This is a genomic window from Youhaiella tibetensis (assembly GCF_008000755.1).
Classification (GTDB): Bacteria; Pseudomonadota; Alphaproteobacteria; order Rhizobiales; family Devosiaceae; genus Paradevosia; species Paradevosia tibetensis.
Window position 1 is genome coordinate 3,254,066 of sequence record NZ_CP041690.1, and the last position, 111,801, is coordinate 3,365,866.

Annotated in this window: 115 protein-coding genes (2 of these 115 only partly in view); 51 read left to right on the plus strand and 64 right to left on the minus strand. The window is 64.5% G+C overall.

Features of this window, described 5'->3' with window-relative positions:
• The 7 genes from FNA67_RS15920 to FNA67_RS15950 form a co-directional block, all read left to right on the plus strand.
• Window positions 1–126: the final stretch of an SDR family oxidoreductase gene (locus FNA67_RS15920; RefSeq protein WP_147656872.1), read on the plus strand. The gene continues 648 nt to the left of window position 1, outside the view; 126 of the gene's 774 nt are visible here — the last part of the coding sequence; the start codon falls outside the window, past its left edge; it ends in the stop codon at window positions 124–126.
• A 9-nt stretch (window positions 127–135) separates the two neighbouring features.
• On the plus strand, window positions 136–2,019 hold the full coding sequence (gene uvrC / locus FNA67_RS15925) for an excinuclease ABC subunit UvrC (RefSeq protein ID WP_147656874.1): 1,884 nt from the start codon (window positions 136–138) through the stop codon (window positions 2,017–2,019).
• 307 nt (window positions 2,020–2,326) lie between these two features.
• On the plus strand, window positions 2,327–3,400 hold the full coding sequence (locus FNA67_RS15930) for a 3-deoxy-7-phosphoheptulonate synthase (protein ID WP_147656876.1): 1,074 nt from the start codon (window positions 2,327–2,329) through the stop codon (window positions 3,398–3,400).
• Between the two features lie 204 nt (window positions 3,401–3,604).
• Window positions 3,605–4,198, plus strand: a complete 594-nt coding sequence (pgsA, locus tag FNA67_RS15935) for a CDP-diacylglycerol--glycerol-3-phosphate 3-phosphatidyltransferase (protein ID WP_308499088.1) — start codon at window positions 3,605–3,607, stop codon at window positions 4,196–4,198.
• Window positions 4,199–4,200: 2 nt separating this feature from the next.
• The gene (moaD, locus tag FNA67_RS15940; RefSeq protein WP_049706088.1) at window positions 4,201–4,452 is read left to right on the plus strand and encodes a molybdopterin converting factor subunit 1; all 252 of its coding nucleotides are present in this window, start codon (window positions 4,201–4,203) and stop codon (window positions 4,450–4,452) included.
• Between the two features lie 2 nt (window positions 4,453–4,454).
• Window positions 4,455–4,901 carry a molybdenum cofactor biosynthesis protein MoaE gene (locus tag FNA67_RS15945; RefSeq protein WP_147656878.1) on the plus strand — a complete coding sequence of 149 codons (447 nt, stop codon included), beginning with the start codon at window positions 4,455–4,457 and terminating at the stop codon, window positions 4,899–4,901.
• 1 nt (window position 4,902) lies between these two features.
• A complete protein-coding gene (locus FNA67_RS15950; protein ID WP_147656881.1) occupies window positions 4,903–5,328 on the plus strand; it encodes a VOC family protein in 426 nt (141 codons plus the stop codon).
• Window positions 5,329–5,366: 38 nt separating this feature from the next.
• Here the strand turns inward: FNA67_RS15950 and FNA67_RS15955 are convergent, their stop codons facing one another.
• Window positions 5,367–6,254 carry a branched-chain amino acid aminotransferase gene (locus FNA67_RS15955; protein WP_147656883.1) on the minus strand — a complete coding sequence of 296 codons (888 nt, stop codon included), beginning with the start codon at window positions 6,252–6,254 and terminating at the stop codon, window positions 5,367–5,369.
• 141 nt (window positions 6,255–6,395) lie between these two features.
• Between FNA67_RS15955 and FNA67_RS15960 the strand changes: the two genes are divergently transcribed.
• A complete protein-coding gene (locus tag FNA67_RS15960; protein ID WP_049706092.1) occupies window positions 6,396–6,911 on the plus strand; it encodes a MarR family winged helix-turn-helix transcriptional regulator in 516 nt (171 codons plus the stop codon).
• On the opposite strand, the gene FNA67_RS15965 is transcribed toward FNA67_RS15960, so the two are convergent.
• From FNA67_RS15965 to FNA67_RS15990, 6 genes are all read right to left on the minus strand, one after another.
• Window positions 6,908–8,332, minus strand: coding sequence for a sensor domain-containing diguanylate cyclase (locus FNA67_RS15965; RefSeq protein ID WP_147658220.1), 1,425 nt, complete (start codon window positions 8,330–8,332; stop codon window positions 6,908–6,910). The two genes, FNA67_RS15960 and FNA67_RS15965, sit on opposite strands and share 4 nt — an antisense overlap.
• Before the next feature lie 125 nt (window positions 8,333–8,457).
• On the minus strand, window positions 8,458–8,796 hold the full coding sequence (locus FNA67_RS15970; protein ID WP_049706094.1) for a tRNA-binding protein: 339 nt from the start codon (window positions 8,794–8,796) through the stop codon (window positions 8,458–8,460).
• Window positions 8,789–9,610 (minus strand): pyrroline-5-carboxylate reductase, encoded by an 822-nt coding sequence (gene proC / locus FNA67_RS15975; protein WP_174851683.1) that lies wholly within the window; start codon window positions 9,608–9,610, stop codon window positions 8,789–8,791. Before proC ends, FNA67_RS15970 begins: the two co-directional genes overlap by 8 nt.
• Window positions 9,607–10,110 carry a type III secretion system chaperone family protein gene (locus FNA67_RS15980; protein WP_049706096.1) on the minus strand — a complete coding sequence of 168 codons (504 nt, stop codon included), beginning with the start codon at window positions 10,108–10,110 and terminating at the stop codon, window positions 9,607–9,609. Before FNA67_RS15980 ends, proC begins: the two co-directional genes overlap by 4 nt.
• 335 nt (window positions 10,111–10,445) lie before the next feature.
• Window positions 10,446–11,168 (minus strand): metallophosphoesterase family protein, encoded by a 723-nt coding sequence (locus FNA67_RS15985; protein ID WP_049706097.1) that lies wholly within the window; start codon window positions 11,166–11,168, stop codon window positions 10,446–10,448.
• Window positions 11,169–11,171: 3 nt separating this feature from the next.
• Complete coding sequence (locus tag FNA67_RS15990) at window positions 11,172–11,432, minus strand: accessory factor UbiK family protein (protein WP_049706098.1); 261 nt, start codon at window positions 11,430–11,432, stop codon at window positions 11,172–11,174.
• A gap of 122 nt (window positions 11,433–11,554) precedes the next feature.
• On the opposite strand from FNA67_RS15990, the gene lgt reads away from it, so the two are divergent.
• The 17 genes from lgt to FNA67_RS16075 all read left to right on the plus strand — a co-directional run bounded on the left by lgt (window position 11,555) and on the right by FNA67_RS16075 (window position 24,177).
• Window positions 11,555–12,367 (plus strand): prolipoprotein diacylglyceryl transferase, encoded by an 813-nt coding sequence (gene lgt, locus FNA67_RS15995; RefSeq protein ID WP_244616368.1) that lies wholly within the window; start codon window positions 11,555–11,557, stop codon window positions 12,365–12,367.
• Window positions 12,357–13,436: a class I SAM-dependent methyltransferase gene (locus FNA67_RS16000; RefSeq protein WP_210246390.1), complete on the plus strand. Its 1,080-nt coding sequence runs from the start codon at window positions 12,357–12,359 to the stop codon at window positions 13,434–13,436. The genes lgt and FNA67_RS16000 overlap by 11 nt, the downstream gene beginning before the upstream one ends.
• Window positions 13,433–14,194, plus strand: a complete 762-nt coding sequence (gene pgeF / locus FNA67_RS16005; RefSeq protein WP_147656887.1) for a peptidoglycan editing factor PgeF — start codon at window positions 13,433–13,435, stop codon at window positions 14,192–14,194. Before FNA67_RS16000 ends, pgeF begins: the two co-directional genes overlap by 4 nt.
• A gap of 128 nt (window positions 14,195–14,322) precedes the next feature.
• Window positions 14,323–15,255 carry a ribose-phosphate pyrophosphokinase gene (locus FNA67_RS16010; RefSeq protein WP_049706101.1) on the plus strand — a complete coding sequence of 311 codons (933 nt, stop codon included), beginning with the start codon at window positions 14,323–14,325 and terminating at the stop codon, window positions 15,253–15,255.
• Between the two features lie 132 nt (window positions 15,256–15,387).
• Window positions 15,388–15,744 (plus strand): YciI family protein, encoded by a 357-nt coding sequence (locus tag FNA67_RS16015; RefSeq protein ID WP_049706102.1) that lies wholly within the window; start codon window positions 15,388–15,390, stop codon window positions 15,742–15,744.
• A gap of 120 nt (window positions 15,745–15,864) precedes the next feature.
• A complete protein-coding gene (locus FNA67_RS16020) occupies window positions 15,865–16,215 on the plus strand; it encodes a YciI family protein (RefSeq protein ID WP_147656889.1) in 351 nt (116 codons plus the stop codon).
• 89 nt (window positions 16,216–16,304) lie between these two features.
• Complete coding sequence (locus FNA67_RS16025) at window positions 16,305–16,661, plus strand: YciI family protein (protein WP_147656891.1); 357 nt, start codon at window positions 16,305–16,307, stop codon at window positions 16,659–16,661.
• Between the two features lie 3 nt (window positions 16,662–16,664).
• Window positions 16,665–17,909 carry an RNA polymerase sigma factor gene (locus FNA67_RS16030; protein ID WP_147656893.1) on the plus strand — a complete coding sequence of 415 codons (1,245 nt, stop codon included), beginning with the start codon at window positions 16,665–16,667 and terminating at the stop codon, window positions 17,907–17,909.
• 215 nt (window positions 17,910–18,124) lie between these two features.
• A complete protein-coding gene (locus FNA67_RS16035) occupies window positions 18,125–18,745 on the plus strand; it encodes a 50S ribosomal protein L25/general stress protein Ctc (protein ID WP_049706106.1) in 621 nt (206 codons plus the stop codon).
• Between the two features lie 102 nt (window positions 18,746–18,847).
• Window positions 18,848–19,588, plus strand: a complete 741-nt coding sequence (gene pth, locus FNA67_RS16040; RefSeq protein WP_147656894.1) for an aminoacyl-tRNA hydrolase — start codon at window positions 18,848–18,850, stop codon at window positions 19,586–19,588.
• 73 nt (window positions 19,589–19,661) lie between these two features.
• The gene (gene ychF, locus FNA67_RS16045; protein ID WP_147656897.1) at window positions 19,662–20,759 is read left to right on the plus strand and encodes a redox-regulated ATPase YchF; all 1,098 of its coding nucleotides are present in this window, start codon (window positions 19,662–19,664) and stop codon (window positions 20,757–20,759) included.
• Between the two features lie 135 nt (window positions 20,760–20,894).
• On the plus strand, window positions 20,895–21,086 hold the full coding sequence (locus FNA67_RS16050) for a hypothetical protein (RefSeq protein WP_049706109.1): 192 nt from the start codon (window positions 20,895–20,897) through the stop codon (window positions 21,084–21,086).
• A gap of 75 nt (window positions 21,087–21,161) precedes the next feature.
• The gene (locus tag FNA67_RS16055; protein WP_049706110.1) at window positions 21,162–21,467 is read left to right on the plus strand and encodes a hypothetical protein; all 306 of its coding nucleotides are present in this window, start codon (window positions 21,162–21,164) and stop codon (window positions 21,465–21,467) included.
• Window positions 21,468–21,523: 56 nt separating this feature from the next.
• Entirely contained in the window at window positions 21,524–22,000 is a 477-nt protein-coding gene (locus FNA67_RS16060) for a MaoC family dehydratase (RefSeq protein ID WP_053167981.1), read from the plus strand.
• Window positions 21,997–22,554, plus strand: coding sequence for a MaoC family dehydratase (locus FNA67_RS16065; RefSeq protein ID WP_049706111.1), 558 nt, complete (start codon window positions 21,997–21,999; stop codon window positions 22,552–22,554). Before FNA67_RS16060 ends, FNA67_RS16065 begins: the two co-directional genes overlap by 4 nt.
• 26 nt (window positions 22,555–22,580) lie before the next feature.
• On the plus strand, window positions 22,581–22,970 hold the full coding sequence (locus FNA67_RS16070) for a hypothetical protein (protein ID WP_147656902.1): 390 nt from the start codon (window positions 22,581–22,583) through the stop codon (window positions 22,968–22,970).
• Window positions 22,971–23,697: 727 nt separating this feature from the next.
• Window positions 23,698–24,177, plus strand: a complete 480-nt coding sequence (locus FNA67_RS16075) for an SRPBCC family protein (RefSeq protein WP_147656904.1) — start codon at window positions 23,698–23,700, stop codon at window positions 24,175–24,177.
• Between the two features lie 9 nt (window positions 24,178–24,186).
• Here the strand turns inward: FNA67_RS16075 and FNA67_RS16080 are convergent, their stop codons facing one another.
• From FNA67_RS16080 to petA, 6 genes are all read right to left on the minus strand, one after another.
• On the minus strand, window positions 24,187–24,720 hold the full coding sequence (locus FNA67_RS16080; protein ID WP_049706114.1) for an adenine phosphoribosyltransferase: 534 nt from the start codon (window positions 24,718–24,720) through the stop codon (window positions 24,187–24,189).
• 37 nt (window positions 24,721–24,757) lie between these two features.
• Window positions 24,758–24,952 carry a hypothetical protein gene (locus FNA67_RS16085; RefSeq protein WP_147656906.1) on the minus strand — a complete coding sequence of 65 codons (195 nt, stop codon included), beginning with the start codon at window positions 24,950–24,952 and terminating at the stop codon, window positions 24,758–24,760.
• Between the two features lie 76 nt (window positions 24,953–25,028).
• A complete protein-coding gene (locus tag FNA67_RS16090) occupies window positions 25,029–25,910 on the minus strand; it encodes an S-methyl-5'-thioadenosine phosphorylase (RefSeq protein WP_147656908.1) in 882 nt (293 codons plus the stop codon).
• A 222-nt stretch (window positions 25,911–26,132) separates the two neighbouring features.
• Window positions 26,133–26,978, minus strand: coding sequence for a cytochrome c1 (locus FNA67_RS16095; RefSeq protein ID WP_049706117.1), 846 nt, complete (start codon window positions 26,976–26,978; stop codon window positions 26,133–26,135).
• Window positions 26,979–26,996: 18 nt separating this feature from the next.
• A complete protein-coding gene (locus FNA67_RS16100; RefSeq protein ID WP_049706118.1) occupies window positions 26,997–28,250 on the minus strand; it encodes a cytochrome b in 1,254 nt (417 codons plus the stop codon).
• Window positions 28,251–28,264: 14 nt separating this feature from the next.
• Window positions 28,265–28,795, minus strand: coding sequence for a ubiquinol-cytochrome c reductase iron-sulfur subunit (gene petA, locus FNA67_RS16105; protein WP_210246391.1), 531 nt, complete (start codon window positions 28,793–28,795; stop codon window positions 28,265–28,267).
• 363 nt (window positions 28,796–29,158) lie between these two features.
• Here petA and FNA67_RS16110 point away from each other — a divergent pair, with 363 nt between their 5' ends.
• The 4 genes from FNA67_RS16110 (at window position 29,159) to FNA67_RS16125 (ending at window position 31,912) form a co-directional block, all read left to right on the plus strand.
• Window positions 29,159–29,629, plus strand: a complete 471-nt coding sequence (locus FNA67_RS16110) for a tRNA (cytidine(34)-2'-O)-methyltransferase (RefSeq protein WP_147656910.1) — start codon at window positions 29,159–29,161, stop codon at window positions 29,627–29,629.
• Window positions 29,626–30,495: an oxygen-dependent coproporphyrinogen oxidase gene (hemF, locus tag FNA67_RS16115; RefSeq protein ID WP_049706120.1), complete on the plus strand. Its 870-nt coding sequence runs from the start codon at window positions 29,626–29,628 to the stop codon at window positions 30,493–30,495. The genes FNA67_RS16110 and hemF overlap by 4 nt, the downstream gene beginning before the upstream one ends.
• A gap of 14 nt (window positions 30,496–30,509) precedes the next feature.
• Window positions 30,510–31,667 (plus strand): AAA family ATPase, encoded by a 1,158-nt coding sequence (locus tag FNA67_RS16120; protein ID WP_147656912.1) that lies wholly within the window; start codon window positions 30,510–30,512, stop codon window positions 31,665–31,667.
• A gap of 62 nt (window positions 31,668–31,729) precedes the next feature.
• Window positions 31,730–31,912 carry a DUF1059 domain-containing protein gene (locus FNA67_RS16125; RefSeq protein WP_049706122.1) on the plus strand — a complete coding sequence of 61 codons (183 nt, stop codon included), beginning with the start codon at window positions 31,730–31,732 and terminating at the stop codon, window positions 31,910–31,912.
• Here the strand turns inward: FNA67_RS16125 and FNA67_RS16130 are convergent.
• From FNA67_RS16130 to FNA67_RS16140, 3 genes are read right to left on the minus strand one after another with little or no spacing between them, the layout of a single operon-like run.
• Window positions 31,909–33,105 (minus strand): CCA tRNA nucleotidyltransferase, encoded by a 1,197-nt coding sequence (locus tag FNA67_RS16130; RefSeq protein ID WP_147656914.1) that lies wholly within the window; start codon window positions 33,103–33,105, stop codon window positions 31,909–31,911. The genes FNA67_RS16125 and FNA67_RS16130 overlap by 4 nt on opposite strands.
• Window positions 33,099–33,728, minus strand: coding sequence for a CoA pyrophosphatase (locus FNA67_RS16135; RefSeq protein WP_053167986.1), 630 nt, complete (start codon window positions 33,726–33,728; stop codon window positions 33,099–33,101). Before FNA67_RS16135 ends, FNA67_RS16130 begins: the two co-directional genes overlap by 7 nt.
• 9 nt (window positions 33,729–33,737) lie before the next feature.
• Complete coding sequence (locus FNA67_RS16140) at window positions 33,738–34,295, minus strand: GNAT family N-acetyltransferase (RefSeq protein WP_053167989.1); 558 nt, start codon at window positions 34,293–34,295, stop codon at window positions 33,738–33,740.
• A 278-nt stretch (window positions 34,296–34,573) separates the two neighbouring features.
• Between FNA67_RS16140 and FNA67_RS16145 the strand changes: the two genes are divergently transcribed.
• Window positions 34,574–35,536, plus strand: a complete 963-nt coding sequence (locus FNA67_RS16145) for a glutathione S-transferase family protein (RefSeq protein ID WP_147656916.1) — start codon at window positions 34,574–34,576, stop codon at window positions 35,534–35,536.
• Window positions 35,537–35,709: 173 nt separating this feature from the next.
• Window positions 35,710–37,197, plus strand: coding sequence for an MDR family MFS transporter (locus FNA67_RS16150; protein WP_147656918.1), 1,488 nt, complete (start codon window positions 35,710–35,712; stop codon window positions 37,195–37,197).
• Window positions 37,198–37,245: 48 nt separating this feature from the next.
• Here FNA67_RS16150 and FNA67_RS16155 read toward each other — a convergent pair whose 3' ends face one another.
• Window positions 37,246–37,725, minus strand: coding sequence for an NUDIX domain-containing protein (locus tag FNA67_RS16155; protein ID WP_049706126.1), 480 nt, complete (start codon window positions 37,723–37,725; stop codon window positions 37,246–37,248).
• A 111-nt stretch (window positions 37,726–37,836) separates the two neighbouring features.
• On the opposite strand from FNA67_RS16155, the gene FNA67_RS16160 reads away from it, so the two are divergent.
• Entirely contained in the window at window positions 37,837–38,727 is an 891-nt protein-coding gene (locus FNA67_RS16160; protein WP_049706127.1) for a metallophosphoesterase family protein, read from the plus strand.
• Between the two features lie 70 nt (window positions 38,728–38,797).
• On the opposite strand, the gene FNA67_RS16165 is transcribed toward FNA67_RS16160, so the two are convergent.
• The 3 genes from FNA67_RS16165 to FNA67_RS16175 form a co-directional block, all read right to left on the minus strand.
• Window positions 38,798–39,277, minus strand: a complete 480-nt coding sequence (locus FNA67_RS16165; RefSeq protein ID WP_147656920.1) for an SRPBCC family protein — start codon at window positions 39,275–39,277, stop codon at window positions 38,798–38,800.
• A 98-nt stretch (window positions 39,278–39,375) separates the two neighbouring features.
• Window positions 39,376–39,891 carry an SRPBCC family protein gene (locus FNA67_RS16170; protein ID WP_147656922.1) on the minus strand — a complete coding sequence of 172 codons (516 nt, stop codon included), beginning with the start codon at window positions 39,889–39,891 and terminating at the stop codon, window positions 39,376–39,378.
• A 1-nt stretch (window position 39,892) separates the two neighbouring features.
• The gene (locus tag FNA67_RS16175; protein WP_049706130.1) at window positions 39,893–40,195 is read right to left on the minus strand and encodes an ArsR/SmtB family transcription factor; all 303 of its coding nucleotides are present in this window, start codon (window positions 40,193–40,195) and stop codon (window positions 39,893–39,895) included.
• Window positions 40,196–40,310: 115 nt separating this feature from the next.
• On the opposite strand from FNA67_RS16175, the gene FNA67_RS16180 reads away from it, so the two are divergent.
• Complete coding sequence (locus FNA67_RS16180; RefSeq protein ID WP_147656924.1) at window positions 40,311–41,642, plus strand: endonuclease domain-containing protein; 1,332 nt, start codon at window positions 40,311–40,313, stop codon at window positions 41,640–41,642.
• On the plus strand, window positions 41,632–42,933 hold the full coding sequence (gene murD, locus FNA67_RS16185; protein ID WP_049706132.1) for a UDP-N-acetylmuramoyl-L-alanine--D-glutamate ligase: 1,302 nt from the start codon (window positions 41,632–41,634) through the stop codon (window positions 42,931–42,933). Before FNA67_RS16180 ends, murD begins: the two co-directional genes overlap by 11 nt.
• Here murD and FNA67_RS16190 read toward each other — a convergent pair whose 3' ends face one another.
• The 7 genes from FNA67_RS16190 to FNA67_RS16220 all read right to left on the minus strand — a co-directional run bounded on the left by FNA67_RS16190 (window position 42,934) and on the right by FNA67_RS16220 (window position 53,623).
• Window positions 42,934–43,740, minus strand: coding sequence for a GNAT family N-acetyltransferase (locus tag FNA67_RS16190; RefSeq protein WP_147656926.1), 807 nt, complete (start codon window positions 43,738–43,740; stop codon window positions 42,934–42,936).
• Window positions 43,737–44,162, minus strand: coding sequence for a methylmalonyl-CoA epimerase (gene mce / locus FNA67_RS16195; protein ID WP_049706134.1), 426 nt, complete (start codon window positions 44,160–44,162; stop codon window positions 43,737–43,739). The genes FNA67_RS16190 and mce overlap by 4 nt, the downstream gene beginning before the upstream one ends.
• A gap of 283 nt (window positions 44,163–44,445) precedes the next feature.
• Window positions 44,446–46,581, minus strand: coding sequence for a methylmalonyl-CoA mutase (scpA, locus tag FNA67_RS16200; RefSeq protein ID WP_210246481.1), 2,136 nt, complete (start codon window positions 46,579–46,581; stop codon window positions 44,446–44,448).
• A 308-nt stretch (window positions 46,582–46,889) separates the two neighbouring features.
• The gene (locus FNA67_RS16205; protein ID WP_147656930.1) at window positions 46,890–48,884 is read right to left on the minus strand and encodes an acetyl-CoA carboxylase biotin carboxylase subunit; all 1,995 of its coding nucleotides are present in this window, start codon (window positions 48,882–48,884) and stop codon (window positions 46,890–46,892) included.
• A 286-nt stretch (window positions 48,885–49,170) separates the two neighbouring features.
• Window positions 49,171–50,703 (minus strand): acyl-CoA carboxylase subunit beta, encoded by a 1,533-nt coding sequence (locus tag FNA67_RS16210; protein ID WP_147656932.1) that lies wholly within the window; start codon window positions 50,701–50,703, stop codon window positions 49,171–49,173.
• A 69-nt stretch (window positions 50,704–50,772) separates the two neighbouring features.
• Window positions 50,773–51,789: an acrylyl-CoA reductase family protein gene (locus tag FNA67_RS16215; RefSeq protein ID WP_244616369.1), complete on the minus strand. Its 1,017-nt coding sequence runs from the start codon at window positions 51,787–51,789 to the stop codon at window positions 50,773–50,775.
• Window positions 51,790–51,877: 88 nt separating this feature from the next.
• Window positions 51,878–53,623 carry a tetratricopeptide repeat protein gene (locus tag FNA67_RS16220; RefSeq protein WP_147656936.1) on the minus strand — a complete coding sequence of 582 codons (1,746 nt, stop codon included), beginning with the start codon at window positions 53,621–53,623 and terminating at the stop codon, window positions 51,878–51,880.
• A gap of 229 nt (window positions 53,624–53,852) precedes the next feature.
• Here FNA67_RS16220 and FNA67_RS16225 point away from each other — a divergent pair, with 229 nt between their 5' ends.
• Window positions 53,853–54,287 (plus strand): response regulator transcription factor, encoded by a 435-nt coding sequence (locus FNA67_RS16225; protein WP_147656938.1) that lies wholly within the window; start codon window positions 53,853–53,855, stop codon window positions 54,285–54,287.
• A gap of 238 nt (window positions 54,288–54,525) precedes the next feature.
• Here FNA67_RS16225 and FNA67_RS16230 read toward each other — a convergent pair whose 3' ends face one another.
• The 8 genes from FNA67_RS16230 to FNA67_RS16265 form a co-directional block, all read right to left on the minus strand.
• Window positions 54,526–56,571 carry a putative bifunctional diguanylate cyclase/phosphodiesterase gene (locus FNA67_RS16230; protein WP_147656940.1) on the minus strand — a complete coding sequence of 682 codons (2,046 nt, stop codon included), beginning with the start codon at window positions 56,569–56,571 and terminating at the stop codon, window positions 54,526–54,528.
• Window positions 56,572–56,715: 144 nt separating this feature from the next.
• A complete protein-coding gene (locus tag FNA67_RS16235; RefSeq protein ID WP_147656941.1) occupies window positions 56,716–56,907 on the minus strand; it encodes a DUF3008 family protein in 192 nt (63 codons plus the stop codon).
• Between the two features lie 46 nt (window positions 56,908–56,953).
• The gene (locus FNA67_RS16240) at window positions 56,954–57,454 is read right to left on the minus strand and encodes an MgtC/SapB family protein (protein ID WP_049706144.1); all 501 of its coding nucleotides are present in this window, start codon (window positions 57,452–57,454) and stop codon (window positions 56,954–56,956) included.
• A gap of 14 nt (window positions 57,455–57,468) precedes the next feature.
• Complete coding sequence (locus tag FNA67_RS16245; protein ID WP_049706145.1) at window positions 57,469–58,254, minus strand: SDR family NAD(P)-dependent oxidoreductase; 786 nt, start codon at window positions 58,252–58,254, stop codon at window positions 57,469–57,471.
• 342 nt (window positions 58,255–58,596) lie between these two features.
• Entirely contained in the window at window positions 58,597–59,643 is a 1,047-nt protein-coding gene (locus tag FNA67_RS16250; protein WP_147656943.1) for an NAD(P)-dependent alcohol dehydrogenase, read from the minus strand.
• Window positions 59,644–59,653: 10 nt separating this feature from the next.
• Window positions 59,654–60,466 (minus strand): ATP-binding cassette domain-containing protein, encoded by an 813-nt coding sequence (locus FNA67_RS16255; RefSeq protein ID WP_170267336.1) that lies wholly within the window; start codon window positions 60,464–60,466, stop codon window positions 59,654–59,656.
• Window positions 60,442–61,518 (minus strand): ABC transporter permease, encoded by a 1,077-nt coding sequence (locus FNA67_RS16260; RefSeq protein WP_147656944.1) that lies wholly within the window; start codon window positions 61,516–61,518, stop codon window positions 60,442–60,444. Before FNA67_RS16260 ends, FNA67_RS16255 begins: the two co-directional genes overlap by 25 nt.
• Window positions 61,519–61,606: 88 nt before the next feature.
• The gene (locus tag FNA67_RS16265) at window positions 61,607–62,638 is read right to left on the minus strand and encodes a sugar ABC transporter substrate-binding protein (RefSeq protein WP_049706148.1); all 1,032 of its coding nucleotides are present in this window, start codon (window positions 62,636–62,638) and stop codon (window positions 61,607–61,609) included.
• Window positions 62,639–62,962: 324 nt separating this feature from the next.
• On the opposite strand from FNA67_RS16265, the gene FNA67_RS16270 reads away from it, so the two are divergent.
• The 3 genes from FNA67_RS16270 (at window position 62,963) to FNA67_RS16280 (ending at window position 68,830) form a co-directional block, all read left to right on the plus strand.
• Window positions 62,963–64,195, plus strand: a complete 1,233-nt coding sequence (locus FNA67_RS16270; RefSeq protein WP_147656946.1) for an ROK family transcriptional regulator — start codon at window positions 62,963–62,965, stop codon at window positions 64,193–64,195.
• A 199-nt stretch (window positions 64,196–64,394) separates the two neighbouring features.
• Window positions 64,395–66,527, plus strand: a complete 2,133-nt coding sequence (locus FNA67_RS16275) for a putative bifunctional diguanylate cyclase/phosphodiesterase (protein ID WP_147656948.1) — start codon at window positions 64,395–64,397, stop codon at window positions 66,525–66,527.
• Window positions 66,528–66,613: 86 nt separating this feature from the next.
• The gene (locus FNA67_RS16280) at window positions 66,614–68,830 is read left to right on the plus strand and encodes a bifunctional diguanylate cyclase/phosphodiesterase (RefSeq protein ID WP_170267337.1); all 2,217 of its coding nucleotides are present in this window, start codon (window positions 66,614–66,616) and stop codon (window positions 68,828–68,830) included.
• Here FNA67_RS16280 and FNA67_RS16285 read toward each other — a convergent pair whose 3' ends face one another.
• Both FNA67_RS16285 and FNA67_RS16290 read right to left on the minus strand, forming a co-directional pair.
• The gene (locus FNA67_RS16285) at window positions 68,831–69,811 is read right to left on the minus strand and encodes a DNA topoisomerase IB (protein ID WP_147656950.1); all 981 of its coding nucleotides are present in this window, start codon (window positions 69,809–69,811) and stop codon (window positions 68,831–68,833) included.
• The gene (locus FNA67_RS16290) at window positions 69,808–70,095 is read right to left on the minus strand and encodes a hypothetical protein (protein WP_147656952.1); all 288 of its coding nucleotides are present in this window, start codon (window positions 70,093–70,095) and stop codon (window positions 69,808–69,810) included. The genes FNA67_RS16285 and FNA67_RS16290 overlap by 4 nt, the downstream gene beginning before the upstream one ends.
• Here FNA67_RS16290 and ade point away from each other — a divergent pair.
• Window positions 70,094–71,803: an adenine deaminase gene (gene ade, locus FNA67_RS16295; RefSeq protein WP_147656954.1), complete on the plus strand. Its 1,710-nt coding sequence runs from the start codon at window positions 70,094–70,096 to the stop codon at window positions 71,801–71,803. The genes FNA67_RS16290 and ade overlap by 2 nt on opposite strands.
• A 22-nt stretch (window positions 71,804–71,825) precedes the next feature.
• Here the strand turns inward: ade and FNA67_RS16300 are convergent, their stop codons facing one another.
• The 11 genes from FNA67_RS16300 to uraH form a co-directional block, all read right to left on the minus strand.
• Window positions 71,826–73,988 (minus strand): malate synthase G, encoded by a 2,163-nt coding sequence (locus FNA67_RS16300; RefSeq protein ID WP_147656957.1) that lies wholly within the window; start codon window positions 73,986–73,988, stop codon window positions 71,826–71,828.
• 13 nt (window positions 73,989–74,001) lie between these two features.
• On the minus strand, window positions 74,002–75,297 hold the full coding sequence (gene guaD / locus FNA67_RS16305; RefSeq protein WP_147656959.1) for a guanine deaminase: 1,296 nt from the start codon (window positions 75,295–75,297) through the stop codon (window positions 74,002–74,004).
• On the minus strand, window positions 75,294–76,517 hold the full coding sequence (locus tag FNA67_RS16310; RefSeq protein ID WP_049706157.1) for a urate hydroxylase PuuD: 1,224 nt from the start codon (window positions 76,515–76,517) through the stop codon (window positions 75,294–75,296). The genes guaD and FNA67_RS16310 overlap by 4 nt, the downstream gene beginning before the upstream one ends.
• A gap of 217 nt (window positions 76,518–76,734) precedes the next feature.
• A complete protein-coding gene (locus FNA67_RS16315; RefSeq protein ID WP_210246392.1) occupies window positions 76,735–77,820 on the minus strand; it encodes a BMP family ABC transporter substrate-binding protein in 1,086 nt (361 codons plus the stop codon).
• A gap of 52 nt (window positions 77,821–77,872) precedes the next feature.
• Window positions 77,873–78,802 carry an ABC transporter permease gene (locus tag FNA67_RS16320; RefSeq protein WP_049706158.1) on the minus strand — a complete coding sequence of 310 codons (930 nt, stop codon included), beginning with the start codon at window positions 78,800–78,802 and terminating at the stop codon, window positions 77,873–77,875.
• Window positions 78,799–79,881, minus strand: a complete 1,083-nt coding sequence (locus FNA67_RS16325) for an ABC transporter permease (protein WP_244616370.1) — start codon at window positions 79,879–79,881, stop codon at window positions 78,799–78,801. The genes FNA67_RS16320 and FNA67_RS16325 overlap by 4 nt, the downstream gene beginning before the upstream one ends.
• The gene (locus FNA67_RS16330; RefSeq protein WP_147656963.1) at window positions 79,865–81,466 is read right to left on the minus strand and encodes an ABC transporter ATP-binding protein; all 1,602 of its coding nucleotides are present in this window, start codon (window positions 81,464–81,466) and stop codon (window positions 79,865–79,867) included. Before FNA67_RS16330 ends, FNA67_RS16325 begins: the two co-directional genes overlap by 17 nt.
• Entirely contained in the window at window positions 81,420–82,283 is an 864-nt protein-coding gene (gene xdhC / locus FNA67_RS16335) for a xanthine dehydrogenase accessory protein XdhC (RefSeq protein ID WP_147656965.1), read from the minus strand. The genes FNA67_RS16330 and xdhC overlap by 47 nt, the downstream gene beginning before the upstream one ends.
• A gap of 151 nt (window positions 82,284–82,434) precedes the next feature.
• Window positions 82,435–84,756, minus strand: a complete 2,322-nt coding sequence (gene xdhB / locus FNA67_RS16340; protein ID WP_147656967.1) for a xanthine dehydrogenase molybdopterin binding subunit — start codon at window positions 84,754–84,756, stop codon at window positions 82,435–82,437.
• Window positions 84,753–86,219, minus strand: a complete 1,467-nt coding sequence (gene xdhA, locus FNA67_RS16345; RefSeq protein ID WP_147656969.1) for a xanthine dehydrogenase small subunit — start codon at window positions 86,217–86,219, stop codon at window positions 84,753–84,755. The genes xdhB and xdhA overlap by 4 nt, the downstream gene beginning before the upstream one ends.
• On the minus strand, window positions 86,216–86,578 hold the full coding sequence (gene uraH, locus FNA67_RS16350; protein WP_147656971.1) for a hydroxyisourate hydrolase: 363 nt from the start codon (window positions 86,576–86,578) through the stop codon (window positions 86,216–86,218). The genes xdhA and uraH overlap by 4 nt, the downstream gene beginning before the upstream one ends.
• Window positions 86,579–86,742: 164 nt before the next feature.
• Between uraH and puuE the strand changes: the two genes are divergently transcribed.
• Window positions 86,743–88,161 carry an allantoinase PuuE gene (puuE, locus tag FNA67_RS16355; protein WP_147658223.1) on the plus strand — a complete coding sequence of 473 codons (1,419 nt, stop codon included), beginning with the start codon at window positions 86,743–86,745 and terminating at the stop codon, window positions 88,159–88,161.
• 84 nt (window positions 88,162–88,245) lie between these two features.
• On the opposite strand, the gene FNA67_RS16360 is transcribed toward puuE, so the two are convergent.
• The gene (locus tag FNA67_RS16360) at window positions 88,246–89,859 is read right to left on the minus strand and encodes a bifunctional metallophosphatase/5'-nucleotidase (protein ID WP_147656973.1); all 1,614 of its coding nucleotides are present in this window, start codon (window positions 89,857–89,859) and stop codon (window positions 88,246–88,248) included.
• Between the two features lie 282 nt (window positions 89,860–90,141).
• Between FNA67_RS16360 and FNA67_RS16365 the strand changes: the two genes are divergently transcribed.
• Both FNA67_RS16365 and FNA67_RS16370 read left to right on the plus strand, forming a co-directional pair.
• On the plus strand, window positions 90,142–90,579 hold the full coding sequence (locus FNA67_RS16365; protein ID WP_147656975.1) for a GtrA family protein: 438 nt from the start codon (window positions 90,142–90,144) through the stop codon (window positions 90,577–90,579).
• Entirely contained in the window at window positions 90,566–91,201 is a 636-nt protein-coding gene (locus FNA67_RS16370; protein ID WP_147656977.1) for a methyltransferase domain-containing protein, read from the plus strand. The genes FNA67_RS16365 and FNA67_RS16370 overlap by 14 nt, the downstream gene beginning before the upstream one ends.
• Here the strand turns inward: FNA67_RS16370 and FNA67_RS16375 are convergent.
• A complete protein-coding gene (locus FNA67_RS16375) occupies window positions 91,198–91,878 on the minus strand; it encodes an ArsR/SmtB family transcription factor (protein ID WP_147656980.1) in 681 nt (226 codons plus the stop codon). The genes FNA67_RS16370 and FNA67_RS16375 overlap by 4 nt on opposite strands.
• A 76-nt stretch (window positions 91,879–91,954) precedes the next feature.
• On the opposite strand from FNA67_RS16375, the gene FNA67_RS16380 reads away from it, so the two are divergent.
• From FNA67_RS16380 to FNA67_RS16405, 6 genes are all read left to right on the plus strand, one after another.
• A complete protein-coding gene (locus tag FNA67_RS16380; RefSeq protein ID WP_147656982.1) occupies window positions 91,955–92,284 on the plus strand; it encodes an NIPSNAP family protein in 330 nt (109 codons plus the stop codon).
• A complete protein-coding gene (locus FNA67_RS16385; RefSeq protein WP_147656984.1) occupies window positions 92,281–92,658 on the plus strand; it encodes an antibiotic biosynthesis monooxygenase family protein in 378 nt (125 codons plus the stop codon). Before FNA67_RS16380 ends, FNA67_RS16385 begins: the two co-directional genes overlap by 4 nt.
• A gap of 29 nt (window positions 92,659–92,687) precedes the next feature.
• Window positions 92,688–93,686, plus strand: coding sequence for an allantoicase (gene alc / locus FNA67_RS16390; RefSeq protein WP_147656987.1), 999 nt, complete (start codon window positions 92,688–92,690; stop codon window positions 93,684–93,686).
• A gap of 14 nt (window positions 93,687–93,700) precedes the next feature.
• Window positions 93,701–94,207 carry an ureidoglycolate lyase gene (locus tag FNA67_RS16395; RefSeq protein ID WP_147656989.1) on the plus strand — a complete coding sequence of 169 codons (507 nt, stop codon included), beginning with the start codon at window positions 93,701–93,703 and terminating at the stop codon, window positions 94,205–94,207.
• Window positions 94,208–94,312: 105 nt separating this feature from the next.
• Complete coding sequence (locus FNA67_RS16400) at window positions 94,313–95,122, plus strand: YbaY family lipoprotein (protein WP_147656991.1); 810 nt, start codon at window positions 94,313–94,315, stop codon at window positions 95,120–95,122.
• A gap of 65 nt (window positions 95,123–95,187) precedes the next feature.
• A complete protein-coding gene (locus FNA67_RS16405; protein WP_147658224.1) occupies window positions 95,188–95,796 on the plus strand; it encodes a nucleoside deaminase in 609 nt (202 codons plus the stop codon).
• Here FNA67_RS16405 and FNA67_RS21975 read toward each other — a convergent pair.
• Window positions 95,793–95,948, minus strand: a complete 156-nt coding sequence (locus FNA67_RS21975; RefSeq protein ID WP_170267339.1) for a hypothetical protein — start codon at window positions 95,946–95,948, stop codon at window positions 95,793–95,795. The genes FNA67_RS16405 and FNA67_RS21975 overlap by 4 nt on opposite strands.
• A 340-nt stretch (window positions 95,949–96,288) precedes the next feature.
• Here FNA67_RS21975 and FNA67_RS16410 point away from each other — a divergent pair, with 340 nt between their 5' ends.
• A complete protein-coding gene (locus tag FNA67_RS16410; protein WP_147656993.1) occupies window positions 96,289–97,158 on the plus strand; it encodes an intradiol ring-cleavage dioxygenase in 870 nt (289 codons plus the stop codon).
• Window positions 97,159–97,213: 55 nt separating this feature from the next.
• Here the strand turns inward: FNA67_RS16410 and FNA67_RS16415 are convergent, their stop codons facing one another.
• The 5 genes from FNA67_RS16415 to FNA67_RS16435 all read right to left on the minus strand — a co-directional run bounded on the left by FNA67_RS16415 (window position 97,214) and on the right by FNA67_RS16435 (window position 101,792).
• Window positions 97,214–98,671, minus strand: a complete 1,458-nt coding sequence (locus FNA67_RS16415) for a DEAD/DEAH box helicase (RefSeq protein WP_147656996.1) — start codon at window positions 98,669–98,671, stop codon at window positions 97,214–97,216.
• A 318-nt stretch (window positions 98,672–98,989) separates the two neighbouring features.
• Window positions 98,990–99,781, minus strand: coding sequence for a molybdopterin-binding protein (locus FNA67_RS16420; RefSeq protein WP_049706178.1), 792 nt, complete (start codon window positions 99,779–99,781; stop codon window positions 98,990–98,992).
• The gene (locus FNA67_RS16425; protein WP_147656998.1) at window positions 99,778–100,644 is read right to left on the minus strand and encodes a cytochrome b/b6 domain-containing protein; all 867 of its coding nucleotides are present in this window, start codon (window positions 100,642–100,644) and stop codon (window positions 99,778–99,780) included. Before FNA67_RS16425 ends, FNA67_RS16420 begins: the two co-directional genes overlap by 4 nt.
• 84 nt (window positions 100,645–100,728) lie before the next feature.
• Complete coding sequence (locus FNA67_RS16430) at window positions 100,729–101,391, minus strand: ThuA domain-containing protein (protein WP_147657000.1); 663 nt, start codon at window positions 101,389–101,391, stop codon at window positions 100,729–100,731.
• Window positions 101,392–101,468: 77 nt separating this feature from the next.
• Window positions 101,469–101,792 carry an ArsR/SmtB family transcription factor gene (locus tag FNA67_RS16435; protein ID WP_147657002.1) on the minus strand — a complete coding sequence of 108 codons (324 nt, stop codon included), beginning with the start codon at window positions 101,790–101,792 and terminating at the stop codon, window positions 101,469–101,471.
• Window positions 101,793–101,858: 66 nt separating this feature from the next.
• On the opposite strand from FNA67_RS16435, the gene FNA67_RS16440 reads away from it, so the two are divergent.
• Window positions 101,859–102,326, plus strand: a complete 468-nt coding sequence (locus FNA67_RS16440; RefSeq protein ID WP_147657004.1) for an SRPBCC family protein — start codon at window positions 101,859–101,861, stop codon at window positions 102,324–102,326.
• A gap of 43 nt (window positions 102,327–102,369) precedes the next feature.
• Here FNA67_RS16440 and FNA67_RS16445 read toward each other — a convergent pair whose 3' ends face one another.
• The 8 genes from FNA67_RS16445 to FNA67_RS16480 all read right to left on the minus strand — a co-directional run bounded on the left by FNA67_RS16445 (window position 102,370) and on the right by FNA67_RS16480 (window position 110,755).
• The gene (locus FNA67_RS16445) at window positions 102,370–102,627 is read right to left on the minus strand and encodes a GlsB/YeaQ/YmgE family stress response membrane protein (RefSeq protein WP_147657006.1); all 258 of its coding nucleotides are present in this window, start codon (window positions 102,625–102,627) and stop codon (window positions 102,370–102,372) included.
• A gap of 148 nt (window positions 102,628–102,775) precedes the next feature.
• On the minus strand, window positions 102,776–103,819 hold the full coding sequence (locus tag FNA67_RS16450; RefSeq protein ID WP_147657008.1) for a Gfo/Idh/MocA family protein: 1,044 nt from the start codon (window positions 103,817–103,819) through the stop codon (window positions 102,776–102,778).
• Window positions 103,820–104,608 carry a ThuA domain-containing protein gene (locus tag FNA67_RS16455; protein WP_147657010.1) on the minus strand — a complete coding sequence of 263 codons (789 nt, stop codon included), beginning with the start codon at window positions 104,606–104,608 and terminating at the stop codon, window positions 103,820–103,822. It abuts the gene before it with no gap.
• Between the two features lie 145 nt (window positions 104,609–104,753).
• Complete coding sequence (locus FNA67_RS16460) at window positions 104,754–105,845, minus strand: DUF1513 domain-containing protein (RefSeq protein ID WP_244616371.1); 1,092 nt, start codon at window positions 105,843–105,845, stop codon at window positions 104,754–104,756.
• A 13-nt stretch (window positions 105,846–105,858) separates the two neighbouring features.
• Window positions 105,859–106,929, minus strand: coding sequence for an imelysin family protein (locus FNA67_RS16465; protein ID WP_147657015.1), 1,071 nt, complete (start codon window positions 106,927–106,929; stop codon window positions 105,859–105,861).
• Window positions 106,929–108,440, minus strand: coding sequence for a di-heme oxidoreductase family protein (locus FNA67_RS16470; RefSeq protein WP_244616372.1), 1,512 nt, complete (start codon window positions 108,438–108,440; stop codon window positions 106,929–106,931). The genes FNA67_RS16465 and FNA67_RS16470 overlap by 1 nt, the downstream gene beginning before the upstream one ends.
• A 70-nt stretch (window positions 108,441–108,510) precedes the next feature.
• Window positions 108,511–109,779 carry an imelysin family protein gene (locus FNA67_RS16475; RefSeq protein ID WP_147657019.1) on the minus strand — a complete coding sequence of 423 codons (1,269 nt, stop codon included), beginning with the start codon at window positions 109,777–109,779 and terminating at the stop codon, window positions 108,511–108,513.
• 85 nt (window positions 109,780–109,864) lie between these two features.
• Window positions 109,865–110,755 (minus strand): alpha/beta hydrolase, encoded by an 891-nt coding sequence (locus tag FNA67_RS16480; protein ID WP_147657021.1) that lies wholly within the window; start codon window positions 110,753–110,755, stop codon window positions 109,865–109,867.
• 391 nt (window positions 110,756–111,146) lie between these two features.
• On the opposite strand from FNA67_RS16480, the gene FNA67_RS16485 reads away from it, so the two are divergent.
• Window positions 111,147–111,801: the 5' portion of an ABC transporter substrate-binding protein gene (locus tag FNA67_RS16485; protein ID WP_147657023.1), read on the plus strand. Its footprint extends 455 nt past the window's final position; 655 of the gene's 1,110 nt are visible here — the first part of the coding sequence; it begins with the start codon at window positions 111,147–111,149; the stop codon falls past the right edge of the window.

The following is a 111,801-nucleotide window of genomic DNA, read 5'->3' on the forward strand; positions in this document are numbered from 1 at the left end:
GACGAAATTGCCGAGGCCGTACTGTTTCTGCTCAAATCGGCCGCGATTACCGGTCAAATGCTCGCGCTCGATGGGGGCAAGCATCTTGAATATCGGCCCTCGCGCGCCAAGACTCCTAGGGTCTAGAACCCGATCATGAACGACGAACAACCCAAGCAAACCGGTCCCGAGGTCATCAAGGCCTTCGTCAAGACCCTGCCTTCCGCGCCGGGCGTCTACCGCATGCTCGATACGGAAGGCGAAGTCATCTATGTGGGCAAGGCGCGCAGCCTCAAGTCGCGCGTGACCAACTACACGCGCCCCGAAGGCCTGCCCGTCCGCACCCAGCGGATGATTGCCGCCACCCACACTATGGAGTTCGTGCGCACCGAGACGGAAGCCGAGGCGCTTCTCCTCGAAGCCAACCTCATCAAGCGCCTGCGCCCCCGCTTCAACGTGGCGCTGCGTGACGACAAGAGTTTTCCGTACATTCTGATCGCCACCGATCACGAGGCGCCCGAGGTCTTGCTCCATCGCGGCACGCGCCGACGTCCGGGACATTATTTCGGCCCCTTTGCCTCGGCCGGCGCCGTGCGGCGCACCATCACGTCGCTGCAGAAGGCGTTCCTACTGCGCAATTGCTCGGCCAGCTTCTATGCGGCCCGCACCCGGCCCTGCCTGCAATTCCAGATCAAGCGCTGCTCGGCCCCCTGCACGCGCGAAATCTCGCTGGCCGACTACGGGGTTCTCGTCGAAGAGGCCAAGGACTTCCTCGAGGGCAAGTCCAAGGCGGTGCAGTCTCGCCTGTCGAACGAAATGAACGCCGCGGCCGAGGCGCTCGATTTCGAGCGCGCTGCCTTGCTGCGCGATCGCCTGAGCGCCCTCGCCCTCATACAGAGCCAGGGCGACATCACGTCCAACAGCGTCGAGGAAGCCGACATCTTCGCCGTCGCCCAGGAGGCGGGCCAGTTCTGCGTCCAGGTCTTCTTTTTCCGTTCCTACCAGAACTGGGGCAATCACGCCTTCCGGCCGCGCGCCGACGCCAGCCTGAGCGAAAGCGAAGTACTCGAGGCCTTCATCACCCAGTTCTACGATACCCGCACGCCGCCGCGCCTGGTGCTGACCAGCCACGAACCGGCCGAACGCGAACTGATCGAGGAAGCCCTCTCCACCCGCGCCGGTTCGCGTGTCTACATCCAGACGCCCCAGCGCGGCGAGAAGCGCGACCTGGTCAACTACGCCCTCAACAACGCGCGTGAGGCCCTCAGCCGCCAGCTCGCCGAAGGCGCGACACAGCGCACGCTCCTCGAGGGCGTGGCCGAACTCTTCGGGCTGGACGATGCCCCACGCCGCATCGAGGTTTACGACAACTCCCACATCTCGGGCACCAACGCTGTGGGCGGGATGATCGTGGCGGGCGAGGAAGGCTTCTCCAAGAAGCACTACCGCACGTTCAACATCAAATCCAAGGACATCGCTCCGGGCGACGACTTCGGGATGATGCGCGAGGTCCTGACGCGGCGCTTCTCGCGCCTCGCCGCCGAGAGCGAGGAAGATGCAGAGGACGAGGCCACCGGCATGCCCGACTGGCCCGATGTCGTCTTCATCGACGGCGGCGCCGGCCAGCTCAATGCCGTGCGTGAAGTCATCGCCGGCCTTAATCTTCCCAAGGAAGTGACCTTCATCGGCATCGCCAAGGGCGAGGAACGTGATGCAGGGCGCGAAAAATTCCACATGGAAGGCCGCGAGCCCTTCATGCTGCCGCACCGCGACCCTGTCCTCTACTACGTCCAGCGCCTGCGCGACGAAGCCCACCGCTTCGCCATCGGCACGCATCGCGCCCGGCGCAAGAAGGACGTGGTCAAGAATCCGCTCGACGAGATCGAAGGCATCGGCCCGACGCGAAAGCGCGCCCTCCTCAACCACTTCGGCTCCGCCAAGGCCGTCAGCCGCGCCGCCCTCGCCGACCTTGAGGCGATCCCCGGCATTTCGACCCAGATGGCTCAGACCATCTACGACCACTTTAACCGGACCGAATGAGTTGCGAATGAGGCTCCCGCCTCCCTCCCTCCGTTGTGGGGAGGGAGGGAGGGGGTGGCAGCACGCTCGGAGCCTCGGCGCTCCGCCTTAACAAAACCTATTCCCTCTCCCGCCAACCCGCGCTATACAGCAGTCATGAACCTCATCCGCCCGGTCGCCTATTTTTGGTACTTTAGCTATCCGATGCCGCTGGCGGACGGAGGGTCGCGCTTGGTCTAAGTAGACGCAAAGCAAACGAGTTACCCGACAGCCGCCAGCTTCCTGGCGGCTTTTTTGTCGCCGGGAGGTCCATCAAAGGAACCGACCGATGTTGAAATCCACCGACGACCTGCGCATCAGGGAATTGCGCGAACTGAGCACTCCGGCAGAAGTGATCCGGGAGTACCCGCGCACCGAAGGCGCCACCCGCACCGTCACGGGCTCGCGCCTCGCCCTTCACAATATCCTGGCCGGCCGCGACGACCGTCTCGCCGTCGTCATCGGCCCCTGCTCGATCCACGATCCGGAAGCCGCGCTCGACTATGCGGCGCGCCTGTGGGAACTGCGCCAGCGCCTGGCCGGCTCTCTCGAGATCGTCATGCGCGTCTACTTCGAGAAGCCCCGCACCACCGTTGGCTGGAAGGGCCTCATCAACGACCCCGATCTAGATGGCAGCTTCCAGATCGACAAGGGCCTGCGCCGCGCCCGCAACCTGCTGCTCGAGATCAACGACATGGGCCTCCCGGCCGGCTGTGAATTCCTCGACATGACCACCCCGCAGTATTTTGCCGACCTCGTCGCCTGGGGTGCCATCGGCGCGCGCACCACGGAAAGCCAGGTCCACCGAGAACTGGCCTCCGGGCTCTCCTGCCCGGTCGGCTTCAAGAACGGCACGGACGGCAATGTCCGCATCGCCCTCGACGCGGTCAAATCCGCCACCCAGCCCCACCACTTCCTGGCCGTGACCAAGGATGGTCGTTCGGCCATCGCCACCACCACCGGCAACGAGGACTGCCACATCATCCTGCGTGGCGGCAAGGCGACCAACTACGACGCCGCCAGCGTCGAAGCGGCGGCCGCGGAGTCGCTCAAGGCCGGCATCCGCCCGGCGATCATGATCGATGCGAGCCATGCCAACAGCTCCAAGAAGCCGGAGAACCAGCCGCTGGTCATGGAGGACGTCGCCCGCCAGCTCGAGGCTGGGGACAACCGGATCATGGGCGTGATGGTCGAGTCCAACCTCGTCGCCGGTCGCCAGGACCTCGTGCCCGGCAAGCCGCTGACCTACGGTCAATCGATCACCGACGGTTGCATCGATTGGGAAACGACCGTCACCGTGCTCGAACGCCTGGCCAAGGCCACCGAAACCCGCCGGCAGGTCAGCAAGCAGGAAGTGGCCTGACGCAGGACATTTTCGGATCCCCACCCTTGTTCCCTCCCACGGGGGAGGGAGACATGCTGGCATGACCCAACCCCATCTCCTCCCTCCCCCTTGTGGGGAGGGATTGAGGGTGGGGCAGGCCACGCGTCACCGGAGCAAGCTAAACCCCAACGCGCAATCCGGGACGAAGCACTTCCATCCGAGCTTCACACCCCCGATATCCGCTTGACCCGACGCAACAATCCCTGTTCCCTCGCGGCCATGTCGAGCAATCTCACCTCCCTGCCAAACTTGCTGACCTACGGTCGCATCATCGCCATTCCGGTCATCGTCTACCTGACGATTTCCGGGTACCCGGACCTGCGCTGGGCCGCGTTCGTCCTCTATGTCGCGGCGGCCGTCAGCGACTTCTTCGATGGTTATCTGGCGCGCAAGTGGAACCAGTCCTCAGCGCTCGGACGCATGCTCGATCCCATCGCCGACAAGCTCCTGATCGGCGCCCTGATCATCGCCTTCGCCTGGGACGGTACGCTGGGGCCATGGGACCTTATTCCGGCCATCGCCATCATGCTGCGTGAAATCTTCGTCTCGGGCCTGCGCGAATTCATGGGCGACAAGGGCATCGTCGTGCACGTGACCAGGCTCGCCAAATGGAAGACCACTGCCCAGCTCATCGCCATCGGCGCGCTCCTGCTGGTGCCCCTCATTGCCGGCATCGCTATCCCGGCCCAGATCCTGCTGTGGGTCGCCGGCATCCTCACCGTGTGGACCGGCTACGACTACTTCCGCGGCGCCTGGCCGACACTGAAAGGCAATTGACCATGAAGGTTCTCTATTTCGCCTGGCTGCGCGAGCGCCTCAACAAGGGCGAGGAAACCGTCACGCCGCCTGCCGAGGTCAAGACCGTAGGCGACCTCATTGCCTGGCTCGCCGCCAATGACGAAGCGGCCGACCTGGCCTTCGCCAACCGCAAGCTCATCAAGGCGGCGGTCAACGCCCGCATGGTCGACCACAACGCGCCCATCGCCGCCAACGACACCGTCGCGCTCTTCCCTCCCATGACCGGCGGCTGACCATGGCGGTTTCCATCCAGACCGAGCCGTTCGACCCCGGAGCGGAAACCAACGCCTTCCTGCTGGCCAACGCTGGCGCGGGAGCCGCCGTGACCTTCACCGGGCTCGTCCGCTCGCAGCCGGAAGATCCGATCGGCGCGTTGATACTCGAATGCTACCCCGAACTCGCCATCAACCAGGTCACGGCGATGATCGAGCAGGCCGTGGTGCGCTTTGGTCTCATCCGGGCGAAGGTCATCCACCGCTATGGTACCCTTCGGCCCGGTGAACCAATCGTCCAGGTCATGGCGCTGGCCCCCCATCGCGAGGCCGCCTTCCAGGGCGCCGAATTCCTGATGGACTACCTCAAGACCGACGCTCCGTTCTGGAAGCAGGAAGAAACGCCCGACGGCACACGCTGGGTGGATGCCAAGTCGCAGGACGACGCCGCCAAGGCGCGATGGGAGTGACATGAACGAGACGTCCAGACCACCCTTCTCCCTTGTCGGGCTCGATCACGTGGTTCTGCTCGTCACCGACATGGAGATCGCCATGCGGTTTTACCAGGAGGTCCTGGGCTGTCAGCCCGGCTTCTCATACCCACAGTTCGGCATGGAGCAGGTCTGGTGTGGCAACGCCCTCATCGTGCTCCAGGACTATACCAAGCCCGAGGGCAAGTGGGCTCGCCCGCCCGTCGAGGGCGGCCGCAATCTCGACCATGTCTGCATCGCGCTGAGCCCCTTCGATCACGACGCCATGCGGGCCCATCTCAAGGCGCACGACGTTGAAATCGTCGAGGAAGCCCTTCATGGCGGCGCCCGCGGCATGGGCAACTCGTTCTATGTGCTCGACCCGTTCGGCAACAAGCTCGAACTGAAAGGGCCGCCGGTCTACTGACCGACGGCCCCCTCAAAACTCTTGGCTCGAGGCAGAACTTATTCTGCCGCGGCCCGCTTGGGCTGCACAGCGGCCGAATAGGCCGCGATCAGCGTGCGCGAGGCTTCGCCAGGCGTGAACTTGAAATCGCCGACCTCGGAAACCGGGGTCACCTCGGCCGCAGTTCCGGTGAGGAAGCACTCATCGAAATTCGCCAGTTCGTCCGGCATGATGTGCCGCTCGGTCACGGTGAAGCCGTTGGCCTTGGCCAGGCCGATCACGGTGCGGCGAGTAATGCCGTCAAGGAAGCAATCGGGCGTCGGCGTCGTGATTTCCTTGCCCTTGATAAAGAAGGCGTTCGCGCCGGTCGCCTCGGCGACGTAGCCGCGATAGTCCAGCATCAGGGCGTCGGCGTAACCGTCGGCCATCGCCGCGTCCTTGGAGAGGGTGCAGATCATGTAAAGACCGGCGGCCTTGGCCTTGTACGGAATGGTCTCCGGGCTCGGGCGCTTCCACTTGCTCCACTGTAGGCGGATGCCCTTGAGCTTCTCTTCCATAGAGAAATAGCTCGGCCAAACCCAGGCGGCGATCGCCAGATGCACGGTGTTCGGGCGACCGGGAACGCTCAGCTCTTCCGAACCGCGCCAGGCGACCGGGCGCATGTAGGCGTCCACCAGGTTGTTGGCTTCGAGCACCTTGCGGCAGGCCGCATCGATCTCATCGGCGCTATAGGGGATGTCGAAGTCCAGCGTCTTGCCCGAGGCGATCAGTCGATCGGTGTGCTCGCGCAGCTTGAACACTTCGCCGCCATAGGCGCGCTGGCCTTCGAACACGCAGCTTGCATAGTGCAGCCCGTGCGTCAGCACGTGAATCTTGGCTTCTTTCCAGGGCTTGAGTTCACCGTCGAACCAAATCCAGCCATCACGCTGGTCCATCGGCAACGCCATTTCCAACTCCAAATCTCTTCCCATTCGCGGCCCTCGCATGGCCGCAAAATCCAGTTGTCCCGATCATGCATCAGCCCTAAGCCCTTGGCAAATTGGAACGGCTTTGGGATAAGAAACATTGGCGGAACTGATGGAGAAACAATGGCACCCGACAAAATAAATGTCAACAAGGCTGACATAAATTCGTCGGTAGCGGCCGCGGACCTGCCGCTTGATGTCATGGGCCTGTTTTTCTTCGCCTATCGGGACTTCGTCCGTGACGCCGATGCCCTCCTCGAGCGCCAGGGATTTGGCCGCGCCCACCATCGGGTGCTCTATTTCGTCAATCTCAAGCCCGGCCTTCCGGTCGCCACCATCCTGGACGTTCTCAAGATCACCAAACAAAGCCTCGCCCGGGTGCTGCGCCAGCTGATCGATAACGGCTATGTCGAGCAGCGCACCGGCCCCTCCGATCGACGCCAGCGCCTACTTTACCCCACCGCAAAGGGGCGTGAATTCTTTGAAACACTTTCCGCGACCCAGGCCAGCCGCATCGAGGCGGCGCTCGCCCCTCTTCCGGCGGAGGCCCGGACGATGATCCTCAAGTTCTTCGTCGGCATGGTCGAAACCGGCGACCGGCCGCTGCTGACGCGCCTGCACCTGACGGACAGCCTCTAGCTCATTCGGCGGCGCGTGGGCTCGGCGTCGTAATAGTCCTTCTTGGACCGGTACATCTGCAGGTCGGCGCGCTTGATGGTTTCCTCGATCGGTTCTTCGGGAAACCGTGTCGCCCGCCCGACTGCCAAATTCAGCGGCAGGCCGGGATAGAACTGGTTGTTCAGCAACACGAGCTTTTCGAGATTGGTCGCAACGGCCTCTGCGCCCTTTTCGTCGACGCCCGGCAGCAGCAGCGCAAACTCATCGCCCCCGATACGCGACGCGCACGCCGGCTTCTCGACGGCCTTGCCCAGCACCTCACCCGCCCGGCGCAGCAGGCCATCGCCCGCGGCATGCCCCCAGAGATCGTTCGCAGCCTTGAGCCCGTTCACATCCACCATGATCACCGAAATCGGCATCACGGCCTTCCGGTCGATGCGGTTGAGCTCGTCCACGAAGAAGGAGCGGTTATAGAGCTTGGTCAGCACGTCGTGCTTGCCGAGGAATTCGAGATACGCCTCGGCCTTCTTGCGGGCAGTGATATCGGTGAGCGCCACCTGCACCAGCGACCAGTCGCCTTCATGGCCGGGCAGCACGGAGAACTGCAGCAGGACGTGGACCTCTTCGCCCGAGAGCGAATAGTTGATCACCTCGCGCCGCTGGAACAGCCTGCCATTCCACAGGTCGATCAACTGCTCGCGGAAATGGGGCAGCATGTCGTCGCGGAAGATGCTGTCCTGATGCTTGAGAAGCTCGTCCTTGGTCTTGGCCCCGAAGAGGTCGAGCGTGGCCTGGTTGACGTCGAGCACGCGGATTTCGCTCATGCAGCGCTCGACGAACTCGGGATGCACGTCGGTGAACACCCGGAAATCGGTGATCCCCTGGAACCGCACGTCTTCGAGCAGCTGGCGAATGGCCGAAAAGTCCTCGACCCAGAGCGACACGGGCGAATGCGTGAACAGGCCTTCGGCATAGCGCGCGCTCAGCGCCAGGCTCCGGCGCGCCGTCTCGCGCTCGGTCACGTCCTCGATCGCGACCAGCACCCGGCTCCAGCTCTCTTCGTGCCCGGGCAGGATGCGGCCAGTCATCTGGATGTCGATGCGCCGACCGTTGAGGCTGTAGTTGACCGATACGTTGGCGAACTCGTGCCGACCTTCCCAGAGCTGGATCATCTCCTCGCCATGGGTCTCCATCATGTCGTCGCGGAATACAGCGCCGAGATTGTCGATCAGGTGTTCGAGGCTGCGCGATTCGAAGAGGCTGTGGGTCTTGCCGTTGACCGCCAGGATCTTGATCTTGTCGGCGCATTCGTGAACGCGGGAGGGATCGGCCTTGAACAACTCGCGCAGATCCGCGATGCCTGCGGCGCGCCATTGTTCGAACAAGGCCTTGAGTTCGCTATAGTCTTCCAACCAGAGGGAGACCGGGGCCAGCTCGAACATCGCCTGGGAGACATCAAAGGTCGTACTACTATCACTCACGTCGACCTCCCGGGCCGCCGAATATGCGCTGCTACCGAAGTCCCCACCTTTCCGGCATTATCATTGTGATCGGGTTAAATCCGGCGCTAAAGCAGCTTTTGGCCGTTTGGAACGCTGCGCTCCATTGCCGCAAGCACGATAGCCCCATCCCCGTCTTCGAAACCAAGCGTAAGGACCTCGCTGCGCAGTGGACCGATTTGTCGTGGCGGAAAATTGACCACCGCCATGACCTGGCGCCCGACAAGTCCTTCGGGCGTGTAATGCGTCGTGATCTGCGCCGAGGATTTCTTGATGCCGATTTCCGGCCCGAAGTCGATGACGAGAATGATCGCCGGCTTGCGGGCCTCCGGGAACGGCCGCGCCTCGATGACAGTACCGCTGCGGATATCGACCTTGAGAAAATCCTCGTAAGTGATCTCAGCCACGGCCAAGCTCCTCGCTGCGCTTGCGCGCCGCGGTGACGGCGCGATCGAGCAGCGGTCCGAACCCTTCGGCGCCCATAAGCACTTCGAGCGCCGCCGCGGTCGTCCCCTTTGGCGAGGTCACGTTCTCGCGCAGCGTCCCGGCGGAAATAGTGGGCTCGGCCTCGAGCAGATAGGCAGCACCGATCACGGTCTGGCGCGCCAGCATCATCGCCTGCTCCTCGGGCAGCCCCTGCGCCACCCCGGCGGCGGCCAGCGCCTCGACGAGGTTGAAGACATAAGCCGGGCCCGAGCCGGAAACGGCGGTGACAGCGTCCAGCGCGGTTTCATCGTCGAACCAGGTTACCTGCCCCGCCGCCTTGAGCAGCGCGTTGGCGGTCTGCCGGTCATCTGCACCGACATCCGACCCCGCCACGGCGCCGGTCACACCCTTGCCGATCTGGGCGGGCGTATTGGGCATCGTACGCACGACCCGGTCAGTGCCGAGCCCTGTAGCGATCTGCGCAATCGAAATGCCCGCCGCAATCGAGACGACCAGCGTCTGCGCGCCGACGACCGGGCGCAATTGCGCCATCACTTCGCCGATGATCTGGGGCTTTACGGCAAGCACCAGCACGGCGGGCGCGATGCCGCCGGCATTGGGCACCAGGCTGGCGCCGGTCTTTACCGCGAAGGTGATCGTATGCTCGCCCGGATTGGGATCGACGAGCACCAGGTTTTTGGGCTCCAGGCCCGCGGCCAGCCAGCCGCGCGCCAGTGCCAAGCCCATCTTGCCGGCACCGGCAAGGACGACAGGACCGATAGTTTGTAGACTCACGCTTCCCCGACTGTCTCGAACATGACGTGGCTCAAGGCCTCGGAAGCACTTTTACCTGCCCAGACGACGAACTGGAATGCCTGATAGTAGAGGTCGCAGGAATCGGTCGCCGAGCGCAGCAGCGCTTCGCATTGCTGCGGCGAGACTTCCGCCCCGCCCGTGAGCAGGTGCGAGTTGCGGAAGAGCACGACCCCTTCCTTGCTCCAGATGTCGAAATGGCCGATCCAGAGCTGCTCATTGACCAGCGCGATCAACTGCTTGACCTCGCTGCGCCGTGCCTCGGGAACCTTCAGATCGAAGGCCGAAGCGATGTGCAACGACTCCAGATCCTCCATCCAGTTGAACGAAACGTGGTAGTCGCTCCACCCGCCCCGGACCGAAATAGAGATTTCGTCGGCGTCCTGGCGCTCGAAGTTCCAATCGTTGATTGCCGCGATGTGCTCGATGATATCGACCGGGTGGACTGTACGGTCCGGTTCGATCTGCAGCAGAAGAGACATGGAAATTAGTCCTGCATTGGCAACGCGTGGATGGGCCGGCCGGCAAACACCCGGCGGGGTACGCAACTTACAAAATGAACTGCCGCACGCATGGAAAGCCTACGAATCGTCCTGTGATTTCAACCTACACTGCACGGTTGATTCCGGGCACTTTCAGCGGGCACCGAGACGGCTTTCTTCTGTGGATGATCAGACCGTTATTGTTAACAAGTTCTTAACGGGACCCGCTCGGACCCCAGTTATTCTGGCCTTTTTTGGCACATTTGAACGATAACAAATCGGTCTAGGCCGAACGGATCAGGGCCGCCCGGCCGTCGGAGGCAACGGGTGTCGCCCTAGAAGAGCCCTTCCGGCCCGCCCCAGCCGGTGGTCAGCGCTTCGCGCCAATGCGGGAAGCCGTTCTCTTCGGCGCGCCGCGCCGCCGCCTCGTGATCGTAACCCAGCACGCGCTGCGTCACCGACCATTTGCCATCGCGCTTTTCGACGATGGCATAGCGTGCATCGGGCGAACCGTGGACGGTCTGCAGCCCGACGCTGCCCGGGTTGACCACCATGCGTCCGTCGCGCAGGCGCACCGAGCGTTCCAGATGCGTGTGGCCGCACAGGAGGACCGGATAGTCGAAGCCCTCGGCCTTCGCGGTCACGCTGGCTTCGTCGGGCAAGGTGGTGCTGCGGGCAGTCCAGAAGTTGTCGAGCCAGACGGCGTTATCGTCGCGCGGCGTGCCGTGGCAGAGAAACACCTCGCCCTCGACCACTCTCGTGGCCGGCAGGCTTTCCAGCCACACCACGTGGCGCGGATCGAGCTGGGCGAGCGCGAAGCGATCGACCGCTCCGAGTTCGAAGACGCCAGTTTCGACCAGATAGCGATCATGGTTGCCGCGCACGGTGGCCGCGTTCATCTCGAGCAGCAGGTCGCCCGTGCGGCGCGGATCGATCGGCCCGCTCAGCGTGTCGCCGAGATTGACCGTCGCGTCCACGCCCTGGCGCGCAATGTCCTCAAGCACAGCTTCGAGGGCGAAACTGTTGCCGTGAATGTCCGAGACGACCGCGAGCCGCAAGGACTAGTCGGCCTTCTTGCTGCGGGGAGCCGGCTTGAGATCGGCGAGTTCCTTGCGGAGCGCCGCGATTTCTTCGCTCTGCACCTGCACCAGTTCGCGCAGCGCATCGAAGTCCTCGCGCTTGACCAGATCCATGTCGGCGATGAAGCGCTGGGCCTGGGCCTTCACCCCGGTCTCCACCTCGCGGCGCACGCCATCGGCAACGCCCGCCGCCTCGTTCATCAATCGTCCGAGATCGTCGAAAATCCTGCTGCCCTGGTTCATCGCCTATGTCCTTCAAGTGCTTGCCGACAAGCGGCAGTCGCCCCTATTTAGGCTGTCGCGACCGGCTTGACCAGAGCAGGCATGGCCTGCATGGTCCAGCCAATCTCTGCGGGAGCCCCGATTTGCCGTTTCCCAACATCGATCCGATCGCCTTCGCCATCGGCCCATTCGCCGTTCGCTGGTATGCGCTGGCCTACCTGGCGGGCGTCGCACTCGGCGTGCTCTACGGCATGTCCCTGCTCAAGCGCCGTTCGCTCTGGAAAGACAATTCGCCCCCGTTCCAGCCCGGCGAACTGATGGATTTCGCGTTCTGGGCCGTCATCGGCATCATCCTGGGCGGCCGCATCGGCTATGTGCTGTTCTACAACCTTTCCTATTACGCGGCGGACCCCGCCGAAGTGTTCGCGCTCTGGGACGGCGGCATGTCGTTTCACGGCGGCCTTATCGGCATCATGGTCGCCATTGTGCTCTTCACCCGCTCGAAGGGCGGCAACCCGCTTTCCGGGCTCGACCTCGTCGCCGCGGTCGGCACCATCGGGCTCTTCCTCGGCCGCATCGCCAACTTCATCAATGGCGAGCTCTTCGGCGCGCCGACGGACCTGCCCTGGGGCGTGGTCTTTCCCAATGGCGGGGACATTCCGCGTCATCCGAGCCAGCTCTATGAAGCCGCGCTCGAAGGCATCGTGCTCTTTCTGGTCATCCGCTACGTCACCCACGTGGCCTATGGCCTGCGCCGTCCCGGCCTCGTCGCGGGCATTTTCGGCGTCGGCTATTCGCTTTCGCGCATTCTTGTCGAGTTCGTGCGGCTGCCCGATGTCCAGATCGGCTATCTCTATGGCGGCTGGCTGACCATGGGCCAGGTGCTCAGCCTGCCGACCCTGTTGGCCGGCATCGCAATGATCGTCTACGCGATGAGGCGTTCCAATGGCCGTTGACCTGAGCCTGGGCGAACTGATCGACCTGCAGATCCGCACCAACGGGCCGATGTCGGTTGCCACCTACATGGGCCTGAGCCTGACCCATCCACGCCTCGGCTACTACAAGGGTGCCGATCCGCTCGGCGCCAAGGGCGACTTCATCACGGCGCCCGAGGTCAGCCAGATGTTCGGCGAGCTCGTCGGCTTCTTCCTCGTCAACCTCTGGCAGCAGATGAAAGAGCCGCGCTCGTTCACCCTGCTCGAACTGGGCCCCGGCCGCGGCACGCTCATGAGCGACGTCATGCGCGTCGCCCAGCGCGCCGAAGGTTTCGCCAATGCGGCCCACCTGCAGCTTTTCGAGACCAACCCAGTCCTCAAGGCCGAGCAGGAAAAGCGCCTGGCGCAGTACCTGCCCTATTGGGCCGACGAAATCGGCGCCCTGAGCGACGATCCCCTGCTGGTCGTCGCCAACGAATTCTTCGATGCCCTGCCCATCCGCCAGTTCGTGCGCGGCGAGGACGCCTGGCACGAGCGCCAGATCGGCCTCCGCGACGGCAAGCGCGCCTTCGGCCTCTCACCCACGCCCATCCCCGCCGAGGTGCTGCCCGAGGAAGTGCGCGATGCCCCGCCCGGCTCGATCTACGAGGCCGGCATCGCTGCCGGCGAAGTGATGGCCACCCTCGCCGAGAAGATCGCCGCGCAGGGCGGAGCAATCCTGGCCATCGACTACGGTTATGGGCGCACCCAGACGGGCGAGACGCTCCAGGCCGTCGCCCGGCACGCCTATGCCGACCCGCTCGAAGCACCCGGCGAGGCAGACCTCTCCGCCCATGTCGATTTCGATGCGCTGGGCAAGGTCGCAACCAAGGCGGGGCTCGTCGTGCAGCCGCTGACGCCCCAGGGGCTTTTCCTCAAGCGCATCGGCATCGGGGAACGCGCCGCCGCGCTCGCCCGCGCCAACCCCGGCGAGATGGACGCCATCGAGGCGGCCCTAAAGCGCCTGATCGCGCCCGACCAGATGGGAGACCTCTTCAAGGTCTTCGTCGCGGCCAGCCCCGGCATCAGCCCGGTCGGGGTCGGCCGGTGACCGCGCCCTTCGAAACCAGCGCGGCGCTCGCCGCGCTTAGAGGCATCCGCCACGGCTTCTTCGGTCGGAACGGCGGTAGCTCGACCGGTGACTTCGCCTCGCTCAACGCCTCCGAGAATGGCGGCGACGATCTGGCCCTCGTGGCGGCCAATCGGGCCGCCATCCGCGAAGCCCTCGGGTTCGAGCGGCTGGCGACGCTGACCCAGACGCACTCGAACCGCGTGGTGACGCTGACCGGCGACCCCGATCTTCAAGCCCGCCCCGACGCCGACGCGCTCGTCACCGACCAGCGCGGGCTTCTTCTCGGCATTCTCACCGCCGACTGCACCCCGATTGCCTTCGCGGACGAAAAGGCCGGGGTCGTCGGCATCGCCCATGCCGGCTGGCAGGGCGCGGTGGACGGCATCGCCGAAAACACCATCGCCGCCATGGAGGCGCTCGGCGCCGACCGGAAGCGCATCGTGGCCGCCATCGGCCCCACCATCTCCGGCCCCAATTATGAAGTGGGTCCGCAGTTTGCCGCCAACCTCCTCGCCCGCAACAGCGAAGCGGGCGTGCATGTCTTTACCCCGCCGGGCGGCAAGGAGCATTTCGATCTCCCCGGCTTCGTCCGTGCACGGCTCTTGGCCGCCGGGGTCGAGGTCGATGCGGCCGGCCAATGCACCTATGCCCACCCCGACCTATATTTCTCGCACCGCTATGCCACCCACCAGGGCACGAAGGCCGGGCGCCAGATGTCGGTGATAGGACTCTTCTAACGATCATTGGTTCTGCGACTAACTGGGAAGTTGCGCGCGGTGACGCCCCGCGCTAAGGGTGCCCGCGAGCGAGGCGCGGGGCTGCGGGAGTCCGGCGCCGAAGGCATCAAAAGCAACAGGGTGGCGCTATGAAACTGGTCACGGGCAACTCCAACCGGGCGCTGGCCGAGGATGTCTCCAGCTACCTCGAACTGCCGCTGACCGACTGCACGGTCAAGCGATTTGCCGACAAGGAAGTCTTTGTCGAGATCCATGAAAACGTCCGCGGTGAGGACGTTTTCATTTTGCAGTCCACCTCGTTCCCCGCCAACGACAACCTGATGGAACTGCTGATCCTGACCGATGCCCTGCGCCGCTCCTCGGCGCGCCGCATCACGGCGGTGATCCCCTATTTCGGCTACGCCCGCCAGGACCGCAAGTCCGCTTCGCGCACCCCCATCTCGGCCAAGCTGGTCGCCAACCTCATCACCGAGGCCGGCGTCAACCGCGTCATCACGCTGGACCTGCATGCCGCCCAGATCCAGGGCTTCTTCGACATCCCTACCGATAACCTCTATGGCGCGCCGGTCATGGTCCGCGACATCCAGGAAAACTACACCAATGGCAACGTGATGATCGTCTCGCCCGACGTCGGCGGCGTGGCCCGGGCCCGCGCCACCGCGCAGCGCATCGGCGCCGATCTCGCCATCGTCGACAAGCGCCGTCCCCGCGCCGGCGTCTCCGAGGTCATGAACATCATCGGCGACGTGTCCGGGCACGCCTGCATCCTGGTCGACGATATCGTCGATTCCGGCGGCACGCTGGTCAATGCGGCCGAAGCCCTGCTCAAGGCAGGCGCCACCGAGGTCTCGGCCTATATCAGCCACGGCGTGCTCTCCGAGGGCGCCGCCGAGCGCATCGCCGCCTCCCGGCTCAAGGAACTGGTGATCAGCGACTCGATCATGGCCACCGATGCCGTCAAGGCCGCCAAGAACATCCGCCGCATCTCGATCGCCCCGCTCATGGGCGAGGCCATCGCGCGCACCGCTTCCGAGCAGAGCGTCTCGAGCCTGCTCGACTGATTTCGCGCGCGTTCCGGGGACGCCTTCCCGTCCCCGGCAACTTTTTTCGCGCAAAAGTCGAAATCGTGTCTGCCTCCCCGTCAATGTAGCATCGGGACACGGTGTTCCGGACAACACCATTGGAGATAGACGATGCGATTCATGTGCCTCATCCACTACGACGAAGCTGCGCTGGCACAGGCGACGCCTGAAGAAATGCAGCAGTTCGGGGCCGCCTGGGGCGCCTTCAACGAAGCGCTGGCCAAGGCAGGCAATCCGGGCGAACGCCTCCAGCCGAGCCGCGCCGCGACCACCGTCCGCGGCATCAAGGGCCGCACCGAGATCCTCGACGGCCCCTATGCCGACACCAAGGAACAGTTCGCCGGCTATTTCATGCTCGATGTCGCCGACCTCGACGCAGCCATCGAGTTCGCCAAATCCTGCCCTGGCGTGCGCTACGGCTCGATCGAGATCCGCCCCTTCTGGCAGCCTCCGGCCGGGCAGGGCTGACCCCTTCCAAACCCCGGCAGGCGCGGCGGGTTATTCCGCCCGCCTGTCGAAATCGGCCTCCCTCGCGCGACATTGTCGTGACGGGCTATGGTGCCCGCGCCGATATGCGAGGAGAGACCGATGAAATACCTGCTCATGCTCTATGCCGACGAAGTCGCGGGCTCCAGGATCAGCCCCGAGGACATGCGCGGCTTCATGCAGACCATGCATGCCTACCAGGACGCCCTGACCAAGGCCGGCGCCTTCGTCGAAACCGCGCCCCTCACCCCCACCACGCAGGCCAAGACCCTCCACCTCGATAACGGCGAGTTGCAGGTGCACGACGGCCCCTACGCCGAGACCCGCGAGCAGTTCGGCGGCTACTACATCATCGAGGCGTCCAACATGGAAGAGGCGCTCCAATGGGCAGCCAAATGTCCGGCAGCGACCTGGGGCAAGATCGAAGTCCGCCAGCTCGCGAGTTTTTCCTAGAATTTCGACGGCGCGGTCGAAATGGCCCCCACTGCCCCGACATTGTAACATCGGGGCACGGTGCTCCGGCCACTCAAGGGAATATCCAGATGCGCTACATGCTGCTGATCCACCAGGACGAAAACATCTACAAGTCCAGCTCCCAGGCCAACGTTACCGCCATGTCGAGCGACTACGCCGCCTTCAACGAGGCCATGAGGAAGGCCGGCGTGCTGCTCTCGGGCGAGCGCCTGCAGTTCACCGACACCGCCGCGAGCGTGCGTGTCGCAGATGGGCGGACCGAAGTGCTGGACGGCCCCTATGCCGACACCAAGGAACAGTTCGGCGGCTTCTACATGATCGAAGCACCCGACCTCGACCAGGCCGTGGCCTGGGCCGCCCGCTGCCCCGCCGCCCAGAACGGCACGGTGGAAGTCCGCCCGATCTGGGAACTGACGGGCAACTGAACCATGAACCAGATGGGCAACGAAGCGCGCCGCGCCGCCGAGCGCGTGGCACGCGAAAGCTATGGTCGCCTCGTTGCCTTTCTGGCAGCCCGCACGCGCGACGTCGCCGGCGCCGAAGATGCGTTGGCCGAAGCCTTCGCTACGGCCCTGCGCATGTGGCCGGAGGATGGCGTACCTTCCAACCCCGACGCCTGGCTGCTGACGGTGGCGCGGCGCCGCCAGACCGATGCCGTCCGCCGCCGCCAGACGCGCACGGCCGGCGAAACCCACCTCAAGCTCATCGCCGACGAGATCGAAGCCGCCATGGAAACGCCCGATGAGATACCCGACAGACGCCTGGCGCTGATGTTCACCTGCGCCCACCCCGCCATCGAGCCCGGCATGCGGGCGCCGCTGATCCTCCAGACCATCCTCGGCCTCACCGCCCAGGACATCGCTGCCGCCTTCCTCATTCCGCCAGCCACGATGGGCCAGCGCCTGGTGCGCGCCAAGACCCGGATCAAGGAAGCGGGAATTCCCTTCCGCGTGCCCGATCGCGAAGAACTGCCCGGGCGGCTCGACGCGGTGCTCGAGGCGATCTACGCCGCCTATGCCAAGGGTTGGGGCGAGATCGGGGAGACCGGCTCGGCGCAAATGGCCGAGGAGGCCATCTGGCTGGGCCAGCTCGTGGTCACGCTCATGCCCGAAGAGCCCGAAGCCAAGGGTATGCTGGCGCTGATGCTCTATACCGAAGCCCGCCGCCGGGCCCGACGCTCCCCGACCGGCGCCTATGTGCCGCTCGAGGAGCAGAACACCGCTCTCTGGGACGACTGGCAGATCGACCTCGCCGAAAACCTCCTGCGCCAGGCCAATGCCGGCGGACCGAGCGGGCGCTACCAGATCGAAGCGGCAATCCAGTCCGCCCACGCCGCCCGCCGCCTGCGCGGCGCCCCGACCTGGCCGGTGGTGATTTCGCTCTACGATCATCTGCTCAGCCTGACCGGCTCGCCCGTGGTGGCGCTCAACCGCGCCGTGGCGCGGGCCGAAGTGGAAGGCCCGATCGCCGCGCTGGAGGACATTGCGGCAATAGCCGCCGACAAGCGCATGGCCGACTACCAGCCCTATTGGGCCGCCCTCGGCCATCTCAACGCCCTTGCGGGCAATAGGGAGGCGGCGTTCGAGGCCTGGACGCTGGCGAGCGGCCTGTCGGCGGATCCGGCAGTGCGGCACTATCTCAATGACCGGATTGCCGCCCTGCGAAACGGGTGAGATGGTTCGCCCAGGCGCCGCACGCCGCAAATCACGCCTCCCCGGATCAGGCCGGGGACGTGCAGCGAGTGCAGATCGTTCTCGCGCACCGCCTACTTGCCGATATCCCGGCTTTCCTCTATATCCCGCCGCCATGAAGCGCCTGTCACCCCTGGAGGATGGGCGCGTGTGCTATGAAGGTTCATGGCGCACACCAACCCAGAATGGAACATTCCATGGCTGATGCTACCGAGCTCAAGGCTCAGGCGCGGACCCGGGTGGGCAAGGGGGCCGCTCGTGCACTGCGTCGTGAGGGCCTTATCCCTGCAGTTATCTACGGCGACAAGAAGTCCCCCGAGGCGATCGCGATTTCCTACAAGGAAGCGATGAAGCGCATCTATGCCGGCGGCTTCCTCTCGCACGTCATCACGCTCGACGTCGATGGCACCAAGCACAAGGTGATCCCCAAGGATTACCAGCTCGACCCGGTCCGCGACTTCGCGCTCCACGTCGACTTCCTGCGCGTCGGTGCCAATGCCAAGCTGAACGTCCAGGTGCACGTCCGTTTCATCAACGAAGACGCTTCGCCCGGCCTCAAGCGTGGTGGTACGCTCAACATCTCGCACCACACGCTCGACCTGACCGTTGACGCCAACAACATTCCGGAAGAAGTCGTTGTCGACCTCACCGGCCTGGAAATCGGCGACATCATCCACATCTCCTCGATCAAGCTCCCCAAGGGTGCTTCGGACCACAGCCATGAGCAGGACCTGACGATCGCCTCGATCGTTGCCCCGTCCGCCCTGCGCTCCGAGGAAGATGCCGCTCCGGCCGCTGAAGAAGCTGCCAAGGAGTAAGCCCGCCCGCGCTCCGGAAACCGCCAGCCGTTTTTCGGACGCGAACGTGCTAGAATAATCGAGGCGGCCCCAAGGGTCGCCTCTTTCATTTCGGAGACCGAAATGCATCTTCTTGTCGGCCTGGGCAATCCGGGCGCGCAATATGAGAGAAATCGCCACAACATCGGCTTCCTGGCCGTGGACGAGATCGCGCGCCGGCACAATTTCGGGCCGTTCCGGCAGAAGTTCAACGGCCTCATCGCCGAGGGCACGATCGAGGGCAACAAGGCCCTGATCCTCAAGCCGCAGACCTTCATGAACCGCTCGGGCGATTCGGTGGTTCAGGCGACCAAATTCTACAAGATCGCCCCCGAGGACGTGTCGGTGCTCTATGACGAACTCGACCTCGCTCCCGGCAAGGTCCGCGTCAAGATCGGCGGCGGCAGCGGCGGCCACAACGGCATCCGCTCCATCGATCCGCAGATCGGCCCCAATTACCGCCGCGTGCGGCTGGGCATCGGCCATCCCGGCTCCAAGGACGCGGTGATGCACTACGTCCTCGGCGACTTCGCCAAGGCCGACGCCGCCTGGCTCGATCCCCTGCTCGAGGCCATCGCCGACAGCGCCGGGCTGCTGGTGCGCAAGGACGACAACGGCTTCATGAACAAGCTGGCCATCGCCAACGGCAAGGGCGGGGAATCGGGCCCGCACTCGCCGGCGCGAAAAGCCCAGTCGGAAAAACCCGCGCCCAAGGCGCAGAGCCATATCCGCGCCGCCCGCCCCAAGCAGCCCTCGGCCAAGGTTCCCGAAACCGGACCGATGGCCGCCATGCTCAAGAAGCTGTTCGGCAAGGACGACGCCTGACCCTTTCCTTCCCCGGATTGACATCATGCGCTATCCGCACGATGTCGGGGACTAAATTGTTTCGGAGACTTCCATGGGACTGAAAATGGGCATTGTCGGTCTGCCCAATGTCGGCAAATCGACGCTCTTTAACGCCCTGACGCGCACCGCCGCGGCGCAGGCTGCGAATTTTCCGTTCTGCACCATCGAGCCCAATGTCGGCGAAGTGGCCATTCCCGATGCCCGGCTCGAGAAGCTGGCAGCGGTCGCCAAGTCGCAGCAGACCATTCCGGCCCGCATGAGCTTCGTGGACATCGCGGGCCTGGTGAAGGGCGCCAGCAAGGGCGAGGGCCTGGGCAACCAGTTCCTGGCCAACATCCGCGAGTGCGACGCCATCGCCTATGTGCTGCGCTGCTTCGAGGACGGCAACGTCATCCACGTCGCCAACAAGATCGACCCCATCGCCGACGCCGAAGTGGTCGAGACCGAGCTGATGCTCGCGGACCTGGAAAGCCTCGAGAAGCGCCTGCCGGGCCTCGAGAAGAAGGCCAAGGGCGGCGACAAGGAGGCCAAGCTCACCGTCGACCTCATCAACCGCTCGCTGGCCCTGCTGCGCGAGGGCAAGTCGGCGCGGCTGGTCGAGCGCTCTGCCGAGGAAGAGAAAGCTTTCACCGAGCTCCAGCTCCTCACCAGCAAGCCGGCGCTTTTCGTCTGCAACGTCGACGAAGGCTCGGCCGCCACCGGCAACGCCATGACCCAGCGCGTCGAGGACTACGCCAAGACGCACAATGCCGCCGTCATCATCATCTCGGCCGAGATCGAGAGCCAGCTCTCCCAGCTGCCCGATGCCGAGCAGCGGGAATACCTGGAATCGCTCGGCCTGGAAGAGCCCGGTCTCAACCGGCTCATCCGCGAGGCCTACGACCTCCTCGGCCTGCAGACCTATTTCACCGCCGGCCCCAAGGAAGCGCGCGCCTGGACCATCCACAAGGGCGACAAGGCCCCGCAGGCCGCCGGCGTCATCCACTCGGACTTCGAGCGTGGCTTCATCCGCGCCCAGACCATCGCCTTCGACGACTACGTGACCCTGGGGGGGGAAGTGCCGGCCAAGGAAGCCGGCAAGGCGCGCGACGAAGGCAAGGAATATGTGGTCAAGGACGGCGACGTAATGCTGTTCAAGTTCAACACCTAAGCCTTTCCCTGCTTTTGGCGCATAGCGGAAATTCCCGCTGTGGCCGGCTCGAACCTTGAAATCGCCCCGGTTTGGGGCGATTTCGCAGCCAAGCGCGAATGCGCGGCAAGGGAGGAGGACTGACGGAGACCAGACATGAACACCCAGTACAAGGGTTTTGACATCACCCTCACCTCCGGCGACCATTGGGCCGCCAGGATTACCCGGATCGCCACCGGCAAGGCATTCTCCCAGCAGCAGACGACCCCGCTCGAAGCCGGCGCCGACGCTGCCCTGGCCCGCGCCCGCAACCTGGTAGACGCGTTCCTCGCCCTCAACGGGCGCTGATCCCCCTCGCTTTTTGACCTGACCGCATCCCGATGCCGGGTGTATCATGCCCTCTCGCAAGACAGGGAGGGCATCATGCATGCGTACAATGTCGTGCGTTTCCGGGTGAAACCGGGCATGGAACAGGCGTTCATCGACGGCCAGAGGGCCGACACGGCGCCGTTCCAGGGGTTTGAGGGCGGCGCCTTGATCAAGACGGGCGATCGCACCTATTGCTTCATCGGGATATGGGAGAACTTCGAGCGCATCGTGGCGGCGCGTCCGGCCATGATCGGCATGCTCGACAAGGTTCGCTCCACGCTCGAGGACCAGGGCAGCGGCCTGGGCCTGACCGACCCGGTGTCCGGTGAAGCGGTGATCGAGTACCCGCCCAGCGCCTGAACGGCGCTGAATCGGGGTTCGCATTCGCGTGGCGGGCGGCTATACCTCCCGGCATCATGAATCCTGTCACCGCCAACAGACGGCATTTCGAGGACCTTGCGGAAGGCGAGGTGATCACGCTCGGCCAGGTCAACCTGACCCGCGACATGATCTTCACCTTCGCCCGCGAGTTCGATCCCCTGCCCTTCCATCTCGACGAGGCGGCGGCCAAGGCCTCGCTTCTCGGCGGCCTCGCCTCGAGCGGCTGGCAGACCGGCGCGCTGAGCCTGCGCATGCTTGTGGACAGCTTCCTCTCGACCATCGCGGCAGCGGGCGGCCTGGGCTTTTCCAACCTCAAGTGGCGCAAGCCCTTCATGGCCGGCGACACCATTTCGGGCACCGCCACGGTTTCGAAGCTGCACCGCTCCCACCACCACCCGCAATGGGGCGTGATGGAACTCATGCTCGATATCCGCAACCAGAAGGGCGAGCCGGTAATGACCATGCAACTTGCCAACCTGGTGGAACTGCGCAACCCCGAGGCGCCGCTGTGACCCGCTGGTTCGAGGACATCACCATCGACGAGCCCTTCCCGCTCGGCGAGCACACCTTCACCGAAGAGGAGATCATCCGCTTCGGCAAGCTCTACGATCCCCAATATTTCCACACCGATCCCGAAGCGGCCCGGCACAGCCATTTCGGCGGCCTGGTCGCCAGCGGCTGGCACACGGTTTCGGTCGGACACCGCAAAATGGTGGATGCCCTCTTCGCCGAGGAGGAGCGCCTGCGCGGCATGGGCCAGGAGCCGGGTGTTTCCGGCCCCTCTCCCGGCGTCAACAAGATGGCGTTCAAGGCCCCCGTCCGCCCCGGCGACACCGTGACCTATACCCTGGTCGTCACCGACAAGCGCGCCTCCAATTCCATTCCCGGCTGGGGCCTGCTGTTCAACCACCTGACCGCGGTCAACCAGGACGGCGAACTCGTCTACGACGCCGAACTGGTGGGCTTCAACAAGTTGCGAGACTACCGGATGCCGCTGCGTCTCAAGCTCGCGATGGCGTTGACCCGCGTGCCCGGCTTGAACAAACTGCTGGCGCGCTCATCCTGAGTCGCCTCAATCCGGAACCCGCTGCCTTGCGCCTCATCGCCCTCTCCGCTGCCTTCCTCACCGCCCTTTCGGGCAGCGCCTTCGCGCAGGTCTTCCAGGGCAACTGGTATTGCATGGCGGGCGACCAGAAGGCAGGCGTGCTCACCATCTACAATGGCTCGTACGGCTTCGCCTCGGCGGTCTATGGCGACAAGAGCTCAGGCGTGGGCGCCGTGCAGGGTTATTCGGATGGCGTCACCTTCACCGACGGCCCCCTAGTCACCGAACTGGGCATCCAGGTCGGCCGGCTGCTGGTGGGCGAAGGCGCCCCCTCGATGACCATCGAGAATGCCAACGCCATCGTCATGGTCTGCACTACCCTCCAGAATTCCGGCCTCGTGGCTCCGCCCCAGGGCACTACCCCCGTCGCACAGTAGGCGCACCGACACGCCGGCTCGGATCGCTCCGGTCGGTTGCGGGGTGGTTCATTGGCGGCTCGGGGCGAGGTTTGCCTCAAGTCTATGGATGCTAGCGGTAATGCGAGGCATCGCCTCGCCCCTTGAGCGTTTGGGGTTTCTACAAGCCCGTCCACGCAAGTTGCCCGCGAGCGCACTCCGGGCCGGTCACGTCACACTTAGGCCGTAAGCCCAGGCGCCCCCGGACTTCCCCCAACTCCCAGATCCTGGCGGCAGGGCAAGGGACGCGTGAGCTCCTCACGTCCCCAGTCCTGACGCCAGCCGCCGCAGCACCGCGTACCGTGCCTCGCCGTTGGCGGAGGGATGGAGAAAGTATGCGGGAGGGGTGGTGTGCGGGGATAAGTTTTTTGGCGCTTTGTTGAGATTGGGGTGGCACGCGCTCTGTCCGCCGACTTCCCGGCGCAGGCCGGGGTCCAGTTGGGCTGGTGGGAGATCTCGGGGATACGTGAGCGCGCTTGGGGCGACGTATTAGCCAGCAGGTCTCCCTCCCCCTTTGTGGGGAGGGAACAAGGGTGGGGGTAAACTTCACCCTCGGTGTCTCTTGCCACCCCCACCCTCCATCCCTCCCCACAGGGGGGAGGGAGGCGATGGGGTTGGGGCGGTGGGGGTGTCTTCCACCCGGACCACGTCACCCTTGACTCTCCTCACCTCATTCCATAACCTTTTCGTTATACACGGGAGAGGAGCCATGGGAAAGTCAGTGGACGTGAGCTTGCCGTCGGACACCGAGCTTGCCGTGACGCGCGTATTCGAGGCGCCGGCGCGACTGGTGTTTGATTTTCATACCAGGCCCGAACATGTGCGGCGCTGGTTGCTGGGGCCGCCGGGATGGAGCATGCCGGTTTGCGAGATCGACCTGCGGATTGGAGGCGGCTATCGCTATGTCTGGCGCAACGACGCCGATGGCACCCAGTTCGGGACCACGGGCACCTATAGGGAAATCGTCGAGCCGACGCGGATCGTCCATACCGAGAACATGGAAGGATTCGAGGGCGAGAGCCTATGCACCCTCACCCTCCTCGAGGACGGCGCCATGACGACGCTGACCTATGTCTTCAGGTTCCAAAGCCGCGCGGCACGCGACGGCGCCATGAGCACCGGCATGACCGATGGCATGGGCCTGAGCTACGACCGGCTCGATGAGGCCATGGCCGAAGCCGTCCAGTAAGAACCCGGATCAGTGCCCGGCGAAGTCGATCAGCGCCTGGATCTGGACGCTCTCGGACCGCAGCTTGTCGGCGCCGCCCAGGTCGGGCAGGTCGATGACGAAGGCGGCGTGATCAGCCTGGGCGCCCGTGCGGCGCAGCAGGCCGATCGCCGCGATGGCGGTGCCGCCGGTGGCGATGAGGTCATCGACCAGCAGCACCTTGTGATGGCTGTTGAGCACGTTGGCATGGATCTCGATGGTGTCCACGCCGTATTCGAGCACGTAGTTCTGCCCGATGGTTTCGCCCGGCAACTTGCCGCGCTTGCGGATCGGCACGAAGCCGACGCCCATTTCGATGGCCACCCCTGCCCCGAAGATGAAGCCGCGCGCCTCGATGCCGGCGACATGGGTGATGCCCAGGTCCGCATGCGCCTCGGAGATGCGCTTGACGCTTTCGCGGAAGCCCTGCGGGTCTTCGATGAGCGTGGTGATGTCCCGGAACAGGATGCCCTTCTTGGGATAGTCGGGAATCGTGCGGACAAGCGACTTCAGGTCGAGGGACATGCGTGATCTCGAAGACGGAGGACGAAAGGAGCGGAAGCTATTTGCCGGTAACGGACTGGCGGATCCGGCGCGTAAGGACGCCGGCATTGTAGGCGGCCGACAGCGTGGCGTTGATGGCCACTTCCTTGTTGCGCGGATTGAGGACGTGCGGAGCGGCCGCGCGGACCATGGGATGCTGTGCAATGGTCGCGGCGACGCTGACGACCGTTACGGCAAGTCGAAGTGCCGACATGAGCGATCCTTTCGTTGCACTGGCATCTACCGGGCGAACATGCACAAAGCCGGCCCGCTAGGCAAGCGGCGCGCGGTCACTTTCCGTTCGCGTTGCCCAGCACCCGTCCCGCTACCGCATCGAGCCGCGACATGAGGCCCGACGGCCGCGCCTCGGGCGCGGTCATGAAGGCATGATCGAGCGCGGTGCGCGCCGGATCGTCCTCGACCTGGCGCGGGAACCCGCGCGCGATGGCGCTGACCAGCGCCTGGGCCTTGTCGCGGTTGGCGTGAAGCGTGGCAACGACCGCCTGCACGTCCACCGCCTCGTGATGGGGGTGCCAGGCATCGTAGTCCGTGACCATGGCGACCGTGGCATAGGGAAGCTCCGCCTCGCGGGCCAGCTTCGCCTCCGGCATGGCCGTCATGCCTATGATATCGGCCTTGAGGGTGCGGTACATCTCGCTCTCGGCCCGGGTGGAGAACTGCGGGCCCTCGATCACCACCAGCGTGCCGCCATCGGAAAGGGCGACGCCCGCCTCCCCGGCCGCCTTCGCCACGAGCGCGCGCAGGCGCGCCGAGACCGGTTCGGCAAAACCGACATGGCCGACGATGCCGCCACCGAAAAAGCTCGCCGGGCGCGCATGGGTGCGGTCGATATACTGGTCGGGCAGCACGAATGTGCCCGGCGCCAGGTGCTCGCGCAGCGACCCCACCGCCGAGATGCTGATGAGGTCGGTGACCCCGGCGCGCTTGAGCACGTCGATATTGGCGCGGAAATTGAGTTCGTTCGGCGCCAGGCGATGGCCGCGGCCGTGGCGCGGCAGGAACCGGAGCTTGAGCCCCTGGAATTCGGCGAAGAGGATGGCATCCGAGGGTTGGCCCCACGGACTTTCGATGGGCAACCAGCGGGGGTTTTCGAGGCCGGGAATGTCGTACACGCCCGAACCGCCGATGATGCCGAGAACTGCTTCTGTCATAGATGCCTCCAGAGTGCATGGAGCCCCGGTACGGGGCAGCAGGGCGCGGCCGGCAGGGGTTGCCGCGCAACCCGGACCGGTGATGAGAGAGGCGCCCCTGGGACCCCTAAGAAGCAAAAAAGCAAAGGGCCCCTGAGGGCCCTTTGTAAGGTCTTTGCATGACAGCCGGAAGGCTTGAACGACCAGGCGCGAGGGGCCTGGGGAAAACTTGTTTCCGTTCGCCTAGTGCTCGATGCCCTGCCAGATGCGGCGCTTGGTGAAATACATCAGCCCGGCGAACAGCAGCAGGAAGAGGATGACGCGGAAACCGGTCTCCTTGCGCGACACCATGTGCGGATCGGCCATCCAGAACAGGAACGCCGCCACGTCTTCCGAATACTGTTCGACCGTCTGCGGCACCGCTTCCTGTCCTTCGGCGGCGACATAGGCGACGCGACCATCGGTCAGCGGCGGAGCCATGCCGATCGAGTGACCCGGGAAGATGGCATTGTAATGCTTGCCCTCGGGCACCTCGGCGCCGGCCGGCGGCGGATCCTGGTAGCCGTTGAGAAGGGCGTGGATATAGTCCGCGCCGCCTTCCTGGTAGGCCGTGAAGTAGTTGAACACCCAGGTCGGGAACGGGTCGGTCACGCCGCGCGCCTTGGCGAGCACGGACATGTCCGGCGGCAGGGCGCCGCCATTGGCGTCACGGGCCTGCTGCTCGGTATCGAATGGGGCCGGCCAGCGGTCGGCGGGAACCGCCGCGCGCTTGCCGCCGGACGCATCCGGGTCGTTCACTTCGTACTGTGCGGCCAGAGCCTTGACCTGGGCCTCCGAGAACTGCGGGCCGCCCTCTTCGGTGAGATTGCGGAAGGCCAGCAGGTTCGCCGAGTGGCAGCTCGAGCACACCTCGCGGAACACCTGGAAACCACGCTGGAGCTGGTTGCGGTCGTAGGTGCCGAAGACACCCGAGAACGACCAGGGCATACGCTCGATATGCGGGGTCTCGTGCTCCTGCGCGATGGCCGGGGCCGTCACCAGGGCGGCGGCCATGGCCAGGGCAGCGAAAATGGTCTTGGTATTGATCATTTGCTTATCGCCCCGCGGTCACGAATGAGCCTTGCCGAGCACGCTCTGCGAGATGCTCACCGGCAGCGGCCGGGGCGTCTCGATGCGGGCGAGCACCGGAAGGATGATCAGGAAGTAGATGAAGTAGTAGGCCGTGCTGGCCTTGGCCAGGTAGTTCATGATCGCGATCGAGGGATCCTGCGCACCCAGGTACATCAGGAGCAGGAAGTTGAGCACGAACAGCGCATAGAACCAGCGGAACATCGGGCGGAAATTGCCCGAACGCACCGGCGAGCGATCCAGCCACGGCAGGACGAACAGGATGAGCATGGAAGCGCCCATCACGATCACGCCACCGAGCTTGGAGTCGATGAACAGCACGTTGAAGTCGATGGCGCGCAGCATCGTGTAGAACGGCAGCAGGTACCATTCGGGAACGATGTGGCTCGGCGTCACCTGGCTGTTGGCCATGATGTAGTTGTCGGGGTGGTTGAGGATATCCGGCGCGAAGAACACGAACCAGGCGAACGGGATCAGGAACACCACGACGGCATAGAGGTCCTTCATCGTGAAGTACGGATGGAAGGGCAGCGTATCGCGCTTGTCCTTGACCTCGACGCCGACCGGGTTGTTGTTACCCGGCACGTGCAGCGCCCAGATGTGCAGCACGACCACGGCCGCGATGATGAACGGCAGCAGGTAGTGCAGCGAGAAGAAGCGGTTGAGCGTCGGGTTATCGACCGCGAAGCCGCCGCGCAGCAGTTCCATGATGGAATTGCCCACGATCGGGATCGCCGAGAAGATGTTGGTGATAACCGTGGCGCCCCAGAAGCTCATCTGGCCCCAGGGAAGCACGTAGCCCATGAAGGCGGTGGCCATCATGAGGACGAAGATGATGACGCCCAGCATCCACAGCACTTCGCGCGGGGCCTTGTAGGAGCCGAAGTAGAGGCCGCGGAAGATGTGGACGTAGACGGCGAAGAAGAACATCGAGGCGCCCACCGCGTGCGCGCCCTGGATGATGCGGCCGCCGTTGACGTCGCGGCGGATGTGCTCGACCGAATTGAAGGCCAGCGCCACGTTGGGCGTGTAGTGCATCGCCAGGATCACGCCGGTGACGATCTGCGCCACGAGCATGAACACGAGGATGGCGCCGAAGGTCCACCAGTAGTTGAGGTTCTTCGGGGTCGGGAAATCCATCAGGTGTTCCTTGGAAAACCTGATGATCGGCAGGCGCTCGTCGAGCCAGCGCTCAAACCCGTTCGTAGGGTTGTAAGTCGAATGTTCGGACATCGGACGGCCCCCTATCAACCGATTTGAATCTTGGTGTCGCTGAGAAACTGGTAGGGCGGAACCACCAGGTTCTTGGGCGCAGGGCCCTTACGGATGCGGCCGGCGGTATCGTAGACCGAACCGTGGCACGGGCAGAACCAGCCGTCATACTCGCCGCTCTCGCCCACCGGGATGCAGCCCAGGTGCGTACAATTGGCGATCATGACCAGCCACTGCTCGTGGCCCGGCTTGGTGCGCTGCTCGTCGGTTTCCGGATCCTTGAGCTCGGAGAGCGGGACGGCCTGGGCCTCCTGGATCTCCTTGGGCGTGCGATGGCGGATGAAGACCGGCAGGCCGCGCCACTTGACGGTGACCGACTGGCCTTCGGCAATCGGCGTCAGGTCGTATTCGGCCGAAGCCAGTGCCAGCACCGACGCATCGGGATTCATCTGGTTGATGAGCGGCCAGGCGACGCCGGCCACGGCGACCGCGCCTACGGCACCGGTCGCGACGTACAGGAAATCCCGTCGCGTCGGCTCGGTTTGAGTTTGTGTATTGCTTGCCACGGTTTGTCCCCGCACTAACTGAGCTTGCTGCTTCCCGCGCGGACCCGGAAGTCGGGAGCAGGAATGACGATTTGCCGCACGGAACCGGCGGCAGAAATCCGGGCTCTTTTTGCACTGTCACAAGCGCTTGTCCAGCCCGCGCGGCGCCCATCCAGCAACGATGCGACACTATACCCAGTTTCCCGCGGGTTTTACGCGGTTTGCCGGGGCTTAGACACCGGCTTGCCGGGTGCGACAACGCATTCCGGAAATGCCCTGCCTTATTTGGCGTAGATTATATGTGACATAGACAACACATAGGGTTTGCACGCCCGGTCCTGCGCGCTTAAACCGCACCCGGACACGATCACAATCAAGCCAGCCATGACGGTCGACCTAGCGCTCTATCAACCCGACATCGCCCAGAACACGGGCACCCTGCTCCGCCTGGGCGCCTGCCTGGGCGTGGTCGTGCACGTGATCCATCCGACCGGCTTCCCGTTCTCGCGCCAGTCCCTGCGGCGCGCCGGGCTCGACTATCTCGATCACGTCGAGTTCATCGAGCACGTTAGTTTTACCGCTTTCGACGCCTGGCGGCGCGAGGCGGGGCGGCGCCTGGTGCTGCTCACCACCAAGGCTAGCGATTCCACCTATCGAGCCGCCTACGCCGAAAACGACATCCTGATGACCGGCCGCGAAAGCGCCGGAGTGCCCGACGCGGTGGCCCAGGCCGCCGACCTGCGGGTGCGCATCCCCATGCGACAAGATATGCGCTCGCTCAACGTCGCAATTGCTGCAACGCTCGTGCTAGGGGAGGCACTGAGACAGACCGGACAATTCGAGACGCTCGCATGACACTTCCCCTCGATATCGACACCAAGAAAGCCAAGGCCAGCGCGTGGTTCCGCGAACTGCGCAACGCCATCGTGGCCGAACTCGAATCCCTTGAGGATTCCGTGCAGGGCCCGCACGCCGACCGTGCGCCCGGCCGCTTCGTCATCGAGCCCTGGGACCGGCCTGCCGGTGGCGGCGGCGAAATGTCGATGCTGCACGGCCGCGTCTTCGAAAAGGCGGGGGTCCATATCTCCACGGTCTCCGGCCAGTTCTCGGAAGACTTCGCCAAGCAGATGCCGGGCACCGATCGCGGCGCCGAATTCTGGGCCTCGGGCATCTCGCTCATCATCCACCCCTGGAACCCCAATGTTCCGGCGGTACACATGAATACCCGCATGATCGTGACCGGTGAGCTCTGGTTCGGCGGCGGCGCCGACCTTACCCCGGTCCTCGACCGCCGGCGCACCCAGGAAGACCCCGACACCGTCGACTTCCACGCCGCCATGAAGGGGGCCTGCCTCGAGAACGGGGTGGATTACGACGCTTATAAGAAATGGTGCGACGAGTACTTCTATCTCGCCCATCGCAAGGAGCCGCGCGGCATCGGCGGCATCTTCTACGACCACCACAATTCGGGCGACTGGGACCGCGACTTCGCCTTCACCCAATCGGTGGGCCGCGCCTTCAAGCAGGTGTACGTCGAACTTGTCCGCCGCAACTTCGAGACGCCCTGGACCGACGAGGACCGCAACGAGCAGCTCGTGCGCCGCGGGCGCTATGTCGAATTCAACCTGCTCTACGACCGCGGCACGACCTTCGGCCTCAAAACGGGGGGAAACGTCAATTCCATCCTCTCCTCGATGCCGCCTGAGGTACGCTGGCCGTAGCCCAAGGAGCATAGATGCCGGTAACGGACATCCAGATCGCCGGGTACCGTTCGATCCGGAAGATCCGGTTCCCGGTGCGCCAATTGTCGGTTCTTGTCGGCGGTAACGGCGTCGGCAAGACCAATCTCTACCGCGCCCTCGAACTGCTCCACGCGGCTGCCCTGGGCACCTTCGCCGAGGAAATCGCGCGCGAGGGCGGATTGGCATCGGTGATGTGGGCCGGCGAGCGCCGGGTTACCGACAAGCCGGTGCTGACCCTCTCGGCGACCTTCGAGGACATAACGGGCGGCGGCTACGCCCCCAACCTGAGCATCACCACCGGCTTCGCCCCGAGCTACGGGCTCGAAACCGGCTTTCCCCAACCCACCGCGGCGGCTTTTCCCGAAGAAGCGCAGATCAAGAGCGAAATGCTCTCGATGAAGGCGGGCAACCGCACCGTCTCCCTCCTCGAGCGTCGCGACTCGGTAGCCTGGGCCCGGGACACCGACGGGCGCCGCGTGCAGGCCGCCGAGGGGCTCCTCGCCAGCGAGACGGCGCTATCGGCCCTGCGCGGCGGCTTTCCCGAAGTGGATGCGGTGCGCGAAGCGCTCTCGTCCTGGCGCTTCTACCACGCCTTCCGCACCGATGCGGCCTCTCCGCTGCGCCGGCCGGGCCTGGCGACCACCGCTCCCACGCTCAATGCCGATGGCTCCAACCTGGCGGCGGTCTTCGCCACCATCCGCCATATCCGCGAGGACACCACCGACCTCGATGAGGCCATCGACCAGGCCTTTCCCGGCGCCGCGCTCGAGGTGCCGGTGCCCGACAAGACCTCGAGCTTCTCGCTGGTATTCCCCGAATTCCGGCACCGCCCCTTCGGCGCGGCCGAGCTCTCGGATGGCACTTTGCACTTCCTGGCGCTCATGGGGGCGCTCCTCTCCTATCGCCTGCCGCCCTTCATCGCCCTCAACGAACCCGAGAACAGCCTGCACCCGAGCCTGCTGCCGGCCCTCGCCCGGGTCATCGCCAAGGCCGCGACGCGCACCCAGGTCTGGGTCGTGACCCATTCGCGCGAACTGGCGGATTCGCTGGCGTCCGAGACCGGCGTGCTGCCCCGCCAGGTCATCCGCAAGGACGGCGGCACCTGGCTTGCAGGACTCAACGATCTGGGATTCTTCCCGGACGAGGACTGAGCCAGACCGGAACTCATCGCCGCCTCTGCCGTTTCCCCAAGGCAAAGACCTAGGAGGAAGCCATGAAGCGCTTTGATTGTGGGACTTTGGTTCCCGGTTGCACCTACCACACCGAGGCCGACAGTGAGGCCGAGATCGTGCGTCGCGAGATCGAGCACCTGCGCTCGGCCCATGGCGAAACCGAAATCCGTCCCGAGATGGTCGAACACATCAAGGACCGTATCGTGGAAGTGGTGCCCCACTAGCCCCGGACGGAAGCCAGCAGCGCGTCGCGATCGAGGGTGAACCCGCTCTCGATCCAGAGGCGCTCGAGCCGGGTGAGTTCAATTCCCAGCGCCTTGCCGGGGAGCATGCCCTTACGCAGGAGATCCGCTCCCGAGAGCGGAAACTTCGGCACGACCAGCGCATTGAGCCGCTGCCGGTTCTCGGCCACTTCCTCGCCGTCGCGATGCCCAAGCGCCGCCGCGACCGCCACCGCATCCTCGACATGACGCGGATAGCGATAGGCCGCTTCCTGGAGTGCACCCAGGTTGATCAGCCCCGCCGCCTTGAGCGTTGCCTCGGCCTGCGCAACGAGATCGTTGGAGAGACGCCAGCGATCCTGGATCGCCTGCGGATCGCTCCCCTGCATGATGATCGCCAACCGCCCGGTCCGCGCCGGAAAGGGCGACAGCGCCTCATAAGCCGCCAGTTGGCCCGGCTTGGCCTGGGGCAGTTCGAGCACGCCGACCCGCGTCATCTCCTCGAGCGTGCGCGCGACCTTTGCCAGCGCCAGCATGCGCGTGATCTCGGTGCCCACCCGCTCGGCCGAAAGCCGGGACAGCGTCCCGGCGGCGCGGCGGCAGGCCTCGAGCCCTTCCGGGTCGAAATGCTGCCGGCCGTGGCTGGCCGAGAAGCGGAAGAAACGGTAGACGCGCAGCCGGTCCTCGGCGATGCGCCTCTCCGGATCGCCGATGAAGCGGATGCGGGCCTCGAGGCAATCGCCCAGCCCGTCCAGCGGGTCGAACAGCGTGCCGTTCGCCGCGCAGTAAAGCGCGTTGAGGGTAAAGTCACGCCGCTCGGCGTCGTGGCGCCAGTCGGTTCCGAAACGCACCACGGCATGGCGCCCGTCCGTCTCGACGTCCTCGCGTAACGTGGTGACCTCGGCAAGGTGATGCCCCGCCTTGAGGGTGACCGTGCCATGCTCGATTCCGGTGGGATAGGACGCGATGCCCGCAGCCTTGGCCCGGCGGATGACCTCGTCGGGCGTCAGCTCCGTGGCCAGGTCGATGTCGGTGCTGGTGCGGCCATGCCCCATGAGCGTGTCGCGCACCACCCCGCCCACGGCGCGGGTGCGCCCGTGGTGCCCATCGAGCGCCACCAGGATGCGTTGCAGTTCCGGCTCGGCCAGCCATGGCGCGTTTCGCAGCCTGGCGCGCGCCTCTTCCTGGCTCACCATTGCGTTTCCCCAGCTAGCGCCAGGTTGCGGAACCGGCGGGTAAGGTTGGCGGTGATGCCCCAGATGCGATGGCCATCGTGCTCGATCTGGACCGTCGCATGCTCCTGCCCGTTGCGGCGCACCCGAAACGTGCCATAGGCGGCCTCGGTCGCCAGCTTGGCCAGCGGCACCTCGAACAGCGAATCCACTTCACTCGGATTGGGGACGAAGAGGCCGGACGGCACGACTTCAGCCACAACCGGTGTGATGAGGTAGTTGGTGCCGGTATAGTAATGGGGCATGAACCCCAGGATGCGGGCATCCCGCGCCTGCATCCCCACTTCCTCGAAGGCCTCGCGCAGGGCGGCCTCGGCCGGCCCCGCATCGGTAGGGTCGATCTTGCCGCCCGGAAAGGCCACCTGCCCCGAATGGGCGCGCAGGTCCGGCGAGCGCTCGGTATAGAGCACCGTAAGCCCTTCGGGCCTGTGAATGAGGGAGATGAGCACGGCCGCCGCCACGGGCGGGCGATCGGGCGGAAACTCGGGCTGCCAGTCGGGGAGGAAGGCGGCGCCTTCCTCGAGGACTTCGGGTTCCTTGAGTAGCCGCTGGCCGATCCGGGCTATTCTCTCGTCGTCGGCCAGCACCCTGTACTCCTAAGCCTGCCTGCGCGCTCCGAACGCTGCGATCGGGCCCTTGAGTCGGACCGAGAGCGTCGGGTCCGCAGAGTGCAGGAGGACGCGCTTGGGATCAACCGGGCCGGGCCATTGCACATTGCCCTCCGGCATCTGCACATAGCCGAGCGGACCGTAGTAATCATAGTCGCCGACCAGGATCACGAAGCTGCCCTTGCCGCGCTCGAGCGCGATGCGGCTGACCTCGCGCGCCAGGAGCTTACCGGCGCCGCGCTTGCGGAACGCCGGATGCGTGGCCAGCGGCCCGAGCATGTAGCCATCGATCCCGCCAATGCTGATCGGGGTCATCCAGACCGAGCCGCAGGGGGTGCCATCGACTTCGGCGATGAGGCTCAGGGTCGGATCGATCGGGAACCGCTCGCGGACGCGGAACGCCGTGCGCGCAAACCGGCCGGGACCGAAGGCGGTAGCCTGCAGTTCCTCGACGAAGGCATCATCGGCGGAAGTGGCGAAACGAACGGTGGGCGCGCCCATCTGGAGCGGCGCAGCCTGAGCGGCGGAGAGGGAAGGAGCGATCATGGTGACGTGTCCAAAAGTGCGAGAAGGACTGTTGCGGCTGCTCAAATGCAGCCACTTGCTGACCGATTACGGTCGTCGGGTCACCTGAAAGACATTCTCCATCCTAGACGCCTCCTGACGCCTGAAAATCGCATTAGCACCATGGTGGGCCTCGCGCAAACGAAAGTCGGGACCAAGCCCAAGTTTTTCAAGACAGTGTGTCCTGAATTTTGCGCCTAGTAGGAAAGTGCCCAAATAGGGTCTTAGGATGACGCAAACCGAACGGAAAGGGATCGATCTTGGGACTTTTGATTGACGGACAATGGTCGAGCCAATGGTACGACACCAAACAGACCGGCGGCTCTTTCGAACGGGCGGCCTCCGCCTTCCGCAACTGGGTGACAGCCGACGGCAGCGCCGGGCCCTCCGGCGAGGGCGGCTTCAAGGCTGAAGCTGGCCGCTACCACCTCTATGTTTCGCTCGCCTGCCCCTGGGCGCACCGGGCCATCATCTTCCGCAAGCTCAAGGGGCTGGAGGACCTGATCTCGATGTCGGTCGTCTCCCCCAGGATGCCCGACGAAACCGGCTGGGCCTTCACCGAGGAAATGGGATCGACTGACGACCCCGTGAACGGAGCCGAATATCTCTGGGAGGTCTATGCCAAGGCCAAGCCCGACTATAGCGGCCGCGTCACCGTGCCGGTGCTCTGGGATAAGCAGCGCGACACCATCGTCAACAACGAGAGCTCGGAAATCATCCGCATGTTCAACTCGGCCTTCGACGGGCTGACGGGAAACACGCTCGACTTCTACCCCGAGCCGCTGCGCGAGAAGATCGACGCCATCAATGCCCGCGTCTACGCCGAGATCAACAATGGCGTCTATCGCGCCGGTTTCGCCACCCGCCAGGAAGTCTATGAAGCGGCGGTGGCCAGACTCTTCGCGGCGCTCGACTGGGTCGAGGGGCTGCTGGGCGAACACCCCTACCTCGCCGGCGACACCCTGACCGAAGCCGACTGGCGCCTGCTGACCACCCTCTTCCGGTTCGATGCGGTCTATGTGGGGCACTTCAAGTGCAATATCCGCCGGATCGCAGACTATCCCAACCTAACCCGCCTGCTGCGCGAGCTCTACCGGGTCCCCGGCGTCGCCGAGACGGTCAATATGGATCATATCAAGACGCACTATTACTGGAGCCACGTTACGATCAATCCGACCCGCATCGTGCCGGTCGGCCCCGAACTGGGCTTCATGCAGGACTGATCGCCTCAGTCTTCCCCGGCAGGGCTGTGTCGGGGAAGACACACCGCAAACGGGGTTGCGGCGTTTTGCGGACTTCGGGTTGACACATTGGGGCTCTAACAAGCATATGGCCGCCCCCGCTGACGAACGTCGCCGCGGCCCTCCATTTTTTTCGCCCTTTCAGAGCCGAGACCATGACATCCGACAGCCAAACGACTGCCGCCCCGCCGGTGGAGCAGCCCATCGACGACGCCACGGCCCGACGCAATACCCTCGTGATCTCGCTGCTGCTGGTTTCAGCCTTCGTGGTGATTCTCAACGAGACCATCATGGGCGTGGCCCTTCCGCACCTGATGACCGATCTCCAGATCACCGCCAGTGCGGCCCAGTGGCTGACCACCGCCTTCATGCTGACCATGGCCGTGGTGATTCCCATCACCGGGTTCCTGCTGCAGCGCTTCACCACCCGCGCCGTCTTCATGTTCGCCATGACGGCCTTTTCGACCGGCACCCTGATCTCGGCCATTTCGCCGGGCTTCGAGGTGCTGCTGCTCGGCCGCGTCGTACAGGCCGTCGGCACCGCCACCATGATGCCCCTGCTCATGACCACGGTCATGAACCTGGTTCCTGCCGCCTCGCGCGGGCGGGTAATGGGCAATATCTCGATCGTCATCTCGGTGGCCCCGGCCATCGGCCCGACCATTTCCGGGATCATCCTCAACATCCTCGACTGGCGCTGGATGTTCTGGCTGGTGCTGCCGATCGCGGTCGCCTCGCTGCTGCTGGGCATGGCACGCATCAAGAACGTTTCGACGCCGCGCCCCGCCCCGTTCGACGTGCTCTCGGTCATCCTCTCCGCCTTCGCCTTCGGCGGGCTGGTCTATGGCCTTTCGAGCCTGGGTGAAGCCGCCAGCCATCCCGGCCCGGTACCCGGCTGGCTGCCGATCGCCATCGGCGCCTTCGCCCTGGTGCTTTTCGTGTGGCGCCAGCTGGCGCTCCAGCGCGAGGACAAGGCCCTGCTCGACCTGCGCACGTTCCTTTCGCGCGTGTTCACCGTCTCGGTGGTGATGATGGCGATCAGCATGATGGCGCTTTTCGGCACCATCATCCTGCTGCCGATCTACATCCAGAACGTGCTGGGGCTCGACGCCCTGCAGACCGGCCTGCTGTTGTTGCCGGGCGGTCTCATCATGGGGCTCATCGCCCCCTTCGTCGGGCGTCTCTATGACCGGTTCGGCCCCGGGCCGCTGATCATTCCCGGCTCGATCCTGGTGAGCGCCGTGCTCTGGGGCATGACCCTGCTCGGTCAGCATACGTCCCAGTACTGGCTGCTGGCGGCGCATGTGACGCTCAGCATCGGCCTGGCCCTGATGTTCACCCCGCTCTTCACCGCCAGCCTCGGCTCGTTGCCGCGCCACCTCTATTCACATGGCAGCGCGGTGATCGGCACGGCCCAGCAGCTGGCGGGCGCCGCCGGCACGGCCCTCTTCGTGGCCGTGATGTCGATGACCGCCGGACGCCTCGCTGCCAGCGGCGTCGACCAGGTCGCCGCCACGGCAGAAGGCATCCATACTGCGTTCATCTGGGGCGCCGTGATCTCGATGTTCGCCATCGTGGCCGCCTTCTTCGTGCGCAAGCCCGAGACCGAGGACGTGCCCGAAGGCGCCGTGGCCGGCCACTGACACTCTCGCCTCCCCGGCCAGCCGGGGAGGCATTACTCCCTGAAATTACTAGACGACGCCCCAGACGACACTGCGCGGCTCCCCGCCGAAAACCTCTGCTACACGCCGCGTCGTCGCCGGCGACAGCCCCTCGGGCAGCGCATCGAGCGCAAACCAGCCCGCCTCGGCAATCTCGAAACTTTTCCGAAATTCCACCGCCTGTTCGAACTCGCGGCAGAGATAAAGCGCCACGTGGTCGCGATTGGTGACGCTGCTCACATTGTGGTAGATGCCGAACAGTTCCATCGGCCCGGTAACCCTGAGCCCACCTTCCTCGAACACCTCGCGCGCCGCACTTTCTTCGGCGGTTTCGCCCGGCTCGACCCCGCCGCCCGGCAACTGCCAGCCGGGCATATAGGTATGACGTATCAAGAAGATTTTATCGCCATCGATCAGCATCACCCGCACGCCGAACGTGATGCGCCGCTTGAGCCCGACGGCGAAGAGAAATACACGCGATCTGAGGCGTTGCCAGCGAGTGAGTAGCATGCTCGATCTCCAGTTCGATTCCCTCAATAGCAGGACGAGTGCGACGGCAGAAATGCGGCCTTGGCAAAATAGACGTTTTCTTGGCCCCTCCCGCGTGGCATTAGGCGCGCGATGACAAATCTGGCCCATATCTCGGACATCCACCTGGCACCCCTGCCGCCTGTCCGCCCCCGGGACCTCCTTTCCAAGCGCATTACCGGCTTTCTCAACTGGAAGCTGAAGCGGAACAGGACTTTGGATGGCGATGGCCTGGCCAGCCTCATCCGCCACATGCGCAGCCAGGAGCCCGACATCGTCGCCGTTACCGGCGACCTGACGAACCTGGCCCTCGATGCCGAGATCGACAATGCCGGCCGCTGGCTGGAAACGGTGGGGACGCCCGAAGCGGTGTGCGTGTGCCCCGGCAACCACGACGCCTATGTGCCCGGAACGCTCGAAAAGGCCCTCGAGCGCTGGGACGGCTACATTACCGGGGAGACGGTGACCCAGGCGCCCTTTCCCTATGTGCGCCGCGTGGGCGACGTAGCGGTGATCGCCTGTTCGAGCGCCATCAGCACCCCGCCCTTTTTCGCGGCCGGACGCTTCGAGCAAGCCCAGGCGCAGCGGCTGGCCCGCTGCCTGGATGTACTGGGCGAGGCTGGCTATTTCCGCGTGGTGATGATCCACCACCCGCCCAATGTGGAAGACCGCAACTACCGGCTGGGCCTATGGGGCGCGCAGCTGTTTCGCGACGTGGTCGCCGAACATGGCGCCGAGGTGATCCTGCACGGCCACACCCACAAATCCACCATCCACTCCATTCCCGGTCCGAGCATGGATGTGCCCGTGATCGGCGTGGCAGCGGCGGGCGCCGCGCAGGGCGGCACCCACGACGACCCGGCGCGCTACAACCTCTTCCGCATCGAGAAATCGGGCAATGGCTGGTCCTGCACCATGCGCGAATACGGCTTCCAGCGCCTGGGCAGCGAAATCGTGATGCGCCTGCAGATGCGGATCTACTGACGAGCGATAACAGCTCGCCTCCAGTGAAGCCCCGGGTGGCCGGCCGGCCCTTTCGGGCCGACCGTCGTTGTCAGGCCGAAAGCCGTTCTTCGCTTTCGTTGCGCGGCTCGCCCTCGTTAGGATTGCCCTTGCCGGTGGTGATGAGTGCCTTGAGGCTTCCCACGACATAGGTGCCCCACCCGTTCGAGCAGACTTCGAAGCACTCGTATTCGGGCACGAGGCCGATGTGGGTAAAGCGCAGGCGCGTGCCCCCGGCCACCGGCTCGATGTCAAAGACGATGTCCGTGCCCGTCCACTCGGACTTGTCCCTGGTGAAGCTGAAGTTGTTCTTGACGATATGCCAGGCGACGCGCTTGCCCGGCACGAGTTCGGTGACGCGAATCTCGGCGCGGTGGACATCGCGGTAGCCGTAGAGGAAGGTCGAGCCCGCGCGGTCGGTCTCGCCATTCACATTCTCGGACCACCAACCACGCACGTTGTTGATGGCTTCGAACACGGCCTGCGGCGCCTGCGGCACGACGTATTCGGCGGTGTAGTTCTCTTCAGTCATCGTTAGTCTCCTTGGTTGAAAAGGCATAGGCGTGCCGGCGCCGACGCGCGCGAACGCGCGCCCGGCCGGTCAGCGTCGGTGTGGAGTGGAGTGGAGGACTAGGGCGTTAGGTTTACGCCCTTGAGGTCGTAGTGCTGGATGTAGACAGCCTGCCGCTTCCGCCATCCATTCTGATCGACCGGGGTGACGACCTCGGCCAGCATCGCGCCCAGGTGCTCGAAGAAGTCGTGCCAGCCGGGCAGCATGAGGGCGCTGCTGGCATAGGGTATTCCCTGATGGGTGAAGACCAGCCAGGTCCCCTCGCCTTTCGTCTGCAGTTCGTAGCGCACAACAGATTGTGGCGCGTGGGTATTTGACCACCCGAATTCGAGCACATGGGGCGGATCCCATTGCCGGACGACGCCGGTCATCGGGTGCGACCCATCCACCATGAGTTCGAACCGCCCGCCCACGCGCGGCTCGACGATGGCTGCGCCCATCCAGTCGGCCAACCTCTCCGGCTGCGTCAGCGCGCTCCAGACGGTTTCGATCGGACGCGCATAGAAGCGCTCGAAACGGACATCGATACGGTCCTGCCGCCGGGAGAAGGTGCCAAGCTCGTCATTGACCGCCATGTCAGTCGCTCCTCTTCAAATGTTCATCCAGCGCATCCAGCTTGCCCGCCCAGAAGGCGCGGTAGGGCTGCAGCCAGTTGTCCAGTTCCTCAAGCGGAAGCGGATCGATGCTGTAGAGACGGCGCGGACCATCGGCCCGCACCTGAACCAGGCCCGCTTCATGCAAGGCCCTGAGGTGCTTGGACACATTGGGCTGGGGCAGCTTAAGCGCTTCAACCAGCGTGCCCGCCGATTGCTCGCCGGCCAGCAGGAGGCCCAGGATGTCGCGGCGGACCGGATCGGAAATGGCTGTGAACAGAGACATGCCATCATATTCCGCAACAGGCATATGCCTGTCAAGGCATATAATGAAGGCGCCCAGTTTTCAAACGCCTCAGGACCACCTATCTCTAAGGGGTTCGATTCACGCGCAAGGCTCCATGTCCGTAACGACCTTTCTCATCGACAAGCCGGCCTTCGACATCGCGACCGGTATCGTTCGTTTCGACTATGGCCTGGACGATCGCCGTTTCTGCGAAACGCTCGAACTGCCCAAGGGCGCAGATCCCTATGCGGCCCAAAGCCCCACCTTCCAGAAGCTGCTCGGACTTGCGGCGATCGTGCTGGGCGTGAGCTACTTCAAGCTGCTCGCCCCGCTCCAGATCGCAGCGCCCGACATCGCGCTGACCGAAGAGGAGCGCGAGTTCGTCATCGACGTCTACGAGAACGGGCTGGGCGAGTTCTACGCGCGCAACAACCTGCGCCGCTTCGGCAAGCTGAGCCTGGTGGCGCCCGCGGACAACCATCGGCCCGAAGTTTTCAAGCTGCGCGATCGCGCCTTGGTGCCCATCGGGGGCGGCAAGGACTCGCTGGTGAGCGTCGAACTCCTGCAGGCCGCCGAAGTGGACTTCACCCCCTTTGCGGTCAACCCCAAGGGACCGATCCTCTCATCGGTCAGCGAGATCGGCATTCCGCCGATCTATGTGACGCGCACGCTCGACAAGGAAATGATCCGGCTTTCCAAGGAGCCGGGTTTCTACAATGGCCATGTGCCCTCGACCGCCATCAACTCGATGATCGCCGCCCTCTGCGCGATCCTTTTCGACTACGACCGCATCGTGCTCTCCAACGAGCGCTCGGCCAGCGAGGGAAACGTCGCCTTCGACGGGCGGGAAGCCAACCACCAGTATTCCAAGTCGATCGCGTTCGAATCGATCATCGGCAGCGTGCTGGCCAATGCCACGGGCGGCTCGCTCCAGTATTTCTCGATCCTGCGCCCCTATTCGGAAGCCAGGATCGCCACGCTTTTTGCGCGCGAGACGAAATACGACCACGTCTTCTCGAGCTGCAACCGCAACTTCCGGCTCGCCGGGCACGAGGGGCCGCTCTGGTGCGGGGAATGCCCGAAATGCCATTTCGTCTTCCTGATCTTCGCGCCGGTGATGAGCAAGGAGCGCCTGACGGGAATATTCGGCAAGGACCTCCTGGCCCAGCCCGAGCACGAGCATTCCTTCCGCGAGCTCACCGGGCTCGCCGGCCAGAAACCCTGGGAATGCGTGGGCGAGATCCTGGAAGCGGCGGCCTGCCTCTATGAACTGACCAAGCGCCCGGAATGGGCGGACGAACCCATTGTCCAACGGCTCAAGCCCGACCTGCTGGCACAGTACGGACAATCCCAACTTGAGTTTGCTTTGGCCGAGCTGATGGCCGACAGTAGCGTCCATCACATACCCCAAAGTCTTGCCGCGAGGATTTCGCCCCATGCACTTTGATGCGCCTGTGTTGCTCTATGGAGCGGGCCGTGAAGCCCGTTCGACGCGCGAGTTCATCCGCACCCATTCGCCGGACACCAAGGTCTTTGTGACCGTGGATAGTGGCGAGGTGGACATCGAGGACGTGGAGGTGCTGGCGCCAGCCGACCTGCCCGACGCCATCGCCGCCAGGAAGTTCGGAACGATCGTCAAGAGCCCGGGCGTATCGCGTTACCGGCCGGTCTTTGCCATCGCGCGCGAAGCGGGCATCGCGGTAACCTCCAACCTCAACCTCTGGGGCGAGCAGTATCGCGACGAGGTCAAGGTCATCGCCATTTCGGGGACCAAGGGCAAGTCGACCACCGCGACGCTCGCCTGGCTGATGCTGGTCAACTCGGGCGTCGACGCCGGTCTTGGCGGCAATGTGGGTGTGGCTCCGCTCGATGTCGCCGACAAGTACAGGACGGTGGTCTTCGAGCTCTCATCCTACCAGACGGCGGACATGGCGTTTACACCCGACATCGCCGCCATCACCAACCTTTCGCCCGAGCACACGGACTGGCACCGGGATGTCGAGCACTACTATGCCGACAAGCTCAATCTCATCGACCGCGACCGGGACTTCCCGGTGGCCCTTGGCGTGGGCGCCAAGGACAACAAGCTGGTGCTCGAGGCCCTGCGCGACCCCAAGCGCCTGATCGCCCCGCTCGACCGCGTGGTCGACCAGGCGGTGGTCGACGCCGTGAGCACCTCGCGGCTCAAGGGCGCGCACAATCTCGACAATGCCCGGCTGGCGGCGCAGATCGCCCTGGCGGGCGGGGCGACGCTGGAAGGCGTGCTCAAGGGCATCGCCGCCTTCAAGCCGCTCCCGCACCGACTCGAGGAACACCATTTCGGCGGCCTGCTCTTCGTCAACGACTCGATCTCGACCACGCCCGAGGCCACCAAGGCGGCACTCGCGGCCTTTCCCGGCATGCGTATCGCCCTCATCGCAGGCGGGCACGAGCGCAACCAGGACTATGCGGAACTGGCCACCCTGCTCGCGCCGCGCGGCGTGACCGTGCTGGTCTGCCTGCCCGTAACCGGGGACAGGCTAGCTACGGCGACCTACGCCGCCGCGCCGCAGATCGAAGTGCTCGAAGCGGAAAACCTCGAAACGGCGATGCAGGCCCTGGCCAGCCGCCGCAACCGGTTCGATGCGGTCATCCTTTCGCCCGGCGCGCCCAGCTACAACCAGTTCAAGAATTTCGAGGAACGGGGCAATACCTTCATCGCCCTGGCCGAAGAGCTCTTCGGCGCCAAGGCGGCATAGCTAGGCAGGCCACCACTCGAAGATGCCGATGCGGCAGTATTCGCGAAAGCCGAGCCGTTCGTAGACCGGCCGTCCCATGGTCGATGCGCCCAGCACCGCGGCCTTGAGACCGTCGTCGCTGGCCTGCTTGAGCGGCACCACCGTCATGGCGGCGCCGATGCCGCGGCGTCGGTAATCGGGCGCGGTATAGACGAAATAGAGCCCGGCAACGCCAGCGCCATAAAGCATGGTTGCAGTGGCGACGGGTTCGCCGTCGAGTGTGCCCAGGAAATGGTGCCATTCGGGATGATCGAGGCCGATGCGGGCATACATGTCGCCCACCCAGCGCGCCTCGACCTGACCCTCCCCGAACCCGCCACCGAGCAGGTGCACCCAGGAATCCAGCTCGGCCTGCGTGCTGATCCGCCTGACGGAAAAGCCGTTTGGAACACGAACCGCCTCGGGCACGACGGAGAGATCTGCCGCCATGCCGTAGTCGTCGCCCGCATAGGTGAAACCGGCGCGATCGAGCCGCTTTTCGAGATCGGCGGGGCGCATGGAGGGGCCCACATGCCAGGCACCGGGAACATTACGGCGCTTGAGGGCTTCGAGCGACGCAGCGATTGCCGCATCGGCATTGCCCTTGGTGAGGCGCGCCCCATAGACGGCGTTATGGTAGTCGATGGGCGAGCCGCCAATGACCCAGTCGAGTTCGTCATGCCGCTCTTCCCCGCCTCCGGCGCGGCCCAGCTCGAGCAGGAACTTGGCGCCGTTTGCCTCGATGGCGGCCGTCAGCGCGCCGGCGCCGAGATCGGCGAGCGGGCTCATGCTGGTTGCATTTCGGGCTTCACCTCTTCGAGCTCGATCAGGGTGCCGTCGAAGTCCTTCGGATGCAGGAAGAGTACGGGCAGGCCGTGAGCCCCGATGCGGGGCTTACCATCGCCTAGCACGCGCGCGCCCGTGGCGACGAGCTTGGCGGCGGCATCGGCAAGATCGCTGACCTCGAAGCACAGGTGATGGATGCCACCATCCGGGTGTCTGGCCAGGAACGCGGCTATGGGCGAGTTTTCGCCGAGCGGATGAAGCAGTTCGATCTTGGTATTGTCGAGCTGAACGAACACGACGGTCACCCCATGATCGGGCAGCGGCTGAGGTTCGGAAACCTCGGCGCCCAGAGTGACGTGATACCGCGCGGTTGCCTTTTCAAGGTCGGGAACCGCGATGGCGACGTGATTGAGGCGGCCGATCATGAATAGGCCGGGGTGTGGTGGCACACCCCCCTCCCGACCTCCCCCGCAGCGGGGGACGTGTTTCGATCCGGATGCCGGACAACGAAGCGCCCCACGACCGCGATAGGCGCCTCCCTCCTTGCGGGGGAGGCTGGGAGGGGGGTGACGCTGGCACTGAATTGGTAGCCCACCCCCACCCTTGTTCCCTCCCCACAAGGGCGAGGGAGACGATGGGGCGCGCCGAAGGACGTCCCTCCCCCTTGTGGCGAGGTATTGAGGGTGTGGGTGAACAAGAGGCGCCGGCTCATCGGTTCGACAATCGCCCCACGATCTGGTTCAGCACGGAATTGGCGGCATCGAGCACGTTTGTCCCCGGGCCGAAAATCTCGGCGACGCCGGCTTCGCGCAGGAACGCATAATCCTGCTCGGGGATGACGCCGCCGACGATCACCGTGACCTCGCCGAGCCCCCGCGAGGAGAGCTCGGCGATGAGCTCAGGCACCAGCGTCTTGTGTCCGGCTGCCAGCGAGGAGACGCCGACCGCATCGACCTTGAGGCTGGCAACGTGGTCAGCGACTTCGGGCGCGGTCTCGAAGAGCGAGCCGAGGTGCACGTCAAAACCCAGATCGGCAAAGGCCGAGGCGATGACTTTCGCGCCGCGGTCGTGACCATCCTGCCCCATCTTGGCGATGAAGATGGAGGGCGCGCGATTGTTGGCAGCCTTGAACGCGGCGACGCGGCCCAGCATGGCCCCGTATTCGGGATCCTCGCCATAGCCATCGGCGTAAACCCCGGAAATGACGCGGGTAATCGCCTGGTGACGGCCGAAGACGTCCTCAAGCGCCTGCGAGATTTCCCCAAGGGTTGCGCGGGCGCGCGCGGCTTCGATGGCGGCAGCAAGCAGATTGCCCTCGTCCTTGGCCGCGTATTCGCGCAGGCCCGCCAGCGCCGACTGGGTGCGAGCTTCATCGCGCTTGCGGCGCAGCTCATTGAGGCGGGCGATCTGCTCCTCGCGCACCTTGCGGTTGTCGATCTCGCGGACCTCGACGGGGGCCTCGTCCTCGACGCGGAAGCGGTTGACGCCGACAATGACATCCTCGCCCCGGTCGACGCGGGCCTGCCGGAGCGCGGCCGCCTTCTCGATCTCGAGCTTGGGGCCGCCCGCCTGCACGGCATGGGTCATGCCGCCCTCCTCCTCGATGTCGGCAATGAGAGCGCCGGCATGTGAGACGAGATCGGCGGTGAGGGCCTCGATGAAATAGGAGCCGCCCAGCGGATCGACCACGTCGGTGACGCGGCTCTCGTTCTGGAGAATGAGCTGGGTGTTGCGTGCGATGCGCGAAGAGAACTCGGTGGGGAGCGCAATGGCCTCGTCGAACGAGTTGGTATGGAGCGATTGCGTGCCGCCGAGGACGGCGGCGAGGGCCTCGATGGTGGTGCGCACGATGTTGTTGTGCGGATCCTGCTCGGTGAGGCTGACGCCGGAAGTCTGGCAATGGGTGCGCAGCATTTTCGAGCGCGGATCCTTCGCGCCGAAATCGGTCATGATGTGCGACCAGAGCGTGCGCGCGGCCCGCAGCTTGGCGACCTCGAGGAAGAAGTTCATGCCGATGCCGAAAAAGAAGCTGAGGCGCCCCGCGAAGGCATCGATGTCGAGCCCGCGGGCCATTGCGGCGCGCACGTAATCCATGCCGTCGGCCAGGGTATAGGCCAGCTCCTGCACCGCCGTCGCCCCGGCCTCGTGCATATGGTAGCCCGAGATCGAAATCGAGTTGAACCGGGGCATGTGCTCGGACGTGTAGGCGATGATGTCGCCCACGATCCGCATGCTCGGCTCGGGCGGGTAGATATAGGTATTGCGGACCATGAACTCCTTGAGGATGTCGTTCTGGATGGTGCCGTCGAGCTGATCGGGGCGCACGCCCTGTTCCTCGGCGGCGACGATGAACATGGCGAGCACCGGGATCACCGCGCCGTTCATGGTCATGGAGACCGACATCTGGTCGAGCGGGATGCCGTCGAAAAGGAGCTTCATGTCCTCAACGGAATCGATGGCCACCCCCGCCTTGCCGACATCCCCGACGACGCGCGGATGATCGGAATCGTAGCCGCGATGGGTGGCGAGGTCGAAGGCGACCGAGAGACCCTTCTGGCCCTTTTCGAGGGCCTGCCGGTAGAAGGCGTTGGACTCCCGCGCCGTCGAGAAGCCGGCATATTGGCGGATGGTCCACGGGCGGTTGGCGTACATGGTGGCGCGCACGCCACGGGTATAGGGGGCCGCGCCGGGCATGGCGGCGGGAGCCCAGGCGGGGACGTCCTCGGGGAAATAGGCGGGGCGAATGGGGAGGTCGCCGTAGTCGCGGTCGAGGGAGGCGACGGGTGTGTCGCGCAATTCGCGCTGGGCGAGCGTCGACCAGGCGGCGAAGGTGGCGGGGGTGATGGTGGGGCGGTCAGTCATCGGATTGCCCGGCGCAGTGGTTGGGGCTTACCTCCACCCCGACCCTCCCCACAAGGGGGAGGGTGGATTGGGGCAGGATCTCGCCAGCAAGTCTCCCTCCCCCTCGTGGGGAGGGAACAAGGGTGGGGGGAAGGCAGCAGGCATGGAGCCTTGGGCTCACCCCCCTCCCAGCCTCCCCCGCAAGGGGGGAGGTGTTTTGATCCAGTTGCCGGTGAACCAGGCGTCCCACTGTCACGATAGGCACCTCCCCTTTGCAGGGCGGAGGGGGGTGAGCCTCGACCCCTGCCCGCTCATACTTCGGAAAACTCCAAAATCACCTCATCCACCGCCAGCACCGCTCCGGGTTGGACCCGCACCTTGGCCACCCGCGCGCGCTTTTCCGCCTTGAGCACATTCTCCATCTTCATCGCCTCGACGATAGCCAGAGGCTGGCCGTCCTCGACGATATCACCTTCGGCGACATCGATGCGAACCACCTGCCCTGGCATCGGGCAGAGGAGGAATTTCGAGAGGTCCGGCGGCACCTTGACGGGCATCAGCGGCATGAGGTCGGCGACGCGCGGCAGCAGCACTTTGAGGTCGAGATCGGCGCCGCGATAGCGGATGCGAAAACCCGAGGTGCGGCGGTCGACCTTCATGCGGTGGACGGTGCCATCGACGCGGGCGCGGGCAATGGTGTCGCCGGGCTCCCAGCGCATCTCGACCAGCGTGCGGCCGCCACCGTGATAGAGCCAGAACTCCTCGTCCTTTTCGGTGACATCGAACTGCCAGCGGCGGTCGCCCAACAGTACGGCGCGGGCGTGGCTGGGGACGTATTCGTCAGAACCGGCGTCGAGGAAGCCGCGGCCATCCACGCGATAAGCCGCGCAGGCGGCGAAGGCAGCGATCTCGCCGAGGGTCTGCTCATCGAGCGCGGCGCCATGGAAACCCTCGGGAAATTCCTCGGCGATGTAGCCGGTGGTAAGGCGCCCCTCGCGGAACCGCTCCTGGCCCATGACGGTGGAGAGAAAAGGCAGGTTGTGCCCTACCCCTTCGACCTCGAATTCATCGAGCGCGACGGCCATTGCCTCGATGGCCGCTGCGCGGTTGGGCGCCCAGGTGCAGAGTTTTGCGATCATGGGATCGTAGAAGGTGGAGATTTCCCCGCCCTCGAAAACGCCGGTGTCGTTGCGGACGACGAAGGCGGAATTGCTCTCCTCCTCCGGCGGGCGATAGCGCGTCAGGCGGCCGACCGAAGGCAGGAAATTGCGGTAAGGGTCCTCGGCGTAAAGGCGGCTTTCGATGGCCCAGCCGTTGAGTTTTACGTCGTCCTGCGTCAGCGGCAGCTTTTCGCCGGCGGCGACGCGCAGCATCAGTTCGACGAGATCGAGGCCGGTGATGAGTTCGGTCACCGGGTGCTCGACCTGGAGGCGGGTGTTCATCTCGAGGAAGTAGAAATTGCGGTCCTTGTCGACGATAAATTCGACCGTGCCGGCGCTGGCGTAACCCACAGCCTTGGCCAGGGCGACGGCCTGCTCGCCCATGCGGCGGCGGGTGGCTTCATCGAGGAAGGGCGACGGGGCCTCCTCGATGACCTTCTGGTTGCGGCGCTGGATGGAGCATTCGCGTTCGCCGAGATAAAGCGCGTTGCCGTGGGTGTCGGCCAGCACCTGGATTTCGATGTGGCGCGGCTCGGTGACGAACTTTTCGATGAAGATGCGATCGTCGCCGAACGAGGACGCGGCCTCGGACTTGGAGCGTTCGAAGCCCTCGCGGGCCTCGGCATCGTTCCAGGCGATGCGCATGCCCTTGCCGCCACCGCCGGCCGAGGCCTTGATCATCACGGGGTAGCCGATCTGGGAGGCGATTTTGACCGCCTCCTCGGCATCGGCGATGAGGCCCATATGGCCGGGCACGGTGGAAACGCCCGCCTCGGCGGCGATCTTCTTGGAGGTGATCTTGTCGCCCATCGCCTCGATGGCTTTGACCGGCGGCCCGACGAAAGCGATGCCGGCTTGCGCAAGAGCGGCGGCGAAAGCGGGGTTTTCCGAGAGGAAGCCGTAGCCGGGGTGGACGGCTCCGGCGCCGGTTTGCCGGCAGGCGGCGATGATCTTGTCGATGGAGAGGTAGGAATCCTTGGCCGGGGAGCCGCCGATATGGACGGCTTCATCGGCAAGGCGGACGTGGAGCGCTTCGCGGTCGGCGTCGGAATAGACGGCGACGGTTTTTATGCCGAGTTTCTTCGCGGTCTTGATGGCGCGACAGGCGATCTCGCCGCGATTGGCGATGAGGAGTTTTGAGAACATCAGTCTTGCTCCTCGGCGAAGTACTCCATTGGGTCATCGCCCTGGCGCCAGGAATAGCCGGCGGAGGTCAGTGTCGCTTCAACGTCGATTGGGCAGAGACATTGTTCGAGCGCCTTTGAAATATCTGACGGCCTCGCCCGCCAGACCAATTCGCCGCGCCCTCCGAGGAGCCCGCGCAGCGCGCTCGGCGTAACGTAGTTCCGCCCTCGATATAGAACTGACTTACACATATGTGCTCCGCGGTGCGGCAGGATGTTAAGGGAGGAAGAACCAGCGAGTTGAGCGCTCACAGCGGAATATTGTCATGCTTCTTGGCGGGCACCGACGCCTTCTTCTTCTTCAGCGTCTCGAAGGCCCGCACCACCCGGCGCCTCGTCCCATGCGGCATGATTACGTCATCGATGAAACCGCGCTCGGCCGCCACGAACGGGTTCGCGAATCGGTCCTCATAGTCCTTGGTGCGCCTGGCGATCTTGTCCTTGTCGGAGAGTTCGGAGCGATAGAGGATTTCGACGGCGCCCTTGGCGCCCATCACGGCGATTTCGGCTGATGGCCAGGCGTAGTTGACGTCGGCGCGGATGTGCTTTGAGGCCATCACGTCATAGGCGCCGCCATAGGCTTTTCGCGTGATGACGGTCACCTTGGGTACGGTGGCTTCGGCGTAGGCGAAAAGGAGTTTTGCGCCGTGCTTGATGATGCCTCCATATTCCTGCGCCACGCCCGGTAGGAACCCCGGGACATCCACCAGCGTCAGGATGGGGATGTTGAAGCAGTCGCAGAAGCGGATGAAGCGGGCGGCTTTCTTGGAGGAGTTGATGTCCAGGCACCCGGCCAGCACCAGCGGCTGGTTGGCGACGACACCTACCGTCGAACCATTGAGGCGGATGAAGCCGGTGAGGATGTTGCCGGCATGATCCTTCTGCAACTCCAGAAAGTCGCCCTCGTCGGCGATCTTGAGGATCACTTCGCGCATATCGTAGGGCTTGTTGGCGCTGTCAGGGATGATGGTGTCGAGGCTGGTTTCGCCCCGGTCGATACGGTCGTTGACGGCGACGACCGGCGGCTTCTCGTTGGCCGAGAGCGGCAGGAAATCGAAGAGGCGCCGGACTTCGAGCAAGGTCTCGATGTCGTTCTCGAACGCGGCGTCGGCCACCGAGGAAATCTTCGTATGCGTCGAAGCGCCGCCGAGTTCTTCCTGGGTGACGATCTCGTTGGTGACGGTTTTGACGACATCGGGGCCGGTCACGAACATGTAGCTCGTGTCCTTGACCATGTAGATGAAGTCGGTCATCGCCGGCGAATAGACCGCCCCGCCCGCGCACGGCCCCATGATGACGGAAATCTGCGGCACGGCCCCGGAAGCCTGCACATTGCGCCAGAAGACCTCGGCATAACCGCCAAGCGAAGCCACGCCTTCCTGGATGCGCGCGCCGCCGCTGTCGTTAAGGCCGATGACGGGCGCGCCGTTCTGGACCGCCAGGTCCATGATCTTGCAGATCTTCTGGGCGTGGGTCTCGCTGAGCGAGCCGCCGAAGACCGTAAAGTCCTGCGAGAAGACATAGACCTGCCGACCGTTGATCGTACCCCAGCCGGTGACGACGCCATCGCCGGGGATGATGGTTTCGTCGATCCCGAACTCGGTGGCCCGGTGGGTGACGAACATGTCGTATTCTTCGAAGGAGCCGGGATCGAGAAGCACTTCGATGCGCTCGCGCGCGGTGAGCTTGCCCTTGGCGTGCTGGGTGGCGATGCGTTTCTCGCCACCGCCCAGACGCGCCTGCGCGCGCTTCTCGTCGAGCGCTTCGATAATCTTCTGCATGGGTCCCCTCAGACAGCCCGGCGAAGTCTATTGTTAGCGCAGATTATTTGACCGGACAGTCAAAATTTATCATGCGCCCGAAAGCGTGGAAAGCGGCACGACATTGTCACGCGGCGCCTTTGGATTGACGATGATACGCCCGGCCACCTCCCCGCGCAGGATGGCGGCCGCCTCGCGCGGCAGATCCTCGAGATGCTTTTCGCTGACCATCGGCTCATAGGCACCGGGCACGAAAAGCGTCGACAGCCGCTCCCAGGCAGCGACGCGTGCCTCATAGGGCTGCATGACGCTGTCGATGCCGAAAAGCGTGACGTTGCGCAGGATGAAGGGCAGCACGCTGCCATCGAAATTGGCCCCGCCGGCCAGGCCGATCGAAGCGACCGCGCCGCCGTAGCGGATTTTCTTGAGCACCTGGGAGAGCACTTCACCGCCGACCGGATCAATGGCGGCGGCCCAGCGTTCGGTGTCGAGCCCCTTGCCGGAGGCCTCGAGCAGTTGCTTGCGATCGATGATTTCACTGGCGCCGAGCCGCGTGAGATGCTCGGCCTGTTCGGGCCGCCCTGTTACGGCCACGACGCGATGGCCGAGGCGAGCCAGCAACATGACGGCGATCGAACCGACGCCGCCCGATGCACCGGTCACCAGCACGTCGCCCCTGGCAGGGGTCAGGCCGTCTTCCTTGAGGCGGTTGATCGCCAGCATGGCGGTGAGACCGGCCGTGCCCAGCATCATGGAGGTGCGCGCGGATAGCCGTCTCGGCATGGGCACCAGCCACTCGGCATCGACACGTGCACGCTCGGCATAGCCTCCCCAGCGGGTTTCGCCCACACGCCAGCCGGTGAGGATGACGCTCTGGCCGGGGTGATAGCGATAGTTGCGGCTCTCGACCACGCGTCCGGCAAAATCGATGCCTGCCACATGGGGGAAGGCGCGAACAATATTGCCCTTGCCGGCCAGCGCCAGCCCATCCTTGTAGTTGAGCCCGGCCCATTCGACCGCGACCAGCACGTTGCCGGCCGGCAAGGCAGACTCATCGACCGACTGCACCGACGAGGCGATCTCGCCGGCCGCATTCCTGTCGGTCACCAATGCACGAAAAACCAAAGTAACCTACTCCACCCAACCCGCGATCGCGGGGTCTAGTCTTTTTTGCCGCTGGCGCAACAGCACCACCTCAATAGGGCCCGGTCAACGCCTTTGGCGGCACCCCTGCCCGTTCCAGTCCGCCGGCAAGCGACGCCAATAGACTGGAATCGGAAAGGCGCCTGCCCAGTTCCGGCAGAATGCCGTGCGCGCGGAAAGGTTGATGATCGAGCACCTGCGGCAGATAGCGGCTGACGACATCGGTCTGCCCCGATTCCAGCGCCGCCGTTACCACGATGACCGACCCGAGCGTGCGGTCGCTTTGTGCGAGCGTCTCGCCGAACTTGCGCGCCTGGTCATAGTCCCTTCCACGCAACGCATTGAGCGCGGGAGCGGCGAAATACCAGGCGGGCGGGCTCGGCGTCTCGGTGATCGCGGTCTGAGCGATCTGGGCGCCCTGCTGCCAATCCGGCCCGAGCGCCAGGAGACGCCCGAGCGCCGCCAGGGCGTTGGCGCTCGCCGGGTTGAGCTGCACGGCCGACGAATAGGCCATGCGCGCCTTGGCGAGATCGCCTTCTACCTCTTCGACCCTGCCCGATTGTTCCCACACGAAACTCGATATCGGCGCCGCTGCAAGGGCCGCATCGGTCAGCCGATTGGCGTTCTCGGCCTGATCGGCGACGGCCTCGGGGGGCGCCATGTCCATCGTGAGCGCGGCGCTCGCGGCGAGGGCCGCCGGCGCGATCTGTTCATCGGCCGGCAGCGCGGCGATGCAGTTGCGCGCGGCCATTCCATCCGCCGGCCGGCCGCTGTCGTGGTAGACCTCCAAAGCCACACGGCAGATATAGGGCGTCGCGGCGGCGGCAAAATTGGGATGCAGCGCCAGCCATCGCCGCGCCTGTTGGTGCAGGGGCCCGCGCGGGCTGCCCAGGACAAGCGCCATGCGGCGCGACACTTCATCGACCGCGCGCGGCTGGCTGGCCTCGGCCATGGGCCGGGAAACCGCATAGCTCCACTGTACGCTCTGGTCCTGGCTGCGCGTCAGGATCGCTCCGTATTCGACGGCATCGTCGACGACGCGGGTAATTCCCGAGAGCACGTAGAGATCGGGGCTGGAGGGATTCTCCTGCGGCGACTGCGCCCGGGGCGCCTCGGGGACGCCATACTTGGTCTCGATGTCGTCGAAATGGCCCAGATCGCTGACAAGCGCCAGCGCCAGGTCTCCGGCGACCGCGTTTCCTTCGTCGCCCGCCAGGTTCTGGAAGTCGACCACCGTGACCTGCGGCTCCTGGGGCGGAGGCGAATCGAGGCCAGGCGGCAGGGGCTGACCAACGACCATGATCATATAGGCAAGCCCCGCCAGCGCCGAGGCGAAGAACGCCCCGATCAGCACGCCGGAACGAAACCGCCAGTTCGTGGGCTCGGGTGATATCGCCGCAGGCGGCGGCGTTTCAAGAAGCGGCACGGCGGCCAGCGCCGGAGCGTCCTCCCCCTCCGCCAACACCTCGAACTCGGGAACATAGCGCCCGACCGGCAGTCGGATGCGCACGCCGTGGGGCATGCGCCCATCTTCGTAATACTGATCCAGCAGCGTCCGCAGGCGTCGTGCCTGTACCCGAACGATGGGATCGGACTGCGGGTCGAAATCGGGCGGGCGCCCGAAAACGTCCACGGCAATCGAATAAGCCTTGATGGCGGCCTCGCGGCCATCAAGCCGAGCATCCACGATGTAGCGCAGGAACTGGGCGAGTTGCGGAGAACGAGCCATCTCGGGCCAGCCCAGGACATCGTCCAGAGCAGCCCTGATCCGTGCAACCGAAACTTCAGGCTGCACCAAGCCTGGTCCTCCCCTTGCCCCCAAGCCCGGAAGTTCAACCGATTTACATGTAAAACGCAAGCCGGACTTAGCGCCACTTAACGTGTCGGCACCTTCCCGCTCGGGGCGAACAGGCGCATTTGCAAGCCAATCCGGCCCGTAAGGGCCTCAAGGCGTTTGCGTGACTACCCGGTTCGCGATCGGCATCGTAGCAAGTGCATACCCGTTCGCGAGGCGGCTTAGAGGTTATATGTCGGATCTGACGAGAGCACCCGCGCCGGTGGCGCTGGTGGATGACAATGTCCATTCCGCCCGGCTGTTCCTGAGGACGCTGGCGGGGAACGGATACAGAGCCCGCTGGCTCGGAAACGGTGATCGCGGAGGCAGAACCCTCGACGCGATCCTGGCCGGCGGCGAGACGGCGCCGAGCCTGGTTGTGGTGGATCTGAAGGCGCGCTCCAACGCGACCGCACAGTTCATCGCCCGCCATGCCGAGCGCGCAAAAGAGAACGGCACGATTTTGGTGGCGATGGTCCACTCGCTCGAGGCCGTACACCGGAACGCTGCGCTGGAAGCAGGCGCGGCAGCGGTGTTCGGGCGCCACAGCGAGCGAGCCGAATACCATCGGGAAATGCAGGCGCTGCTCGACTTCTGGGCACGCAGCGCCAAACGAGTTGGTGCGTAGTCTCTCCCTTGGAGACTGCGTGCGGGTGAAAGGAGTGCTCCGCAGTGGGCTCCCCAGCTTCCGCTCCGGCGGAGCTCTCCTTTCCTTCAGGGCGGTCGGCAGACCCCCGCAGACAGTTGCGGCGGGACCTGCACGGGACCGACCAAAGCCGGGCGTTTCCTCCCGAACGTACCGGCACAATAGAGGGGAAGTCCCGGCAAGGACTTCCCCTCTTGTATTTTCCTGAAGTGCGGAGCGGTCAGGCGCTGGCGCGGTCGACGAGCCGCAGGGGCACCACCACGTCGGGAATGGTGATGGTGGGCGCGGGCCGTCCGAGCAGGTAACCCTGCGCTTCCGAGCACCCTTCCTCGCGCAGCAGCTCCATCTGATCCTCCCGCTCCACGCCCTCTGCAAGCACCGGAATATTGAGGCTCTTGCCGATGGTAAGAACGGCCTGGACGATGGCCTTGGCCTGCGGGCTGCGATCGATCTCGGAGAGGAACGCCTTGTCCAGCTTGATGCGGTCGAACGGGAAGAGGCTGAGCGAGGCCAGGGTCGAATAACCCGTGCCGAAGTCATCGAGCGCCACCGACACGCCCAGCGAACGGACGGCCTTGAGGATGCGCACGGTGTGCTCCGGATCGGCCACGAGCGTGCTCTCGGTGATCTCGACCTCGAGCCGGGACGGATCGAGACCGGTTTCGTCGAGCACCTGCTCGATCAGCCGCGGCAGGCTGTCATCGAGCATCTGCACAGGCGAAACGTTGACGGCAACCTTGTAGGGACGCGGCCAGGCCGCAGCCTGCCGGCACGCCAGACGCAGCACGTGCTCGCCCAGCGGCACGATGAGGCCCGAATGCTCGGCCAGCGGGATGAACTCCATCGGCGAGACCATGCCCCGCTCGGGATGGCGCCAGCGCACCAGCGCCTCGTAGCCCACCACTTCGTGCGTCTGCACGTGCTTCTGGACCTGGTAGTGGAGCTCGAACTGATCGGATTCGATGGCGCGGCTGAGCTCGACCACCATCGTGCGGCGCTGCCGTGCCAGCTCGTCGAGATCGGCCTGGTAGTAGCCGACATCGGTGTTGTGAAGGTTTTTGACCCGGCTCATGGCGAGGTCCGCATTGTCGAGCAGCGCCTCGATGTCGTCAGCGTCGTCCGGGAAGATCGCCACGCCGAAGCGTGCGGTCACTTCAAGCCCGCCATCCGGCGTTTCCAGCCGCATCGCGATGGCAGATTGCAGCCGCTTGATGAGCATGGGCACGTCCATGTCGTCGAACACGGCGCGCATCACGGCAAATTCGTCGCCCCTGGTACGGGCGACGATCTCGGTCGGCATCAGGGCGCTCTTGAAGCGGTTGGCGATGGTGCGCAGCACCCGGTCGCCCTCGGCATGACCCAGGATATTATTGATGTCGCGGAAGCGGTCGATGTTGATGACGACCGCGGCCAGGCGCATGTCGTTGACCCCATCGCTGACCAGGCTCACCCCCTCGCGCACGAACCAATCGCGATTGGGTAGCCCCGTGAGCGCATCGTGGTTGATGATCTCGCGCACGCGGTCCGAGGTTTCCTTGCGCACCGAGGAGTCGAGGAAGCTGCTGGCAAGCCCGGTGCCCAGGATCAGGAGCGCCATGCCGCCAGCCGCAAAGGCGAGGCCCAGGCCTGAGGTGTGATCGACGAACCCGGAAAGACACAAGACCACGTCATGCATCGCCGCCATGCCCGTGAAGTGCAGGCCGACGATCGAAAGCGTCAGGAGCGAGTTGACGGCGAGGAAGTTGCGGCGGGACGCACCCTTCTTGAGGAGCGAGAAACCGGCGAGGCCGAGCAGCAGCGCCAGCGAAAGTGCCATGGCGACATACCCGGCCGAAAACACCATCACATGCTGGCCGCCATCCATGACGTAGCCGGACATGCCGATGAAGTGCATCAGGCTCACCGATGCGCCGAAGACGAGGCCGCCGACCTCCCAGGAGAGCGGCAGTCGCTGCTCCACGGCAATGCCGCCCGCCAGGAAACAGCCAGCCATGGCGATCATGGCGGACAGCGCCGTCGTGACCGGATCGTAGCTGACCGGCACGCCTGGCTGATAGGCGATCATGGCGATGAAATGGGTACACCAGATGGACGCGCCACCGGCAACGCCCATCATGAAGAGCCAACTGAACCGCGCACCGCCATGCGCAGCTCTGGCTCGCAGCAACAGACGGATCGCAACGGCCACGCCCATCACGCAGACAACTGCCGCAAGAAGAACGAGGTAAGCGTTGTGCGCGCCTGCCATGCTGGCGATCAACGACATAAAGGCCCCCTATAGTCTGCCCAACACTAAGCCGTTGAACTCTTAAGAATAGTGAAACGGTTTACCTAGCATTGGGCCCTAGGGGCATTGTCTGTCACCGGATCGAAACCAACGTTAACAAATTGTATGACAATCTGCACGGCCTCAATGTCGCTTGGAGACGTGCTCCGGCAGTGACTTGCGCTTGGTGGAAGCGAACTCCTCGAGCTCCTTTTCGCTCATGGAATCGTACATTTCCTTGGAGGCGCCCTTGAGGTCGCCGACCTTGGCTTCGCCGCGCTTGGCGGCGAGGGCGACGCCGGCGGCCTCCTGCTGGGCTTTGGAACGAGCGGGCATTTATGCTCTCCTTGCTTGGTGCTGCTTAACCAACGTCGGCGCCCCGCTAGTGTTCCTCATCCTGATCGGGCGCCGCGCGGCTGTCGATCCGCGTCTTCAAGGCCTGGAGGACCGACAGGACAATGATGGCAAAGATCGCCGTCACGAACCCGACGATGTAGTAGCCGAGCGCGGTCGCCAGCCCGACGGCGCCCGCCAGCCACATGCCCGCTCCCGTCGTGATGCCCTTGACGTCGTGGGGCCGCCGGAAGATGGCGCCTGCCCCCAGAAAGGCGACCCCGGCGGTTACCGCCTCCACGGCGCGAATAGGATCTGCGCGGCTATTGGGCGAACCACCGAAGGTTTCGAACAGTTCGATGGTGAGCAGGGTGAACAGGCACGCAGCCATGGCGATGAGAATATGGGTACGCAACCCCGCGCCCTCGCGATGCATCTCGCGCTCGAACCCGATCATCCCGCCGAAAAGCGCCGCCAGGATGAGGCGGATGAAGATGATGTGCTGCGGCGTATGGGTATCAACCAGTCCGATCGCACTCGAAAAATCCATGTTCCCCCCGGACGCTAGATGGTCTTGAGCATGCCTCCATCCACGAAATAGGTGGACCCCGTCGAATAGGTCGCCTTGTCCGAGCAGAGGAAAACGAAGAAATGCGCCAGTTCCTCTGGCGTTCCGAACCGCTTCATGGCGGCGTATTCGTCAGCGACGCCCTGGAGGTGCGCCTGGTATCCGTCTTCCCCCGCCAGTTGCCGCGCGGTCTTGACCCAGTCGGGCGTAAGGATGAGCCCCGGATTGATGCAGTTGACCCGGATATTGTCGCCCACGACTTCGGTGGAAAGCGTCTTTGAGAACATCATCAGGGCGGACTTGGTGGTGTTGTAGATCGGCTCGTACCAGAGCGGCTGGACGGCGCAGATCGAAGCGTTGTGGAGCACCACGCCGCCCCCGCGCTTCTTCATCTGGGGCACGATGCCCCGCGCCAGCCGGACGGCGGCCATCACGTGCAAATCCCAGTAATATTGCCACTTTTCATCCGTAGCTTCCTGGATGGTCTCGTTCGAGCCCGTGCCCGCATTGTTGATGAGAATGTCGGCGCCGCCGAACGCCTTCTGGGCTCCCGAAATGACGGCATTACAACCCTCGGCGGTCGCCACATCGGCGGCGACGCCATGGACGAGAATGCCGTACTTATCGGCAATGCGGGCCGCTTCGGCGTCGACGCGATCGGGATTGCGCGCGACGAGAACGAGATTGGCGCCCTCGGCTGCCAGTCCTTCGGCAACCGCCAGGCCGATGCCGACCGAACCGCCGGTGATGATGGCGACCTTGTCGCGAAGGCCGAGGTCCATGGTGGTGCTCCTTGGTGGATGGCGGGAGAAGCTGTTGGCCGGTGGGTTAATGGGGAAGTGACGGGGTTTTCAGGTAGTTAGCTGATTGGGGGGTGGGTTTGGTGCGGAGGACGTGCAACGGGTGTTGGAGTCGCGGGCATCGCGCTTGGGTCTTCCCCCCACCCTTGTTCCCTCCCCACTAGGGGGAGGGAGACGTGCTGGTGCGTTTCCCGCCCACCACTCGGCTCGAGTGGGAACGGGCAATGTGGTCCGGCTCTGCGGCCGGGAGGATCGGTGGGGGTGGAGAGAGAGGGACATCGGCTTAGATTGAAGCTGCGGCGGCATGCTGTCCCCCCTCGTCCATCAGTCCGGCATGCGAATCTGCAGTTTGACGTCGCTTGGCCTTGCTTCCACGGCGCGGTCAAATGCGGCGACGGAATCCTCGAAGGCGAAGGTTTCCGAGATGAGCGGTTTGAGGTCCACGCGGCCCGAGGCGAAAAGGGCGATGGCGCGGTCGTATTGGTGGGCGTAGCGGAAGACCGTTTCGATGCGGATTTCCTTGGTGGAGGCGGTGGCGATGTCGAAGGCGGCGGGTTCGACCGGGAGGCCGACGACGACGATGGTGCCGCCGGGGCGCGGCAGGTCCATGATGGTTTCCCAGGCTTTTGGCGAGCCCGAGCACTCGAAAACGATATCTGCGCCCCAGTCGTCGGTGAGGCGCTTCACTTCCGACACGATGTTCTTTTCGCGGATGTTGACCGGGATCACGCCCTGGTAGCGCGCGGCGATGTCGAGCTTGGGCTGGGCGAGGTCGGCGACGATGGCGCGGGCGCACCCGCCGGCAAGGGCGGCGATGGCGACCATGGTGCCGATGGGGCCGGCGCCGAGGACGACGGCGGTGTCGCCGGGGGTGATGCGGGCCTTGGTGGCGGCCTGCATACCCACGGCGAAGGGCTCGACCATGGCGCCCTCGGCAAAGCTCACATTGTCGGGGAGCTTGAAGGTGTAGTTGGCGGGGTGGACGACATAGGGGGTGAGGACGCCGTGGATCGGTGGGGTGGCCCAGAAGGTAACGGCCGGATCGACATTGTACATGCCCAGGCGCGAGGCGCGCGAATTGGGATCGGGAATGCCCGGCTCCATGCAGACGCGGTCGCCGACCTTGAGATGGGTAACCCCCTGCCCGACCTCGACGACCGTGCCGGCAGCCTCGTGGCCGAGCACCATGGGCGCATTGACCACGAATGGACCGATACGTCCGTGGGTATAGTAATGAACGTCAGACCCGCAGACGCCCACGGTGTGGATCTTGATCTTGACCATGCCCGGGCCGACGTCCATCGGCAGGTCGATTTCGCGCAATTTCAGTTCGTGCTGGCGCTCGAGCACGAGCGCTTGGGCTTTAGTCATCGGTGTGCTTTCAGCTTGCGCCGGCCATCTCCGCCGGCGGTTTCATGGCGCCTGTCATGATCGCGACAGCATCGGACATCGAGAAGGCCTTGGGGTCGATCACCGCGATGCGGCGGCCCAGGCGATGGATGTGGATGCGGTCGGCGACTTCGAAGACATGGGGCATGTTGTGCGAGATGAGCACAATCGGCAAGCCGCGACGCTTGACGTCGAGCATCAGTTCGAGCACGCGCCGGCTTTCCTTGACGCCGAGCGCGGCCGTGGGTTCATCCATGATCACCACGCGGCTGCCGAAGGCTGCGGCGCGGGCAACGGCCACGCCCTGGCGCTGGCCGCCAGACAGCGTTTCCACCGACTGGTTGATGTTCTGGATAGTCATCAGCCCCAGTTCGGACAGCTTCTCGCGCGCGATCCGCTGCATGGCGCCCCGGTCGAGCGTACGCAGGAACCGCCCCATGAACCCGCTCATGCGCATCTCGCGCCCCAGGAACATGTTGTCGGCGATCGAAAGCGCCGGCGAAAGCGCCAGGTTCTGGTAGACCGTCTCGATACCGGCGTGCCGCGCCTCGATGGGCGAGCGAAAATGCACCGGATGGCCATCCAGCCGGATTTCGCCGGAATCGGGCATCACCGCTCCGCACAGGGCCTTGATCAGCGTGGACTTGCCGGCGCCGTTGTCGCCGATGACGCCCAGAATCTCGCCGGGCATCAGGTCGAAATCGGTATTGTCCAGCGCCACCACGCGCCCATAGCGCTTGTTGAGCCCACGCGCCGAAAGAATGGGGGCAATCGCCTCGTTCATGCCGAAACCCTCCTGATCCATTGATCGATGGTGACCGCGAGGATGATGAGAATGCCGACGGTGAATTCCTGCCAGAGCACGTCCACGCCCGCCAGCGCCAGGCCGTTGCGGAACACGCCCACGATGAGCGCGCCCACCAGCGTGCCGACGATCGAGCCGCGTCCCCCGAAGAGCGAAGTGCCACCGATCACCACAGCGGTGATGGCATCCAGATTGGCGTTCTGCCCCGCCAGGGGCGAGACGGCGCCGATACGGCCGATGGTCACCCAGCCGGCCAATGCGCAGATGAGCCCGGCCAGGGTATAGACGCCGATCAGCGTGCCCCTGGTGTTGATACCGGCAAGGCGCGCCGCCTCTGGATCATCGCCGACCGCGTAGATGTGGCGCCCGAAGGCGGTGCGCGACAGCATGTACCAGACCACCACCGCCAGCACGATCATGAGGATGGCGCCATAGGTCAGCACAGCGCCCCCGCCCAGCTTCATGGTCGTTCCCAGGACCTGCAGGAAGGGCGCCGTGGCCTCGATATCCTGGAACCGGATGGTTTCGGAGCGCGACACGTAGATGACGAGCGCGCCGTAAATGCTCCAGGTTCCCAACGTGACGATGAAGGGCGGCAGCCGCACCAGGGCCACCAGAACACCGTTGATCATGCCGCAGATGGCGCCGGTCGCCAGGCCGAGCGTGAAGGCGATGGGCACCGGTACGCCGCCGACGACCGCCAGCCTGCCCATCACGATCGAGGACAGGATCATGATGGCTCCCACCGACAGGTCGATGCCCGCGGTGAGGATGACCAGGGTCTGGGCGATGCCGAGGACACCGATGATGGTGACCTGCTGGAGCACCAGCGACAGGTTGAACGGCGCGAAGAACTTCGACCCGGCAGCGAGCGTGAAGATCAGGATGCCGATGATGAGGACGATGAAGGGAATGGCGGTGGGATAATTGTGCAGGAAATGCTGCAACTGCCGGATCGGGGACTTGTCGTCCGTCTCGAAACTGGCCACCCCGTGATGGGCGCCCTCCAGTCCCTTTTCGGCTGCTGCCGAACCGCTTGCGTCGTCGCTCATTGCCTACCCCCTCCCAAGGATCGGTACCGTGCCAGCCTTCGAGTTGAATCGCGCCGCACGGATGCGGCGCGATTTGCGTTGGTGGCGATCAGCCCCAGCAGAGCTTGGCGCCCTCTTCGGAGGTGATCGAGTCCACGCCGGCCACCGGCTTGTCGGTGATGAGCGTGGCGCCCGTATCGAGGAAACCCAGCTTGGAATCCACGGTCGGCTTTTCGCCGGTTGCCGCGAATTTCTGGATGGCTTCCATGGCGAGCGAGGCCATCTTGAGCGGATATTGCTGGCTGGTGGCGCCGATGACGCCGGCCTTCACGTTGGCCACGCCCGGGCAACCGCCGTCGATGGAGACGACGAGCACCGAACCGTCATCCTTGCCCACGGCCTTGAGCGCCTGGTAGGCGCCGGCGGCGGCAGGCTCGTTGATGGTATAGACGACATTGGTATCGGGGCACTTCTGGAGCAGCGTTTCCATGGCGGTACGCCCGCCGTCCTCGGCGCCGCCCGTCATTTCGTGGCCGCAGATGCGCGGGTCGTCTTCGTCCCCGTACTTATTGGGGTCCTTAACGTCGATGCCGAAGCCCTGCATGAAGCCCTGGTCGCGCAGGTAGTCGACCGTCGGTTGGTTGGTGGCGAGGTCGAGGAACGCGATCTTGGCATTGGCCGCAGCATCGCCGAGCGTGCCCTTGGCCCATTCCCCGATCAGCATGCCGGCCTTGCGGTTGTCGGTGGCGAAAGTGGCATCAGCCGCATCCATCGGGTCGAGCGGGGTATCGAGCACGATGACGAGCAGCCCGGCATCGCGGGCCTTCTTGATCGTGGGAACGATAGCGCTCGAATCCGATGGCACGATGGCGAAGCCCTTGGCACCGGCCGCGATCAGGTTCTCGATGGCCGCTACCTGGCTGTCATTGTCGCCGTCGAACTTGCCGGCGAAGGTGCGCAGGTCGAGCCCGAGTTCCTGAGCCTTGGCCTGGGCGCCTTCTCGCATCTTGACGAAGAACGGATTGCCTTCGGTCTTGGTGATCAGGCCGACCACGTCGGCGGCATAGGCGGAAGTCCCGGCCAGCAGGCCCGCCATCACGGTGGCGGCTGCGACGGCCCTAAGCAGAGTCAGTCTACCCATGAAATCCTCCCGGGGTTGGTGCGCCGGATGGGGCTGTTCGCTCGCCCCCCTTCCCTGCGCTCGGGACGAAACGACGCGCGCATCCTCCTGCCCGCAGCCATCGTCCGTGACGGCATACTCAGTCGCATAGCCGATCCTGTCAATAAATTAATCCAATGGATTTATTTATTGACTTGCGCCACGGGGGCGCGGCAATGTGCACATGCAAGAGGGAGGAAACCTCTGTAATCGATTGCACTTACGGGCGCGTCGCGGCTATCACGGCCTCGATTTCGCGCAGCGGTGTCGTCTGGCGCGATGCCGCAAACGTTAACGGAGCAAGCGATGGCCTCGCGGACGGAGGGAGAAGACAAGGCGGTGCGCGCCAGCGGTTTCACCCGTGGCACGAACCAGACCGGCGTGCGCCTCTACAACGAACGCCTGGTGCTTTCCCTGATCCGCCGGCACAAGAGCCTGCCCAAGGCCGATATCGCGCGCATGACGGGGCTATCGCCCCAGACCATCTCGATCATCGCCAACCAGCTCGAAGCCGACGGGCTCCTGCTCAAGGGCAACCCGCAGCGCGGCCGCATCGGCCAGCCCTCGGTTCCCTATTCGCTCAATCCCGAGGGCGCCTTCGCCTTCGGCCTCAAGATCGGCCGGCGCAGCGTCGATCTCTATCTCATCAACTTCACCGGCGAGATCATCAAACTGCTGCACAAGACCTATCCCTATCCCAGGCCCGAAAGCATCATGGCTTTCGCGCGCGAAGGGATCGACCAGATGATGGCTGACCTGCCGCCCGAATGGGCGCGCCGCATGGCCGGGGTCGGCATCGCGGCTCCTTACGAAATGTGGACCTGGCCCGAGGAAATCGGCGCCCCGCGCGGCGACATCGACGCCTGGCGCACCGTCGACATCCGCGCCGAGCTCGCCCAGGTGCTGCCATGGCCGGTCTATTTCCACAACGACATCACCGCCGCCTGCGCCGCCGAACTGATCTTCGGGCGCGGCTCGGATTTTCTCGACTATCTCTATGTCTATATCGGCTCGTTCATCGGAGGCGGGCTGGTGCTCAACGGGCACCTCTTCCCCGGACGCACGCAGAACGCGGGCGCACTCGGCTCCATGCCCGCGCCCGCCGCCCCCTCCGGCGGGCGCCGCATCCCCCAATTGATGAACGTAGCCTCGATCTACGTGCTCGAACGCAAGCTGATCGCCCAGGGCCGCAACCCCGAAGTGCTCTGGCTCTCGCCCGACGACTGGGGCGACGACCTCGGCCCGGCGCTCGACGAGTGGATTTCCGAGGTCGGCGAAAGCCTCGCCATCTCGATCGTGGCGGCGGTGGCAGTGATCGACGTCGAGACCGTCATCATCGACGGCGCCTTTCCCGATTTCGTGCGCAAGGCCATCATCGGGCGGACGCGCGAGGCACTTGAGCGGGTCAACCAGCAGGGGCTTTCCCCATTCCGCGTCGAGGAAGGCACGATCGGCAACGCCGCGCGGGCGCTCGGCGGCGCCAGCATCCCGTTGCTGGCCAATTTTACGCAGGATCGAGAAGTCCTTTTCAAGGATTAATGCCGGCGTTCTTTTACGTAATTCGTTTACCAGACTTTTCGATAAACTCTTGCAGTAACAAAGCGGAAATTCCCCACTCCCTAGATTGTCAGCCGACAAGAATGTCGAGGGCTCTCAATTGGGCATTGGGTTACCGCCGGCAGAACGCAGGCACGTCGCGGCAGGGATCGTCATACCGGTAGTGCTCTCGCTTTTGGCGATGGCAACCACCGTGGGCGGTTTCGTGCTCTGGTCGACCGGTAACAGCGACGCCCGCGCCGTACAGCGCCAGGCCGCGCTCATCGACCACGCCATGCGCGGCTACTTCACCCAGCAGGTCGCCAACCAGGAATCCTGGACCATCTGGGACGAGACGGTGGCCCATACCAGCGTCGATTTCGACCCGGACTGGATCGACGAGAACCTCGGCACCGAATTCTACGACAGCTACGGCTACGAGCAGACCGCCGTGCTCGATGGCGATGACCGCCCCGTCTCCCTGATGCAGGACGGACATGCGGTGACGCCCTCATTCCTGGAGCCCGACATGGTGGGCATCATGCCCCTGGTCGTTCGGCTGCGCGGCGAGATCGCCGCCGGGGCGCTGCGCGCCTATCTGGGCGGTGCACGCGCCAGCATGCCTTCGGCCCAGGACTATGTTGTCATCGCCGGAACGCCCGCGATGGTCACCGTCGCCCCCATCGCCGATACCGCGACCTACCCGGAGCGCCCCTTCCTCCACGTTGCCATCGACTTCCTCGATGGGGACTACGCGCGCTACGTCGGCGAGAGCAACCTGGTGGACGACGCCGCCTTCCGCACCGCGGCCAGTGGTGACCCGGAAAGCGCGACCCTGCCGCTGCTCAACAATGCGGGCCGCATCATCGCCTTCCTCGAATGGCGCCAGGACTGGCCGGGCAAGCGCCTGCTCTCCGAGACCGCGCCGGTGCTGGGCGGAGCGCTGCTGCTCGCCGGCATCCTCATCGTGATCCTGCTCGACCGCCTCTGGCGCTATTCCACCGAACTCGACGCCGGCCGTATCCGGGCCGAACACCAGGCCAACCATGACCCGCTGACAGGGCTCGCCAACCGCGCCGGGTTCGAGGCGCAGCTCGCCCTGCACGCCGCCGACGAGCGCCGAAGCGGCTACCTGGCCCTCTTCATGCTCGATCTCGACCGCTTCAAGCAGGTCAACGATACCCTCGGTCATCCGGCGGGCGATCAGTTGATCCGGTGCGTAGGCGGCCGGCTGGCTAACGCCGTCTCCGGCCCCGGCATGATTGCGCGCCTGGGCGGGGACGAATTCGCCATCATCGAACCGTCCCTCTCGGGCCCCGCCGAGGCCGAGGCGTTGGCTCACCGGCTGATCGAGATCATCGGCCAGCCCTTCGAAATCTTCGGCAACGAGGCCAGCGTGGGCGTCTCGATCGGCATCGGCCTGGTCGGGGACGCATCGACCTCCCCGGTCGAGCTGGTCCGGCGCGCCGACATCGCGCTCTACGAGGCCAAGGCAGGCGGTCGCAACCGCGCCATGGTCTACGACACGGGCATGGACGTCGCCGTGCACCAGCGCCACTCGATCGAGGCCGAACTGCGCGAGGCGCTACGCTCGCCCGACCAGGTCGGGGTGATGTTCGAGCCGATCATCGACGCCATGACCGGCGAGACGGTGGGCGCACAGGCCCTGCCCTTCTGGCAGCACCCGCAGATGGGCGGGGTGCCGCGCGACCTCTTCGTCTCGGTCGCCGAAGGCTGCGGACTGAGCGAGCCTTTGGGCGAGCGCGTGCTGCGCGCCGCCTGCCGGCTGGGCTCGAACCATCCGGGCCGGGTGATCTCGGTCGGCGTGTCGCCGGCCCAGATCCGCAGCCCGAAATTCTTCTCGCGCGTCTTCGACATCCTGGCGGAAACCGGAATGCGGCCGGGCAACCTGGAGATCGAAATCACCGAGCGCGTGCTGCTCGGTGACCCGGAAGGAGCAGGTGAAGTGCTTCGCAAGTTCAGGGCCGCGGGCATCCGCATCGCGCTCGACGACTTCGGCACGGGCTATTCCTCGCTCAACTTCCTCAAGCAATATGACGTGGACCACATCAGGATCGACCGCGCCTTCGCGCAGGACGCCAACGAAGATCGTTCGACCCTAGCGATGGTCGAGGCCATGGTCGGCCTGGCCCACGCCATGAACATCACCGTCACAGCCAAGGGCATCGACACCATCCTGCAGGAGAACCGGTTCGCCGGCATCGGCTGCGATCGTCTGCAAGGCGCTTTTGTATCGCGCCCTGTCTCGATCGAGGCCATGGAGGCCATCCTCGCAGGCGGAACGGGAACGGAGGCTCGTCCCGATGCTGCGTGAGGTTGCGACATGATTGGTAACCAGTCCGCAAGTTTAGCGGACGCAAACTAGAAAATATCGTCTGGGGGGCGGCCCAAGATATGAGATTGACCACTTGGAAAGGCTGGCACTTATCCGCCAGCATACTGGCGCCGGTAGTGTTGTCGCTGCTGCTCGTCATGGCGGGGGTGCTCGGCTTCGTGCTGTGGTCCACCGCCAACAGCGACCAGCGCGCCCTCGAGCGCGAGACGGTCATGGTCAACAAGGTGCTTTCCGAGCAGCTCGAACTGTTGCCCCACGACCAGGAAAGCGTCGCGGCGCGCGATACCACCATCATCAACACCAAGCTCAAGTACAACCAGTCCTGGGTCGATGCCAATCTTGGCCTGTGGATGCACGAATATTTCGGCCACGACCGCGCGTTCCTGCTCAATGCCAAGGACCAGCCGGTCTACGCGATGAGCGCAGGTACCACCTCGATGACCGAGGTCTACGACCGCGATCGAGAAGCCTACGAGCCGCTGGTAGCCCGCATGCGCGAACTGATTGCATATGGGGGGCTCAAAGCCTTCGAGACGGGCGCCGCCCGTCGCGTTCCCCACGTCTCGGACTTCGCCATGGTCTCGGGTTTCCCCGCCATCATCAGCGTCATGCCCTTGATGTCCGATAGCGGGGCCATCCAGCAGGAACCGGGATCGCACTTCCTCCACGTGAGCGTGCGCTTCCTCAACGCCAGCTTCGCCCACGATATCGAGAACCGCTATCCGCTCAGCCAGGCAGGGTTCTCGCGCGCCACCGACCCAAAGGACGACCGGGCGCTGTTCCCCATTCTCAACAATTCGGGCCGCCTGATCGCCTTCTTCCAGTGGCAGCCCGACCGTCCCGGCCACCGTACGCTGCTCGAGACACTGCCGGTGCTCGGCATCGCTTTCCTCGTGGGCGGCGTGGTGATCATCATGCTGATCGCCAAGCTCTGGAACTCCACCCAGGCCATCGAGGACGGCCGTCGCGCCGCCCAGCACCTGGCCCATCACGACACGCTGACCGGCCTGCCCAACCGCAGCCTCTTCGAGGAGACGCTGAGCAAGGCCATCGGCGCCATGGGTCGCGCCCGGCCGGTAACGCTCTTCATTCTCGATCTCGACCGCTTCAAGCAGGTCAACGACACCCGCGGGCATCATGCCGGCGACCAGCTGATCCAGCTCGTGGCCGAACGCCTTATCGAGCTCACGCACGGGCTCGAGTTCATCGCCCGCATCGGCGGCGACGAATTCGCCGTCATCTGCCACAGCAGCGCCGGGGAAGCCGACGCCCAGCGGCGGGCCGAGCGCGTCATCGAAGCCATGGCCAAGCCATTCCCCATCGAGGGTGGCGAGGTCTTCGTAGGCGTCTCTATCGGCATCATCTGCAACACCGACCCCGCCGCTTCGCGCCACGACCTGGTGCGCAAGGCCGACATCGCGCTTTATGAAGCCAAGGCCGCCGGGCGCAACCGGGCCGTGGTCTTCCACGAGCATATGAACGAACTGCTTCAGCTACGCCATACCGTCGAAGCCGAACTGCGCGAGGCCCTGCGGCGTGACGACCAGCTCTCGGTGGCCTTCCAGCCGCTGTTCGATGCCAATGGCAAGGTGATCGGGGCCGAGGCCCTCGCCCGCTGGACGCACCCCAAATACGGCCCGATCTCGCCGGGCCAGTTCATCCCGGTGGCCGAAAGCTCCGGCCTCATCGAGGATCTGGGCGATGCGGTGCTGCGCCGCTCGATGGAGATGGGCGGGCGCTGGCCCGAGCGCACCATCGCCGTCAACATTTCGCCCGCGCAGTTGCGCAATCCGAAGTTCCAGTCGCGCATCTTCGAGCTCCTGGCGCTGACCGGCATGCGCCCCTGCGACCTCGAGCTCGAAATCACCGAAGGCATCCTGCTCCAGGACGAAACGGTGACCACCGAAACCCTGCGCACCTTCCGCGCGGCCGGCATCAAGATCGCGCTCGACGACTTCGGCACCGGCTACTCCTCGCTCAACTACCTCAAGCGCTATGCCGTTGACCGCATCAAGATCGACCGGTCGTTCATCAGCCAACTGGGCGAAGACCAGACCTCCTCGGCCATCGTCCAGGCCATGGTGACCCTGGCCCATGCCATGGGGATCGAGGTGACGGCGGAGGGCGTCGAGACCGAGACGCAGCTCGGCGTGCTCCGCGACATGGGCTGCAACACCATCCAGGGCTACCTGCTCTCGGCTCCCGTGAGCCCAGAAAAAGCGGCGGAACTCTTTGCCGAAGGCCACGCCAGGACGAGGACACGGCGGCGCCGGGTGGCCTGATCAGGCCACCTCCGCCAGGAGGATACCAAGGCGTTCCTCGGCCCGCCCGCGGGAGGCCGACCAGAGCATCTGCAGTTTGCCGCTGTCAAAGAGCTGGAACAGCGCCGGGGCGATGTAGCTTTTGCGGCTGATGGCGGGCGTGTTGCGCAACACTTCCGCCACCTGGCGGGCGACCCCGGCGATCTGCCGCTTTCGTGCCGATTCCGAAGCCCCGGGCTCCATGCTCGCCAAGACCTCGGCGGCGAGCGCGCTGGCACGCAGCGTACGGAAATCCTTGGCCGAAATGTCGGCACCCGTGATCTGGCGCAGATACGTGTTGATGGTCCTGGTGCGCAACGGCACGATGCCGTCCGCGTCCCGATAGACGAGAAGGCGTTTCCCCGGCAGAGCCTTGATCCGCGCAATGGCGTCGGCCAGCGCCCGGTCCTTGAGCGCATAGGCCGTGCGCTTGCCACCCTTGGCGACGAAGGCAAGCTCCACCCTGTCGCCGTCAACCACGACATCGCGCGAAAACAGCGTTGCCGCGCCGCGCGTGCCGTTGGCACGCAAATATTGCTCGCTGCCCACCCGCATCGCCGTTCTATCGATAAGGGCGACGGCAATGGCCTGGGCCAATTCCGCCGACCCGGCCGGCGCGCCGAGGTCCTTGCGAACGCGGCGACGGATACGCGGCAGCGCCGCCGAGAGGGCCGCCAGCCGCCGCTGTTTGCGCGCCGACCGGCGCACCTCCCAATCGGGATGATATATGTACTGCGCCCGCCCGGCCTCATCGATCCCCACGCACTGGATGTGGTCGTTGGCACGGGGCGCCACATGCACGTCCCGCCAGGCAGGCGGAATCGCCAGGTCGGCCATGCGCTGCTTAAATGGGGCATCGCACACCAGCTTGCCGGTAGCGTCGAGGAAGCAGAAACCGCGCCCGCGCCGTTTCCTGACGATGGTCAGGTCGTCGCGGGTGACCTTGCGAAGCCTCGCGCTCATTGCGCGGTCGGCGGCGCGCTGAGGGCGAATACGAGATAGAGAATGCCAAAGAGCAGCACGATGCCGATCAGCGAAAACACCAGGACCCGCATGTTCATGAGCCGTCGGTTGCCCTGGCGGACTTCGGTTGTGGACTTGTGCGGATCATAGGTTGGCATGGTGGCGCCTTTCTTTTGTTTCGAAATCACCAACGCCAGCAATCGCCCGCGGTTCCCCTCCCCCTTGACCGGGGCTACCCGAACGGCAAAGTGTTTTTTTTGACTAGCGAAGGCCGGTAGCGTCATGACCTCAAAGCAAACCCTCACGCGCATGATCAGGGCGGGGGCAGGCAAGGAACCCGCCGATCTGGTCATAAAGGACGTGCGGATGCTCGACGTGATCACGGGGGCGATCACCGAGACCGACATCGCCATCGTCGCCGACCGCATCGTGGGCACGCACGCCGCCTATCAGGGCAAGGTCGAGATCGACGGGCGTCGCCGCTTCGCCGTGCCCGGCTTCATCGACACGCACCTGCATATCGAATCCTCACTCGTGACCCCGTTCGAGTTTGACCGCTGCGTGCTGCCGCACGGAGTGACCACCATCATCTGCGACCCGCACGAGATCGCCAACGTGCTTGGCGCCCAGGGCCTGCGCTATTTCCTCGACTGTGCCGAGCAGACGGTGATGGATATGCGGGTCAACCTTTCCTCCTGCGTTCCGGCAACGGCCTTCGAGACCTCGGGCGCCGAGCTGCTCATCGCCGACCTCCTGCCGTTCCGCGATCATCCCAAGGTCATCGGGCTCGCCGAGTTCATGAACTTTCCGGGCGTCGTGGCGACCGACCCGGATGTCATCGACAAACTGCACGCTTTCCAGGACGGTCATATCGACGGCCATTCCCCGCTGCTCTCGGGGCTCGACCTCAACGGCTATCTCGCTGCCCGCATCCGCACCGACCATGAAGCCACAAGCGCCCGCGAGGCCCGCGAAAAGCTCTCCAAGGGCATGGCGATCCTCATCCGCGAAGGATCGGTCTCCAAGGACCTGGAGGCCCTGGCCGAAATCCTCGACGAGAACACTTCCAGCTTCGTGGCCCTGTGCACCGACGACCGCAACCCGCTCGATATCGCTGAGGAAGGACACCTCGATTCCTCGATCCGCAGGCTGATCGCCAGGGGCCGCCCGCTGCATCACGTCTATCGCGCCGCCAGCCACTCGGCGGCCACCATTTTCGGGCTGCGCGACCGAGGCCTGCTGGGACCGGGCTGGCGCGCCGACATCGCCCTGCTCGATAGCCTTGAAGAGTGCCGGGTGAGCGATGTCGTCACCGGCGGCCGACTGGTCGTGCCCGAGCTTTTTGCCGAGCGTCGCCCGGTGGAACCGGTCGGGCTCGATTCCATGAAGGCCCGGCCCGTGACCGCCCAGACCTTCCACTCTCCGGCCCGACCGGGGCGCAACGAAACCCCGGTCATCGGGGTCAAGCCCGGCCTGATCCTCACCTTCCGCGACAGCGCCGCGCTGGCGCAGGACGACACGGGCCTGCAGCCCGACACCGCCCAGGACGTGATCAAGGTCGCGGTAGTCGAGCGGCACGGCAAGAACGGCAATGTCGGGCACGGCTTCGTCAAGGGCTTCGGCATCAAGTCGGGCGCCATCGCTTCCTCGGTCGGCCATGATAGCCACAACGTCACCGTGGTGGGCGTCAACGATGACGACATGGCCCTGGCGGTCAACCGTATCCGCGAGCTGCGCGGTGGATTCGTGGTGGCCCAGGAGGGCCGGATCACGGCGGAACTGGCGCTGCCGATCGCGGGGCTGATGAGCCTTGAACCCTTCGAGGCGGTCGCGCGCCAGCTCGAGCATATGCGTGGGGCCGCCCAGGCCTTGGGCTGTGTCCTGCCCGAACCCTTCCTGCAGGTTGCGTTCCTCGCCCTGCCCGTCATCCCGCACCTCAAGATGACCGATCGCGGCCTCTTCGACGTCGACGCCTTCGACTTCGTGAGCTAGGGGTCGCGCGCGCCCCGGCCGATCAGGCCCGCGCTGCGTCGCGGGCCTTCACCTGCAGGCGGCGCTTGTGGAGGATCGGTTCGGTATAGCCGGAGGGCTGCTCGGCGCCGTGGAGCGCCAGGTCGAGCGCGGCCAGGAAAGCGATCGACTGGAAGTTGCCTGCCATCGGCCGATAGATCGGATCGCCTGCGTTCTGCTCGTCAACGACCGCGGCCATGCGCTCGAAGGTCGAAACCACTTCGTCCTTGCTGACCACGCCATGGCGCAGCCAGTTGGCGATGGCCTGGCTCGAAATGCGACAGGTGGCGCGATCCTCCATGAGCCCGACATTGTTGATGTCGGGAACCTTGGACACGCCCACGCCCTGCTGCACCCAGCGCACGACGTAACCCAGGATGCCCTGGCTGTTGTTCTCCAGCTCACGCTCGATTTCCTCGCGCGAGAGCGTGGAGGGGTCGAGGACCGGCATGGAGAACAGCACGTCGAGACCCGGCGTCGCCTCGTTATGGCGCCGCTTCTGGGCTTCGAAGACGTTGACCTCGTGATAGTGCAGCGCGTGGAGCGTGGCGGCGGTGGGCGAAGGCACCCAGGCGGTGTTGGCGCCCGAACGCGGGTGGCCGATCTTCGCTTTGAGCATCTCGGCCATGGCGTCGGGCTTGGCCCACATGCCCTTGCCGATCTGGGCCTTGCCCGAAAAACCGCAGGCGAGCCCAATGAGGACATTGCGATCCTCGTAGGCGGCGATCCACTTCTCGGCCTTGATGTCGTCCTTGCGCAGAACTGGACCTGCTTCCATCGAGGTATGGATTTCGTCGCCCGTGCGGTCGAGAAACCCGGTGTTGATGAAGAAGACGCGATGCCGCGCGGCGTGAATGCAGGCCTTGAGGTTGGCGCTGGTACGGCGCTCCTCGTCCATGATGCCGATCTTGATGGTGTTGTCCGCGAGCCCGAGCAGCTTTTCGACGCCCCCGAAGATGTCGCAGGAGAACTGGACTTCGTCGGGCCCGTGCATCTTGGGCTTGACGATATAGATGGCGCCGGTGGCCGAATTGGTCTTGTCGTGGAGGGCGCAGAGCGTGGTGACCACGGCATCCATCAGCCCCTCGCCGATCTCCTGCCCGTCCTGGTCGAGGATGGCCTTGGTCGTCATCAGGTGCCCGACATTGCGCACCAGCAGCAGCGAGCGCCCCTTGAGGGTCAGTGTCGCCCCGTTGAGGGCGGTATAGGCCCGGTCGGCATTGAGACGGCGCGTGATGGTCTTGCCGCCCTTCTCGAAGGTCTCCTCGAGCGTGCCATTCATCAGGCCCAGCCAGTTGCGGTAGACCGCGACCTTGTCGGCGGCATCGACCGCGGCCACCGAATCCTCGCAATCCTGGATGGTGGTCACCGCGCTCTCGACCACGATGTCGGCGACGCCGGCCTTGTGCGTCTTGCCGATGGGATTGGCCCGGTCGACATTGATTTCGACATGGAGGCCATTGTGCTTCAAGAGGAGCACCAGCTCCTCCCCGACCTGCCGGTAGCCCACGAATTGGGAAGGATCGGCCAATTGCTTGCTGCCGCCGTCGATGACGAGCCCGCACATCCCATTGGCGTAGTCGAGCGCGTAGCTCGTCACATCCCCGTGGCTTCCCGAAGCGAGCGGGAAGGCTTCGTCGAGGAACTCGGCTGCCCGCGCGAACACCGCCGCCCCGCGCTCCGGATTGTAGCCCTTGTCGGGCGCCAACGCCCCCTCCTGGGAAATGGCATCGGTACCGTAGAGCGCATCGAAAAGGCTGCCCCAACGGGCATTGGCGGCATTGAGTGCGTAGCGGGCGTTGGAAACCGGCACCACGAGCTGAGGGCCGCAGATCTGGGAAATCTCCGGATCGAGCCCCGTGGTCTCGATCGAGAAATCCTCCGGCTCGCGCACGACATAGCCGATCTCGCGCAGGAAGGCCTGATAGGCGGCCGGATTGTTGGCGACCGGCCCATGCACGCGATGCCAGTCATCGATCTGGGTCTGCAGGTTATCCCGAATGGCGAGGAACGCGCGGTTGCGGGGGGCGAAATGCGCCACATAGAGCGCCAGCCCGAGCCAGAAGCGGGTGGGATCGACCTTGGTTCCCGGCAACGCCTCCTTTTCGATGAAGTCCACCAGAAGGGAGTCGACCTTCAGCCCCGACTTCTCGACATATCCGGCCAATTCCTGCTCCCCGTCAGTTGAGTTTGGACTTCAGCGCCTCGCCCGCGACATACACTTCGCGCACGGAACGGTCATCCCCCATCGTCTGCAACAGGAAGAGCTCCTCGGCAACCCCGGAAATCGTCTGCATGCGCAGCGCCATGTGCGCAATGGCCTTGCTATCGAGAACGACGAGGTCAGCATCACGCCCGGGAGCGATGGAGCCGATGCGGTCTTCGAGCCCCAGCGCGCGGGCGTTCCCCAACGTCGCCAGGTAGAAGGAATTGAGCGGGGAGAGCTGCTGCTTGCGCAACTGCACGACCTTGAAGGCCTCATCGAGCGTGCGCAGCATCGAAGTGGACGTGCCCCCGCCGATATCGGTGGCGATGCCGATGCGCACGCCGGTCTTGTGCAGGCGCTGGTAGTCAAACAGGCCACTGCCGAGGAAAAGGTTGGACGTGGGGCAGAAGACGGCGACCGAGCCGGTCTCTGCCATGCACTGCGCCTCGCGATGATTGAGGTGGATGGAATGACCGAGCAGGGTCTTGCGCCCCAACAGGCCATAGTCCTCGTAAATGCCCAGATAGTCCTTGGAATCCGGATAGAGTTCCATGGAATAGGCGATCTCGGCGTCGTTCTCGGAGAGGTGCGTCTGGACATAGCACTCCGGGTGCTCGGCCACGAGCGCGCGCGAGGCCTCGAGCTGGGCCGGCGTCGAGGTGATGGCGAAGCGGGGCGAAATGGCATAATGCGCCCTGCCCTTGCCATGCCAGCGCGCGATGAGAGCCCGGGTGTCGTCATAGCCGGACTGCGCCGTGTCGAGGAGCGCCTCGGGCGCGTTGCGATCCATCATGACCTTGCCGCCGATCATGAGCATGTTGCGGCGTGCCGCCTCGCTGAAGAAGGCATCCACCGATTGCGGATGCACCGAGCAATAGGCCGCAGCCGTCGTGGTGCCGTTGCGGATCAGTTCGTCGAAGAACGAGGCGGCAATGACCTCCGCGTGACCCTGCCGGCCGAACTTCTGCTCTTCCACGAACGTATAGGTGTGCAGCCAGTCCAGCAGCGCCGGGGCATAGGACCCGATCACCTGCATCTGCACATAGTGGAGGTGCAGGTCGATGAAGCCGGGAAGGATGAGGTTGGGCCGGTGGTCGATAACCTCGCAACCAGCCGCCTCGGCCGGCGAGTAGGTGCCGACCGCCACGACCTTGCCCGCCTCGATGGTGACGGCACCATCCTCAAGGTAGCGGTAGCTGGCCGTATCGTCGATGCCCTGCGGCTCATCGACGAAGGTGAAGACCCTCCCGCGAAGGATCGTGCGGCTCATTTGCCGGAGCCTTCCCGATACCACGCCAGCAGCAGCTCGCGCTCTTCGGGCGTGATTTCGGTGACGTTCCCCGGCGGCATGGCGTGGGAGAACCCGGCCTGCAGGGCAATTTCGGTGGCGTGGTTGGCAATGGCCGCGTCGCTATCGAGATGCACGTTCTTGGGCGCCTCGTAGACCCCCTCATAGAACGGCTCGGCCGTATGGCACATCGAGCAGCGCCCCATCACGACATCCTTGGCGGCCGCGAAATGGGTGGCGGCGAGAAACGGCTCGGCCGCGCGCGAGGCGACGGCCTCCTGCGCATCGCCCAGCTTGGGCGCCGAGGACAGCCAGGCGATGATGATGAAGATCACCACGGCCACCGGCCAGGTCCAGGTCGGGTTGCCCTTGCGACCATGGCGCGTATTGAAGAAATGGCGGATGACCACGCCTTCAAGGAAGATGAGCGAGGCAATGATCCAGTTCCACTGCGTGGCGAAGGCCAGCGGGTAGTGGCTGGAAAGCATGAAGAAGATGACGGGCAGCGTCAGGTAGTTGTTGTGCAGCGAGCGCTGCTTGGCGACCTTGCCGTACTTCGCGTCGGGCACCTTGCCGGCCTTTAGGTCGGCGACCACGATCTTCTGGTTGGGAATGATGATCATGGCGACATTGGCGGCCATGATGGTGGCGGTGAAGGCGCCCATGTGCAGCATGGCGGCGCGGCCGGTGAAGACCTGCGTGTAGGCCCAGGCCATGGCCGTGAGAATGGCGAAGAGCACCAGCATGAGGCCCGTGGTGGACTTGCCGATGGGCGACTTGCAGAGGAAATCGTAGGCGACCCAGCCGAAGCCGATCGAGCCGATGGAAATGAGGATGCCGACCCAGTTGGGCACGTCGAGCACGTGCCGGTCGATGAGGTAGAGGTCGGCGCCGACATAATAGATGACCGCGAGCATCATCGCCCCGGTGATCCAGGTGAAATAGCTCTCCCACTTGAACCAGGTGAGATGCTCGGGGAGGAAGTCGGGCGCCACCAGATACTTCTGGATGTGGTAGAATCCGCCCCCGTGCACCTGCCATTCCTCGCCATGGGCGAGCGGGGGCAGGCTCGGGGTCTTCCTGAGACCCAGGTCCAGCGCGATGAAGTAGAAGGACGAGCCGATCCAGGCGATCGCGGTGATGACGTGCGCCCAGCGCACCGCGAAGCTCAGCCATTCCCAAAAGATGATGTAGTCGGGCATCGGTCAGGTCCTAGAGGGTGGTCGGCGAGAGAGGCGGAGTCGCGCAGCCGCGTCTCAGGAGTATCCCCACCACACTTCCTCGGCTTTCAGGCCGGGACCCACGGATGCATCCGCTCGACTGGAGCGGTGCAACAGGCCCCGCGTCTCGCACGGGGAAGGTCAGTGGCGTAGTGAGGCAAGGGGCGGCAGTCCTCTGCCGCTCCCTGCCATTTGCATGTTAGGCCTCGACGCCTTCGACGTACCAGTCGACGGCCCAGAACTCACCGTCGTCGATCACGTCGCCGGCAGCAACGCGTTCGGCACCGGTATTGTCCTTGAGCGGACCGGCGAACGGATGGATCGAGCCGTCGATGATGCCGGCCTTGACGGCCTCGGCCTTGGCGACGACATCGGCCGGGATCTTCTTGTTGAAGGGCCCGATCTCGACTTCGCCCGAAGCCAGGCCATCCCACACCGAGCTTTCGACCCAGGTGCCATCGAGGACGGACTGCACGGACTTGATGTAGTGCGGACCCCAGTTGTCGATGATGGCCGACAGGTGCGCATTCGGCGCGAAGGCGCTCATGTCGGCGCCCTGGCCGAACCCGCCAACGATGCCGCGTTCTTCGGCGACCTGCAGGGCCGCCGGGCCGTCGGTGTGCTGGGTGATGACATCCACGCCCTGGTCGATGAGGGCACGGGCGGCGTCAGCTTCCTTGGCCGGATCGAACCAGGAATCCACATAGACGACCTTGAGCTTGAACTCGGGGTTCACCTTGCGAGCGGCAATGGCGAAGGCGTTGATGCCCATGCGCACTTCCGGGATCGGGAACGAGCCGATATAGGCGCCGATGTTGGTCTTGGTCATCAGGCCTGCGATGGTGCCGATGACGGCGCGGCCCTCGTGGAAGCGCGCATTATAGGTCGAGACATTGGCGGCGGTGGCGTTGCCGGTGGCCCACTCGAACTTGACGTCCGGGAACTGCTTCGCGACCTTGTGGACATAGTCCCCGTAGCCGAACGAAGTGGCGTAGATCAGCTTGTGGCCCTGCTGGGCCAGCTCGCGGAACACGCGCTCGCTATCGGGGCCTTCGGCGACGTTGGTGACGACGGTCGTGTCGACCTTGTCCGCCCCGATCGCTTCCAGCATCTTCTTGCGGCCCTGTTCGTGGCCGAAGTTCCAGCCGTTGTCGTCGGGCGAACCGATGAGCACGAACGCGACCTTGAGCTTTTCCTGCGCGAAGGCGCGCGGAATGCCGATGAGCGGCAGGGCCGCGGCCGCGGCGCCGGCCTTGAGCATGTTGCGGCGGGTAATGATGGTCATTAGGGGCTCTCTCCTGTCAGCATCTGGCGCCCTCCCTTGGGGCCCCAGTGGATTAGTTGGTTGGGATAAACGGCTTGCCGAGGCAGGCCGGAGCACTTGAGCTGCCGTTTCGCCGCAGCGAAATGAGGACCAGCACAAGAATGGTGGCGAGGTAGGGCATGGACGCCCACACCTCGGATGGAATGATCTTGAAATTGCCGCCTGCGGCCTTGGCATAGAGCTCGATGGTGGCAATCAGGCCGAAGAGATAGGCACCCAGCAGCAGCCGGTACGGACGCCAGGCGGCGAACACCACCAGCGCCAGCGCGATCCAGCCGCGTCCGGCGGTCAGGCGCTCGACCCATTGCGGGGTGAGGATGAGCGGGAAGCACGAGCCGGCAATGCCGGCCATGGCCCCGCCGAAGGCCACCGCGGCGTAGCGCACGCCGATGACCGAATAGCCGATGGAATGGGCCGACGTATCGCTTTCCCCCACGGCGCGCAGAATGAGGCCCGGGCGCGTACGGGTGAGGAACCAGGCGACCGCCGCCACCATGATCAGCGAGAAATAGACCAGCGGGCTATAGCCGAAGATCACCCGCCACACTGGATCGTTGGCAAGCCAGGACGGAAAGACGGAGCGGAAAGGCTCGAGCGGCTTGCCGGTGAACGGCTGGCCGAAAAGCGCCGAAAAGCCGGTGCCAAAAATGGTGAGCGCCAGCCCGGTCGCCACCTGGTTCGATGAGAGCGAGAGCGTGAGAAAGCCGAAGATCATGGAAACGGCGGCGCCGGCAAAAGCCGAGGCCAGCACGCCCAGCCAGGGATTGCCGCTGGTATAGGTGACCGCGAACGCCACCACGGCACCCGTGAGCATCATGCCCTCGACGCCCAGGTTGAGCACGCCGCTCTTTTCGACGACGAGTTCGCCCAGCGCCGCGAGCAGCAGCGGCGTTGCCGCGCCGACGACGGTGATGATGATGGCGATGATGAGATCGGTGCTCATGCCGCGCTCTCCGCCGTTTGCGGCACGACCCGCTTGACGCGGTACCGCACGAAAATGTCGCTGGCGAGGATGAAGAACAGCATCAGCGCCTGGAAGATGCCTACCGCCGCATTGGGAAGCCCGATCGTGGTCTGCGCGACCTCCCCGCCGACGAAGGAGATGGAGATGACCAGCCCCGAAAGGATGATGCCGAGCGGATGCAGGCGGCCAAGGAACGCCACGATGATGGCGGTAAACCCGTAATTGGTGGGGAACTGCGGCACCATGCGCCCGAAGGGGCCTGCGACTTCGAGCACCCCGGCGAGACCGGCAAGTCCGCCGCTGATCAGCATCACGGCCCAGATGGTCTTGTTGGCGACGAACCCACCATAGCGCGCCGCATGGGGCGCGGCACCGACCGTGCGCACTTCATAGCCGAAGACCGAACGCGACATCACGAACCAGGCGACCAGCGCCACCAGGATGGCGATGGGTGTCCCCAGCTGCACGATGGTGCCGGGGATGATGTAGGGCAAGGTCTGGTAGTCGGTGAAGAGCTTGGTCTGGAGCTGGCCCATGCCCATCGGGTTCTTCCACGGCCCCGCCACGAGGTAGTTGAGAAGCTGGATGGAGACATAGGTCAGCATCAGCGTGGTGAGGATCTCGTTGACCTTGAGCCGGGTGCGCAGGTAGGCGGGCACCACGATCCAGGCCATGCCGCCCAGGATGCCGGCCAGGATCATCAGCGGAAGGATCCACGGGCCGCTCATGTCGTAGGTGGCCAGGGCGACGCCGGTTCCTGCCAGCCCGCCGACCACGTACTGGCCCTCCGCCCCGATGTTCCACACATTGGCGCGATAGCCGATAGCCAGCCCGACCGCGATGATGATGAGCGGGGCCGACTTAACGGCCAGGTCCTGCCACTTGTAGGGATTGGTGAGCGGGGTGAGGAAAATCTCGCGCACCGCCCCCAGCCCGTCATAGCCGAGCACCGAGAAGACGATCGCCCCGACGATCATCGTCAGGATCACCGCCGCCACCGGCGTGGCATAGAGCATGAACCGGCTCGGTTGGAGCCGCTTTTCAAGCCTGAACTGCAATGTCGCCCCCCGGCGCGATATGCACCTGCTCAGCCGTGCCATGGACACCGCCCATGAGCAGGCCGATTTCTTCCACCGACGCCTCGCCAACCTTGAGCGGATGGGAAAGGCGCCCCTCATTGATGACGGCCAGCGTGTCGCACAGCGTCAGCAGTTCGTCGAGATCCTGCGAGATGACCACGATGGCCGATCCCGTCGTCGCCAGGTCCACGATCGCCTGATGGATGGCCGCGGCGGCGCCGGCATCGACCCCCCAGGTCGGCTGGCTGACCACGAACACCGAAGGCTTCTGCATGATCTCGCGGCCCATGATGTATTTCTGCAGGTTGCCGCCCGAAAGCGACCCTGCCGTAGCCCCCGGCCCCAGCGCCTTGACCGCGAACGAGACAATCACGTCGTCCGTATAGGTCTTGGCGGCGCCGGCCCGGATGAGACCAGCGGTGACCATCCCCAGCCTGTCGCGGGCGGTGAGCACCGAATTATCCGAGAGCGAGAAATCGCCAACCGCCGCATGCCCGTTGCGCTCTTCGGGCACGGCGCAGAGGCCCTGCTTGCGCCGCGCATTGGGGTTGAGAGCACCGATCGGAGCACCGTCAATGGTAATGGCGCTCGGGTCGGCGGCGATCAGCTCGCCGCTAAGCGAATCGAGCAGCAGGTTCTGCCCGTTGCCGGCGACGCCCGCGATGCCGAAGATTTCCCCGGCACGGACCGAGAAGGTGACATTGTCCAGCGCCATGCCGAACTGCCCTTCCGGCGCCATCGAGAGACGATTGACGACCAGCTTCTCCTTGCCGAACTCGCGCCCTTTGGGCTTGACGATGTCCTTGAGCCCGGCCCCGATCATCTTCTCAGCCATCGAGCGCGAGGTCTCGACCTTGGGGTCGATCGTATCGACCACCTTGCCGCCGCGCAGGATCGTGGCTGTATCGCACAGGGCTTTGATCTCGTGGAGCTTGTGGGAGATGTAGAGGATCGAGCACCCCTCCGAGGCCAGCTTCCGCAGCACGAGGAAGAGGGCCTCGACTTCCTGGGGCGTCAGCACCGAAGTCGGCTCGTCCATGATAAGCAGGCTCGGGTTGAGCAGGAGCGCGCGCACGATCTCGATGCGCTGGCGTTCGCCCACCGAAAGCGTGGAGACGATGCGGTGCGGATCGAGGTTCAGGTCATAGTTCGCCATCACCTCGCGCACCCTGGTTTCGAGGGTGCGGGCGGGAATCTTGGCATCCATGCCCAGCGCGATGTTCTCGAGCACCGTCATCGCCTCGAAAAGCGAGAAGTGCTGGAACACCATGCCGATGCCGAGCTTGCGGGCGAATTTCGGGTTGGGGATGACCGTGGCCACCCCATTCCAGCGGATTTCGCCGGCATTGGGCTGCATGATCCCGTAGATCATCTTGACGAGCGTCGACTTGCCGGCGCCGTTCTCGCCCAGAAGTGCGTGGATTTCGCCCGGCCTGACGCCAAAGCTCACATGGTCGTTGGCCAGAACGCCGGGGAATTGCTTGGTGATTCCGACGAGTTCCAGGCGCAGCGGCGCTCTAACGTCCAAAGGCGGCTCCCAACTTCGCTTCGGCCCGCCGCGCATGCAGAATTGCTTCCCGACTGCCAATGTGTACCAAAATCTCAGCCACCGCCAGCGCCGCAATAACCTCGGGGCGTTTGTCCCCAAGACCTTGCCGGCCAATGGGCAAAATCAAATGTTGAAAGGCTTTTTCGCTGCCGCCCTCGGCGCTGTACCAGGTGTGGAACCGCGCGCGCTTGGTTCGCGAGCCCACCATGCCGACATAGGGCGCGTCCTCGCGCTTGAGGGCTTCGGCCGCGATGAGGAAATCGAGGGCATGATCGTGGGTGAGGATGACATAGCTCGATCCCTCCGGCGCGCTGCGCACGACAGATTCGGGGAGCGCCGTCGCGATGGCGGCGACGTTATCGGGCAGGCCCATGAGTTCGTCGGGGCGGGTGTCGACCACGTGCGCGCGCACCGGCAGCAGCGCAAGCGCCCGAGCCAGCGACTGGCCGACATTGCCGGCACCGAAGACGTAGACGTGGGGCCGGGAGGCGTCTTCCGCTTCGACACGGGCGGCAATCTCCCGGGCCTTGGCCGGGGTGATGTTGAAAAGGCCGACCTCGACCCGCCCCCCGCAGCACTGGCCGATCTCGGGCCCGAGCGGGATATCGAGGGTATCGGGCGCCAGACCCTCGCGCATGACCTTCCGCGCGTGGTCGATCACGAGATATTCGAGCGCGCCCCCGCCGATAGTGCCGAGAATGGCAGTGGGCGAGATAAGCATGAAGGCGCCGGCCTCGCGCGGCGAGGAGCCGCGCACAACGAGAAGTTCGGCGCAAATGGCCACCGGTTCGCGCGAAAGGAAAGCGGCGATGTCCGGGGCGCGCAGAGTCATGGGTGGGCCGTGCTGGCGAGATGGCGGGTGGGGCACACCCACCCTTGTTCCCGCCCCGCAAGACGGAGGAAGACCTGCCCGCCTGAGGGCGCCTCATCGCCTCCCTTCCCCCTGCGGGAAGGGATTGAGGGTCGGGGTGAGCCAGGGGCCATCATTTCGCCCCCCGCATGCGCTCGACGCCCATCAGCACGCGCTCTGGCGTGACCGGCATGTCGAGGCGCGGGGCGACCTTGTAGTCCGCGACGCTGGCGACGGCCATGGAAAGCGCCTCCACCACCGACATGGCGAGGCATAGCGGCGGCTCGCCCACGGCCTTGGACCGGCCGATGGCCGCTTCCCGGTTCACCGACCACTCGGCAAGGCGCACGTTGAAGACGGGCGGGACATCGGAGGCGACGGGGATCTTGTAGGTGGAGGGCGCGTGGGTGCGCAGTTCGCCCTTGGCGTCCCAGACCAGTTCCTCGGTAGTGAGCCAGCCCATGCCTTGGATGAAGCCACCTTCGACCTGGCCGATATCAAGCGCCGGATTGAGCGAGCGGCCGACATCCTCGAGCACGTCGGCGCGCTCGACCTGATACTCACCGGTCAGGGTATCGATGGTCACTTCCGATACGGCAGCACCATAGGCGTAGTAGTAGAAGGGACGCCCGCGACCGGTCGAGCGGTCCCAATGAATCTTGGGGGTCTTGTAGAAACCGGCGGCAGAAAGCTGGACGCGGGCCATGTAGGCCGAGCTCACGGCGTCCTCGAAACTCACATGTTCACCGCCGGCGCGAATGCCGGCGCCTTCCCACAGCACCTGATCGGGCGACAGGGAGCGCTGCTCGGCGGCATGGGCAAGAAGCCGCGTCTTGATCTGGTTGGCAGCATCGAGCGCCGCCATGGCGTTGAGGTCGGTGCCTGAGGATGCGGCTGTGGCCGAGGTATTGGGCACCTTGCCGGTGGTGGTGGCGTTGATCCTGACCCGGTCCAGCGGAACGCCGAACGCATCGGCCAGAACCTGCGCGACCTTGGTGTGGAGCCCCTGCCCCATCTCGGTACCGCCATGGCTGAGGTGAATCGAGCCGTCGCGATAGACATGCACCAGCGCGCCGGCCTGATTGTACCAGGTGGCGGTAAAAGAGATGCCGAACTTGACCGGGGTGAGCGCGATGCCCTTCTTGAGGACCTTGCTGGTCCTGTTGAACGCTAGGATCGCTGCGCGCCGCGCCTGGTAGTCCGAGGAGGTCTCGATGTCCTCCACGATCCGGTGGATTATGTTGTCTTCCACCACCTGGTGGTAGGGCGTGACGTTGTTCTCGTCGATCCCGTAGAAATTGGCCTTGCGGATCTCGAGCGGATCCTTGCCCAGGTCGTAGGCGATATCCTCGATCCAGCGCTCCGCGGCTACCAGGCCCTGCGGCCCGCCGAAACCGCGGAACGCGGTGTTGGAGACCGTGTTGGTGTAGAGCGGCAACGAATTCACGCGGACCGCGGGATACCAGTAGGCATTGTCGCAGTGAAACAGGGCACGGTCGGTCACCGGCCCCGACAGGTCGGCCGAAAAGCCCGCCCGGGCGGCATAGGTAGCGGTGACCGCCTGAATCTTGCCGTCCGAATTATAGCCGACGTCGTAATCGACCATGAAGTCGTGGCGCTTGCCGGTGGCCGCCATGTCGTCGTCCCGGTCGGGACGCAGCTTGACGGCGCGATTGAACTTGCGCGCGGCCAGCGCGGCGACGGCCGCGAAGAGGTTGCCGTGCGTCTCCTTGCCGCCGAACCCGCCGCCCATGCGGCGCACGTTGACGGTGACCGCGTGCTGGGGAACATCGAGAACATGGGCGACCATGAGCTGGATTTCGCTCGGATGCTGGGTCGAGGAATAAACCACCACGTCGTCGTCCTCGCCCGGATGGGCAAGGGCGATCTGGCTTTCGAGATAGAAGTGCTCCTGCCCGCCAATCTTGACGCGGCCCTTGACCCTGCGTTCGGAGGCAGCCAGTCCCGCGGTCACGTCCCCGCGCTCGAGCTTGAGCGGCTCAGTGACGAGGCGGGCTCCGGCTTCGACGGCAGCCTCCATCGAGAGCAGGGCGGGAAGATCGCGGTATTCGATCTTGGCGAGCCTGGACGCGCGGCGCGCGGCGTCCCGTGTCGTGCCGATGACGGCAAACATCGGCTGGCCGTAGAACTGCACCTTGCCTTCCGCAAACACCGGATCGTCATGTTTGTGGGGCGAGGAGACGTCGTTCTCCCCTGGGATATCGGCAGCGGTGAGAACCCCGACGACGCCCGGCGCGGCGCGGACGGCTTCGAGATCGATCGAAACGATCTCGGCATGGGCGCGGCTCGAAAGGCCGAGATAGGCGTGCAGCGTGCCCTTGGGTTCGACGATGTCGTCGATGTATTCGGCACGGCCGGCGACGTGCTTATCGGCTGAATCGTGCTTGGTGGATTCGTGCAGCTTGCCGGTGTTGCGGATATCGAGCTTGTTCATGCCGCCCCCCGCTCCAGCCGCGAGGCTTCGCCCTGGGTTTCGAGGAAGAAACGCCGCAGCAGGTTCTGCGCGGCAAGCAGGCGATATTCGGCCGAGGCGCGCATGTCCGAGATCGGCTGGAAGTCCTCGGCAAAGGCGGGGATGGCCGCTTCGACGGTTTCCATGCTCCAGGGCTTGCCGACCAGCGCCTCTTCGACATGGATGGCACGCTTGGGCGTCGCCGCCATGCCGCCGAAGGCAATGCGGGCCATGCCTACAGTTCCCACATCATTGACGAAGACTCGGAAGGCTCCGCAAAGGGCAGAGATATCCTCGTCCTTGCGCTTGGAAATCTTGTAGCTGGCGAAATGCTCATCCGCCGGAAGGGCGGGAATGGTGATGCTCTCGACGAACTCGCCCGGCTGCCGGTCCTGCTTGCCATAGGCGATGAAAAAGTCGCGCAGCTTCACCTCGCGCCGCGCCGCGCCCTTGCGCAGGATGATGTGGGCGCCCAGCACGATCAGCGGCGGAGGGCTGTCCCCGATAGGCGAGCCGTTGGCGATATTGCCGCCCACCGTACCCATGTTGCGCACCTGCTCGCCGCCGATCCGGTTCCAGAAGTCGGCAAGCTGCGGGAAGTAGCGGGTAATGACGGGCGCCGCGTCAGTGTAGCTGACGCCAGCGCCCAGCCGGATGCCGCCCGGACCTTCCTCGATGGTCTGTAGTTCGGGCAGGTTTCCCACGAAAATCAGGGGGCCGAGCTCGCGCATGAACTTGGTGACCCAGAGCCCGACATCGGTCGATCCGGCGACGACCGTCGCCGATGGCTCGGCCGCATAGGCTTCCGCGAAGTCGTCGAGACTGGCCGGGACGATGACGCGGTCCCCGCCCTCGCCGACCTCGACGCGCTTGCCGTCGCGGAAACCCTCGAGGCGCGCCTTGATCCGGGTGCGCTCGGCAACGAGCGGATCGGCCGAGGCCGCGCCGTAGGACGAAATGGCGTGGGCCGCGCGCACGATCGGCGAATAGCCGGTGCAGCGGCAGAGGTTGCCCTGGAGCGCCGTCTCGATCTCCCCGGTGCTCGCGTCGGGCTTGCGCATCCACAGGCCATAGAGCGACATCACGATGCCCGGCGTGCAGAAACCGCACTGGGAGCCGTGATAATCGACCATCGCCTGCTGGACGGGATGGAGCGGGCCATTGGCCGCCGACAGATGCTCGATGGTGACGACATGGCACCCTTCGAGCGAGGCCAGGAAGGTGATGCAGGCCGTCACGCTCTCGTAGACGAGCTCGCCGCGCTTGAGGCGGCCGACCAGCACGGTGCAGGCCCCGCAATCGCCTTCCGCGCACCCTTCCTTGGAGCCGACCAGGCCCCGGTCGAGACGCAGGTAATCCAGCAGGGTTCGCGTGGCGGGGAACGACGAGAGCGTGACCTCTTCCTCGTTCAGCAGGAAACGCACGAAGGAGCGGGTATCGGTCATCCCTCAGCTCCCCGATAGGTGGAATAGGCGAAGGGCGAAACCAGCAGCGGCACGTGGTAGTGGGCCTCTTCGCTCATGATGAAGCGCACCGGCACGATATCGAGGAACGGGTTCTCGCTCTCAACGCCCATGCGCTCGAAATACTGCCCGACATGGAAATTGAGCTCGAAGGCACCCGGATGGAAACGCTCTCCATCGAGCAGCGGCTGGTCGACGCGCCCATCGGCGTTCGTAAAGCTGGAGAGCAGGTGGTGCGTATGGTCGCCATGGACCATGAACAGGTCGATCCGCATTCCCGCGGCCGGCCTGCCGTGCATGGTATCGAGCACGTGTGTCGTAAGACGCCCGGTAGTCGTCATTGGGCGATAATCCCTCGCTTGCCTATGCCGACTATCGGAAAAAAACGCCTGCCTTCCAAGTAGGCAGCGCACAATTTTTTACCAACTGGTCCACTTTTGACCTGTTGTGATCGGGAAGGCTTGAGGCATAACTCATGGCAAACCAGCCGAGAGATTCCAAAATGATGCGCTATCCTCGCGACATGCAGGGCTACGGCCCCAATCCCCCCAACGCCAACTGGCCGGGTGGCGCCCGTGTGGCGGTGCAGTTCGTCCTCAACTACGAGGAGGGCGGGGAAAACAACATCCTGCATGGCGACGAGAACTCGGAAGCCTTCCTCGCCGACGTGGTGGGCGCCGTGCCCTGGCCCGGCAAGCGCCACTGGAACATCGAGTCGATGTACGAATATGGCGCTCGGGCCGGCTTCTGGCGCCTCCACAGGCTGTTCACTGAAGAGAAGATTCCGGTGACGATTTATGGCGTCGCCACCGCCTTCGCCCGCTCACCCATGCAGGTGACGGCCATGCAGGAGGCCGGCTGGGAAATCGCCAGCCACGGCTACAAATGGGTCGAGCACAAGGACATGCCCGTCGAAGTCGAGCGCGCGCAGATCCACGAGGCGATCCACCTCCATACCGCGGCGACCGGTCAGCGCCCGACCGGCTGGTACACCGGGCGCTGCTCGGTCAACACGGTCGACCTGGTTTCGGAAGAAGGTGGGTTCGAATACGTTTCCGATACCTATGACGATGACCTGCCCTATTGGCGCGAGCACAAGGGCCATGCCCAGCTCATCATCCCCTATACGCTGTCCGCCAACGACATGCGCTTCGTGACCGCCTCGGGCTTTGCCGATGGCGAACAGTTCTTCCAGTTCCTCAAGGATTCCTTTGATTGCCTCTATGCCGAGGGCAAGGCCGGCAGTCCCAAGATGATGAGCATCGGGCTGCACTGCCGGCTGGTCGGCCAGCCCGGGCGCTTCCAGGGCCTCAAGCGCTTCATCGACTACATCAGGGGTTTCGAGAAGGTCTGGACGCCCACGCGTATCGAAGTCGCACGCCATTGGGCCAAGGAACATCCCTATGTGAAGCGCGAGCTCGTGCCGTCAGCGCTCGACAAACCCGCCTTCATTGAAAAGTTCGGCTCGATCTTCGAGCACTCACCCTGGATCGCCGAACGCGCCTGGGATGGCGAACTGGGACCGGCCAACGACACGGCAACGGGCCTGCATTTCGCCCTGCGCAGCCAGTTCCGCATGGCTGGGCAGGCCGAGCGGCTCGGCGTGCTGCAGGCGCACCCGGACTTGGCTGGAAAGCTCGCCGCGGCCAAGCGCCTGACCGAGGCCTCGACCGCCGAACAGGCGTCCGCCGGCCTCGACGCGCTGACCGACGCCGAGCGCGAAAAGTTCACCCACCTCAATGCGGCCTATACCGCCAAGTTCGGATTTCCCTTCATCATCGCCGTGCGCGATCACAGCAAGGCGCAGATTCTCGAGGCTTTCGAACGTCGGGTAGGGAACACGCCGGAGACCGAGTTCCTCACGGCCTGCACCCAGGTCGAGCGCATCGCCTTGCTGCGGCTGCGGGCCATGCTGCCCGATTGAGGTCGATCGAGGGCGGCCCCTGAGGAGCCGTCCTGAAGCTTGCTCCCCTCCCCACTCGGGGGAGGGAAGCTTCCTTGCAGGAACCTACTTAACTTCGGCGATGCGGCCGTCCGTGTAGGGCTTGTAGTCGCCACCCTGCTTGGCAATGAAGTCGGCCAGGACGTCTTCGAGCGGCGGGCCGAAGTCATAGGCGTTCATGCCGGCGGTGTTGAACACCGCATATCCGTCGCCGCCCGTGCGCATGAAGTTGTTGGTGACCACGCCATAGGTCTTTGCCGGATCGATCGGCACCCACGCATCACCATCCTGCACCTCGACCTTGATGATACGGTCGCCGGCCGGCTTGTCCTTGGTCCAGGTGAACTTGAGCCCGGCAACTTGCGGGAAGCGCCCGGCGCCGTTCTCGACATCGGACACACCGTTTTCCAGGGCAGCCACGACGTCGGCACCCTTGAGCTGGAAGGTGGCGAGCGTGTTCGAGAACGGCAGCACCGTGAGCACTTCGCCCATGGTGATGTCGCCCTGGTCGATCGAGGCCCGCAGGCCGCCACCGTTCTGGATGGCGATGGTCACGCCTTGGTCCTTGACGCGGTCGAGCATGGCGTCGGCCACCAGGTTCCCCATGGTGCACTCCATGGCGCGGCAGATTTCGCGCGAACCTTCGATCGCCTCGGTGGCATTGCCGATAACCTTGGCCTTGAGTTCCTCGATGGGAGCGCCCAGTTCGGCCACGCGGGTGACGAACCCCTCGTCCGGCTTGATCGAGGCATCGAGCAGGATCGGATCGCCCTTGGCCGAAATGACATTGCCCTCATCGTCCCAGACGACCTTGATGTCGCCCAGATACTTGCCGTACTGGCCGGCCGTCACGATCGGTACGTCCTTTCCATCCGGCGCCTTGACGACTGTCGGATAGGGGCCGGCGGCCTTCTCGTCCGTGTTGGAGAGTAGCGTGTGGGAGTGACCGCCCACGATCACGTCGATACCCGGCACGGCCTCAGCCAGCGCCTGGTCGACCGTGTAGCCGATGTGGGAAAGCACGATGATCTTGTTGACGCCCTGCGCCTCGAGCGCCTCGACGGCGCCGCGCACATAGGTCACCGCTTTCTCGAAGGCGACGTTGGGGCCGGTCGAGGAGATCTCCGGGGTATCCTCGGCCAGAGCGCCGACGAGGCCGACCTTTTCCCCGCCCACGTCCAGAATATGGACACCGACGATCTTGCCGGCCAGCAGCGGCTCCTTGGCGACGTTGAAATTGCCGCCGATGATCGGGAAGTTGGCCGTCTCGATGAACTTGGAGAATTCCTCCGGCCCGTCATCGAATTCGTGGTTGCCCGTCGCCGCCGCATCGAGACCCAGCTCGTTGAAGAAGTCGGCGACTACCTTGGACTTGTAGGTCGTATAGAAGAGCGAGCCCTGGAATTCGTCCCCGGCCGAGAGGAAGATCACGTTCTCGCCCTTGGCCTTAAGGTCAGCCCGCGTCTGGTCGAGCGCCGTCTTCAGGCGCGCGATGCCGCCAAAGCATTCACCCTTGGATTCGCCTTCGGCATTGCAGGTCGAGTCCGAGCCGGTGATGGATTCGAACCGGGAGTGAAAATCGTTGATGTGCAGGATATTGAGGGCGAATTCGGCACGCGCGGGGGCGGAGAACCCCAGCGCAAGCGAGACTGCCGCCGCCCCTAGAACCAATTTTTGCATTGTTGATTATCCCTTTGGCTGACTGTTCCGTCGACGGTTTTTCCACGGCTTGGTGACGTCACGATAACGGAGGCCCGTCCCCTCCGCGTCCCAGCCGGGTTACCGAGAAGTTAATCTGCAACAGCGGCCAATAAAAAGGGGGAGCGTGCCAACAATAGCCCGGATTGTGAATTGAGGGTTTGCAAACCATAGCGCACGGAAGGCGCGAGACCGGTCGCGCCAGTCATCCGATATTGAGTTTTGCGGCGTATGACGGCTCGCGTAGGATGAAGGACGAGTGTCATGAGCACGCTGCTCGAAAGCCTGGCCAGAGACCAGGATCACACCATCGCTGAAACGAGCCTCGGCCCGCAGGCCCTGGCCTTTATCGCCATCGGCGGGGGCGCGGCGCTGGCATTCGTGGCCGTGTCATCGTTCATGGTGAGCCTCGGGCTGCCGCTGGCCGACTGGGTGGTGAGCGCCCTGTGCTACGGCGCCTTCATCGGCCCGGTCTATCTGCTCCACCGGCGCTACTCCTTCAATTCCTCCGCCCCACACGGGCGGGCGCTGCCGCGCTACGTCGCCGTGCAGTTGGTGGGCCTGACGCTCGCCGCCATGTTCTCGTTCGTCGCCTATGGCGTGGTCGGCCTGCCCAGCGTGGCGGCCGCACTTGTCGTGACCGGCCTCACCTCGGCGGTCAACTTCTTCATCCTGCGGATCTGGGCGTTTGGCGAGGGCTAAGAGCTCGCTCAATGCCCTGCACGACCGCGCCGTGTTCAGGCGGCGTGTGAAGGTTCTCGCGCACCATCTGGCGACCATCATCCCCACGGCGGGGACCGTCCTTGACCTTGGAGCAGGCGACGGCTCGATCGCCCGGGCGCTGATGGCCTTGCGGCCGGACCTTGCCATCCAGGGCGTCGACGTGCTGATCCGGCCCACGACGCTGATCCCGGTCGAGCCCTATGACGGGGTGACCCTGCCCTTTCCCGACAAGGCCTTCGACTATGTGACCATCGTCGATGTTCTCCACCACACCGACGACCCGGCCGCCATCATGGGCGAAGCCGCCCGCGTGGCGCGGCAGGGCGTCGTGATCAAGGACCACCGAGTCCAAGGCGCCCTTGCGCGGCCGACGCTGCAGCTCATGGATTGGGTCGGCAATCGCGGACACGACGTGAGGCTGCCCTACAACTACCTCACGCCCGAACAGTGGGATATCGCGTTCCAGAAGTCCGGCCTCCAGGAGGTGCGCCGGATAGAGGCACTCAACCTTTATCCGCCCCCGTTCGGCTGGATCTTCGACCGCGACCTGCATTTCGTGGCGCTGCTGACGCCCAAGGCAAAGCCGGACGGACGCGCCTAGCCTGCCATCCCGAACGCTGACCTGAACTGCTTCAGCCCGTCGCTGCTGAACGCCAGGACGCGGCCCTGGTCGCGCTTCACCCAGCCGCGCTCAAGCATCGTCTCGAGGATCGCCGCGCCGAGCGCCCCACCGAGATGATTGCGCCGCTCGCTCCAATCCAGGCACGCCCGGCAAAGCGGGCGCCTACCGGACGAGAGATGCGTCGTGTCGATACCCAGTTGCGCAAAGAAGCCGCGGCCCTTCTCGGTCAGCAGCGGATTGTCGCGATCGGCAACGATATGCTGATCGACGAGGGCCCCCAACAGTTCCACCCCGCGTTCACCCGCCAGATGGTCGTAGCAGACGCGGGCCTGGCGCAGCGCCGGATCGTTCGGCCCCGTGCGCACCCGCACCGCTCCCGTACGTTGCGCCAGGCCCATGAGGCCTTCGAGCACCTGGGCAACATCGCCCCCCGAGAGACGGTAATAGCGATGTCGTCCCTGCTTTTCGGTCGTCAGCAAATTGGCGCCCTCGAGCTTCGACAGGTGCCCGCTGGCGGTCTGCAGCGTGACGCCCGCCGCCGTTGCCAGTTCGCTCACGGTGAGCGCACGGCCATCCATGAGAGCGGTCAGCATGTTAGCGCGAGCCGGATCGCCCAGAAGCGCCGCGACCGAGGCTATGACAGGTCCATCTTTCATACTTCGATGCTAACCGAACCATGCCCGTCGGGCAATGCGCTAGAACCGGCCCGTTCAAATACGACGGAGCCCGACCATGATCACCTGTTTCATCCGCTACGAGATCGACCCGAACAAGGTCGAGGCTTTCGAGCACTACGCGCGCAACTGGGGACAGGCCATTCCACGCAACGGCGCCGACCTCATCGGCTATTACGCGCCGCACGAGGGATCCGCCACCACCGCCTACGGCATCTACAATATCGAAAGCCTCGCCGCCTATGAGGCCTACCGTGCCCGCCTGCGCGAAGATGTGCTGGGGCGCGAGAACTACGAGTTTGCGCGCCGGGAAAGATTCATCCACCGTGAGGACCGGCTCTTCCTGCGGCTAGCTTCGGCGCCGCACAGCTCCATGGTGCGGCTATGATCGCGGTGATCTTCGAAGTCTCCCCCGCGTCCGGCCGAAAGGGCGACTACCTGGCGCTGGCTGCCGCCCTCAAGGCCGAGCTCACCGAGATGAAGGGGTTCATTTCCATCGAGCGCTTCGAGAGCCTTTCCGAACCGGGCAAGATTCTATCGCTCTCGTTCTGGGAAGATGAGGAGGCCGTAATGCGCTGGCGCAACCTTGCTTCGCATCGCGAAGCGCAACGACAGGGACGTGAGGGCGTTTTCGCCGACTATCGCCTGAGGGTGGCATCTGTGATGCGCGACTACGGCATGCACCGCCGCAGCCAGGCACCTGAGGACAGCCGGAACGTCCACGAGCGCAGCCCGTTGACCATCGCGGCGCCGTCCGGCTAACTCACGGCTCCATCAATCGAAGGCAGAACATGTCCGCGTCCGAAATTCCCCCCTTTGCCCGCAATGCGGTGAACCTGGCTTCTGCGGGGCTGGGTGCCCGGGCGCTGTTCGCCACTGACGATTTCTTCGCCGAGGTCGGGCGCATGCTGGCCGATGCGCCGGCGGTGTTCTACCCCGACAAGTACGACGATCACGGCAAATGGATGGACGGCTGGGAGAGCCGCCGCAAGCGCGGGCCCGGACACGACTATGCCGTGGTCAGGCTCGCCACCGCCGGCGTCATCCGCGGCTTTGACATCGACACCGCCCACTTCACCGGCAACTATCCGCCCGCCGCCCGCATCGAGGCCTGCGACGTGCCGGGCGAGCCCGACGACAAGACCGCCTGGACCGAGATCCTGCCCATGACCCCGCTAGGACCCTCGGCCCACCACTATCTCGAAAGCCGCTCGGCCCAGGTCTGGACCCATGTGCGCCTGCACATCTACCCCGATGGCGGGGTGGCCCGGCTGCGCGTCTTCGGCGAGCCCCATATCGATGCCGCCGCCCATGCCGGCAAGCTCATCGACCTGGCCTCGGGCCTCAATGGCGGACACGTGGTGGCCTATTCGGATGCCCATTACGGCGCCTTCGGACGGCTGCTGGCCCCGGGCCGCGGGCTGGACATGGGCGATGGCTGGGAGACCCGCCGCCGCCGCGTGCCGGGCAATGACTGGATCATCATCGCGCTGGGCGCGCGCGGGATCGTGGAAAAGGTCGAGCTCGACACCGCCCACTACAAGGGTAACTTCCCCGACAGCGCCTCGATCCTGGCCGGAGAGATGCCGGCGGGCAGCGACGCGCTCGAGGAGGCGGTGGTGACCTCCTCCATGTTCTGGCCCGAGCTCTTGCCCCAATCCAAGCTCCAGGCCGACCACATCCATGTCTTCGAAGCCGTCAACGCCACGGGCCCCGTGACCCACATCCGGCTCAACATCTTCCCCGACGGCGGCATTTCCCGCGTCCGCATCTGGGGCAAACTCGCCTAGCCGGAAGAGACCGCATGACCACGATCGACATTGAGCCCCTCACCCGCGAAGCCTTTGCCCCTTTCGGACAGGTGATCGCCGTCGAAGGCGCCGACCACTATCTCATCAACGCCGGAAAGACCGAGCGTTACAACGATCTCGCCAGGGTCGAACTTGGCGGCGCGCATCCGCGCCCCCTGATCTCGATCTTCCGGGGCCAGCCCTACGCCCTGCCGCTCGACCTGACGATGGTCGAGCGCCACCCCTTCGGGAGCCAGGCCTTCTTTCCGCTGAGCCCGCGACCGTTTCTGGTGATCGTGGCGGCCGACAATGCAGGGGTGCCAGCCCAACCACGCGCCTTCCTGACCAAACCCGGCGAGGGCGTAAACATCGCCATGAATACCTGGCACGGGGTGCTGACGCCGCTAGAGGAAGTCAGCGATTTCCTGGTGGTCGACCGTGGAGGTGATGGCAATAACCTCGAAGAATACTTCTTCGAGACGCCCTATCGCGTCACAATGACGAACGCGATCTTTACTTAAAAAGCGCTCGCGCGTCGCAAGATCGCAGCATTTGCTGCATAACAACCTGGCTGGGGCACTTTTCAGGACGGTGGGGGAGACGCCGTCAAACACTTGGAGTGCACGATGCGCATACGCCCGAACCTGGTTTTCGCCGCCCTTGGCCTGCTGATCGCGAGTTCGCTATCCGCCACGGCCGCGCCCGTTTCGATCACTGGCGAGGTCACCTACCGCGAGCGCATGGCGCTGCCGCCAAATGCAGCCCTCGAGGTGCAACTCCTTGACGTCTCGCTCGCCGACGCCCGCGCGACCGTTCACGCCGCGGCGCGCCTCACCGGCCCCGGCCAGGTGCCCCTGACCTTCACACTCAATTTCGACGACAAGGTCATCAACCCCAAACACAACTATGCGCTGAGCGCCCGCATCACTTCGGACGACCGACTGGTCTTCATCAATACCACCCAGTATCCGATCGATCCGCTGGCGCCCGCCGAGCCCATCCAGATCATCCTCGACTTTGTCGCGAATACCGGCGCGATGACGCCAGCGCCGCAACCGCCAAAGGCAGACGAGGCCGCAGTGACACAGCCCGAAACCACCAGTCCCGACTTTTTCGGGGTCACCTGGCGCGTGCTCGATATCAAGGGCAACCCGACCAACGACAAGGCCCGCCCGACACTCTCGGTGGCCGAGGACGGTCGCGCCGGCGGCAAGGGTGGCTGCAACAACTATTTCGCCCAGGCCAGCGTCGAGGGAAACAGCATCAGCTTCGGCTCGCCCGCATCCACGCGCATGGCCTGCCCGGAACCCGCCATGCAGCAGGAGGCCGCCTTCTTCGCCGCGCTCGCGGCGGTCGCCGCCTATAGGCAGGAGGGCGAGCATCTGCTGCTCACCGACGCCAACGGCAATCCGCTGATGACCCTGGCCAGGGACTAGCTGCGGCGGGCTTGACCACGACCCCGGGCCCCGGCACCTTCGTGCCATCCTATCTCGGAGCCACAATGGAAACCGCCGCCTTCATCTCCCGCCTCTTCGACGTCATCGAGAACGACATCGCGCCCAAGACGCGCGAGGGCGTACGCAGGGGCAACAAGATTTTCGGGGCGGCAATCCTGCGGAAATCGGACCTGTCGGTTGTAGTAGCCGAGACCAATAACGAGACCGAAAACCCGCTCTGGCACGGCGAAATGCACGCCATCAAGAAGCTCTACGAACTCAATCGCTCGACCCTTCCCGATCCCAAGGACTGCATCTTCCTGGCGACCCACGAGCCGTGCTCGCTATGCCTCTCCGCTATCACATGGGCTGGCTACGACAATTTCTATTATCTCTTCAGCCACCAGGACAGCCGCGACAGCTTCGCCATCCCGCACGACATCCGCATCCTCAAGGAAGTGTTCGTGCCGCCCGGCACGCCGTCCGACGCCCCGCTCTACAACGCCAGCAACGCCTTCTGGACGAGCCACTCGCTTGGCCGCATGATCGCCACGCTTGATCGCGGCAACCGCGAGAGCCTGCTGTCGCGCATGGACGATCTTGGTGCCCTCTACGCCGACCTTTCGGCGGTCTATCAGCAGGGCAAGGGCGACAAGGGCATCCCCCTGGCCTAGAACGAAGACCCCGCCTGCACCTGTGTCGGCGTCAAAATGTCGGCGATTGGCGCCGGCGCCTCGGTGTTGGCGGCGGCGAAGACAAGGATGAACATGGCAGCGGCGAAGACGACCGTCAGCACGACCTGCATGAAAGGGGATCCTTCGCTCATTGCAGCACCTCGAGCGTCGTCGGCATGGGGGCATTGGAAGCGGCAAAAGTGAGCGTCGCCATCACGCCCACGAACATTACGGTCAACAACACTTTGAACATCTCGGCACGTCCCTGAAAGCGGCCCGGCTTCTCCGGGCACGTTGATGCCGCCATTCTTGGCGGCTTTGCTTTGAACAACGCCGCAACAACGCGTTTAGATGCCGTTCAGAATCCGCTCTTTGACGATTATGCGTTTCGTCCCACCTTGCCGGGACCTGACCAGCCTCTCCGAATTGTAACGCCTCAAACCGGCGCGGCTGGGCTACCAATCGGATGCCAACAGCAAGGAACCCGAGCCCATGCCAGACCCGGACAAACCGTCTTTCCGCCTCAACCGCCGCCAGGCCCTCTCCCTGGTCGCCGTGACAGCCGCAGGCGGCGCCCTCATGTCTCAGCGCGCTTTCGCCCAGGAAGCGGGAGCCAGCGCCGACACCGCCGGGCTGCTTCCCGGCGCCGACGTCTGCGTCATCACGCCGGAAGTCACTGAAGGTCCCTACTATTTCGATCCCGCCCTCGACCGGCGGGACATCACCGAGGGCCGCCCGGGGGTCAAGACGCAGGTACGGCTGCAGGTGGTCGACGCCCAGTGCAAGCCGCTCTCAGGCGCTCGCGTCGACATCTGGCATGCGGACGCGACCGGGGTCTATTCAGGCTATGCAAACCAGACCGGTGGCGTCGACACGACGGGCGAGACCTTCATGCGCGGCACGCAGATGACCGACGCGAACGGGGTTGCCGAGTTCACCACCGTCTATCCCGGCTGGTACCGGGGACGCACCACCCACATCCATTTCAAGGTGTTCCTCGACGAGACCAACATCCTGACTGGCCAGCTCTTTTTCCCGGATGCGCTTTCCGAGTTCATCTACAAGAACGTCGCGCCCTACTCGGACCGCACCGAAGAACGCGACACCATCAACACCAACGACAACATAGCCGCCCAGGCGACCCGCGCCTCTTTCGCCTATGTCAAGGAACTGGCCGATGCCTACCTGGTGGCGATGATCATCGGCGTGGACCCGAGCGCGACCTCTTCCAACCTGGGCGACGCTGGCGGTGCCGGTGGCCCGCCTCCGGGCGGCCCTCCCCCCGATGGCGGCAATGGTGGTCCCCCGGCCACAGGCTCGAGCCGCGGCTCGCTCGTGCCGGGCGTGGAAGCCGGCAACTAAACGGAAAAGGCGGCCAATGGCCGCCTTTTCCCAGTTTCGAATGGATCTGAGAGCCTCAGGCGACGCGCTCGCCACGGCCACGACCACCCTCGGCCCGACGCGCGCGACCGGCATCCTTCTGGTTCTTGTTCCAGCGCGGCTTGCCCTGCTTGGCTGCCGCCGGCTTGCCACCGGGCTGGCCGTTGCGGGTACGGGCGGCCTCGCCGTCCTTGCGCTTCTTGTCGCCGTGGGCGCGATGCGGCGCCGGTTCCTGATGGCGCGTGCCATCGTTGAAGCCGGCCAGGGTCTTGCCGGCCGGCTTGCGCGCACGGGGGGCCCCGGCATTGGGGTTGGGCTTGCGCCCGTTATTGCCCTTGGCCTTCTTGGGCGGATCGACTTCCACGATCGAAAGATCGCCGGAAACCGGCAGGCTCTTGCGGATCAGCTTCTCGATGTCGCGCAACTGGCCCTTTTCGGTGCCATCGCAAAGCGTGATGGCCACGCCCGAAGCGCCATTGCGCCCGGTCCGGCCAATGCGGTGCACATAGTTCTCGGCATCATCGGGCAGGTCGTAATTGATGACGTGCGTGATGCCCGGAACGTCGATGCCACGCGCCGCGATATCGGTGGCGACAAGGATGCGCACGCGGCCGGACGAAAAGCCCTTTAGAGCTGCCTGGCGGGCGTTCTGGCTCTTGTTACCGTGAATGGCCGCGGCCTCGAAACCATCGATCGACAGGTTCTTGGTGACGCGGTCGGCACCGTGCTTGGTACGGGTGAAGACGATGACGCGCTCGAGCGCGGCGTCCCCGAGAAGCTTGTTGAGCTCTTCGCGCTTCGCCTTGGAACCCGCCATGATGACGCGCTGCTCGATCTCGGCGACGGTGGTGCCCGGCACGGTGGCCTCGACACGAACCGGCTCGCGCAGCAACCCTTCGGCAAGCTTGGAGATTTCGGGCGCCATGGTGGCCGAGAACAGGGCCGTCTGGCGCTTCCAGCTGATCTTGGAAGCGATTTCCTTGACCGGGCCGATGAAGCCCATGTCGAGCATGCGGTCAGCTTCGTCCAGGATCAGCCAGCGGGTTTCGCTCAACCACACCTTGTCGTCATCGACGAGGTCCTTCATGCGGCCGGGCGTGGCGATGCAGATATCGACGCCCTTGGCCAGCTTCTGGACCTGATTGTAGCGCGACACGCCACCCAGCACGAGCACGGTGGTGAGCCGCATGCTGCCGGCCATCTTGCGCAGCGCTTCGTCGATCTGGACGGCGAGTTCGCGCGTCGGAACGAGGATGAGCGCGCGCGCCGTCATCGGACGCGGGCGGCCGGGCAGCGCCTGCAGGCCGGCCAGGATCGGCAGGCCAAACGCCGCCGTCTTGCCCGAGCCGGTCTGGGCGATGCCCAGGATGTCCTTGCCCTTGAGCTGGTGGGGGATAGCCTCGGCCTGGATCTTGGTGGGGGTATCGAACCCGGCTTTTGCGAGCGAAGCAAGCAGCGGGCCCGGAAGTCCGAGGGATTCAAAAGTTGCTGTCAAAGCGAAATGTCTTTCGTTTGGCGCGCCGAACGTGCAGCGCGCGCGGCGCCGACCCAAGGTGGGGCGGCGGGATCAATAATGCAGCGGCGGGCTCATTCCCGCGACGGCTGGTTCACTGTCCGGAAAACCGTTCCAGACCTGACTTCGCCGCCCACCGCATCGATCGATAAGAAGAGAAGTCCGTCACCTGTCTGGGCGCTGGGCAAATAGCCACGCCGGTGACGATGCTCGCTAGATGGTGCAAACGCCGCCGAAAAGCAAGGCAATTCAGCTTTTTTGGATTTGCAGGGGAGCTATGCGGGCTGGTCCCCGCCGGGTCTAGATGCCGCCATACCAATCATAGCCGTGGTCTTCCCAATACCCGCCCTTGCCCTTGCCGAACTGGGAGAACCCGTCGACCAGCTCGATGGTATGCACATATTTGGGCTGCTTGTAGCCAAGCGCCCGCTCGATGCGCACGCGAACCGGCGCTCCATTTGCAACAGGCAGCGTCTGCCCGTTGAGGCCGTAGGCAAGAATGGTCTGCGGGTGGTGCCCATCCACCAAGTCGCAGCTTTCGTAATAGAGCTCGGGGCCTGAGAACAGCGATCCCATGTCATCGTAGCAATGGAACACGATGAAGCGCGCGTTTGCCTTGACCTTGGCCGCATCGAGCAGCGGACCGAGCTGGGTGCCTGTCCATTTGGCGATGCAGCTCCAGCCTTCCACGCAATCGTGGCGCGTGATCTGAGTGCGCTCTGGCATGTTGCGCAGCTCCGCCAGCGAGTAGCTCGCGGGGTTTTCGACCAGTCCGGTGATCTTGAGCCGGTAGTCGGCAAAATCGTTTGCCTTGAGCGCTAGATACTCGGCGGTATCCGGATCGCGCGAGCCGTTCGGACGCTGACCCTGCCGGATCTCGCTCTCCGAATATTCCCGGGCCAGCGCCTGCTGGCCGACCAGCGCCCGCTGCACGTGATAGGTAAGATCGTTGGCCTTGCTCAGGACGCCACGAACCTGGTTTTCGCGGTCTCCGAGAAAATCGAACTGGTCGCAGCCGGCCAGGACCAGCGAAGACGCGCCAGCGGCGCTCAGGCCGAGGAACCGGCGACGTGTCACCATCAGCTTGCTCATGGGCGGTCTCCTTCCTGGCGCGGCGTATTGGGGCTGGTGCGGTACCACCCGGTGATCATCGAGCGCAGTTCGTTGATGGGACCAGCGGCAAAGACCATCAGGATGTGCACGATGAAGAACAGCACCAGCAGGGCCATGACCGAGAAATGGATGGTGCGGGCGGTCTGGCGTCCGCCGAAGAGGTCGAGCAGCCAGGGGAAAGCGGCGTCCATTCCCGGACTCATTGTGAGGCCCGTGGTGATGATGAGGGGGAAGAGGATGAAGAACACGACGCTGTAGGCGATCTTCTGAAGCGCGTTGTAGCTGCGGCCATGGTGGAACCGCAGGCGCGCGTGGTCTGCGACATCCTGCGGCAATCCCTTGATGTCCTCCCCCATCGGCAGCACGTCGCGCCGGATGTGACCGTTCACGAGGCTGGAAAGGAACCAGACGAAGAGAGCGGCGACCAATATCCAGCCGAAGAAGAAGTGGACAACCCGACCGGTCGCCAGATCCTGGTAGGACGGAATGGTCGCCCAGCTCGGAAAGCCGCGATAGGTCGGCCGCTCGGGCGTGCCGCTCACCCCAAAAACACCGGTCGTATCGAAAGTCTGGCCGAAGGCCCGGGTCTGGCCGACGGCTGCCCCATCCTTGGTAACGCCGTACATTGCCAACACGGCGTTGTCGTATTCGAAACCGGACTCCTGCCCGATATAGAGCGCGGGATGGGCGTTGAAGATCTGCAGCCCCGAAAGCAGCATGAAAAAGAGCGCGATCGCCCAGGTCCAGTGCGTAATGCGCGTCAGCAGCGCCTGGCGATAGACCAGCGGCCCCTTTTGGGGCCTGCTTGCCTCGCTTGTCGATCCGGCGGTCTCGGCAGACATATTCACCCTCCATGTGCCTGCAAAGAAACGGCACGCTTCGAAGGGAAGTTTCAAGTCACTTGTCAGCGACTTACGCCGTAGGAATCACGGGGCTTGTTCGTCCCGCGCCGCCCAGTTGATGCCACGCCGGACGATGGTCGCCATATCGGGGAACTCGCTGAATTCCTTGACCGAATGCCCGAGCGTGGAGTGGAACACGCGGCCCTTGCCGTGATGGCGCTTCCAGACCACCGGCATCACCACATCCTTGATCCACCATGCGTGCTCGCCACTGAAGGTGGTGGTCGCCAGCACCTCGTTGGAAGGATCGACGTGCATGTAGTACTGCTCGCTGCGATAGGCCATGGGCGTCTTGATGCCCGCCATGATCGGATCGTCGGGCCGGGTCACGTCGACGGTGAAGTCGATGATGTTGCCAGGATGCGCCACCCACTGCCCCCCTACCATGAACTGGTACTCGACCGCATCGCGGAATGCATCGCTCATGCCGCCGTGGTGGCCGGCCAGACCCACGCCGTTCTCAACCGCTTTGGTGAGGTTCTCGACCTCGTCCTTCTCGATCCTGGACATGGTGTAGATGGGCACGATCAACGACAGGTCGTGAATGGCAGGATCGGCAAATGCCTTGGTGCTGTTCTCCACGCGCACGCTGAACCCATCCTCGTGCAACCAGCGTCGATAGAGCGCCGCGCACTCTTCCGGGTCGTGCCCTTCCCAGCCTCCATAGACGATCAAAGCGCTGCGCATGCTTCACTCCCCCCGGGAAAAACGCGGGGGGACGATAACTGAATCGCGGCGCGTTGCCAGCCCCCAGCCCCGCGTCCCTACCCTTCAAGATCCGACTTGAGCCGGCCCAGCTTCTCCACCGCGTTGCCAGCGTACTGGCCGATCCAGCGATCGAAGATTTCCCTGATCGGCAGCGGATTGAGATAATTCCAGCGTTCCCGCCCCTGGCGCTTGACGATGATGAGGTCAGCCTCCTCGAGCACCCTGAGGTGCTGCATCACCGTGCAGCGGTCGAGATCGGCAAAGGCATCGCACAGCGCGCCGGTCGTCTGCGGATTATCCTTGAGCGCATCGAGAATATTGCGGCGGCGGAAATTGCTCAGCGCCTTGAAAATCTTGTCATTTTCTGCGTCGTTTGACATGTTATATAATTATAACATATGTTCTTCGAACGCAAGCAGAAAGGCCTTCCCGAGAGGAGACGGAAGATGGATCTGAAGTTCAACGTCGCCGGACGCATCGCCCGACCGGCAAGCGAGGTTTTCGAGGCGGTGGTCAACCCCGAACACCTGTCTCACTTCTTCACGACCGGAGGCGCGAAGGGGCGGCTCGAGACCGGCTCGACCGTGACCTGGGATTTTGCGGATTTCCCCGGGGCCTTCCCCGTGCAGGTGGTCGAGGTCGTACCCGACAAGAAGATCGTGCTGCACTGGGGCGCGGCAGACGATGCGCCCGAGGGTGAAACGGCCTCCCCGCACGACACCACAGTCACCATGACATTCGAACAATTGGAGGATGGCCGCACGCTTGTGCAGATCACCGAGGAAGGCTGGCGCGAGACGGCCAAGGGCCTCAAGGCGTCCTATGGCAATTGCGAAGGCTGGACGGGAATGCTGTGCGCCATGAAGGTCTGGCTCGAGCACGGCATCAATCTGCGCGAGGGCTTCTATAAATAAGCTCTCCCCGGCCGACTGGAACGACCGGGGAGGTGCGAAGTGCCTAGCGGGCGGTGCTGCGCACGAATGCGCGCCAGATCAAGAGGAGTACGACGGCACCGACGATGGCGGCGATGAAGCCGCCATTCTCACCCGGGCCATAGAGCCCGACGACTTGCCCGAGCCATGTGCCGACGACCCCGCCGACGATGCCGAGCACGGTGGTGAGGATGAAGCCGCGCGGCTCCGAGCCTCCTCCTGTCAGGAGTTTGGCGATGATGCCGGCGATAAAGCCAATGATGATGGCCCAGAGAATTCCCATGTGACGCTCCCCATGTTGGTCGGGGGAATAATTGGGGAACCAAGGGGTTGGTTGCAATGGCCGCGCCTGAGTTTGCCGATCCCGCTCAAGCTGGGCACAAAAAGAAAGGGCCCGCCGTGGCGGGCCCGATCATCTCGGTCACAGCGGCTCAGACCGTGTGTTCGTGCCGATCCTGTTCGGTGACGACGGCGGTATCGAGCACCTTCTGGATGTTGGCCGCGTGGCGGAAGCTGGGCTCCATGGTCTTGCCCTGAGCCACGGCCTTGGCAAAACGCTGGTAGTTGGTCTCGACCGGTTCGACCGCGACTTCCTTCCAGGTGCCTGTCTCGGCATCTTCGCCTGAGCAAACTAGGAGCTTGCTCCAGTCGTGGCGGTGCTGAACTTCCACGCCGCCCTTCTCCCCGTAGACGCGCAGCCGCAGCTCGTTGAAGTGACCGGTAGCCCAGCGGGTGGCGTGCACCACGCCCAAGGCACCGTTCTCGAGCTCCAGCGTCATGGCGAAGCTGTCATTGGCGTCCAGGTCATATTCACCGATCTTGTTGCCGGGTGCCTTGTCGAACGTCTTGAGGCGGCAGAACACATGATCGATATCGCTGCCCGCGCCATAGACGGCGAAGTCCAGGATATGGATGCCGATATCGCCAAGCGTGCCGTTCGAGCCGTGCTTCTTGGACAGGCGCCACAGCCACTGGCTTTCGGTGCGCCAGTCGCCCCAGGCCTTGGACACCAGCCAGCTCTGCAGGTAGCTGGCCTCGACGTGCTTGACCTTGCCGATCTCACCCGACTGCACAATCTGGCGCGCACGCTGAAGCTGGGCCACGTTGCGGTAGGTGAGGTTGACCATGTTGACCACGCCCGCCTTTTCGGCGGCCTCGGTCATCTCCATGGCCTTGGCATAGTCCGTCGCCAGCGGCTTTTCACAGAACACGTGCTTGCCGGCCGCGATTGCCGCCATCGAGGTCGGATGGTGAATCGCATCGGGCGTCACGTTGGCGATGGCATCGAACTCGCCCCAGGCCAGCGCCGCATCGAGCGATGGAAAGGCGTTGGGGATGTTGTGCGCGGTATTGAACGCCTCGACCCGCTTCGGATCGACGTCGACGCCACCCACCAAGGTGACGCCGTCGATGGCGGCAAAGTGCTTGGCATGCTGGTTGGCCATGCCCCCAGTGCCCAAAATCAGCAGACGCATTTAGCGCATCCCCTCCTGGCGGCCACGACCGTGGTGAAGCTTGGGACCCCGTTCCTCGATCTTCTCGATCGCCTCTTCGACCGGACGGTTCGGCGCGTCGGTGATCCACTCAAAGCGGTTTGGGTTGTAGGCCCAGTTGACCGCGTTGCGCAGCACCTGGCCAACCGTCTCGTCGTGATAGGTCGGGTAGGTCTCGTGGCCCGGACGGAAGTAGAAGATGTTGCCGGCGCCGCGACGATAGGTAAGGCCCGAACGGAACACTTCCCCGCCCTGGAACCAGGAGACGAAAACGGTCTCGAGCGGCTCGGGCACCGAGAAGGGTTCGCCGTACATCTCTTCGTTCTCGAGCTCGAAATACTGCGGCAGCCCCTTGGCGATCGGGTGACCCGGGTTGACGACCCACAGGCGCTCACGCTCGCCCGCCTCGCGCCAGGAAAGCGCGCAAGGCGTTCCCATCAGACGCTTGAAAATCTTGGAAAAGTGCCCGGAATGCAAGACGATCAGGCCCATGCCTTCCCAAACGCGCTTGGCGACACGTTCGACGATCTCGTCCTGGACATCGCCATGCGCGGCGTGACCCCACCAGATCAGCACGTCGGTATCGGCGAGTTTTTCGACCGTCAGGCCATGCTCGGGTTCCTGGAGCGTGGCGGTTGCGGTGGAGATGTTGGAATCGGGCGAAAGCAGCTTGGCAATCGCGTTGTGCATTCCGTTCGGATAGTTGTCCGCGACAACCTGGTTCTTCTGTTCGTGGACGTTTTCGCCCCAAACGAGCGTGCGGATCGGCATCGAGATCTCCAGAGAGGTAGGGTGGTTTCCGGCTCGCCGCGACCCCTCCTCTTGGCCGAGACGAAAAAGGCTAGGCTGTTCTTTGCGCTCCCGCACGCCCTTTTCCAAAGCGCTTTGGAAGTTTCCCGTGCAAGGTCTACAGCGATTAGCCAACGCGACGCAAGTGGGCGTCGAAATTGAAATCGAACTGATGGTGCGGAGCTGTCGAACCGGCAACACCCATCATTTCGCCCCAGCCGCTGGTGGCCACGAAGCCTTTGGAATCGCGAGCCAGGCCCGAGCCGCTTCGCATTGTGGTGCTGCCGAGGGGCCTGGTGGTGTCGGCATCGATGGCCAGGATGGTGTTGCCCGTGGAGGACGACACGGCGATCATTGCACGGTCCGCGGAAACCTCGATGGCGCCGACATAGTTGTCGAGCGAGGTTAGGTGATCGTGGGAAAGTTCGATGAGCCGGATTTCTCCATCCAGCGTAGCATACCCGACCAGTTGCGGGCGCTCTTCGGCCGGTCCGCGGAACTGGCAGCCGAACCAGACGCGGTTGGCATAGTCGACCACCATGTGGCGGATAGAGACCTGATGGAGGTCGGACGAGAGGCGCATTTGGCCGATGAGGCGACCGTCCGAGGAGTCCACGAACGCGAGCGAGGGGTCCATCGTGTCGATGTTGAGTTCGCTTCGCCCGTAATCCGGATGGGTTTCGATGCCGCCATTGGCAATGACGAAGGTTCGGTTGTCCGGCATCAGGATGATTTCGTGCGGGCCGGTCCCGTAGGTGTCGAATTCTCCAATCCGCCGATAGCCGTCGGTAGCATCGAAGATGCCGACCACGCCGCGCGCATTCTCGAAATCGTTCTCGGTGGCATAGAGCAAGCGACCATCGGGCGAGAAGACGCCGTGGCCAAAGAAATGACGCCCCGGAACGCTGGTCAGGGTAACTGGCAGGTCGCCCCCGCGCGCATCGAATACCACCGCGAACGTTCCCGGCTGGCGCGCAAACACGACCGCCTTTCCGGTTACGGGAGAATAAGTGATGTCGTGGCCGCGGTCCGGCAGATCGACGCTGGAAACCAGGTCACCCCGCTCGGTGACCAGGGCAGCGGCGAAACCGCCCTGCCGGCGCTGGATGGCGGAGGCGAAGACAAGTTCGGCCCGATCGAGCGCTGCGGCACGCCGCGGCAGCAGCGAGGCGGCAAACCCGGCGCCTGCTGCCTTGAGGAATGCCCTTCGCTGCCACATCGCCATGCCTCCCTCAGTCGCCGTCGAGCGCTGAGAAACCGACCGAAAGGCCCAGCGCCGCCGAGAGGTCTTCGCCTACCAGCGTGTCCAGGGATTTCGTGACGATCACCAGATATTCGAGCGCCTTGAACTGCTTAGGATCGGCCACAGCCTCATCCATGGGCGAGGTGATGACCGCCAGCGCCCGCTTGGCATTGGCGAACTCGAATTCGGCGCCATTGGCAATCCAGGCATTGTCGGCGCCCATTACCTCGGGGAAGCGTGCCTTGGCAAAGAAATCGGAAAGCCCCGAGAAATTGGCCGCAAGCGCCGGGACAGTCATGCCCGAACGCCAGAACAATGCCGACTTCGGCTTGGGCTGACCGGCGCTGGTCCCCAGAATCGGCAGGACGCGTTGATCGCGGATCGCTTCGGTGCCGTGAACCAGCGAGGCAGCGAGCTTTTCGAGTACTTCGGTCTGCGTACGGTAGTCATCCGCATCCGGCCTGGGATTTTCGAGGGCTGTGCTGATCCCTTGTGGGTCGCTCCATTCGGCATCCATCTCCGCAGTCACCTCGCCGATGAGCGCGGCGATCGAAGCGGCGAAACTGCAACGATAGGCGCCACCAGACCCCGCCAGTTCCTCGGCACCTGTACCGAACAACAGGTATTCGAGCGCGCCCAACCCCTGCATGGCCACGCTCTTGCCCGCCAGGTCCTTGGGATTGGTTGCGCTCGCGTCTTCCGCCGCCAGAGCCTGCTGCACCTGCTTGAGGGCGATGCCCTTGCGGTCGGGCCAGAACAGCATGCGCTCGATCCGGTTGTTCGAACCCAAGGGACCGACATGAACGAACTCGACGCCGGAATATGCAAGGACTACGGCCTTGAACCCGTCCCTGCCGACCGAAAGGTGCTCTTCCGAGGGCGTTGCACAAAGCGCGGCAATCCCATCCTTCATGGAAGCGGCGCTCGTCGCCAGTTCGTGGAAGCCGGGGCGAATGAAGTCCTCAACCGCGGCCGAAATCACCTCACCCGTGGTGACGGGTGCCTGGGCCAGGACAGGCGTAGTGGCAAGTGCGAAGGCGGCAGCAAGGAACAGGCGCATCAGAGCGACTCCAGGAAGGCAATGAGGGCATCGCGTTCGGTTTTCGTCATGCGGGTGAAGGCATCGCGCGCCTTCTGGGCCTCGCCGCCATGCCAGAGCACTGCCTCGGTGAGACTGCGTGCCCGCCCGTCGTGGAGGAACAGCGTGTGGCCTGAAATCGTCTCCGTCAGCCCGATGCCCCAAAGCGGCGGCGTGCGCCATTCATAGCCATGGGCATCGCCCTCGGGCCGCAGGTCGGCCAGCCCGTCTCCCATGTCGTGGAGCAAGAGATCGCTATAGGGCCAGATGAGCTGGAAACGCAGGGCATCCACCTCGGCCTTCCGGCTGGTGACGAACTTCGGCACGTGGCACGTGGCACAGCCGGCTTCGTAAAAGGCCTGCTTGCCGGCCAGCACCTTGGGATCGTCGAAGCCGCGCCGCTGCGGCACGCCAAGGTTCTGGGAGTAGAAGGTCACAAGGTCGAGGATCGGATCGGGCGCTTCGGATTCACCGGCGGCGTTGTCGCCCGTCGGCATGGAAAGGCATTGCTGCTGGTTGGCCGTGCAGTCGCCGAACGACTGGTTGACCAGGGGCGTCGAAATGCCAAGGTCGCCGGCAAAGGCGTGCGCCGCCTGGACCCGGATACTGGGCGCGCCTGCCTTCCACCCGAAACGTCCAAGCGCAACCTTGCCCGAGACGGGGTCGTGCACCCAGTTGGGCTTGCCCGAAACCCCATCGCCATCCCGGTCCCCGGGATCGGCATTGGCAAGAATATCCTCGACGGGCACGGCTTCGAGCAGGCCCAGGCCGATCATCTGCGGAGTAACACGCGGAGACAGCATCACGTCGGGGGCCATCGGGCCGTAACCGAGGTCGGCGACCGAATAGGTGGGCTTGCGTAGCGTCACTACCGTTCCATCCCCCAACGTCACCGGCACGTCTTCATAGGTGACCTGCATGTGCCCTTCGCCACGCAGGCCCGGCACTGCGCTCTCCTGGAGCTGCGTGCCGTAGGTGGGCTCTGCGATGACGTCGGTCTCGTGGTTGGCGATGGCGCTCTTTTGCGCGGCTGTAGTTGCCGGAACGGAAAGGCGCAGGAACATCGATTCCGAGCTCTCGCCCGGATTGAAGGGCGGATGCCCGCGGCCATCCTTGAGGTGGCAGTTCTGGCACCCGCGCGAGTTGAACAGCGGGCCCAGTCCGTCCGACGCCTTGGTAGAGGATGGCGCCGAAACCCAGAGCTTGGTGAAGAACCCGTTGCCCAGATTGAAGCGCTCCTGCTGCTCGAACGAAAGGTTGGCGGAGGGGAGCGAAAAGCTGTCGCGGTTGACGAGCTTCTTGGTGGTCGCGGCGCCGGCGGGAAGCAGTTCGAACCGCTCGGGCTTGGAGAAATCCTGTGTGGGTGCAGTGACCGCCCGAACCCTCTCGAGGTCCTTCGGCGTCAGGTCGGAGCGCACCCCTCCCCCATCCTGCGCAAAAGCAAGTCCAGCCGAAATGACGAGGGCCAGGAGCGCGGTGAGGGTCTTGTGCATTGGCGATGCGCCTGTAGGCGAATGGGTGGGCGCCGCATCCATAATGGCGCGGCGCCCCGGAGTCGAATTCTTACTGGAAGACAGCATCCGGATTGGAAAGGCTGTCGCTGTCCTCGATCGTGACGTTGTCGAGCTTGAGCAGGGCCACGACGCGCTCAATGGCCCGAGTCTGGGCGATGAGTGCATCGATGCCCCCCTGAACCGCGGCATTGCCCGCTTCATTGCCTTCCCCGATCATCTGGTCGAAGGCCTCGACAGTCTCGCTGCGCTCCTTGAGACCCTCGAAGGTCTTGACGCTGGCATCGAGCAGTCCGCGCAATTCGCTGTCGGCAGCAGCATCCGTGGCCGCGACGTATTCGGACAGCGAGGCGCCCTTCACCTCAGAACCATCGATGCGCTTGTAGGCGCCCAGATAGACGTTGCGGATGCCTTCCACGTCATAGAGGTAGACGGCGGCCGTGGTGTCCGAGAAGCACTCGTGCTCCTCTTCCGGGTCATGCAGCAGCAGGCCAAGTTTCATGCGCTGACCGGCCAGTTCGCCATAGGAGAGCGAGCCCATCCCGGTGAGGATAGCGGCAAGACCACCTTCCTCGGCTGCCTTGCGTGCCGCCCCGCCATCCTGCCAGTTGCCGATCATCTCCTCGATATCGGAAACCAGCAGCGTGGACGCCGCCTTGAGGTACTGGGCGCGCCGATCGCAATTGCCGTTCGTGCAGTTGGCCGTGTCGTAATCGGTAGCCGGGCGATTGCCGGCGCCGGGGCCGGTGCCGTTGAGGTCCTGGCCCCAGAGCAGGAACTCGATGGCGTGGTAGCCGGTAGCGACGTTGGCCTCGATACCACCCGCTTCCTGGAGCTTGTTGGCGATCAGGTCCGGCGTGATCGTCGAAGCATCGACTTCCTCACCCGCGATCGGCAGCTTGGGATTGGCGATGACATTGGCCGTGTAGAGTGCATTTTCGTCGCTCTCGGCCCCATAGATACCCGCGTCGACATAGTCGATGAGGCCCTCATCGAGCGGCCAGGCGTTGACCCGTCCCTCCCAGTCGTCGACCACAGCATTGCCGAAGCGATAGGCCTCGGTCTGCTGGTAGGGCACGCGCGCCGCCTTGTAGGCCTCGCGCGCTGCCTTGAGCGTGTCTTCGTTAGGGCGAGCGATGAGGGCGTCGATCGCGCCATCGAGTGCCTTGGCTGTTGTCAGGGAATCTTCGTAGCCCGCCAGCGCGATATCGCCATAGGTCTTGATGACTTCCGCCTCTGTCGGCGCGGCAACCGCGGGCAGGACCATCAGCCCCGCCGCCAGCCCCAATGCCCAAAGCGCGCCCTTGCGATAGGTATGCATCCGGTCCTCCAAACTGCTCGTTTGAGGGCGGACTAACAAAGCTGACTGGCGTTATCCAGAAAAATCGACGCAGTCTGGAACGAGTCTAAGAACCGGCACGGCAGCCGCTCGACAATTGAGGCGACAGCCACTCCAGCGCCGGAACGATCGACTGCTGCCAGGTCTCCCAGTAATGCCGCCCGGCCGCAATGCGCAGATGGCTATCCAAGCCTGCTTCCAGCAGCTTCTGGTGCATGAGCACGTTTGCAGCGATGAGATCGGGATAGTCACGATCACCAATGCAGAGCCAGAAGTTCGGCTTGTCCTCGGCCCGGCGTAGGCCGCGCATGTGATTGAAAGGGTTGGCCTTGTTGAACCGCGCCATGTCGAAAGGCGTCCCGAAGGCACCCTTGTAAAGCCCTGCCAGGTCCCAGCGCAGCCGCGGATCGTCCTTGACCATGGGCTGGTGCAGCGCACCTGAAAGACTGATCGCCGCCGTGAAGAGCTCGGGGTGATCGAAGGTCATCAGCAAGGCGCCCCATCCGCCCATCGAAAGCCCGCCTATCGCGCGACCTTCACGACAGGCTGCCGTAGGCAGGCTGGCATCGATGGCCGCTATCAGGTCGGTGGTGAAAGCGGTCTCGACCAGCCCCAGGCCGCCCGCATCGGGATTGTCGACATACCAGCTGTCGCCCGCCCCCGGCGCCACCACCACCATCGGCTTGATGCGTCCTTCGGCAATGGCGCGGTCGAGAATGGGACCCAGATTACCCCAGGTAAACCAGTCGCCATCCGCTCCGGTCAGGCCGTGCAACAGGTAGACGACCGGCCACCGCTCTCCTTCGGCGGGAAATGGAAACGGCTTGTAGACCGCATAGGGTATGGGCCTGCCCAAGGTCGGGCTCGGCGCCGAAAGCTTGTATTCGACGATGCCGGCTCCGAATGCGGCGCCGGCGGTGAGCAGACCTGCGGCCAGCCCAAGAATCCATTTCATCATGACGTGCTCCTCCCAAAGCGCGCCGATGAAGGCCGACCAGTTCTCCGCCGCGCAAATGAAAAACAGCGTTTCCCAAGACGAGCCCAGGTCTTGTTCACAGTTTCCTTGCGTTTCCCGGCGCCATTTCAGTGAAACAATTGGTCCGTGTACATGCTGGACGAAGTGTCACATTCAGTGCTTAATCAAGATCACGGTGTGGGAGGGAACCCGGATCCGGCCATTTGCCGAAGGACTCGTAAGTCCCCGTAGAAGTTGCCTTTTGGGGCTTGCGCGCGCTTAACGCCATCGTCGGAAATCTGTCATGCGAGTGTCATCTGGCAAACGTAAGCAGCCGCGGTCCTTGGCGACGCCGTCAATAAGTCACCAAGACATAACAACATGGAGACGCAGGATGACTTTCCAGAAAGCGTGTGTCGTGTCGGTATCGGTCGTAGCGCTCATCGCGTCGGCCGCCCCGTCATTCGCTCAGACCGATCTCAATGCGCTTTACGAAGCCGCAAAGGGCGAAGGCCAGCTCACCGTCATCGCGCTGCCGCACGACTGGTGCGGCTATGGCGCTGTGATCGACGGCTTCAAGGCCAAGTATCCCGGCATCACCGTCAACGAGTTGAACCCGGACGCCGGCTCGGCCGATGAAATCGAAGCCATCAAGGCCAACAAGGACAACACCGGTCCCCAGGCTCCCGACGTGATCGACGTCGGCCTGCCCTTCGGTCCCTCCGCCAAGGCCGACGGCCTCATCCAGCCCTACAAGGTCTCCACCTGGGATACGATCCCCGACAGCGCCAAGGATGCCGACGGCTACTGGTACGGTGACTATTACGGCGCCATGGCTTTCCTCGTGAACAGCGACCTCGTCTCCAAGGCTCCGACCTCGTGGGCTGAACTGACCGGTGCCGATTACGCCAACGCCGTCGCCCTCGCCGGCGACCCGCGCGCTTCGGCCCAGGCCATCCAGAGCGTCTACGCTGCCGGCCTCGCCGCTGGCGGCAAGACCGCCGAGGACGCCGCCAATGCCGGCCTCAAGTTCTTCGCCGACGTCAACG

Excerpts from the sequence above, each read along its gene's own strand:
- uvrC (WP_147656874.1), top strand. The coding sequence starts at position 136 with ATGAACGACGAACAACCCAAGCAAACCGGTCCCGAGGTCATCAAGGCC.
- FNA67_RS15930 (WP_147656876.1), top strand. The coding sequence starts at position 2,327 with ATGTTGAAATCCACCGACGACCTGCGCATCAGGGAATTGCGCGAACTG.
- moaD (WP_049706088.1), top strand. The coding sequence starts at position 4,201 with ATGAAGGTTCTCTATTTCGCCTGGCTGCGCGAGCGCCTCAACAAGGGC.
- FNA67_RS15945 (WP_147656878.1), top strand. The coding sequence starts at position 4,455 with ATGGCGGTTTCCATCCAGACCGAGCCGTTCGACCCCGGAGCGGAAACC.
- FNA67_RS15950 (WP_147656881.1), top strand. The coding sequence starts at position 4,903 with ATGAACGAGACGTCCAGACCACCCTTCTCCCTTGTCGGGCTCGATCAC.
- FNA67_RS15955 (WP_147656883.1), bottom strand. The coding sequence starts at position 6,254 with ATGGCGTTGCCGATGGACCAGCGTGATGGCTGGATTTGGTTCGACGGT.
- FNA67_RS15960 (WP_049706092.1), top strand. The coding sequence starts at position 6,396 with ATGGCACCCGACAAAATAAATGTCAACAAGGCTGACATAAATTCGTCG.
- FNA67_RS15965 (WP_147658220.1), bottom strand. The coding sequence starts at position 8,332 with ATGTTCGAGCTGGCCCCGGTCTCCCTCTGGTTGGAAGACTATAGCGAA.
- FNA67_RS15980 (WP_049706096.1), bottom strand. The coding sequence starts at position 10,110 with ATGTCTCTTCTGCTGCAGATCGAACCGGACCGTACAGTCCACCCGGTC.
- FNA67_RS15990 (WP_049706098.1), bottom strand. The coding sequence starts at position 11,432 with ATGAACCAGGGCAGCAGGATTTTCGACGATCTCGGACGATTGATGAAC.
- FNA67_RS16000 (WP_210246390.1), top strand. The coding sequence starts at position 12,357 with ATGGCCGTTGACCTGAGCCTGGGCGAACTGATCGACCTGCAGATCCGC.
- FNA67_RS16010 (WP_049706101.1), top strand. The coding sequence starts at position 14,323 with ATGAAACTGGTCACGGGCAACTCCAACCGGGCGCTGGCCGAGGATGTC.
- FNA67_RS16015 (WP_049706102.1), top strand. The coding sequence starts at position 15,388 with ATGCGATTCATGTGCCTCATCCACTACGACGAAGCTGCGCTGGCACAG.
- FNA67_RS16020 (WP_147656889.1), top strand. The coding sequence starts at position 15,865 with ATGAAATACCTGCTCATGCTCTATGCCGACGAAGTCGCGGGCTCCAGG.
- FNA67_RS16025 (WP_147656891.1), top strand. The coding sequence starts at position 16,305 with ATGCGCTACATGCTGCTGATCCACCAGGACGAAAACATCTACAAGTCC.
- FNA67_RS16030 (WP_147656893.1), top strand. The coding sequence starts at position 16,665 with ATGAACCAGATGGGCAACGAAGCGCGCCGCGCCGCCGAGCGCGTGGCA.
- FNA67_RS16035 (WP_049706106.1), top strand. The coding sequence starts at position 18,125 with ATGGCTGATGCTACCGAGCTCAAGGCTCAGGCGCGGACCCGGGTGGGC.
- pth (WP_147656894.1), top strand. The coding sequence starts at position 18,848 with ATGCATCTTCTTGTCGGCCTGGGCAATCCGGGCGCGCAATATGAGAGA.
- ychF (WP_147656897.1), top strand. The coding sequence starts at position 19,662 with ATGGGACTGAAAATGGGCATTGTCGGTCTGCCCAATGTCGGCAAATCG.
- FNA67_RS16050 (WP_049706109.1), top strand. The coding sequence starts at position 20,895 with ATGAACACCCAGTACAAGGGTTTTGACATCACCCTCACCTCCGGCGAC.
- FNA67_RS16055 (WP_049706110.1), top strand. The coding sequence starts at position 21,162 with ATGCATGCGTACAATGTCGTGCGTTTCCGGGTGAAACCGGGCATGGAA.
- FNA67_RS16060 (WP_053167981.1), top strand. The coding sequence starts at position 21,524 with ATGAATCCTGTCACCGCCAACAGACGGCATTTCGAGGACCTTGCGGAA.
- FNA67_RS16075 (WP_147656904.1), top strand. The coding sequence starts at position 23,698 with ATGGGAAAGTCAGTGGACGTGAGCTTGCCGTCGGACACCGAGCTTGCC.
- FNA67_RS16080 (WP_049706114.1), bottom strand. The coding sequence starts at position 24,720 with ATGTCCCTCGACCTGAAGTCGCTTGTCCGCACGATTCCCGACTATCCC.
- FNA67_RS16085 (WP_147656906.1), bottom strand. The coding sequence starts at position 24,952 with ATGTCGGCACTTCGACTTGCCGTAACGGTCGTCAGCGTCGCCGCGACC.
- FNA67_RS16090 (WP_147656908.1), bottom strand. The coding sequence starts at position 25,910 with ATGACAGAAGCAGTTCTCGGCATCATCGGCGGTTCGGGCGTGTACGAC.
- FNA67_RS16095 (WP_049706117.1), bottom strand. The coding sequence starts at position 26,978 with ATGATCAATACCAAGACCATTTTCGCTGCCCTGGCCATGGCCGCCGCC.
- FNA67_RS16100 (WP_049706118.1), bottom strand. The coding sequence starts at position 28,250 with ATGTCCGAACATTCGACTTACAACCCTACGAACGGGTTTGAGCGCTGG.
- FNA67_RS16110 (WP_147656910.1), top strand. The coding sequence starts at position 29,159 with ATGACGGTCGACCTAGCGCTCTATCAACCCGACATCGCCCAGAACACG.
- hemF (WP_049706120.1), top strand. The coding sequence starts at position 29,626 with ATGACACTTCCCCTCGATATCGACACCAAGAAAGCCAAGGCCAGCGCG.
- FNA67_RS16120 (WP_147656912.1), top strand. The coding sequence starts at position 30,510 with ATGCCGGTAACGGACATCCAGATCGCCGGGTACCGTTCGATCCGGAAG.
- FNA67_RS16125 (WP_049706122.1), top strand. The coding sequence starts at position 31,730 with ATGAAGCGCTTTGATTGTGGGACTTTGGTTCCCGGTTGCACCTACCAC.
- FNA67_RS16130 (WP_147656914.1), bottom strand. The coding sequence starts at position 33,105 with ATGGTGAGCCAGGAAGAGGCGCGCGCCAGGCTGCGAAACGCGCCATGG.
- FNA67_RS16140 (WP_053167989.1), bottom strand. The coding sequence starts at position 34,295 with ATGATCGCTCCTTCCCTCTCCGCCGCTCAGGCTGCGCCGCTCCAGATG.
- FNA67_RS16150 (WP_147656918.1), top strand. The coding sequence starts at position 35,710 with ATGACATCCGACAGCCAAACGACTGCCGCCCCGCCGGTGGAGCAGCCC.
- FNA67_RS16155 (WP_049706126.1), bottom strand. The coding sequence starts at position 37,725 with ATGCTACTCACTCGCTGGCAACGCCTCAGATCGCGTGTATTTCTCTTC.
- FNA67_RS16160 (WP_049706127.1), top strand. The coding sequence starts at position 37,837 with ATGACAAATCTGGCCCATATCTCGGACATCCACCTGGCACCCCTGCCG.
- FNA67_RS16165 (WP_147656920.1), bottom strand. The coding sequence starts at position 39,277 with ATGACTGAAGAGAACTACACCGCCGAATACGTCGTGCCGCAGGCGCCG.
- FNA67_RS16170 (WP_147656922.1), bottom strand. The coding sequence starts at position 39,891 with ATGGCGGTCAATGACGAGCTTGGCACCTTCTCCCGGCGGCAGGACCGT.
- FNA67_RS16175 (WP_049706130.1), bottom strand. The coding sequence starts at position 40,195 with ATGTCTCTGTTCACAGCCATTTCCGATCCGGTCCGCCGCGACATCCTG.
- FNA67_RS16180 (WP_147656924.1), top strand. The coding sequence starts at position 40,311 with ATGTCCGTAACGACCTTTCTCATCGACAAGCCGGCCTTCGACATCGCG.
- murD (WP_049706132.1), top strand. The coding sequence starts at position 41,632 with ATGCACTTTGATGCGCCTGTGTTGCTCTATGGAGCGGGCCGTGAAGCC.
- FNA67_RS16190 (WP_147656926.1), bottom strand. The coding sequence starts at position 43,740 with ATGAGCCCGCTCGCCGATCTCGGCGCCGGCGCGCTGACGGCCGCCATC.
- mce (WP_049706134.1), bottom strand. The coding sequence starts at position 44,162 with ATGATCGGCCGCCTCAATCACGTCGCCATCGCGGTTCCCGACCTTGAA.
- FNA67_RS16205 (WP_147656930.1), bottom strand. The coding sequence starts at position 48,884 with ATGTTCTCAAAACTCCTCATCGCCAATCGCGGCGAGATCGCCTGTCGC.
- FNA67_RS16210 (WP_147656932.1), bottom strand. The coding sequence starts at position 50,703 with ATGCAGAAGATTATCGAAGCGCTCGACGAGAAGCGCGCGCAGGCGCGT.
- FNA67_RS16225 (WP_147656938.1), top strand. The coding sequence starts at position 53,853 with ATGTCGGATCTGACGAGAGCACCCGCGCCGGTGGCGCTGGTGGATGAC.
- FNA67_RS16230 (WP_147656940.1), bottom strand. The coding sequence starts at position 56,571 with ATGTCGTTGATCGCCAGCATGGCAGGCGCGCACAACGCTTACCTCGTT.
- FNA67_RS16235 (WP_147656941.1), bottom strand. The coding sequence starts at position 56,907 with ATGCCCGCTCGTTCCAAAGCCCAGCAGGAGGCCGCCGGCGTCGCCCTC.
- FNA67_RS16240 (WP_049706144.1), bottom strand. The coding sequence starts at position 57,454 with ATGGATTTTTCGAGTGCGATCGGACTGGTTGATACCCATACGCCGCAG.
- FNA67_RS16245 (WP_049706145.1), bottom strand. The coding sequence starts at position 58,254 with ATGGACCTCGGCCTTCGCGACAAGGTCGCCATCATCACCGGCGGTTCG.
- FNA67_RS16250 (WP_147656943.1), bottom strand. The coding sequence starts at position 59,643 with ATGACTAAAGCCCAAGCGCTCGTGCTCGAGCGCCAGCACGAACTGAAA.
- FNA67_RS16255 (WP_170267336.1), bottom strand. The coding sequence starts at position 60,466 with ATGGATCAGGAGGGTTTCGGCATGAACGAGGCGATTGCCCCCATTCTT.
- FNA67_RS16260 (WP_147656944.1), bottom strand. The coding sequence starts at position 61,518 with ATGAGCGACGACGCAAGCGGTTCGGCAGCAGCCGAAAAGGGACTGGAG.
- FNA67_RS16265 (WP_049706148.1), bottom strand. The coding sequence starts at position 62,638 with ATGGGTAGACTGACTCTGCTTAGGGCCGTCGCAGCCGCCACCGTGATG.
- FNA67_RS16270 (WP_147656946.1), top strand. The coding sequence starts at position 62,963 with ATGGCCTCGCGGACGGAGGGAGAAGACAAGGCGGTGCGCGCCAGCGGT.
- FNA67_RS16275 (WP_147656948.1), top strand. The coding sequence starts at position 64,395 with ATGGCAACCACCGTGGGCGGTTTCGTGCTCTGGTCGACCGGTAACAGC.
- FNA67_RS16285 (WP_147656950.1), bottom strand. The coding sequence starts at position 69,811 with ATGAGCGCGAGGCTTCGCAAGGTCACCCGCGACGACCTGACCATCGTC.
- ade (WP_147656954.1), top strand. The coding sequence starts at position 70,094 with ATGACCTCAAAGCAAACCCTCACGCGCATGATCAGGGCGGGGGCAGGC.
- FNA67_RS16290 (WP_147656952.1), bottom strand. The coding sequence starts at position 70,095 with ATGACGCTACCGGCCTTCGCTAGTCAAAAAAAACACTTTGCCGTTCGG.
- guaD (WP_147656959.1), bottom strand. The coding sequence starts at position 75,297 with ATGAGCCGCACGATCCTTCGCGGGAGGGTCTTCACCTTCGTCGATGAG.
- FNA67_RS16310 (WP_049706157.1), bottom strand. The coding sequence starts at position 76,517 with ATGCCCGACTACATCATCTTTTGGGAATGGCTGAGCTTCGCGGTGCGC.
- FNA67_RS16315 (WP_210246392.1), bottom strand. The coding sequence starts at position 77,820 with ATGACCATCATTACCCGCCGCAACATGCTCAAGGCCGGCGCCGCGGCC.
- FNA67_RS16320 (WP_049706158.1), bottom strand. The coding sequence starts at position 78,802 with ATGAGCACCGATCTCATCATCGCCATCATCATCACCGTCGTCGGCGCG.
- FNA67_RS16330 (WP_147656963.1), bottom strand. The coding sequence starts at position 81,466 with ATGCGCGGCGGGCCGAAGCGAAGTTGGGAGCCGCCTTTGGACGTTAGA.
- xdhC (WP_147656965.1), bottom strand. The coding sequence starts at position 82,283 with ATGACTCTGCGCGCCCCGGACATCGCCGCTTTCCTTTCGCGCGAACCG.
- xdhB (WP_147656967.1), bottom strand. The coding sequence starts at position 84,756 with ATGAACAAGCTCGATATCCGCAACACCGGCAAGCTGCACGAATCCACC.
- xdhA (WP_147656969.1), bottom strand. The coding sequence starts at position 86,219 with ATGACCGATACCCGCTCCTTCGTGCGTTTCCTGCTGAACGAGGAAGAG.
- uraH (WP_147656971.1), bottom strand. The coding sequence starts at position 86,578 with ATGACGACTACCGGGCGTCTTACGACACACGTGCTCGATACCATGCAC.
- puuE (WP_147658223.1), top strand. The coding sequence starts at position 86,743 with ATGCGCTATCCTCGCGACATGCAGGGCTACGGCCCCAATCCCCCCAAC.
- FNA67_RS16360 (WP_147656973.1), bottom strand. The coding sequence starts at position 89,859 with ATGCAAAAATTGGTTCTAGGGGCGGCGGCAGTCTCGCTTGCGCTGGGG.
- FNA67_RS16365 (WP_147656975.1), top strand. The coding sequence starts at position 90,142 with ATGAGCACGCTGCTCGAAAGCCTGGCCAGAGACCAGGATCACACCATC.
- FNA67_RS16375 (WP_147656980.1), bottom strand. The coding sequence starts at position 91,878 with ATGAAAGATGGACCTGTCATAGCCTCGGTCGCGGCGCTTCTGGGCGAT.
- FNA67_RS16380 (WP_147656982.1), top strand. The coding sequence starts at position 91,955 with ATGATCACCTGTTTCATCCGCTACGAGATCGACCCGAACAAGGTCGAG.
- FNA67_RS16385 (WP_147656984.1), top strand. The coding sequence starts at position 92,281 with ATGATCGCGGTGATCTTCGAAGTCTCCCCCGCGTCCGGCCGAAAGGGC.
- alc (WP_147656987.1), top strand. The coding sequence starts at position 92,688 with ATGTCCGCGTCCGAAATTCCCCCCTTTGCCCGCAATGCGGTGAACCTG.
- FNA67_RS16395 (WP_147656989.1), top strand. The coding sequence starts at position 93,701 with ATGACCACGATCGACATTGAGCCCCTCACCCGCGAAGCCTTTGCCCCT.
- FNA67_RS16400 (WP_147656991.1), top strand. The coding sequence starts at position 94,313 with ATGCGCATACGCCCGAACCTGGTTTTCGCCGCCCTTGGCCTGCTGATC.
- FNA67_RS16405 (WP_147658224.1), top strand. The coding sequence starts at position 95,188 with ATGGAAACCGCCGCCTTCATCTCCCGCCTCTTCGACGTCATCGAGAAC.
- FNA67_RS21975 (WP_170267339.1), bottom strand. The coding sequence starts at position 95,948 with ATGAGCGAAGGATCCCCTTTCATGCAGGTCGTGCTGACGGTCGTCTTC.
- FNA67_RS16410 (WP_147656993.1), top strand. The coding sequence starts at position 96,289 with ATGCCAGACCCGGACAAACCGTCTTTCCGCCTCAACCGCCGCCAGGCC.
- FNA67_RS16420 (WP_049706178.1), bottom strand. The coding sequence starts at position 99,781 with ATGAGCAAGCTGATGGTGACACGTCGCCGGTTCCTCGGCCTGAGCGCC.
- FNA67_RS16425 (WP_147656998.1), bottom strand. The coding sequence starts at position 100,644 with ATGTCTGCCGAGACCGCCGGATCGACAAGCGAGGCAAGCAGGCCCCAA.
- FNA67_RS16430 (WP_147657000.1), bottom strand. The coding sequence starts at position 101,391 with ATGCGCAGCGCTTTGATCGTCTATGGAGGCTGGGAAGGGCACGACCCG.
- FNA67_RS16435 (WP_147657002.1), bottom strand. The coding sequence starts at position 101,792 with ATGTCAAACGACGCAGAAAATGACAAGATTTTCAAGGCGCTGAGCAAT.
- FNA67_RS16440 (WP_147657004.1), top strand. The coding sequence starts at position 101,859 with ATGGATCTGAAGTTCAACGTCGCCGGACGCATCGCCCGACCGGCAAGC.
- FNA67_RS16445 (WP_147657006.1), bottom strand. The coding sequence starts at position 102,627 with ATGGGAATTCTCTGGGCCATCATCATTGGCTTTATCGCCGGCATCATC.
- FNA67_RS16450 (WP_147657008.1), bottom strand. The coding sequence starts at position 103,819 with ATGCGTCTGCTGATTTTGGGCACTGGGGGCATGGCCAACCAGCATGCC.
- FNA67_RS16455 (WP_147657010.1), bottom strand. The coding sequence starts at position 104,608 with ATGCCGATCCGCACGCTCGTTTGGGGCGAAAACGTCCACGAACAGAAG.
- FNA67_RS16460 (WP_244616371.1), bottom strand. The coding sequence starts at position 105,845 with ATGTGGCAGCGAAGGGCATTCCTCAAGGCAGCAGGCGCCGGGTTTGCC.
- FNA67_RS16465 (WP_147657015.1), bottom strand. The coding sequence starts at position 106,929 with ATGCGCCTGTTCCTTGCTGCCGCCTTCGCACTTGCCACTACGCCTGTC.
- FNA67_RS16470 (WP_244616372.1), bottom strand. The coding sequence starts at position 108,440 with ATGCACAAGACCCTCACCGCGCTCCTGGCCCTCGTCATTTCGGCTGGA.
- FNA67_RS16475 (WP_147657019.1), bottom strand. The coding sequence starts at position 109,779 with ATGCATACCTATCGCAAGGGCGCGCTTTGGGCATTGGGGCTGGCGGCG.
- FNA67_RS16480 (WP_147657021.1), bottom strand. The coding sequence starts at position 110,755 with ATGATGAAATGGATTCTTGGGCTGGCCGCAGGTCTGCTCACCGCCGGC.